Origin of the sequence: Williamsia maris (assembly GCF_024171815.1) — a bacterium.
Taxonomy (GTDB): Bacteria; Actinomycetota; Actinomycetes; order Mycobacteriales; family Mycobacteriaceae; genus Williamsia_A; species Williamsia_A maris.
Map to the genome: position 1 here is coordinate 977,583 of NZ_JAMTCJ010000001.1, position 115,343 is coordinate 1,092,925.

104 protein-coding genes (2 of these 104 cut by a window edge) are annotated in these 115,343 nt (G+C 67.9%); 42 read left to right on the forward strand and 62 right to left on the reverse strand.

Annotation, left to right across the window (positions count from 1 at the left end):
* Together LX13_RS04625 and LX13_RS04630 are read left to right on the forward strand one after the other, a co-directional pair.
* A protein-coding gene (locus LX13_RS04625) for a heme-binding beta-barrel domain-containing protein (protein WP_253660109.1) crosses the window boundary here: on the forward strand, positions 1 to 365 show its 3' portion. 310 nt of this gene lie to the left of the window's left edge; the window shows 365 of its 675 coding nt (coding positions 311-675); its start codon lies off the left edge, out of view; its stop codon occupies positions 363 to 365.
* Between the two features lie 92 nt (positions 366 to 457).
* Positions 458 to 1,006, forward strand: coding sequence for a DinB family protein (locus LX13_RS04630; protein ID WP_253660110.1), 549 nt, complete (start codon positions 458 to 460; stop codon positions 1,004 to 1,006).
* A gap of 293 nt (positions 1,007 to 1,299) precedes the next feature.
* Here the strand turns inward: LX13_RS04630 and cydC are convergent, their stop codons facing one another.
* From cydC to LX13_RS04655, 5 genes are all read right to left on the reverse strand, one after another.
* Positions 1,300 to 2,985, reverse strand: coding sequence for a thiol reductant ABC exporter subunit CydC (gene cydC, locus LX13_RS04635; protein WP_253660111.1), 1,686 nt, complete (start codon positions 2,983 to 2,985; stop codon positions 1,300 to 1,302).
* A complete protein-coding gene (gene cydD, locus LX13_RS04640) occupies positions 2,978 to 4,747 on the reverse strand; it encodes a thiol reductant ABC exporter subunit CydD (RefSeq protein WP_253660112.1) in 1,770 nt (589 codons plus the stop codon). Before cydD ends, cydC begins: the two co-directional genes overlap by 8 nt.
* Positions 4,747 to 5,820, reverse strand: coding sequence for a cytochrome d ubiquinol oxidase subunit II (gene cydB / locus LX13_RS04645; RefSeq protein ID WP_253660113.1), 1,074 nt, complete (start codon positions 5,818 to 5,820; stop codon positions 4,747 to 4,749). The genes cydD and cydB overlap by 1 nt, the downstream gene beginning before the upstream one ends.
* Positions 5,821 to 5,837: 17 nt before the next feature.
* Positions 5,838 to 7,349: a cytochrome ubiquinol oxidase subunit I gene (locus LX13_RS04650; protein WP_253660114.1), complete on the reverse strand. Its 1,512-nt coding sequence runs from the start codon at positions 7,347 to 7,349 to the stop codon at positions 5,838 to 5,840.
* Positions 7,350 to 7,507: 158 nt separating this feature from the next.
* On the reverse strand, positions 7,508 to 8,425 hold the full coding sequence (locus tag LX13_RS04655) for an aminodeoxychorismate lyase (RefSeq protein ID WP_253660115.1): 918 nt from the start codon (positions 8,423 to 8,425) through the stop codon (positions 7,508 to 7,510).
* A 36-nt stretch (positions 8,426 to 8,461) separates the two neighbouring features.
* Between LX13_RS04655 and ygfZ the strand changes: the two genes are divergently transcribed.
* The 3 genes from ygfZ to LX13_RS04670 all read left to right on the forward strand — a co-directional run bounded on the left by ygfZ (position 8,462) and on the right by LX13_RS04670 (position 10,670).
* Complete coding sequence (gene ygfZ / locus LX13_RS04660) at positions 8,462 to 9,655, forward strand: CAF17-like 4Fe-4S cluster assembly/insertion protein YgfZ (RefSeq protein ID WP_253660116.1); 1,194 nt, start codon at positions 8,462 to 8,464, stop codon at positions 9,653 to 9,655.
* Positions 9,652 to 10,329 carry an MOSC domain-containing protein gene (locus LX13_RS04665; protein ID WP_253660117.1) on the forward strand — a complete coding sequence of 226 codons (678 nt, stop codon included), beginning with the start codon at positions 9,652 to 9,654 and terminating at the stop codon, positions 10,327 to 10,329. Before ygfZ ends, LX13_RS04665 begins: the two co-directional genes overlap by 4 nt.
* 161 nt (positions 10,330 to 10,490) lie before the next feature.
* The gene (locus tag LX13_RS04670; protein ID WP_188491518.1) at positions 10,491 to 10,670 is read left to right on the forward strand and encodes a DUF3073 domain-containing protein; all 180 of its coding nucleotides are present in this window, start codon (positions 10,491 to 10,493) and stop codon (positions 10,668 to 10,670) included.
* Positions 10,671 to 10,730: 60 nt separating this feature from the next.
* On the opposite strand, the gene purM is transcribed toward LX13_RS04670, so the two are convergent.
* Positions 10,731 to 11,840: a phosphoribosylformylglycinamidine cyclo-ligase gene (gene purM / locus LX13_RS04675; protein ID WP_253660118.1), complete on the reverse strand. Its 1,110-nt coding sequence runs from the start codon at positions 11,838 to 11,840 to the stop codon at positions 10,731 to 10,733.
* 145 nt (positions 11,841 to 11,985) lie between these two features.
* On the opposite strand from purM, the gene LX13_RS04680 reads away from it, so the two are divergent.
* On the forward strand, positions 11,986 to 14,001 hold the full coding sequence (locus tag LX13_RS04680; protein ID WP_253660119.1) for an OPT family oligopeptide transporter: 2,016 nt from the start codon (positions 11,986 to 11,988) through the stop codon (positions 13,999 to 14,001).
* A gap of 16 nt (positions 14,002 to 14,017) precedes the next feature.
* On the opposite strand, the gene purF is transcribed toward LX13_RS04680, so the two are convergent.
* A complete protein-coding gene (gene purF, locus LX13_RS04685) occupies positions 14,018 to 15,589 on the reverse strand; it encodes an amidophosphoribosyltransferase (protein ID WP_253660120.1) in 1,572 nt (523 codons plus the stop codon).
* Positions 15,590 to 15,746: 157 nt separating this feature from the next.
* A complete protein-coding gene (locus LX13_RS04690) occupies positions 15,747 to 16,133 on the reverse strand; it encodes a sterol carrier family protein (RefSeq protein WP_253660121.1) in 387 nt (128 codons plus the stop codon).
* Positions 16,134 to 16,222: 89 nt separating this feature from the next.
* Here LX13_RS04690 and LX13_RS04695 point away from each other — a divergent pair, with 89 nt between their 5' ends.
* Complete coding sequence (locus tag LX13_RS04695) at positions 16,223 to 17,731, forward strand: glutamate-cysteine ligase family protein (RefSeq protein WP_253660122.1); 1,509 nt, start codon at positions 16,223 to 16,225, stop codon at positions 17,729 to 17,731.
* A 90-nt stretch (positions 17,732 to 17,821) separates the two neighbouring features.
* Here LX13_RS04695 and LX13_RS04700 read toward each other — a convergent pair whose 3' ends face one another.
* The 4 genes from LX13_RS04700 to purL form a co-directional block, all read right to left on the reverse strand.
* On the reverse strand, positions 17,822 to 19,012 hold the full coding sequence (locus tag LX13_RS04700; protein ID WP_253660123.1) for an RtcB family protein: 1,191 nt from the start codon (positions 19,010 to 19,012) through the stop codon (positions 17,822 to 17,824).
* Positions 19,013 to 19,095: 83 nt separating this feature from the next.
* A complete protein-coding gene (locus LX13_RS04705) occupies positions 19,096 to 20,190 on the reverse strand; it encodes an NAD(P)H-dependent amine dehydrogenase family protein (protein ID WP_253660124.1) in 1,095 nt (364 codons plus the stop codon).
* Between the two features lie 79 nt (positions 20,191 to 20,269).
* Positions 20,270 to 21,004 (reverse strand): hypothetical protein, encoded by a 735-nt coding sequence (locus LX13_RS04710; RefSeq protein WP_253660125.1) that lies wholly within the window; start codon positions 21,002 to 21,004, stop codon positions 20,270 to 20,272.
* Positions 21,005 to 21,030: 26 nt separating this feature from the next.
* Positions 21,031 to 23,310 carry a phosphoribosylformylglycinamidine synthase subunit PurL gene (purL, locus tag LX13_RS04715; RefSeq protein ID WP_253660126.1) on the reverse strand — a complete coding sequence of 760 codons (2,280 nt, stop codon included), beginning with the start codon at positions 23,308 to 23,310 and terminating at the stop codon, positions 21,031 to 21,033.
* Between the two features lie 196 nt (positions 23,311 to 23,506).
* Between purL and eccA the strand changes: the two genes are divergently transcribed.
* Together eccA and LX13_RS23620 are read left to right on the forward strand one after the other, a co-directional pair.
* Positions 23,507 to 25,303: a type VII secretion AAA-ATPase EccA gene (gene eccA, locus LX13_RS04720; protein ID WP_253660567.1), complete on the forward strand. Its 1,797-nt coding sequence runs from the start codon at positions 23,507 to 23,509 to the stop codon at positions 25,301 to 25,303.
* Positions 25,304 to 25,380: 77 nt separating this feature from the next.
* The gene (locus LX13_RS23620) at positions 25,381 to 25,671 is read left to right on the forward strand and encodes a hypothetical protein (protein ID WP_253660127.1); all 291 of its coding nucleotides are present in this window, start codon (positions 25,381 to 25,383) and stop codon (positions 25,669 to 25,671) included.
* Positions 25,672 to 25,717: 46 nt separating this feature from the next.
* Here LX13_RS23620 and eccCa read toward each other — a convergent pair whose 3' ends face one another.
* Positions 25,718 to 29,734: a type VII secretion protein EccCa gene (eccCa, locus tag LX13_RS04730; RefSeq protein ID WP_253660128.1), complete on the reverse strand. Its 4,017-nt coding sequence runs from the start codon at positions 29,732 to 29,734 to the stop codon at positions 25,718 to 25,720.
* Between the two features lie 77 nt (positions 29,735 to 29,811).
* On the opposite strand from eccCa, the gene eccD reads away from it, so the two are divergent.
* From eccD to LX13_RS04765, 7 genes are all read left to right on the forward strand, one after another.
* Entirely contained in the window at positions 29,812 to 31,365 is a 1,554-nt protein-coding gene (gene eccD / locus LX13_RS04735; protein ID WP_253660129.1) for a type VII secretion integral membrane protein EccD, read from the forward strand.
* A gap of 62 nt (positions 31,366 to 31,427) precedes the next feature.
* Positions 31,428 to 32,867, forward strand: coding sequence for a type VII secretion-associated serine protease mycosin (gene mycP / locus LX13_RS04740; RefSeq protein ID WP_253660130.1), 1,440 nt, complete (start codon positions 31,428 to 31,430; stop codon positions 32,865 to 32,867).
* 101 nt (positions 32,868 to 32,968) lie between these two features.
* A complete protein-coding gene (locus tag LX13_RS04745; RefSeq protein WP_253660131.1) occupies positions 32,969 to 33,658 on the forward strand; it encodes a hypothetical protein in 690 nt (229 codons plus the stop codon).
* A gap of 329 nt (positions 33,659 to 33,987) precedes the next feature.
* Positions 33,988 to 34,572: a hypothetical protein gene (locus tag LX13_RS04750; protein ID WP_253660132.1), complete on the forward strand. Its 585-nt coding sequence runs from the start codon at positions 33,988 to 33,990 to the stop codon at positions 34,570 to 34,572.
* 19 nt (positions 34,573 to 34,591) lie between these two features.
* The gene (locus LX13_RS04755; protein WP_253660133.1) at positions 34,592 to 36,355 is read left to right on the forward strand and encodes a hypothetical protein; all 1,764 of its coding nucleotides are present in this window, start codon (positions 34,592 to 34,594) and stop codon (positions 36,353 to 36,355) included.
* Positions 36,356 to 36,761: 406 nt separating this feature from the next.
* Positions 36,762 to 37,484, forward strand: a complete 723-nt coding sequence (locus LX13_RS04760) for a hypothetical protein (protein WP_253660134.1) — start codon at positions 36,762 to 36,764, stop codon at positions 37,482 to 37,484.
* 1,272 nt (positions 37,485 to 38,756) lie between these two features.
* Positions 38,757 to 39,263: a hypothetical protein gene (locus LX13_RS04765; RefSeq protein ID WP_253660135.1), complete on the forward strand. Its 507-nt coding sequence runs from the start codon at positions 38,757 to 38,759 to the stop codon at positions 39,261 to 39,263.
* A gap of 18 nt (positions 39,264 to 39,281) precedes the next feature.
* Here the strand turns inward: LX13_RS04765 and LX13_RS04770 are convergent, their stop codons facing one another.
* Positions 39,282 to 39,632, reverse strand: a complete 351-nt coding sequence (locus tag LX13_RS04770) for a CD225/dispanin family protein (protein WP_253660136.1) — start codon at positions 39,630 to 39,632, stop codon at positions 39,282 to 39,284.
* A 117-nt stretch (positions 39,633 to 39,749) separates the two neighbouring features.
* Positions 39,750 to 41,189 carry a type VII secretion protein EccB gene (gene eccB / locus LX13_RS04775; protein ID WP_253660137.1) on the reverse strand — a complete coding sequence of 480 codons (1,440 nt, stop codon included), beginning with the start codon at positions 41,187 to 41,189 and terminating at the stop codon, positions 39,750 to 39,752.
* A 112-nt stretch (positions 41,190 to 41,301) separates the two neighbouring features.
* Between eccB and eccE the strand changes: the two genes are divergently transcribed.
* Positions 41,302 to 43,356 (forward strand): type VII secretion protein EccE, encoded by a 2,055-nt coding sequence (eccE, locus tag LX13_RS04780; protein ID WP_253660138.1) that lies wholly within the window; start codon positions 41,302 to 41,304, stop codon positions 43,354 to 43,356.
* Between the two features lie 93 nt (positions 43,357 to 43,449).
* Here eccE and LX13_RS04785 read toward each other — a convergent pair whose 3' ends face one another.
* The 7 genes from LX13_RS04785 to LX13_RS04815 form a co-directional block, all read right to left on the reverse strand.
* Complete coding sequence (locus LX13_RS04785) at positions 43,450 to 43,749, reverse strand: WXG100 family type VII secretion target (protein WP_253660139.1); 300 nt, start codon at positions 43,747 to 43,749, stop codon at positions 43,450 to 43,452.
* A gap of 36 nt (positions 43,750 to 43,785) precedes the next feature.
* Complete coding sequence (locus LX13_RS04790) at positions 43,786 to 44,103, reverse strand: WXG100 family type VII secretion target (RefSeq protein ID WP_188485732.1); 318 nt, start codon at positions 44,101 to 44,103, stop codon at positions 43,786 to 43,788.
* A gap of 84 nt (positions 44,104 to 44,187) precedes the next feature.
* On the reverse strand, positions 44,188 to 44,976 hold the full coding sequence (locus tag LX13_RS04795) for an ESX secretion-associated protein EspG (RefSeq protein WP_253660140.1): 789 nt from the start codon (positions 44,974 to 44,976) through the stop codon (positions 44,188 to 44,190).
* Entirely contained in the window at positions 44,973 to 45,932 is a 960-nt protein-coding gene (locus tag LX13_RS04800) for a PPE domain-containing protein (RefSeq protein ID WP_253660141.1), read from the reverse strand. The genes LX13_RS04795 and LX13_RS04800 overlap by 4 nt, the downstream gene beginning before the upstream one ends.
* Before the next feature lie 51 nt (positions 45,933 to 45,983).
* Positions 45,984 to 46,286 carry a WXG100 family type VII secretion target gene (locus tag LX13_RS04805; RefSeq protein ID WP_253660142.1) on the reverse strand — a complete coding sequence of 101 codons (303 nt, stop codon included), beginning with the start codon at positions 46,284 to 46,286 and terminating at the stop codon, positions 45,984 to 45,986.
* Positions 46,287 to 46,322: 36 nt separating this feature from the next.
* Entirely contained in the window at positions 46,323 to 47,564 is a 1,242-nt protein-coding gene (locus LX13_RS04810; RefSeq protein WP_253660143.1) for a hypothetical protein, read from the reverse strand.
* Between the two features lie 71 nt (positions 47,565 to 47,635).
* Positions 47,636 to 47,953 (reverse strand): type VII secretion target, encoded by a 318-nt coding sequence (locus LX13_RS04815; protein WP_253660144.1) that lies wholly within the window; start codon positions 47,951 to 47,953, stop codon positions 47,636 to 47,638.
* Between the two features lie 259 nt (positions 47,954 to 48,212).
* Here LX13_RS04815 and LX13_RS04820 point away from each other — a divergent pair, with 259 nt between their 5' ends.
* Together LX13_RS04820 and LX13_RS04825 are read left to right on the forward strand one after the other, a co-directional pair.
* Positions 48,213 to 48,662, forward strand: coding sequence for a hypothetical protein (locus LX13_RS04820; protein ID WP_253660145.1), 450 nt, complete (start codon positions 48,213 to 48,215; stop codon positions 48,660 to 48,662).
* Between the two features lie 47 nt (positions 48,663 to 48,709).
* Positions 48,710 to 49,066 carry a YbaB/EbfC family nucleoid-associated protein gene (locus LX13_RS04825; RefSeq protein WP_253660146.1) on the forward strand — a complete coding sequence of 119 codons (357 nt, stop codon included), beginning with the start codon at positions 48,710 to 48,712 and terminating at the stop codon, positions 49,064 to 49,066.
* A gap of 28 nt (positions 49,067 to 49,094) precedes the next feature.
* Here LX13_RS04825 and LX13_RS04830 read toward each other — a convergent pair whose 3' ends face one another.
* The 5 genes from LX13_RS04830 to LX13_RS04850 all read right to left on the reverse strand — a co-directional run bounded on the left by LX13_RS04830 (position 49,095) and on the right by LX13_RS04850 (position 55,412).
* Positions 49,095 to 49,655 carry an RNA polymerase sigma factor gene (locus tag LX13_RS04830; RefSeq protein WP_253660147.1) on the reverse strand — a complete coding sequence of 187 codons (561 nt, stop codon included), beginning with the start codon at positions 49,653 to 49,655 and terminating at the stop codon, positions 49,095 to 49,097.
* A 6-nt stretch (positions 49,656 to 49,661) separates the two neighbouring features.
* Positions 49,662 to 50,024 (reverse strand): hypothetical protein, encoded by a 363-nt coding sequence (locus tag LX13_RS04835; protein ID WP_253660148.1) that lies wholly within the window; start codon positions 50,022 to 50,024, stop codon positions 49,662 to 49,664.
* A 226-nt stretch (positions 50,025 to 50,250) separates the two neighbouring features.
* Positions 50,251 to 52,113, reverse strand: coding sequence for an Hsp70 family protein (locus tag LX13_RS04840; protein ID WP_253660149.1), 1,863 nt, complete (start codon positions 52,111 to 52,113; stop codon positions 50,251 to 50,253).
* Between the two features lie 30 nt (positions 52,114 to 52,143).
* Positions 52,144 to 53,568, reverse strand: coding sequence for a GTPase (locus LX13_RS04845; RefSeq protein ID WP_253660150.1), 1,425 nt, complete (start codon positions 53,566 to 53,568; stop codon positions 52,144 to 52,146).
* Positions 53,565 to 55,412 (reverse strand): dynamin family protein, encoded by a 1,848-nt coding sequence (locus tag LX13_RS04850; RefSeq protein ID WP_253660151.1) that lies wholly within the window; start codon positions 55,410 to 55,412, stop codon positions 53,565 to 53,567. Before LX13_RS04850 ends, LX13_RS04845 begins: the two co-directional genes overlap by 4 nt.
* 259 nt (positions 55,413 to 55,671) lie before the next feature.
* Between LX13_RS04850 and LX13_RS04855 the strand changes: the two genes are divergently transcribed.
* Both LX13_RS04855 and LX13_RS04860 read left to right on the forward strand, forming a co-directional pair.
* A complete protein-coding gene (locus LX13_RS04855; RefSeq protein WP_253660152.1) occupies positions 55,672 to 56,514 on the forward strand; it encodes a hypothetical protein in 843 nt (280 codons plus the stop codon).
* 90 nt (positions 56,515 to 56,604) lie between these two features.
* Positions 56,605 to 57,867, forward strand: a complete 1,263-nt coding sequence (locus LX13_RS04860) for a DUF7373 family lipoprotein (RefSeq protein WP_253660153.1) — start codon at positions 56,605 to 56,607, stop codon at positions 57,865 to 57,867.
* A 38-nt stretch (positions 57,868 to 57,905) separates the two neighbouring features.
* On the opposite strand, the gene LX13_RS04865 is transcribed toward LX13_RS04860, so the two are convergent.
* Genes LX13_RS04865 through cysD form a run of 5 tightly spaced genes read right to left on the reverse strand, consistent with a single transcriptional unit; the run spans position 57,906 to position 62,142 of the window.
* The gene (locus LX13_RS04865) at positions 57,906 to 58,229 is read right to left on the reverse strand and encodes a DMT family transporter (RefSeq protein ID WP_253660154.1); all 324 of its coding nucleotides are present in this window, start codon (positions 58,227 to 58,229) and stop codon (positions 57,906 to 57,908) included.
* Positions 58,226 to 58,573, reverse strand: coding sequence for a DMT family transporter (locus tag LX13_RS04870; protein WP_253660155.1), 348 nt, complete (start codon positions 58,571 to 58,573; stop codon positions 58,226 to 58,228). Before LX13_RS04870 ends, LX13_RS04865 begins: the two co-directional genes overlap by 4 nt.
* Positions 58,574 to 58,577: 4 nt before the next feature.
* Entirely contained in the window at positions 58,578 to 59,345 is a 768-nt protein-coding gene (locus LX13_RS04875) for a 3'(2'),5'-bisphosphate nucleotidase CysQ (RefSeq protein WP_253660156.1), read from the reverse strand.
* Entirely contained in the window at positions 59,342 to 61,228 is a 1,887-nt protein-coding gene (gene cysC / locus LX13_RS04880) for an adenylyl-sulfate kinase (RefSeq protein ID WP_253660157.1), read from the reverse strand. The genes LX13_RS04875 and cysC overlap by 4 nt, the downstream gene beginning before the upstream one ends.
* Positions 61,228 to 62,142, reverse strand: coding sequence for a sulfate adenylyltransferase subunit CysD (gene cysD, locus LX13_RS04885; protein WP_253660158.1), 915 nt, complete (start codon positions 62,140 to 62,142; stop codon positions 61,228 to 61,230). The genes cysC and cysD overlap by 1 nt, the downstream gene beginning before the upstream one ends.
* A 116-nt stretch (positions 62,143 to 62,258) precedes the next feature.
* Here cysD and LX13_RS04890 point away from each other — a divergent pair, with 116 nt between their 5' ends.
* The 6 genes from LX13_RS04890 to LX13_RS04915 all read left to right on the forward strand — a co-directional run bounded on the left by LX13_RS04890 (position 62,259) and on the right by LX13_RS04915 (position 68,694).
* The gene (locus LX13_RS04890) at positions 62,259 to 63,152 is read left to right on the forward strand and encodes a helix-turn-helix domain-containing protein (protein WP_253660159.1); all 894 of its coding nucleotides are present in this window, start codon (positions 62,259 to 62,261) and stop codon (positions 63,150 to 63,152) included.
* A 38-nt stretch (positions 63,153 to 63,190) separates the two neighbouring features.
* Positions 63,191 to 64,111 carry an enoyl-CoA hydratase gene (locus LX13_RS04895; protein WP_253660160.1) on the forward strand — a complete coding sequence of 307 codons (921 nt, stop codon included), beginning with the start codon at positions 63,191 to 63,193 and terminating at the stop codon, positions 64,109 to 64,111.
* Positions 64,111 to 65,301 carry an acyl-CoA dehydrogenase family protein gene (locus LX13_RS04900; RefSeq protein ID WP_253660161.1) on the forward strand — a complete coding sequence of 397 codons (1,191 nt, stop codon included), beginning with the start codon at positions 64,111 to 64,113 and terminating at the stop codon, positions 65,299 to 65,301. Before LX13_RS04895 ends, LX13_RS04900 begins: the two co-directional genes overlap by 1 nt.
* Positions 65,298 to 66,290, forward strand: a complete 993-nt coding sequence (locus LX13_RS04905; RefSeq protein WP_253660162.1) for an acyl-CoA dehydrogenase family protein — start codon at positions 65,298 to 65,300, stop codon at positions 66,288 to 66,290. The genes LX13_RS04900 and LX13_RS04905 overlap by 4 nt, the downstream gene beginning before the upstream one ends.
* Positions 66,287 to 67,393, forward strand: coding sequence for an acyl-CoA dehydrogenase family protein (locus tag LX13_RS04910; RefSeq protein ID WP_253660163.1), 1,107 nt, complete (start codon positions 66,287 to 66,289; stop codon positions 67,391 to 67,393). Before LX13_RS04905 ends, LX13_RS04910 begins: the two co-directional genes overlap by 4 nt.
* Positions 67,394 to 67,461: 68 nt before the next feature.
* Positions 67,462 to 68,694, forward strand: coding sequence for a sensor domain-containing phosphodiesterase (locus LX13_RS04915; protein WP_253660164.1), 1,233 nt, complete (start codon positions 67,462 to 67,464; stop codon positions 68,692 to 68,694).
* Positions 68,695 to 68,711: 17 nt separating this feature from the next.
* Here LX13_RS04915 and LX13_RS04920 read toward each other — a convergent pair whose 3' ends face one another.
* The 6 genes from LX13_RS04920 to hsaA form a co-directional block, all read right to left on the reverse strand.
* Positions 68,712 to 69,863, reverse strand: a complete 1,152-nt coding sequence (locus tag LX13_RS04920) for a sulfotransferase family protein (RefSeq protein WP_253660165.1) — start codon at positions 69,861 to 69,863, stop codon at positions 68,712 to 68,714.
* A 27-nt stretch (positions 69,864 to 69,890) separates the two neighbouring features.
* Positions 69,891 to 70,706: an SDR family oxidoreductase gene (locus LX13_RS04925; RefSeq protein WP_253660166.1), complete on the reverse strand. Its 816-nt coding sequence runs from the start codon at positions 70,704 to 70,706 to the stop codon at positions 69,891 to 69,893.
* Entirely contained in the window at positions 70,703 to 71,923 is a 1,221-nt protein-coding gene (locus tag LX13_RS04930) for a hypothetical protein (RefSeq protein WP_253660167.1), read from the reverse strand. Before LX13_RS04930 ends, LX13_RS04925 begins: the two co-directional genes overlap by 4 nt.
* Entirely contained in the window at positions 71,914 to 72,486 is a 573-nt protein-coding gene (gene hsaB / locus LX13_RS04935; protein ID WP_188485788.1) for a 3-hydroxy-9,10-secoandrosta-1,3,5(10)-triene-9,17-dione monooxygenase reductase subunit, read from the reverse strand. Before hsaB ends, LX13_RS04930 begins: the two co-directional genes overlap by 10 nt.
* 1 nt (position 72,487) lies before the next feature.
* A complete protein-coding gene (gene hsaC, locus LX13_RS04940; protein ID WP_253660168.1) occupies positions 72,488 to 73,414 on the reverse strand; it encodes an iron-dependent extradiol dioxygenase HsaC in 927 nt (308 codons plus the stop codon).
* Between the two features lie 118 nt (positions 73,415 to 73,532).
* A complete protein-coding gene (hsaA, locus tag LX13_RS04945; protein ID WP_253660169.1) occupies positions 73,533 to 74,714 on the reverse strand; it encodes a 3-hydroxy-9,10-secoandrosta-1,3,5(10)-triene-9,17-dione monooxygenase oxygenase subunit in 1,182 nt (393 codons plus the stop codon).
* Positions 74,715 to 74,928: 214 nt separating this feature from the next.
* Here hsaA and LX13_RS04950 point away from each other — a divergent pair, with 214 nt between their 5' ends.
* From LX13_RS04950 to LX13_RS04965, 4 genes are all read left to right on the forward strand, one after another.
* Positions 74,929 to 76,137 carry a 3-ketosteroid-9-alpha-monooxygenase, oxygenase component gene (locus LX13_RS04950; protein WP_253660170.1) on the forward strand — a complete coding sequence of 403 codons (1,209 nt, stop codon included), beginning with the start codon at positions 74,929 to 74,931 and terminating at the stop codon, positions 76,135 to 76,137.
* A 6-nt stretch (positions 76,138 to 76,143) separates the two neighbouring features.
* Positions 76,144 to 76,521 (forward strand): hypothetical protein, encoded by a 378-nt coding sequence (locus LX13_RS04955; RefSeq protein WP_253660171.1) that lies wholly within the window; start codon positions 76,144 to 76,146, stop codon positions 76,519 to 76,521.
* Positions 76,522 to 76,604: 83 nt separating this feature from the next.
* Complete coding sequence (locus tag LX13_RS04960; RefSeq protein ID WP_253660172.1) at positions 76,605 to 77,405, forward strand: VOC family protein; 801 nt, start codon at positions 76,605 to 76,607, stop codon at positions 77,403 to 77,405.
* 51 nt (positions 77,406 to 77,456) lie between these two features.
* Positions 77,457 to 78,383 carry a type IV toxin-antitoxin system AbiEi family antitoxin domain-containing protein gene (locus tag LX13_RS04965; RefSeq protein WP_253660173.1) on the forward strand — a complete coding sequence of 309 codons (927 nt, stop codon included), beginning with the start codon at positions 77,457 to 77,459 and terminating at the stop codon, positions 78,381 to 78,383.
* Between the two features lie 72 nt (positions 78,384 to 78,455).
* Here the strand turns inward: LX13_RS04965 and dmpG are convergent, their stop codons facing one another.
* The 3 genes from dmpG to LX13_RS04980 are packed head-to-tail and all read right to left on the reverse strand — an operon-like array spanning position 78,456 to position 81,279.
* On the reverse strand, positions 78,456 to 79,508 hold the full coding sequence (gene dmpG, locus LX13_RS04970) for a 4-hydroxy-2-oxovalerate aldolase (protein ID WP_253660568.1): 1,053 nt from the start codon (positions 79,506 to 79,508) through the stop codon (positions 78,456 to 78,458).
* Between the two features lie 27 nt (positions 79,509 to 79,535).
* Positions 79,536 to 80,435 (reverse strand): acetaldehyde dehydrogenase (acetylating), encoded by a 900-nt coding sequence (locus tag LX13_RS04975; RefSeq protein ID WP_253660174.1) that lies wholly within the window; start codon positions 80,433 to 80,435, stop codon positions 79,536 to 79,538.
* Positions 80,436 to 80,490: 55 nt separating this feature from the next.
* The gene (locus LX13_RS04980; RefSeq protein ID WP_253660175.1) at positions 80,491 to 81,279 is read right to left on the reverse strand and encodes a 2-keto-4-pentenoate hydratase; all 789 of its coding nucleotides are present in this window, start codon (positions 81,277 to 81,279) and stop codon (positions 80,491 to 80,493) included.
* Positions 81,280 to 81,466: 187 nt separating this feature from the next.
* Between LX13_RS04980 and kstD the strand changes: the two genes are divergently transcribed.
* Entirely contained in the window at positions 81,467 to 83,182 is a 1,716-nt protein-coding gene (gene kstD, locus LX13_RS04985; protein ID WP_253660176.1) for a 3-oxosteroid 1-dehydrogenase, read from the forward strand.
* Positions 83,182 to 84,045, forward strand: coding sequence for an enoyl-CoA hydratase ChsH3 (chsH3, locus tag LX13_RS04990; protein ID WP_253660177.1), 864 nt, complete (start codon positions 83,182 to 83,184; stop codon positions 84,043 to 84,045). The genes kstD and chsH3 overlap by 1 nt, the downstream gene beginning before the upstream one ends.
* Before the next feature lie 68 nt (positions 84,046 to 84,113).
* Here the strand turns inward: chsH3 and LX13_RS04995 are convergent, their stop codons facing one another.
* Positions 84,114 to 85,076, reverse strand: a complete 963-nt coding sequence (locus LX13_RS04995; RefSeq protein ID WP_253660178.1) for a ferritin-like domain-containing protein — start codon at positions 85,074 to 85,076, stop codon at positions 84,114 to 84,116.
* 170 nt (positions 85,077 to 85,246) lie between these two features.
* Positions 85,247 to 85,375, reverse strand: coding sequence for a hypothetical protein (locus LX13_RS23165; RefSeq protein WP_301300505.1), 129 nt, complete (start codon positions 85,373 to 85,375; stop codon positions 85,247 to 85,249).
* 171 nt (positions 85,376 to 85,546) lie between these two features.
* Between LX13_RS23165 and LX13_RS05000 the strand changes: the two genes are divergently transcribed.
* Positions 85,547 to 87,244: an MFS transporter gene (locus LX13_RS05000; protein WP_253660179.1), complete on the forward strand. Its 1,698-nt coding sequence runs from the start codon at positions 85,547 to 85,549 to the stop codon at positions 87,242 to 87,244.
* Positions 87,245 to 87,253: 9 nt separating this feature from the next.
* Here LX13_RS05000 and LX13_RS05005 read toward each other — a convergent pair whose 3' ends face one another.
* The 7 genes from LX13_RS05005 to LX13_RS05035 all read right to left on the reverse strand — a co-directional run bounded on the left by LX13_RS05005 (position 87,254) and on the right by LX13_RS05035 (position 96,087).
* Positions 87,254 to 88,906 (reverse strand): AMP-binding protein, encoded by a 1,653-nt coding sequence (locus LX13_RS05005; protein WP_253660180.1) that lies wholly within the window; start codon positions 88,904 to 88,906, stop codon positions 87,254 to 87,256.
* Positions 88,903 to 90,078 (reverse strand): lipid-transfer protein, encoded by a 1,176-nt coding sequence (locus LX13_RS05010; RefSeq protein WP_253660181.1) that lies wholly within the window; start codon positions 90,076 to 90,078, stop codon positions 88,903 to 88,905. The genes LX13_RS05005 and LX13_RS05010 overlap by 4 nt, the downstream gene beginning before the upstream one ends.
* Complete coding sequence (locus LX13_RS05015) at positions 90,075 to 90,515, reverse strand: MaoC family dehydratase (RefSeq protein WP_253660182.1); 441 nt, start codon at positions 90,513 to 90,515, stop codon at positions 90,075 to 90,077. Before LX13_RS05015 ends, LX13_RS05010 begins: the two co-directional genes overlap by 4 nt.
* Positions 90,512 to 91,561, reverse strand: coding sequence for a bifunctional MaoC family dehydratase N-terminal/OB-fold nucleic acid binding domain-containing protein (locus tag LX13_RS05020; RefSeq protein WP_253660183.1), 1,050 nt, complete (start codon positions 91,559 to 91,561; stop codon positions 90,512 to 90,514). The genes LX13_RS05015 and LX13_RS05020 overlap by 4 nt, the downstream gene beginning before the upstream one ends.
* Entirely contained in the window at positions 91,558 to 92,724 is a 1,167-nt protein-coding gene (locus LX13_RS05025; RefSeq protein WP_253660184.1) for an acyl-CoA dehydrogenase family protein, read from the reverse strand. Before LX13_RS05025 ends, LX13_RS05020 begins: the two co-directional genes overlap by 4 nt.
* 4 nt (positions 92,725 to 92,728) lie before the next feature.
* Positions 92,729 to 93,787, reverse strand: coding sequence for an acyl-CoA dehydrogenase family protein (locus tag LX13_RS05030; protein ID WP_253660185.1), 1,059 nt, complete (start codon positions 93,785 to 93,787; stop codon positions 92,729 to 92,731).
* 89 nt (positions 93,788 to 93,876) lie between these two features.
* Positions 93,877 to 96,087, reverse strand: coding sequence for an acyl-CoA dehydrogenase family protein (locus tag LX13_RS05035; RefSeq protein ID WP_253660186.1), 2,211 nt, complete (start codon positions 96,085 to 96,087; stop codon positions 93,877 to 93,879).
* Positions 96,088 to 96,291: 204 nt separating this feature from the next.
* Between LX13_RS05035 and kstR the strand changes: the two genes are divergently transcribed.
* Together kstR and LX13_RS05045 are read left to right on the forward strand one after the other, a co-directional pair.
* Positions 96,292 to 96,933 (forward strand): cholesterol catabolism transcriptional regulator KstR, encoded by a 642-nt coding sequence (kstR, locus tag LX13_RS05040; protein ID WP_253660187.1) that lies wholly within the window; start codon positions 96,292 to 96,294, stop codon positions 96,931 to 96,933.
* 48 nt (positions 96,934 to 96,981) lie between these two features.
* Positions 96,982 to 97,359, forward strand: a complete 378-nt coding sequence (locus LX13_RS05045) for a hypothetical protein (protein WP_253660188.1) — start codon at positions 96,982 to 96,984, stop codon at positions 97,357 to 97,359.
* Positions 97,360 to 97,371: 12 nt separating this feature from the next.
* Here LX13_RS05045 and LX13_RS05050 read toward each other — a convergent pair whose 3' ends face one another.
* Complete coding sequence (locus tag LX13_RS05050; protein ID WP_253660189.1) at positions 97,372 to 97,959, reverse strand: TetR/AcrR family transcriptional regulator; 588 nt, start codon at positions 97,957 to 97,959, stop codon at positions 97,372 to 97,374.
* 153 nt (positions 97,960 to 98,112) lie between these two features.
* Here LX13_RS05050 and LX13_RS05055 point away from each other — a divergent pair, with 153 nt between their 5' ends.
* Positions 98,113 to 99,891, forward strand: a complete 1,779-nt coding sequence (locus tag LX13_RS05055) for an acyl-CoA dehydrogenase (protein ID WP_253660190.1) — start codon at positions 98,113 to 98,115, stop codon at positions 99,889 to 99,891.
* 551 nt (positions 99,892 to 100,442) lie between these two features.
* Here the strand turns inward: LX13_RS05055 and LX13_RS05060 are convergent.
* Positions 100,443 to 102,971, reverse strand: a complete 2,529-nt coding sequence (locus tag LX13_RS05060) for an ATP-dependent Clp protease ATP-binding subunit (RefSeq protein ID WP_253660191.1) — start codon at positions 102,969 to 102,971, stop codon at positions 100,443 to 100,445.
* Between the two features lie 400 nt (positions 102,972 to 103,371).
* On the opposite strand from LX13_RS05060, the gene LX13_RS05065 reads away from it, so the two are divergent.
* On the forward strand, positions 103,372 to 104,226 hold the full coding sequence (locus LX13_RS05065; protein ID WP_253660192.1) for an alpha/beta fold hydrolase: 855 nt from the start codon (positions 103,372 to 103,374) through the stop codon (positions 104,224 to 104,226).
* Between the two features lies 1 nt (position 104,227).
* Here the strand turns inward: LX13_RS05065 and LX13_RS05070 are convergent, their stop codons facing one another.
* On the reverse strand, positions 104,228 to 104,629 hold the full coding sequence (locus tag LX13_RS05070) for a winged helix-turn-helix transcriptional regulator (RefSeq protein ID WP_253660193.1): 402 nt from the start codon (positions 104,627 to 104,629) through the stop codon (positions 104,228 to 104,230).
* A gap of 127 nt (positions 104,630 to 104,756) precedes the next feature.
* Here LX13_RS05070 and LX13_RS05075 point away from each other — a divergent pair, with 127 nt between their 5' ends.
* A complete protein-coding gene (locus LX13_RS05075; protein ID WP_301300506.1) occupies positions 104,757 to 105,611 on the forward strand; it encodes an NAD(P)H-binding protein in 855 nt (284 codons plus the stop codon).
* Between the two features lie 44 nt (positions 105,612 to 105,655).
* Here the strand turns inward: LX13_RS05075 and LX13_RS05080 are convergent, their stop codons facing one another.
* Positions 105,656 to 106,537, reverse strand: a complete 882-nt coding sequence (locus LX13_RS05080; protein ID WP_253660194.1) for an alpha/beta fold hydrolase — start codon at positions 106,535 to 106,537, stop codon at positions 105,656 to 105,658.
* Between the two features lie 16 nt (positions 106,538 to 106,553).
* On the reverse strand, positions 106,554 to 107,021 hold the full coding sequence (locus LX13_RS05085) for an anthrone oxygenase family protein (protein ID WP_253660195.1): 468 nt from the start codon (positions 107,019 to 107,021) through the stop codon (positions 106,554 to 106,556).
* Positions 107,022 to 107,093: 72 nt separating this feature from the next.
* On the opposite strand from LX13_RS05085, the gene LX13_RS05090 reads away from it, so the two are divergent.
* Positions 107,094 to 108,035 (forward strand): AraC family transcriptional regulator, encoded by a 942-nt coding sequence (locus LX13_RS05090; protein ID WP_253660196.1) that lies wholly within the window; start codon positions 107,094 to 107,096, stop codon positions 108,033 to 108,035.
* A 16-nt stretch (positions 108,036 to 108,051) separates the two neighbouring features.
* On the opposite strand, the gene LX13_RS05095 is transcribed toward LX13_RS05090, so the two are convergent.
* The 5 genes from LX13_RS05095 to LX13_RS05115 all read right to left on the reverse strand — a co-directional run bounded on the left by LX13_RS05095 (position 108,052) and on the right by LX13_RS05115 (position 112,106).
* Entirely contained in the window at positions 108,052 to 108,615 is a 564-nt protein-coding gene (locus LX13_RS05095; RefSeq protein WP_253660197.1) for a DUF2231 domain-containing protein, read from the reverse strand.
* 113 nt (positions 108,616 to 108,728) lie between these two features.
* Entirely contained in the window at positions 108,729 to 109,343 is a 615-nt protein-coding gene (locus LX13_RS05100; RefSeq protein ID WP_253660198.1) for a TetR/AcrR family transcriptional regulator, read from the reverse strand.
* Between the two features lie 18 nt (positions 109,344 to 109,361).
* Positions 109,362 to 110,123: a VOC family protein gene (locus tag LX13_RS05105; RefSeq protein WP_253660199.1), complete on the reverse strand. Its 762-nt coding sequence runs from the start codon at positions 110,121 to 110,123 to the stop codon at positions 109,362 to 109,364.
* A gap of 40 nt (positions 110,124 to 110,163) precedes the next feature.
* Positions 110,164 to 111,120, reverse strand: a complete 957-nt coding sequence (locus tag LX13_RS05110; RefSeq protein WP_253660200.1) for an esterase/lipase family protein — start codon at positions 111,118 to 111,120, stop codon at positions 110,164 to 110,166.
* On the reverse strand, positions 111,090 to 112,106 hold the full coding sequence (locus LX13_RS05115) for an esterase/lipase family protein (RefSeq protein ID WP_253660201.1): 1,017 nt from the start codon (positions 112,104 to 112,106) through the stop codon (positions 111,090 to 111,092). The genes LX13_RS05110 and LX13_RS05115 overlap by 31 nt, the downstream gene beginning before the upstream one ends.
* 133 nt (positions 112,107 to 112,239) lie before the next feature.
* On the opposite strand from LX13_RS05115, the gene LX13_RS05120 reads away from it, so the two are divergent.
* The gene (locus LX13_RS05120) at positions 112,240 to 112,749 is read left to right on the forward strand and encodes an RNA polymerase sigma factor (RefSeq protein ID WP_253660570.1); all 510 of its coding nucleotides are present in this window, start codon (positions 112,240 to 112,242) and stop codon (positions 112,747 to 112,749) included.
* Positions 112,746 to 114,014, forward strand: a complete 1,269-nt coding sequence (locus LX13_RS05125) for a VOC family protein (protein ID WP_253660202.1) — start codon at positions 112,746 to 112,748, stop codon at positions 114,012 to 114,014. The genes LX13_RS05120 and LX13_RS05125 overlap by 4 nt, the downstream gene beginning before the upstream one ends.
* A 7-nt stretch (positions 114,015 to 114,021) precedes the next feature.
* Here LX13_RS05125 and LX13_RS05130 read toward each other — a convergent pair whose 3' ends face one another.
* Together LX13_RS05130 and LX13_RS05135 are read right to left on the reverse strand one after the other, a co-directional pair.
* Positions 114,022 to 114,210 carry a ferredoxin gene (locus LX13_RS05130; protein WP_253660203.1) on the reverse strand — a complete coding sequence of 63 codons (189 nt, stop codon included), beginning with the start codon at positions 114,208 to 114,210 and terminating at the stop codon, positions 114,022 to 114,024.
* Positions 114,211 to 114,236: 26 nt separating this feature from the next.
* Positions 114,237 to 115,343, reverse strand: partial view of an aldehyde dehydrogenase family protein gene (locus LX13_RS05135; protein WP_253660204.1) — the 3' portion only. The gene runs 297 nt beyond the window's last position; the window shows 1,107 of its 1,404 coding nt (coding positions 298-1,404); its start codon lies beyond the right edge, outside the window; it ends in the stop codon at positions 114,237 to 114,239.

Genomic DNA, 115,343 nt, shown 5'->3' on the forward strand with positions numbered 1-115,343 from the left:
GGGAGTCGCGCTCCTGGGTGATCGACGACGACGCCCAGTACGTCGGCCCGAGCCTGCGGGAGTCGGGCTTCTGGCGCATCAGCGGACCCGACAGCGACGAGACGATCGAGTTCCTCGTGACGCACGCCGAGGGATGGATCGAGTTGTTCTACGGATCGCCGTTGAACCAGACGTCGTGGGAGCTCGTGACCGACGTGGTGATCACGTCGGCCTCCGGCACCGCCGACGGACGCCAGATCGGCGGCGCCAAGCGTCTTTACGGTCTCGTCGAGGACGGCGATCTCGCCTACGTCGAGGAACGTGTCGACGCCGACGGCGACCTGGTCCCGCGGCTCTCGGCGAAGTTGCAACGTCACATCGGGTGACGTCCCGTCAGTGAAGTAGCACTACTGCGGTGTGTCGGATACTGGACTAAGGGTTGATGCGCGCAATGCCCTGTTGGTGAGAAGCTGACAGGATGATGATTGCGAGCGCGAATGTGCCGGGCGAACGCGAGACGCTGATCGAGATCTACGGAGATCAGCGCAAGGCACTCCTCGTCACCCTCGACGGGCTCTCCGAGGACGACGCACGCAAGGCATCCACCGTGAGCGAGCTGACCCTCGGTGGTCTCGTGAAGCATCTGACGAACCTCGAGAAGTACTGGATCACGACCATCGCGGAGGCCGATCCGGACTCGGAGTTCGATGTGGCCGGCGCGGAGAACGCCTACACGCTGACCGACGGCGACACCTTCGAGGCGTGGCTGGCCGAGTACCGCGACCAGGCTCAGCGCACCGACGAGTTCATCGCGACCGTCCCCGATCTCGACCTGTTGATCCCGGTCCCGACCGCGCCGTGGGCGCCGGTCCGCCAGCACCACACGGTGCGGCGCATCCTGCTGCACCTGTTCCGCGAGACCGCGCAGCACAGTGGCCATGCCGACCTGATCCGCGAGTCGATCGACGGACAGAGCACCACCACGACGATGGCGTCGGACGCCAACCGGAGTTCCGACCGGGCCTGAACCCCCCCGGACATGGGACGACCCCCGCACCGCTCCCTGGGGAGCCGAGCCTGTCAGGACATGACAGGGGTACGGGGGCCGGGCGACCACCTGGGATTCGCAGGGTGACGGCGCCGCTGTCACGTCAACCGTGACGGGCGGTTTCGCACCGGGGAACCCGGGCAACACGCCACCTAACTGATGGTCACCTCACGTGTCCATATGTTTTTCAACTGCAGACCACCTCCTTCCTCGTGTACGCCCGACGCTACGCGCGCTCCGACCGCTCGGCAACGGATTAATCGAGTCATCGATTACGCGGCACGCGAACGCGACCGCGCCTGGCGGCCTTGACAACCGAGATCCACCACGCGGGCCGTACCGATGTCCGTCGGCAGACGGTGTGTCACCAGGACGACGGTGCGTCCCGGTTCGACCAGACCGCTGTCGGGGTCGAGCAGGGCGCGGTGCAGTCGGTCGGACTCGGTGCGGTCGAGGTGCTCGCACGGCTCGTCGAGCAGCAGCACTGGTGCCGGGTTGATCAGCGCCCGTGCCAGCAGCAGACGTCGGCGTTGCCCGGCGCTCATCGCGTCGGCGCCGCTGTCGAGGACGGTGTCGAGGCCGTCGGGCAGTCCGGCCACCCAGTGGTGCAGGCCGACCGCGTCGAGCGCCGCGTGCAGCATCGCGTCGCCCGCGTCGCCGCGGGAGACCAGCAGGTTCTCTCGCACCGAGGTCGTGAAGACGTGGCCGTCCTCCCCGAAGTAGCGGACCGCGTCGTCGAGCGTTCCACCCGGCGCACGCACCGTGCCTGCGATCGGCTCGAGCAATCCGGCGAGGGTGAGCAGCAGGGCGGTCTTGCCGCAGCCACTGAGACCCACGACCGCGACCCGGTCGCCGGGTTCGATGACGTCGAGGTCGGTGTCGGGGCCGAACGCCGTCGCGCTCGGGTGGCCCCAGCGCAGACCATCGGTACGCAGCGTCGGTGTCGCATCAGGCGGCACCGGTCGCGACGCGCTCGGTCGGGGTACGGACGCGAGGTCGGTGGCGGGCCCGGCCCCGTCGACGAGGTCCATCACCCGCGCCGCGGCGAGCCGACTGCGGTGCAGTTGCCTGCCCGCGTCGATGAGCGAGCCGGCCGTCTCGAACGCACTGAGCGGCAACAGGATCAACACACCGATGGTGGTGGCGTCGGAGGTCGAGCTCATCCCGACGGCGATCAGGCACGCGATCAGGGTCGTGAGCGCGAAGGCGGCGGGCAACACCGCGGCGGCGGCGGATTCGATGCGTCGCCCGCGGTCGTGAGCGATCAGCGCCCGACGCTCGGCGTCCTCGGCCCGGCCCAGTAGCCAGTCCCGACGGCCGGCCACGACGAGTTCCGGTGCGTGCCACAGCAGAGTCGCGGTGATCTCGGCGACCTCGTCGCGCGCGGTGTGCGCGTCGCGTTCCGAGCGCGCGGCACCCGCGGCGGCCGCGATCGGTGCGACGACTCCGGCGAGGACCCATGCGGCGGCCATCGCGACGCCGGCCCACGGCGAGATCCACGCCATGACCGCGACGGCGGCGACGGCGGTGACCGCGGCGGACCCGATGGGGATGAGGCCGCGGATGAGGGCGTTGCCCACCTCGTCGATGTCGTCGCCGCTGCGCGAGACGATCTCGGCGCGACGCAACGTCACCGAGTACGACGGCGACCCACCCGCCAACGCGCGATAGAGCCGTTGACGGGCGGTGGCCATGGCGTCGAGGGCGAGGTCGTGTGTGGCCAGGCGCTCCAGATATCGCAGCAGAGCACGCGAGATACCCAGTGCGCGAACGGCGGTGACCGCCACCGACAGCGCCAGCACGGGTGGCATCTGCCAGGCCCGGGTGATCAGCCACGCCGACAGGCCGGCCAACGCCAGTGCGCTCATGGCGGCCGCGGCACCGAGCATCATGGACTTGGCGACCGGTCGGACGCGGAGTCCGAGCAGTCGCAGCGCGCGAACCAGCGGATCAGACATGGACCGCGCCCATCTCGATGATGTGCCCGGCGGACGCGAGTACGGCCGGTCGATGACTGACGACGATGACCGTGTCGCCCGCAGCCGCACGGGCACGCAGAGCGTCGATGACGCGGGCCTCGGACGCGTCGTCGAGGTGCGCGGTCGGCTCGTCGAGCAGGAGCAGCCGCGCGGGCGACGCCAGCACCCGGGTGAGCGCGAGGCGTTGTCGCTGCCCGGCCGAGATGCCCACACCGCCGGTACCGATCAGGGTGTCGACGCCGTCGCGTAGTTCGCGCACGACGGTGTCGAAACCGATGGCACGCGCGGCGGTGTCGATGGCCGAACGGTCGGCGTCGAAGAGCATGAGGTTGTCGAGGACGGTGCCGGGCACCACGACCGGTGGCTCGGCCAGCCAGGCGATGTCGCCGACCGACGGTCCGGTCACGGGGGTGTCGCCGATCAGGACGGCGCCCTCGTCGGGACGGATCAGGCCGGCGATGGCCTGCAGCGTGGTGCTCTTGCCGGTGCCGTTCTCACCGGTGATGACGGTGATGACGCCGGGTTCGCATCGGGCGGTGAGTCCGCGCGGGGCCCACCCGTCGCGGTCCACGATCCCGAGGTTCACGAACTCCACCCCCGTCGACCGGGCGGTTGCAGACATCGACTGGGCACTTAACGGCGTCAATTGGGCACTTGAACCCGTTGGTTGGGCACTCGACGCCTGTAGGTGCCCAACTGGCGGGTGTACGTGCCCAACTAGCGGGTGTACGTGCCCAACTGGCGGGTGTACGTGCCCAACTGGCGGGTCGAGGATCGCGAGGACATCGTCGGCCGCGGTGCGACCGGCCTCGGAGTTGTGGAACTGCGTACCCACCGACCGCAACGGCAGGTAGACCTCCGGCGCCAGGATCAGCGCGAGGATTCCCGCGTTCAGGCTCATCTCGCCGTAGACCAGCCGCAGCCCGATACCCACGGCCACGACGGCGACACACAGCGTCGCCAGCAACTCGAGCACCGCACCGGAGAGGAACGCGATGCGCAGCGCACCCATCGTCGAGCGTCGGTTGGCCTGCCCCAGCGCACCGACACGATCGACCGGCTCGTCGGCGCGATGCAGCGCCCGCAGGGTGGGGATGCCGGCCACGAGGTCCAGGAGTTGCGCAACCTGTCGGTTCATGGCGTTCAGGCGAGCGCGGGTCCGCTCGCGGGTCATCAGACCGATCAGCACCATGAACACCGGGATCAGCGGCAGCGTGACGACGACGATCACCGCGGACGTCAGGTCGGTGAACGCCATCACCACGATGACCGCGGGCGTGACGGTCACCGACAACACCAGCGAGGGAACGAACGACGTCAGATACGGTCCGAGTCCTTCGAGTCCCCGGGTCAGGACGGTCATCAGGTCGCCGCGCCGGCGCTGCAGATCGCGCGGGCTGGTGCGCGCCGGGTCGGTGAGGGCCTCCAGCGCGGCACCCCGCAGTTCGGCGATGACCGCCGCGGACGCACGATGCGCGTACCGGTCGTGGCCCATGGTCGCGACCACCCGCACCACGAATGCCGCCGCCACCATCCCGAGATGCGCCGCCTGGGCGTCGAGCGACTGCGACGACGGATCGGTGACCAGCTCCGAGAGGATCGCGGCGATGGCCACCGCACCGACGACCACGGCCGCAGCCGTCACCACACCCATGGCACTGGTGATCACGACGTAGCGACGGGCGCTGGGCGACCGGCGGAGCAGCCGGGGGTCGATCGGCGGTCGCGATGTCGCGCTCATCATGATCGGTTCTCGGCAGCCGCGTCGGAGGGCGCCCGCATCGACAGCCCGATCGACGACGGGATGTCGCGGGTGGAGATCCGTTGCCGGAACACCCAGTACGTCCACGCCTGGTAACCGACGACCACCGGGACCGTCACGATCGACGCCCAGCTGATGACGGTGAGCGTGTAGTGGCTCGAGGTGGCGCCCGCGATGGTCAGGTCGAAGGCAGGATCGATCGTCGACGGGATCAAGGCCCCCCACAACGTGCCGAAGATGATGACCGCGACCGCTGCGATGGTCAGACTCGTGGCCACGAACGCGAGAACCTCGCGCCGCGCAGTCGTCGCGATCGCGGTGACGACGGCGGCGACCGCAGCCACCGCCAGAGCGATTGCGGTGACACGGGTTCCGTGCTCCGCCTGGTTCCACAGGCCGAAGGCGAGGACCACCACCGCGGTGGGAACGGCGAGTCGGCGGGCGACGGTCATCGACGCGACCCGCATCTCGTCCGCGGTCTTCAGCGAGAGGAACACCGCCCCGTGCGTCACGAACAGGATGGTCGTCGCCACGCCACCGAGCAATGCGTAGGGGTGGACCAGATCGCCTATGCCGCCCACGAACTGGTGGTCGGCATTGATGGGCAGGCCGCGCATGAGGTTCGCGAACGCGACTCCCCACAGGAAGGCGGGCAGCCAGGATCCCAGCCCGATGCCGACATCGCACCACCGCCGCCAGCGGGGGTCGTCGATCTTGCCCCGCCATTCGATGGCGACCACCCGGGCGATGAGTCCGACCAGGATGAGCAGCAACGGAAGGTACAGGCCGCTGAACATCGTTGCGTACCAACCGGGGAAAGCCGCGAACATCGCACCCGCACCGGTGATCACCCACACCTCGTTGCCGTCCCACACCGGGCCGATGGTGTTGATCAGCACGCGCCGTCGGACGTCGCCCTCCTGCGCCGTCTCGCCGCGGCGTCGGCCGACGAACGGCATCAGCATGCCGACCCCGAAGTCGAACCCTTCGAGGAGGAAGTAGCCGGCGAACAGCACGGCCACCACCACGAACCAGATCTCCGGAAGACTCATCGGAACCGACCTCTCACCTAGTAGGCGAACGAAAGTTTCTCGGACGCATCGTCGTCCGCGCCGTCGCCGTCGCCGTCGCGCGCCGAGTCGTCGGTCGGCGGATGGGCGTCATGGGCCAACGGCCCCTCCACCGCGTACCGGCGGATCAGCGAGAACCAGATCACCGCGAGCGCGCCGTAGACCAGCGTGAACGTGATCAGCGAGACCAATACCGTCGCACTCGAGTTGTTCGACACCCCCTGCTGCACGGTCAGGTGGATGTTCGGGTCACCGGTTGGGTTGGGCACCACCATCCACGGTTGGCGACCCATCTCGGTGAACACCCAGCCGGAACTGTTGGCCAGGAACGGCGTCGGGATGGCTGCGATCGCGAGGCGTCCCAACCACTTCGATTCAGGAACCCGCCCCTTGCGGGTGAACCACAGTCCCGCCAGGGCCAGCAGCGCCGACCCACCGGCCCACCCGATCATGGCGCGGAACGCCCAGTAGGTGACGAACAGATTGGGGCGGTAGTCGCCGGGGCCGACGGTCTCGTTGTAGAACTGCTGCATCTCGGCGACGCCGGGGAGGGTCGCGTCGAAGGTGTTCGTGGCCAGGAACGACGTGAGGTTGGGCAGCTCGATGACCCGGGTGATGGAGTCACAGTTGTTGTGCGTACCGATGGTGAGGACGGAGAACGCCGCGCCGGTCTCGGTGTGACACAACGACTCGGCCGACGCCATCTTCATCGGCTGCTGCTCGAACATCAACTTGCCCTGGACATCTCCGGTGATGGCGAGCGCCACACCGGACACCACGATCACCCACAGCGCGAAGCGGGTCACCGGGCGGTAGAGGGTGCGGGCATCGGTCCGCAGCGTCGATGCCAGTTCGACGTCGGCGGTTCGCTTCGCCCGTCGCGAGTTGCGCACCATCCACCAGATGCCGATCGCGGCGACGAAGGTGCCCGCGGTCAGGAATGACCCGGCCAGGGTGTGCGGGAACGCGGCCAACGTCGTGTTGTTCGTCATCACGGCCCAGAAGTCCACGAGCTCAGCGCGTTTGGTCTCGGGGTTGAACCGCGCACCGACCGGGTGTTGCATCCACGAGTTGGCCGCGATGATGAAGTAGGCGGACGCGTTGACACCGATCGCGACGAGCCAGATGCAGGCGAGATGGACCTTCTTGGGCAGTCGCGCCCAACCGAAGATCCACAGACCGAGGAAGGTCGACTCGAGGAAGAACGCGACCAGGCCCTCGAGGGCCAGTGGCGCACCGAAGACGTCGCCGACGAACCGGCTGTACTCGCTCCAGTTCATCCCGAACTGGAACTCCTGCACGATGCCGGTGGCGACGCCGAGCGCGAAGTTGATGAGGAACAGCTTCCCGAAGAACTTGGTGGCGCGGTACCACTGTTCGTTGCCGGTGACGGTCCACACGGTCTGCATCACCGCGACCATCGGCGCCAGACCGATCGTGAGCGGCACCAGGATGAAGTGGTAGACCGTCGTGATCCCGAATTGCCATCGCGAGATGTCGAGCGCGTTCATCACAGGACCTCACTGTCCGAGTAGTGCTACTACCCTCCGTAGTACTACAGCCGACCGTAGACCTGGGCAGCATTGATCGCCAGAGGTCGGAGGTGTCTCCTGCACCACAGAGGGCGCGGAGCGAATGTGAAGCGGCCGACCGACGCCGACCGGCGAAGTCAGCCTGCGATGGCCCGATCCACCAGCGCACCGAACTCCTCGGCGCGGGCCGGAACGGGCATCGTGTACCCGTTGAGCTCCGTCACCCGGGCGGCGAGGGTGATGCTGGAGAGCAGCCACACCCCGTCTGCAGCAATGAGATCGGCGGCCCGGAGACGTCGGGTCTCGGTCCGGAAGCCCTCTTTCTCGGCGAGCGCGAACAAAGCCTGTTGCGCCGTCCCGTGCAGGATGCCGTTCTTGGCCGGGGGCGTCAGCAGCGCGTCGCCGTTGAGCACGACGACCGTCGCCCGGGGGCTCTCGAGCACATCACCCTCGCTGCTGGTGTAGATCACGTCGTCGACACCCTGGCCAGACGCGTATCGCAGTGCAGCCATGTTCGTGGCGTAGCTCAGGGTCTTCGCACCGATCAGCTGCCACGGCGCGTCCGCCGCATGGTCGATCGAATAGCCGCGCGGGAGGGTGATGACCTTCACGCCCTCGGAACGGGAGGTCGCGACGCGAGCGGGCACCGGTCCGACGGTGAGGTAGGCCGTCGCCTCGTTGGATTCGCGGGTGATGCCGGTTTCGGCGTGGTCGCGTTCGACCACTGCGCCGGCGGGGGCGCTCTCGCGTCCACGGGAGTAGACCAGCCGCATCATGCCCTCGGTCGACTTGCCGTTCTTGTCGGCCCAGACCCGCTGACCGGTGTCGATCGCGGACCGCCAGGCGTCGGCGTCGGGCTTGGGCAGGTCCAGCGCGGCGGCGCTGCGGGCGAGTCGCTTGAGGTGCAGGCCCACACATCGGGCGGTGCCCTCACGCACGAGAAGGGTCTCGAAGATCCCGTCGCCGCGCACCGCAGCGAGGTCGTCGGCGTGCAGAAACGGCACGTCAGGGTCGAGAACGGCACCGTCGATGGTCACGAGGATCGGTTGCGACATGGGCGTCAGCCTAGCGGGTGCTCGTACGATGGATGAGTGACCGACTCGCTCGGCGGCCCCACCGCCACCCCCTCTCCCCTTCTCGTCGCGCAACGGTCCGCCGGCGCGGTCGGCGGACCCGACGAATCACCCGATTCCCAGGTCGCCTGGCACTTCGGAGACCCACTGGCGGAGCAGCGTTCGGCGGAACGATCCGCGGTGGTGATCGACCGTTCACACCGCGGGATCATCGAGATCAGCGGCGACGAACGGCTGAGCTGGTTGCACACCATCTCCAGTCAGTTCGTCAGCAACCTGGCCGACCGCACGTCGGCGGAGAACCTCAGCCTCGATCTGAACGGTCGGGTGGAGGACCATTTCGTCGTCACCGACATCGACGAGCTCACCTTCCTCGACACCGAACGCGAGCGCCTCGACCCGCTCCTCGGGTTCCTGCAGAAGATGGTGTTCTGGGCCAAGGCCGAGCCCGTCCTGCGCGACGACCTCGCGATCCTGACGCTGCTGGGCCCCGACGCGGTCACCGGACCGATCGCCGACCTCCTCGAGATCCCGGCAGACGCGGGGATCTACCAGGCCGGACGTTTCCCCGAGCAGCGCCACGACGACGAGCCGTCGGGCTTCTGGCGCATCATGCCGCCGTTCGGTGACCCCGACTCGATCGGCGTCCGGACGATGCCGCGCGTCGACGTGATGGTGCCCGCGACGCAGCTGACCGAGTGGTGGCAGCGCCTCACCGATGCCGGCGCCAAGCCCGCGGGCATGTGGACCTACGAGGCCCTGCGGGTCGCGGCCGGGTTCCCCCGTCTGGGTCTCGACACCGACGACCGGACCATCCCGCACGAGGTCGAGTGGATCGGCGGACCGGACGAGTTCGGCGCCGTGCACCTGGAGAAGGGGTGCTACCGCGGGCAGGAGACCGTCGCGCGCGTGCACAACCTCGGCAAACCGCCCCGACGGCTGGTGCTGCTGCAGCTCGACGGCAGCGCCGACAGCCGACCGTCCACCGGCGATCCGGTCACCGCCGAGGGCCGCGCGATCGGTCGCGTCGGGACCGTCATCGACCACTACGAGTACGGCCCGATCGCGTTGGCGCTGATCAAGCGGTCGGTCCCGGCCGACACCCCGCTCGTCGCCGGTGGCGCCGACGCGACCATCGACCCGACCTCGCTGCGGGCCGACGACCGCATCCAGGCCGGTCGCGCAGCGATCGAGGGATTGCGGTCGCGATGAGCGCACCTCTCGCACAGGGCGTCGTGCTGGCCGTGTGCGCCGCGCACGTCCCGGTCCACCTCGAGCGCATCGGCGACAGCGGAATCGCGAAGTCCCCGGTCACGGGCCCGGTGACGGTCTCTGCAGACGGGGTCGACGGCGATCTGATCTGTGACACCAAGCACCACGGGGGCGTCGATCAGGCGGTCTACGCCTACAGCGAAACCGAGGCGCGTCGCTGGGCCGAGGATCTCGGCCGCGACCTGCCCGCGGGCTGGTTCGGCGAGAACATCCGCATCGACGGGATCGAGGTGACCGACGCGATCGTCGGCGAACGCTGGCGCATCGGCGACACCGTCGAGGTCGAGTGCACCATCCCCCGCACCCCGTGTCGCACCTTCGCCCAGTGGGCCGAGGAGGAGCGGTGGGTCGCGCGCTTCGCCGAGCGGGCCGACACCGGCGCCTACCTGCGGGTTGTCGTGGGCGGACCGATCCAGGCCGGCGACGCGGTGACGGTGCTGTCGCAGCCGTCGCACGGCGTCCGGGTCCGCGAGTTGTTTGTCGGCGGCGCCGACATCGAGGGACTCACCCACCTCGAGTCCGATCCGCGCTACACCGGCAAGGTGGCGCGCGAGGCCGGACGGATGCTGCGCAAGCACGTCCGCGCCGCCGCACGCCAGGGATCCGGGGCCTGAGGCCGCGACCGATGCCGAATTGAGGCCCTGACTCTGCTCGCGCCTGGTCCGCACAGCCCGTTCGAGCGCGCTAGACTGTTTCTCACGACAAGGTTTATAAACTCAGAATGGGGCCGCCAGTCTTGATTGGCCGCCCCGTCATTGTGCGAGGGGGTCCCCCTATGGGCCGCGGCAGAGCAAAAGCAAAGCAGACGAAGGTCGCTCGGGAGCTGAAGTACAGCTCTCCGAACATGGACCTCACGAGCCTGCAGCGAGAGCTGGCGAACGAACCAGAACGCCCCTCCGATCGCCCGGACCCCGCAGAGGCCTGGGCCGACGAAGACGAGTGGCGCCGAGCCTGATCTCGGCTGGACGGCCGACCGATCGCTGATCGGTCGGCCGATCGTCGTCCACACACGGCGTCAGAACCGCGGGTGTTCCCCGTTCAGTGCGGCAGCACCGGCCTGATCCTTGCCGTCGTGTGACTTCTTGATCGACCCCAACACCCAGCAGTCCAGGTGCCGTGCGGTCAGTACCGCCAGCGCCCGGTCGGTGTCCTCGGGGGCCACGATCGCGACCATCCCGACGCCCATGTTGAAGGTGCGTTCCATCTCCATGCGCTCGACCCGACCGCGCTGCGCGATCATCGCGAAGATCGGTGCCGGGGTCCACGTCCCGCGGTCGAGTTCGGCCGCGAGACCCGCCGGGATGACGCGTGACAGGTTCTCCGCGAGTCCGCCGCCGGTGACGTGCGAGAACGTCCGGACGTCGGTCTCCGCGGCCAGGGCCAGGCAGTCCTTGGCGTAGATGCGGGTGGGTTCGAGCATCTCCTCGCCCAGCGTCCGACCGAACTCCTCGACGTGCCCGCCGAGATCCATGTGTCCCCATTCGAGCAGGACCTTGCGGGCGAGCGAGTAGCCGTTGGAGTGCAGTCCCGACGACCCCATGGCGATGACCACGTCACCGGGGCGGACGCGATCGGGTGAGAGCACCGAGTCGGCCTCGACCACGCCGACGCCGGTCGCGGACAGGTCGTAGTCGGAGTTCTCCATCAGACCGGGATGCTCGGCGGTCTCGCCGCCGAGCAGTGCGCATCCGGCCTCGACGCATCCGTCGGCGATACCCTTGACCAGCTCGGCGACGGTCTCCGGGATCACCTTGCCGACGGCGATGTAGTCCTGCAGGAACAGCGGCTCGGCACCGCACACGACGAGATCGTCGACGACCATGGCGACCAGGTCGCGACCCACGGTGTCGTGTTTACCCATCGCCTGCGCGATCGCGAGCTTGGTCCCGACGCCGTCCGTGGACGCCGCGAGCACGGGTTCCCGGTAGGTGCCCTTCAGCGCGAAGAGGCCGGCGAAGCCACCCAGGCCCCCGAGGACCTCGGGGCGGGAGGCACGCTTGGCGTGCGGCGCGAAGAGCTTGACGGCGCGATCACCGGCGTCGATGTCGACCCCCGCCTCGGCGTAGGACGCTCCCCGCGAAGTGGATGTCGGCTCACCTGCGGGATCAGAGTCCTGTTGTGTCACGGGCTACACGGTACCGGAGCGCGTGACGACCCATCGCCCCTGCTCCCGCCTGTGGCGCCACATCGAACCGACCGTCATCGCACATTTGCCGACCACTTCCCCCCATACTTTGTGCACATCACCGTTGGTCGACGAGGAGGACTCGATGTCCGTTGTGAGCAGTACCCGGGGTAGCGCCGTACGCGAGTTGACCCTGCGCGGTGTCATACTCGGCGGTCTCATCACCCTGGTCTTCACGGCGGCCAACGTCTACCTCGGCCTCAAGGTCGGCCTGACCTTCGCGACTTCCATTCCGGCCGCGGTGATCTCGATGAGCGTGCTGCGCTATTTCGCGAACCACTCACTGGTCGAGAACAACATCGTGCAGACCATCGCGTCGGCCGCCGGAACGCTCTCGGCGATCATCTTCGTGCTCCCCGGGCTGATCATCGTCGGCTACTGGAGCGGCTTCCCGTACTGGATCACCGCAGCGGTGTGTGCAACCGGCGGCATCCTGGGCGTCGCGTTCTCCATCCCGTTGCGCCGGGCGTTGGTGACCGGAACCGACCTACCGTTTCCCGAGGGGGTGGCCGGGGCCGAGGTACTCAAGGTCGGCACGTCGGATTCGGCGCAGGCCGCCGCCGACAACAAGACCGGGTTGCGGATGTTGTCGGTGGCCGCCGTGGTCGCGGCGGGCTTCTCGCTGGTGTCGTCGTTGAAGGTGATCAGCAACGCGGTGTCGACGTCGTTCAAGGTCGGCTCCGGCGGCACCATGGTCGGCGCGAGCCTGTCGATGGCGCTCATCGGCGTGGGCCACCTGGTGGGCGTCACCGTCGCCATCGCGATGGTGGTGGGCCTCATCATCTCGTACGGCTTCCTGTTGCCGATCCGCACGTCCGGGAATCTCTCCGGATCCGAGGCGCTGGCCGACACTGTCTCGTCGACCTTCTCCTCCGACGTCCGGTTCATCGGCGCAGGCGCGATCGCGGTCGCCGCGGTGTGGACGCTGGTCACCATCATCCGTCCGATCGTCACCGGCATCATCGAGTCGGCTCGCTCGGCCCGGCTGCGTCGCGGTGGCACCGAGGTCGAGGTCGTCGAACGCGACATCCCGATCCAGATCGTCGCCGCCGTGACCGTGTTCATGCTCATCCCCATCGGTTTCCTGCTGTGGGACTTCACGAGCGACACCGCACTCAACGGCGGCGCGGCCGGGATCATCACCGTGAGCCTCGTCTACCTGCTCGTCTTCGGTCTGGTCATCGCCGCCGTCTGCGGTTACATGGCCGGACTCATCGGCTCCTCGAACAGCCCGCTGTCGGGTGTCGGCATCCTGGTGGCGATCAGCGCCGCGCTGCTGATCAAGGTGACCTTCGGAGACTCCGGTGATTCACAGACCACCGCGCTCATCGCGTACACGCTGTTCACCACCGCGGTCGTCTTCGGTGTCGCGACCATCTCGAACGACAACCTGCAGGATCTCAAGACCGGCCAGCTCGTCGGCTCTACCCCGTGGAAGCAGCAGGTGGCGTTGGTGATCGGCGTGCTGTTCGGCTCCGCCGTCATACCGCCGATCCTGCAGCTGATGCAGACGGCGTTCGGGTTCGCCGGCGCACCGGGAGCGGGAGACGACGCGCTCGCCGCGCCACAGGCCTCCCTGATCTCGTCGCTCGTCAGCGGCGTGTTCGGAGACTCGTTGAACTGGAACCTGATCGGCCTCGGCGCGCTGATCGGCCTGGCCGTGATCGCCATCGACGAGACGATGAGCCGCACCACCCGGTTCCGACTGCCGCCGCTCGCCGTGGGACTCGGTATGTACCTGCCCATCTCGCTCACGCTGGTCATCCCGATCGGCGCGGTGCTCGGGTTCTTCTACAACCGCTGGGCCGACCGGCACGCCACGAACGTCGAGCGCACCAAACGACTCGGGGTGCTCCTCGCGTGCGGACTCATCGTCGGCGAGAGCCTGTTCGGCGTGGTGTTCGCAGGCATCGTCGCGGCGTCGGGAGACGACGACCCGCTGCGGATCGTCGGCGAGGGGTTCGACAACTGGGCGCAGGTCCTCGGGATCCTGGCCTTCGTCCTGGTCGTGGGCTGGCTCTACAAGCGCACCCAGAAGGTGTCGGAAAACAGTGACGGCGGAGCCGGAACGGTGTCCACGAAACCGGACGCCGCCGTCTGATCGATCAGGTCGGCGATCAGGGGCGGCGCAGCGCGCTGACGTTGTCGTTGGACGCGAGAGGCTCCGCGCCGACCGCGTTCGACAGCATCGTCTCCAGAACGGCCTTGCCCATCGAGGTCTCGGTGGGCAGGTCGATCGGGTACTTCCCGTCGAAGCAGGCCGCGCAGAGCGCGTCGCGCGGCTGCTCGGTGGCCGCGATCATCTCGTCGATGCTGATGTAGGCGAGGGTGTCGGCGCCGATGGCCTGGCGGACGCCCTCGACCATGCCCTGCTCGGACTCCATGCCGTTGGCGATGAGCTCGGCGGGTGAGGCGAAGTCGATGCCATAGAAGCAGGGCCACCGCACCGGGCTCGACGCGATCCGTACGTGGATCTCGGCGGCGCCGGCTTCGCGCAGCATCCGGATCAGCGCGCGCTGGGTGTTGCCGCGGACGATCGAATCGTCGACGACGACAAGGCGCTTCCCGCGGATGACCTCTTTGAGCGGGTTGAGCTTGAGCCGGATACCGAGCTGACGGATGGTCTGCGACGGCTGGATGAAGGTACGACCGACGTAGGCGTTCTTCATCAGACCCTGGCCGTAGGGGATGCCCGATTCCTGGGCGAACCCGGTGGCGGCCGGCGTCCCGGACTCGGGCACCGGGATCACCAGGTCACCCTCGGCGGGGAACTCACGGGCGAGGCGTCGACCGATCTCGACGCGCGACGAGTGCACCGACCGGCCGTTGATGACGCTGTCGGGGCGGGCGAGGTAGACGTACTCGAAGACGCAGGCCTTCGGGGTGGGCTTGGCGAAGCGGGTGCTGCGCACACCGTCGGCGTCGATGGCCAGCAGTTCGCCGGGCTCGATGTCGCGGACGAACGACGCACCGACGATGTCGAGGGCGGCGGTCTCCGACGCGACGACCCAGCCGCGGTCGAGGCGTCCGAGACACAGCGGCCGCACACCGTGCGGGTCCCGCGCGGCGTAGAGGGTGTGCTCGTCCATGAAGGTCAGGCAGAACGCGCCCTTGAGGGTGGGCAGCAGTTCCATGGCGGCCTGCTCGATGGTGCGGTCGGCGGCCCCGTGCGCGAGCAGCGCGCCGACGACGTCGGAGTCCGAGGTGGCGCCACCGTTCATGCGCGACCCCATCAGGCCCGCGGCGCGCGCGGTGCTGGCGAGATCGGCGGTGTTGACGAGGTTGCCGTTGTGCCCGAGCGCGACACCGGTACCGGCGGCGGTCGTGCGGAAGATGGGCTGCGAGTTCTCCCAGGTCGTCGACCCGGTGGTGCTGTAGCGGCAGTGTCCGATGGCGACGTGGCCCGGCATCGAGGCCAGCGTCTGCTCGTCGAACACCTGACTGACCAGTCCGAGGTCCTTGAACACCAGTACCTGCGAGCCGTCACCGACGGCGATGCCGGCGGCTTCCTGGCCGCGGTGCTGCAGCGCGTACAAGCCGTAATAACTCAGCTTCGCGACGTCCTCCCCCGGTGCCCAGACGCCGAAGACACCGCACTCTTCTCGGGGTTCGTTCTCATCGATGTCCAGCTCAGCGCTGGGCTTCAGGTCGGCGAGAAGATTCGGGCTGTGGATCGACAGCTCGGTCACGTGCGCTCCCGGGGTGGTGGGCATAACAGCAGGACTGAACCGAAGTCTACGGGCCAACCCCTGAGCTGGGCGAATCCAGCGGGTGTGAGTCTGCCCCTCCTGCACCACACATCACGACAGGTGCGACGTACGTCACCACCGGCGTTGTCGACGACGCTCAGATACGCACGATCGGCAACCAACTCGCGACCTCGGCGGCCCGGCTGCCCGATGCGGTGACCCGCCCGTCGCCGACGGCGTGCGCGAGGTCCTCGAGTCCGGACGCGAGCAGCAGCCACGTCCGCGGGTCCATCTCCACGACGTTCGGGGGCGTTCCGCGTGTGTGCCGCGGACCCTGGATGCACTGCACCGCGACGAACGGCGGGACCCGCACCTCGACCGAGGCGCCGGGGGCGATCTGGGCGAGAGTGCGTGCGCTCAACCGGACCGCTGCGGCGAGTTCGGCGCGCGCGGGGGCATCGACGGTGCCGTCGCGCAGCCAGTCGCCGACGACGAGCATGGCCGACCGCATCTCGGCCGGGTCGACTGCTTTTCCGGGTGCCACACGGCCGATCATCCCAGTCGGTGCCGGTCGGGCGGTTCGGGGCCGTCATTCGCCACCATGAGATCGGACATCGGTGACACGATGGGGCGATGGGCGCCGAGGTCTCCGAGCGGGAGTTCACGAGGGAGGACCGCCGTCGTTTTCGTGAGCAGGTGGGGCGCGGTACCGAGGCGATCGCGCGGATGCTGGCCGAGGGGTTGTTCACCGATCACGGCAAGCCGCCCGACCCGTTGCTGGGCATGGAGGTCGAACTCAACCTGATCGACCGCGCGATGAACCCGGCGATGTCGAACGCGACTGTGCTGCAGTCGATCGCCGATCCGGACTTCCAGACCGAACTCGGTCAGTTCAACATCGAGATCAACGTGGCTCCGCGTCCGTTGACCGACGACAACACCATCGCACTCGAACAGGCCCTGCGCGGGTCGCTCAACCGCGCCGAGGCGCGGGCCGCCGCCACCGACAACCACATCGTCATGATCGGGATGCTGCCGACGCTGCGCACCGATCACCTGATGCACCAGTGGATCTCGGCCAACCCGCGCTACGACCTGCTCAACCAGCAGATCTTCGCCGCCCGCGGCGAGGACATCGCCCTCGACATCGACGGCGTCCCGCTCGGGACCGAGCGGGTGGGCGAGCGGCTGATCACCACCACCGATTCGATCCTCCCCGAGGCGGCGTGCACCTCGGTGCAGCTGCATCTGCGCGTCGCGCCAGAGGATTTCGCCGCGCACTGGAACGCGGCGCAGTCCATCGCCGGCGTGCAGGTCGCGCTCGCGGGCAACTCGCCCTTCTTCGCGGGCAAGGCCCTGTGGCACGAGAGCCGGATACCGGTGTTCGAGCAGGCCACCGACACCCGACCACTCGAGTTGAAGAACCAGGGTGTGCGCCCGCGGGTGTGGTTCGGCGAACGATGGATCACCACCATCTTCGACCTCTTCGAGGAGAACACCCGGTACTTCCCCGCGCTGCTGCCGGTCTGCACCGACGAGGACCCCCTCGAGACGCTCGACGCCGGTCGGATCCCGGAGTTGTCGGAACTCAAGCTGCACAACGGGACCGTCTACCGGTGGAACCGCCCGATCTACGACGTCGTCGACGGTCACGCCCATCTACGTATCGAGAACCGCGTACTGCCCGCGGGGCCGACCGTGCTCGACACCATGGCCGACTCCGCGTTCTACTACGGCGTACTGCGCGGTCTCGTCGACGCCGACCGTCCGCTGTGGTCGCAGATGTCGTTCGACGCGGCGACCGAGAACCTCCACGCCGGTGCGCGAGACGGGCTCGACGCCCAGCTGTACTGGCCGACCGTCGGGTGGATCCGGCCGGACGAACTGGTGCTGCGCCGACTGCTGCCGCTGGCCGACGCCGGACTGGCCGCGTACGGGGTGTCGCCACGCGCCCGACGTAGGTATCTGTCGGTCATCGAGGGCCGTTGCCTGCGTCGACAGACCGGCGCGGTGTGGCAACGGGAGTCGGTTGCGGCGCGCGAGGCGGCCGGCGACTCCCGCGCCCAGGCGTTGTCGGGGATGCTGCGCGAGTACGTCGACCGCATGCACGAGGGCGAGGCCGTGCACACCTGGGATCTCTAGGCCCCGCCGACGAGTTCGCGCTCCACTTCTGTTGTCGCGCTCCACTTGCAGGTGGAGCGCGGCTCGAGAAGCGGAGCGCGCGAATCGGGGTCAGGTGCCCTTGACGTTGAGCACCTGGCGCAGCACGTGGTCGATCGACACGAGCCGCTCGGCGTCGGCCATCACGGCGTCTATGTCCTTGTACGCCTGCGGGATCTCGTCGATCCACTCCGCGCCGTGCCGGTACTCGATACCGGTCATCGCCGCCTCCAGGTCAGCCTCGGTGTAGCGCCGCTTGGCCTCGGTCCGGGAGAACCGACGTCCCGCACCGTGCGGCGCCGAGCAGAGGCCACCACCGTGACCCTTGCCGGTGACGATGTAGGACCGCGTGCCCATCGACCCCGGGATGATGCCGCGGACACCCTCGTGGGCGTCGATGGCCCCCTTTCGGGTCAACCACACATCCTTGCCGCCGTGGTGTTCACGGACGGTATAGTTGTGGTGACAGTTGATCCTCTCGGTCTCGAGCGTCGCCGGTTCGCCGTCGTGGCCGACCCAGTGCGCGAACGCCTGCCGGAACCGATCCATCATCTCGGCACGGTTCTCGAGCGCGAACCGCTGTGCCCACGCGAGATCACGCAGGTACACATCGAGTTCCGACGTCCCGTGCGGGAGGTACGCGAGGTCGGCGTTCGGCAACGGGATGTGCCACTGACGGCACAACCGCTGCGCGATCTTGATGTGCCGCTGAGCGATCCTGTTGCCGACACCACGTGAACCCGAGTGCAGGAACATCCACACGCGATCGTCTTCGTCGAGACAGAGCTCGATGAAGTGGTTGCCGCCACCGAGCGAGCCGAGCTGCTCACGCCACTTCGGCGAGTGCGCGAGGTCGACACCGTCGGCCTCGGCCAGTTCCTCCAACACCGCGATACGCCCGGCGGTGAACGGGTAGCGGTCCACCGCGCGGTTGTAGTTGCCCGGCGAGAGCGGGATCGCGGACTCGATGGACGTCCGCAACTCGGCCCGGTCGAGGTTCTCGATCGCACCGGCATCGAAAGTCGTTCGTACCGCGATCATCCCGCAGCCGATGTCGACACCGACCGCGGCCGGGATCACCGCGTCCACGGTCGGGATGACGGTGCCGACCGCCGAGCCCTTGCCGTAGTGGGCGTCGGGCATCAACGCCACGTGCGGGTGCACGAACGGCAGCGCTGCGGTCTCCTTGGCCTGCTCGATCGTCTTGTCGTCGATCTCGGAGGCGAAGCTGAGCAGCTTGAGGTTGTCGATGCGGGTGGTCACTGGATTCTCCTTCGTGGTCGAGGAGAAGTGTCCAGCAGAAGACCGCTGAGCGCGAACGATTTACGGCCGGTTGGATCGAACGCTCAGACGCTTGCGACCGCAGGTGTGGGGACGAGACCGCGTCCGGTGATGAGCGGCAGTTCGAGTGCGGTGACGAGGCCGGGCTCGGCGGCGACCACCGCTTCGACGGCGTTGACCAGTCGCATCGCGGTGACGATCATGCCGGAGACGTTGTGGTCGCCGTGCTCGCCGTGATGGCTGAAGTCGACGGTCATCATCGGCTCACCGGTGATCTCGATGCGATAGCAACCGTCGCCCGAGTTCGGGGTCGGCCAGTCGGGCCGCTGAGCCGGGTGCGTGCGGGTGATGTGATCGAGGACAACACGTTCGACGCCGTCGACCGTGCCGATCACCTGGAATCGGACCGCGGCCATGGTGCCCGTGGCGATGTCGCATGACACCGTGGAGATGTCCTCCTCGGCGGCGTATCTCTCGACCTTCTCCTCGAGCGGCTCGTCGAGAGTCAGCCCGAGGCCGGCTGCGATCTGACGGACCACACTCCCCCACGCCATCGACAGCACGCCCGGCGTGAACAGCATCGGGGTCTCGTCGAGCGACTTGCCGAACCCGAAGATGTCGCTCATCACGACGGGTTGGTAGTAGGTCGAGTAGTCGGCGATCTCGTAGCAGCGCACCTGGTCGATGCGCTGCGACAGGCTCGTCATCGCCAGCGGCAGAACATCGTTGGCGAAACCGGGGTCGATGCCGTTGACGTGCAGGCTCGCATTGCCCTTCACGCCTGCCGCCTGCACGCGCTCGACGAGGTCGTCGGGGACCACACCCTTCGGGAACTGCAGCAGCACCGGACCCGACGAGACGACGTTGATCCCGGATTCCAGGAAGAAGATGAGGTCCTCGAGGGCCTCGAAGATGCGGTCGTCGACCATCGCGGTGTGCACGATGCAGTCGGGCTCGAGTGCGATGAGTGCGTCACGGTCGTTGGTGGCCACCACCCCGAGGTCACGTCCGAGGTCGGCCAGCTCGCCCGCATCCATGCCGACCTTGTCCGGGTTCGACACCCACACCCCGACCAGTTCGAGTTCGGGCCGCGCATCGATCCCCGCGATCGCGTGCCGCCCCACCGTTCCGGTCGACCATTCCACCACTCTGAGCGCCACCGCAGACCTCCGTGTCCGATTCCGAGTCAGGACCCAGGGTAGAACACGTTCTAGTTCCGGCGCGGTGGATTCGAGATCGTCAGGCGGACCTCAACCACCGCGTGGTGGCCGAGTTGAGCACGAGCACCGCGGTCACGATGGGGAACGCCAATCCGACTGTCGTGCCTACGCCGGATCCGATGGTGGCGGGGCCGTCGTTCACCGACACCCCCTGGACCAGGATCAACCCGACGATCGACGTCAGGATGGTGAGTCCACACCCGACGAGAACCAACGTCTTGCCGAGCACGCGGCGTCGGAGCAACAACACGCCGCCTGCGACGAGCACCACCAACCGGGCCAGAGCCACGATCCCCTCGACGGCGGCGTATCCCACGAACCACTCGGGGACATCGATGTCGGAGATCGACATGATCGCGATGTCGCCGATGATCGCGACGACCGCGGCCAAGCCACCGAGGAACGCCAGCACGGCAACGATCGTGGGAACGCTGGACGAGGCCGGGGCGACAAAGCCCTGCTGCGGTCCGTAGCCGGATTGTCCCCACCCCTGCGGCTGCCCGTACCCCTGCGGCGGTTTGCCGTAGCCCTGCGGTTGGCCATAGCCCTGCGGTTGGCCGTAGGGCTGGGTCTGCTCATATCCGGGCGGAGGCCCGTAGTACTGCGGCGGCGGGCCGTAACCCGGGGGCGGTCCGTAGTTCTGCGGCGGGCCGTACCCGGGAGGCGGTCCGTAGCCCTGCGGCGGACCGTACGGATACTGCGGACCCGCCTGCGAGGGGTCGCTCTCACCCGGCGAGGGGTTGTTCGTGGTCACCTGGGGCCTCCGTGATCGGGGTGTGCTCAGCCGAACAGCGCGGGCAGTGTCGCCTCGTGGACGGTGCGGAGTTCGGTCAACGGCACCGAGAAGTGGTCCTGGACCTCGACCGAGTCGCTGCCCTGGTCGACCACACCGATACGCGTCCACGGCATCTCACGCGCGGTGAGCATCGCGCAGAACCGCGTCTCCTCGGTCCGCGGGACCGCCACCAGCACGCGCCCGGCCGACTCGGAGAACAACCACACGAACGGGTCGGCGCCCTCGGGGAGGATGATGCGGCAGCCGGTCTCACCCGCGAGCGCGGACTCGACGACGGTCTGGATGAGCCCACCCTCGGAGAGGTCGTGTGCCGCGGAGATCAAGCCGTCCCGCGACGCCGCGGTGAGGATCGCGCCGAGCAGTCGCTCGCGTTCGAGGTCGACCTCCGGCGGGACACCGCCGAGGTGATCGTGGGTGACCTGCGCCCAGATCGATCCGTCGAGTTCGTCTTTCGTGTCACCCATGAGGATCAACGTCTCGCCGGGCTCGGTTCCGAAGCCGGTGGGGATACGGCGGTGGACATCATCGATGACCCCGAGGACACCGACCACGGGCGTCGGCAGGATGGGGGTCGACCCGGTCTGGTTGTAGAAGCTGACGTTGCCGCCGCACACCGGGATGCCCAGCTGCGCACAACCGTCGGCCAATCCCTTGACCGCTTCGGAGAACTGCCACATGACCGCCGGGTCCTCGGGCGAACCGAAGTTCAGGCAGTTGGTGACGGCCTTCGGCGTGGCCCCGGCGACCACGACGTTGCGGTACGCCTCGGCCAGGGCCAACTGCGCCCCGCGGTAGGGGTCGAGATAGGTGTAGCGACCCGACGCATCGGTCGCGAGAGCGATTCCGCGGCCGGTGGATTCGTCGATCCGGATGACGCCGGAGTCGGCGTTCTCGGCCAGCACGGTGTTGCCGCGAACGTAGCGGTCGTACTGCTCGGTGATGAACTTGCGGCTGCACAGTGCCGGCGAGGCCAGCATCGTCAACAAGGTGGAGCGCAGTTCGTCGTCGGAGGACGGACGGTCGAGGGTCGTCGAGCTCGACGAGACGACCTCGTCCTGCCATTCCGGACGCTCCACCGGACGCTGGTACACCGGGCCCTCGTGGGCGACGGTGCGCGGCGGCACGTCGACGACGGTCTCACCGTGCCAGGTGATCTCGAGATGCTCACCGTCGGTGACCTCTCCGATGACGGTGGCGAGCACGTCCCACTTGCGGCACACCGCGAGGAACGCGTCGACGTTCTCCGGCGTCACCACGGCGCACATGCGCTCCTGGGACTCGCTGGAGAGGACCTCGGCCGGGGTCATGCCCTCGGCGCGCATGGGCACGGTCTCGAGCTGGATGCTCATGCCACCGTCGCCCGCGGACGCCAGTTCGGATGTGGCGCACGACAACCCGGCGCCGCCGAGATCCTGGATGCCGACGACCAGACCTGCGTGGTAGAGCTCGAGACAGCACTCGATGAGCACCTTCTCGGTGAACGGGTCACCGACCTGCACCGCGGGCAGCTTCTTGCGGTTCGGGCCGGATTCGCCGGTGTCGTCGAAGGTCTCGGACGCGAGCACCGACACGCCGCCGATGCCGTCGAGACCGGTCCGTGCGCCGAACAGGATGATCTTGTTGCCCGCACCGGAGGCGAAGGCGAGCTGCAGATCCTCGACCCGGAGCACACCCGCGCACAGCGCGTTGACCAACGGGTTGCCCGCGTAGCTGGCGTCGAACACGGTCTCGCCGCCGACGTTGGGCAGGCCGAGCGAGTTGCCGTAGCCGCCCACGCCGCGCACGACACCGTCGACGACGCGACGGGTGTCGGGGGCGTCGGCCGCGCCGAACCGCAGCTGGTCCATCACGGCGATCGGACGGGCGCCCATGGCCATGATGTCGCGGACGATGCCCCCGACACCGGTGGCCGCACCCTGATACGGCTCGACGTAGGACGGGTGGTTGTGCGACTCGACCTTGAAGGTCACCGCCCAGCCGTCGCCGATGTCGACGACGCCGGCGTTCTCGCCGATACCGGCCAGCATCGACGACCGCATCTCGTCGGTGGTGGTCTCACCGAAGTACTTGAGGTGGACCTTCGACGACTTGTAGCTGCAGTGCTCCGACCACATCACCGAGTACATGGCCAGCTCGGCATCGGTGGGGCGGCGGCCGAGGATCTCGCGGATCCGTGCGTACTCGTCCTCTTTCAGTCCGAGTTCGCGGAAGGGTTGTGGGTCATCGGGCGTCTGCGCTGCATGGCTGACGGTGTCGACGGACAAGGCGTCTCCGGTCCTCGAGGTGGGCGGCGTGCCGATGGATCGGCTCGGGGGAGATTGTATCCGCGCACCTCGACGGTCGCTTCCGGGTGCCGACCCGTGCGGCGGCGGCTTGACCGCGCGATACCCTGAGCGCCGTAACCGTAGATCTGTGCGGCCGATGTGCCGTACGTCGCGAGACACGCTGGGGGTCGTGGAAGTGGGCGATATTCGTCAGGCACGCCAACTGTTCGACTTGGCGGTGTTGTCGCTCGGCATCCCCGTCGACGGCCAGGAGGCCGCTCGCGATCCTGCTCAGGCGGCGCTGGCCTTCCAGCGGGCGAGCGAGCAGGCCCCGGAGATGTGCGACGCCTGGCTGGGGCGGATCGCCTGCGGGGACAACTCGCCGTACATCCTGCACAACCTCTATCAGACGCGTCGGTCCCTGAACGGCGAGCTGCGTCGGCTCGGGTTGCCCCCGCGCACGCTGGTCGGGCGGTTCGCGACCGGGCTCTACATCGACTACCCGATCAGCGACATCGTCGAGGTCATCTCGGCGTACGCGGCGTCGCTCATCGAGGGCCAGGACTACACCGGCGCCGAGCAGGTGCTCGACGAGATCCCCGCGGAGTCGGTCACGCCGATCGCGACCTATGTCCGCGCGATGCTGCACTACTTCACCCAGCGATGGCCCGACGTGCTGACGACGCTGGCGGCGTCGGCGCGCTGGGAGGACCCTTACATGCTGGCCGCGGCGAACGTGATGGCCGGAGCGGCGTGTGCCCAGCTGGGCATGTTCACCGAGGCGAATCGCCGCCTCGAGGAAGCCGAGTCGGGGCCGATCCCCGGTGCGGCCACCGCCGCGATGTACACCCACGGACTGGTGCAGCGCGAAGAAGGCCACGAGGACAAGGCCGTCGCACTGTTCGAGCAGGTCTACGCCCGCGATCCCGGTTTCGGTGGGGTCAGCGACGCGATGCGTAACCCGAAGTTCCGCCTCCTGGTCGTCGATCCCGAGCGCATCGCCCGCCGGACCGACAAGTGGGACCCGAAGTCGGTGCCCGAGGACAAGCCGCTGGCCTCGCAGCCTGCGTCGGCGGCGCAGAACGACCAGCTCGCGGCGGCGAAGACGGAACTGGAACGTCAGGTCGGACTCGCGTCGGTCAAGGACCAGGTCGCGAAGCTGACGTCGTCGGTGGCGTTGGCGAAGGTCCGCGCGGACAAGGGGCTCGCCAGCACGTCACGCAGCCTGCATCTCGCGTTCACCGGGCCTCCCGGTACCGGTAAGACGACCATCGCGCGGATCATCGCGAAGACCTACTGCGGGCTCGGTCTGCTCAAGACCGACACGATCGTCGAGGCCAGCCGGCGCGACATGGTCGGCGAGCACCTGGGCAGCACGGCGCCCAAGACGTCGGCGCTCATCGACCGCGCGCTCGACGGTGTGCTGTTCATCGACGAGGCCTACACGTTGATCCAGACCGGTCTGTCCGGCGGCGATGCGTTCGGTCGCGAGGCCGTCGACACGCTGCTGGCCCGGATGGAGGACAACCGCGACCGGTTGGTGGTCATCATCGCCGGTTACGACGGTGAGATCGACCGTCTGCTGTCGTCGAATGATGGTCTGGCGTCCCGTTTCGCGCGCCGCATCCGGTTCGAGTCCTACCGTCCCGAAGAGCTGTCCGAGATCGGTGAGGTCATGTCGCAGGCGCGCGACTCGGTGCTCCCCGCGCAATCGGTTCAGATCCTGCACGACGCCTGCCGGCCGCTCTACGACACCGTCGTCACCGACCAGAACGGTGGGCAGGTGCGTCTCATCGACCTCGCGGGCAACGGCCGCTTCGTGCGCAACGTGATCGAGGCCGCCGAGGAGGAGCGCGAATACCGGCTCAGCTCCGGCGACATCGACATCACCGACCTCGACGCCGACGCCCTGATGCGCATCGAACCCGGCGACATCCGGACCGCCGTCGACAGCATCGTCGCGTCGATGAACCTGGGTGCGCGACTGCGCTGAGCTGACGGCCGACCCGTACAACCTCAGAGAGGCGCCCGCACGTGCCGACAGGGCTGAATCGATTCGCTGCTCTGCTGGTGAGTACCGGGGCATTCATCACGGTCGGCGGTTTCCACGGATTCGCGCTCGATCTCCGATCCCCGGATAGTGCGCCGGTGTCGTCGGAAACGACCGATGAGGACTATCTGTCGGTATCCGAGAACATCATCGTTTCCATCGCCGTCGACGATCCTCCGCTCAGCCAGTCGGTGGACACCGACGACCCGAACAGCCCGGTGACGGGCTACCCGCCGGGCCTCTGGGCTGTCTACGAGCCCCTCCGACCCGAACTCGTCGAGGACGAGGACCACATGGACGACTCGGACTGACCGCCGCGGGTACCCGGCGACCGACTTCCACGGGAGGTCGTCCCGACTACTCCTGCGGCGCCGACCAGGCGACCTGGATCAGGCGTTCTCCGCTGCGCTGGACCAGCACGCCTCGGCCCGGCGGGCGCGGTGCGCTCTTGGTCGTCCCCAGCAGGATGCCCTCGTCCTTGGGCGCGCTCATCGCGAGTCCGTCGACCGAGAGGTCCTTGAGGCGACTGATGATCGGGTCGTACATCGACCGCGCGGCACCACCGCTGCGGCGCACCAGGATCAGGTGCAGACCGATGTCACGCGCCTGCGGCAGCAGGTCGACCAGCGGGGCCAACGGGTTGCCGGAGCCGACGGCGACCATGTCGTAATCGTCGACCACGACATAGATCTCGGGTCCCTCCCACCACGAGCGGTTGCGCAACTGTGCGGCGGTCACGTCCGGGCCCGGTTGCCGCTTGAGCAGATAGTCGGCCAGTTCGACCAGGTACGGCTCGGCCTGCTGCGCGGTGGTGGCGTAACCGAGCAGATGGTTGCCCTCCACCTCGCCGAGCAGGCTGCGCCGGTAGTCGACGAGCAGGATCTTGGTGTCCGCGGGGCGCCCGTTGGCGACCAGACCACGCAAAATCGTGCGGAGCAGCGTCGTCTTGCCGCTCTCCACGTCGGCAAAGGTCAGGAAGTGTGACTGCGTCGCGAAATCCAGTGTCACCGGCGCGAGTTCGGCCTCGTCGATACCGATGGTGACCCTCATCGGACTCCGTGGCACGACCGCCTCGGCCCGCGCGACGACGCCCTCACGGTCGACGCGATCGGGCAGCATGCGCACATCCGACGCCGTGCGATCCGGGTAGAACGCCGCCACCTGCGCGACCGCCGACGACACCGCCGTCGACATGTCGTCGGTGGCCGAGGAGTTGTCGAGGCGCGGGAGACCGATCAGCATGTGCAGGCGGTCCGGGCTCAGACCGCGTCCCGGCCGGCCCAGCGGAACCGTCGCGGCGATCTTGCGGTCGACCTCGGAGTCGGCCGAGTCGCCGAGCCGGAGCTCGATGCGCGTGCCGAGCAGGTCCTTGACGACCGGACGGATCTCCATCCAGCGGGACGCCGCGATGATGAGGTGCACACCGAACGAGAGGCCCTGTGCGGCAATGGCGCTGATCGCGTCCTCGATGACCTCGAACTCCGAGCGGACCGTCGCCCACCCGTCGATGACGAGGAACAGGTCGCCGAAGTTGTCGACGTCGAGTCGCTCGTCGCCGGCGGCGCGACGGCGCCGGAACTCCGCCATCGAGTCGATGCCGAGTTCACGGAAGCGCGCCTCACGCTGGCGGAGCACGGAGATGACCTCGGCGACGGTGCGTCGCACGCGATCCTCTTCCAACCGGGTCGCGACCGATCCGACGTGCGGCAGCCCGGCCAGACCGGTGATCGTGCCGCCGCCGAAATCGAGGCAGTAGAACTGCACCTGCTCGGGGGTGTGGGTGATGGCCGCGGACATGATCAGTGTGCGCAGCGTCGTGGACTTGCCCGACTGTGGCCCTCCGACGATGACCGCATGCCCCTGCGCGCCCGACAGATCGAGCTGCAGGACGTCGCGGCGCTGGTCGTAGGGCCGGTCGACGATGCCGATCGGGAACCGGAGGCCGGCCAGACCGTCCGACGCGGCGGCACGCCAATCGCGTGCACGCAGCAGCCTGGTGACCGGCGGCGAATCCTCCAACGGCGGCAGCCACACCTCGTGGGCCGGGCGGCCGTGACCGACCAGCTGCGACACCACCATGTCGAGCTCGGTGACCGTCTTGCCCTCGCGCAGGATCGGACCGGCGTTGTCGGCGTCGGCGACGGGTTGATCGATGATCAGCGGCTCGGGCATCCGCATCTCGGGGACGTGTGCGGCGGTGAACACGCGGATGGGGACACTCGGCCCCGACCGCGCACCGGAGTCGCCGCGGCGGGTGACGCTGCGGGTCGCCAGGTACGGACCCGACACGTAGGAGGCGTTGAAGCGCACGGGTTCCGATGAATCACACTTGAGGTAGGCCGAGCCGGGGACGGCAGGCAGGTGGTAGGCGTCGGGGACACCGAGCACGGCACGGGATTCGCTCGCCGAGAACGTCTTCAGACCGATCCGGTACGACAGGTGCGAGTCCAGACCGCGCAGCTTGCCCTCCTCGAGGCGCTGCGAGGCGAGCAGCAGGTGCATCTGCAGCGACCGACCAAGGCGGCCGATCATGACGAACAGCTCGGCGAAATCCGGTTTCTGCGACAGCAGTTCGGAGAACTCGTCGACCACGATGAACAGCGCTGGCAACGGATCGAGGGGCGCGCCGTTGAGCCGCGCCTTCTCGTAGTCGGCGACGTTGGCGAAGTTGCCCGCCGACCGCAGCAGTTCCTGGCGGCGGTTCATCTCGCCGGCGAGGGCGTCGCGCATGCGGTCGACCATCGCCAACTCGTCCTCGAGGTTGGTGATGACGGCCGCCACGTGCGGCAGCTCGTCGAGACCGAGGAACGTCGCGCCGCCCTTGAAGTCGACGAGGATGAGGTTCAGCGACTCCGGCGCGTGGGTCGTCACCATCGACAACACCAGCGTACGAAGGAATTCCGACTTGCCCGAACCGGTGGCGCCGATGCACAGACCGTGCGGGCCCATTCCGTGCTCGGCCGCCTCCTTGATGTCGATCTCGAGCGGCTGCCCGCTCTCGGTCACACCGACCGGGACACGTAGACGATCACGCGGGGTCCTCGGACGCCACACCCGGTCGGGGTCGATGGCCGACGCGTCGGCGACACCGATGAGCCGCATCAGGCCGGGATCACGCGGGCCGGTGTCGGCGTCGAGGTTGATCAATTGCGCGGCCGTGGCCAGCGAGTATCGCGCCATCCGTCGCGCGATGGCCTCGGCCGTCGCCACCGGCATGTCGTCGGGGACCGCGAAGTTCTCGACGCCGAACGCGGATCGGGCGCCCAGCGTGGTGCCGTCCACGACGAGCTGTGTTCCGCGCCGGGCCGCGAGCATCAGCGGGGTCTCTCCGAGTCCGATGACGGTCACCGAGTCCAGTCCACCGTCGTTGATGCTGCGTTCGTCACCGGCGACGAAACCACCGGCGAGGATCACCATCCACTGGATGCGACCATCGACCGGCGATGCGTTGCGGGAGAAGCGCGGTCGCTCGGTCAGCTCGGGGTCGTGGTCCTCCTCGAACTCGCGCAGCGACTGATAGAGCATCCGCGCCGGGCCGGCACCGTCGCGCCGTTCCGGGTGCGCGACGTGCGGCAGCCACTTGGCCCAGGACCACTCGGCGTTCTCCGGGTCGGAACAGACGATGGCAACCCGCACCAGGTCGGGGCCGTGGAAGGCGCACAGTTGCAGCACCATCGACCGGGCCAGTGAGTTGACCGAGGCGACCGTTCCCTCGATCGAGACGGCCGGGAACGCCCGTAGCGACACCGCCGTCGGGAGACCCCGGACCACTGCGTGCATCCGGATGAACCGACGCAGCGCCATGACCGACACCGGTTCGAGGTCCTCGAGCGGTCCGGTCTCGGGGCGCGCGAGACGGGTGGCGAGGCGCTGTGCCCCGATGCCGAGGCGCACGTGACAGAAGTCGGCGTCGTCGGTGCGTCGCTCCCACATGCGTCGCGATCCGACGGCGGGTAGCAGCGATCCGGGCGAGGGATGCGACCAGGCCAGGGCTTTGAGCTGGGACTGGGCGGTGTCGTCGACGTCCTTGCGGATGCGGCCGAGGTAGCGCAGGTAGTCCTTGCGTTCCTCGTTCAGCTCGGCTGCCTTCGGTCCGCCGCCACGGCCACCGCTGGCGAACATGCCGACCATCGACATGACCATCATCATCGGGAACAGCAGGGTGACCGGGTTGCGCAGCGCCGCCGACCCTGCGGTGAAGAACAGTCCCATCATGCCGACCATCGCGACGATCATGATCACCGGCAGCAGCCGGGAGACGATGCCTGCAGGCACATTCCGAGGGACCTCGGGGGGTGGCTGGATGGACATCTCGCCGCCGGGCAGGCGCGGCCGTGGGGGCCGTGCGCGGCGTACGAAACCCTCAGTCGTCATCTGACCTCCCCGAGCCATAGATCGTTGCGTCGGCTATCGTACGGTTCGCACAGTTGACAGGGAGGCACTGGATACAGATGACGTCGCACCAGCCTGGATCCACGTCCTCTGGACCGGGATCGGTCGTTGCCGCCAACCCCTTCGCCGGCCCCGCCGCGTTCGCAGGTCCGAGCCAGTCCTCGTCGCCCGCCCGCGTCGATCCCGAGCTCTGCCGGGTGTCGGTGCTCTCCGGTCGCACCCAGGTCGATGTCGCGCTGCCCGCCGACGTCCCCGTCGCGTCGCTGATCCCCGAGCTGGCCGGGCTGCTGATGCGCAACCAGTTCGGCGAACCCGAACGCGTTCCCGACGACCTCTCGCTGCACTGGACCCTCGGCAAGGTCGGGCAGAAGATTCTCGACGAGACGCGGACGCTGATCGAGTCCGGCATCGTCGACGGCGACCTGCTGGTCCTGCGCTCCGAGGCGACCACCGAACTCCCGACCGTCTACGACGACGTCATCGACGCCGTCGCGGGCATCACCCGCCGCGAGTTCCAGTCGTGGTCGCCGACCTCGGCCCGCTGGGTGGGAGTCCTCGCGTTCCTGGGGATGATCGCCGTCACCGGGACGCTCACACTGATCGCGACGTGGTCCGAGCACCGCTACGACCTCGGTGCGCTCGCGTTCGTCGCGGCCGTGGTCTTCTTCGTCGCCGACCTCGTCGCCCGCAACAACGGTGGTGACCGGGTGGTCGGTGCCGCCCTGTCCGTCGCGACGTGTTTCTCGGTGTTCGTGGGGTGCTTCGCCGTCCTTTCCGCCGCCGATCACGCGGCCAACGTCCTTCTCGGCGCCGGTGTCTCGATCCTCGTCGCCGTCGTCGCGCTGCGCGTGACCGCAGGCGAACCGTTCACCCACCTCGCGCTGATCACCGTGTCCACGCTGGTCGCGCTCGGTGCCGTCGGGCAGCTCCTGTTCACCGCGCCGGTGCAGCACACCACGGCCGTCCTCGGCGTCATCGCGCTGCTGGTGGCCCTGATCGCGCCGCGGCTGACGATCCTGCTCGTGCGCCTGCCCGTCCCGACGGTGCCGTCGGCCGGCGCCTCGCTCGACGACATCGACCCGCCCAATCAGCAGAACGTGAACCCCGGCGTCGCGGCCATCGGTGCTGTCGCATTGCCGGAGACCGCGGCGCTGGAGCTGCGGGCCAAAGCCGCGAACGCGCACATGTCGGGTCTGATGCTCGGCGCGGCCGCGGTCGCCGCGGTGTGCGCGGTCATCACGGCCGTGCCCGCGCCCGACGTCGACTGGAAAGCCGCTCTGCTCGGCGCTTTGATAGCTCTGGCCACGGTCCTGCGCGGACGGTCACACTCCGACCTCGTGCAGGCCGCCGGGATGATCGGACTGGGTGCGGTCGCCCTGCTCGGCGTGATCGGTGCGCAGTTCTTCGCCGGCGGGGTCTGGGTCGTTGTCGCGGTGGGGATCCTGCTGCTGCTGTCCGCGGCTGCGTTCTACTTCGGTGTCATCACGCCGAACATGGAGTTCTCCCCCGTGCTGCGACGTATCGGCGAGATTCTCGAGTACCTGGTGATCGCCGCGACCGTGCCGATCGCGGCCTGGGTCATCGGCCTGTACTCCCTCGCCCGCGGGATATGACCGTCCGACCGTCGCCTCGGTCCTCGCCGCGCGGGCGAGGTCGGCTCGCGCTGGTCACCCGGGTGGGCCTAATTGCCGTGGTCGGGATCGGTGCCACCTCCGCGATGCCCATGACGGCCGTCGCCGTGCCGGGCATCAGCCGCTCGATCACGCCGCCGCAGATCTCGGGTCCGGTGCCGTCGGAGAACCCGGTGGGCCCGTCGATCCCCACCAAGCGCGCGGTGGCGCAGTGCATCGAGACCATCTCGTCGAAGGGCGACTACATCTCGCGGCCCGCATCATTCGCGCTCCTCGGCGTCGAGAAGGCGTGGGAGTTCTCGCGTGGCGCAGGACAACGGGTCGCCGTGATCGACACCGGCGTCTTCCGGCATCCGCGGTTGTCGGTGACCGGCGGCGGCGACTACGTGTCCTCCGGTGACGGCACGCAGGACTGCGACGGACACGGGACCGCGGTCGCCGGCCTGATCGCGGCGAAAGACTCGTCGAGCGACGGATTCGCGGGCATCGCACCGGACGCGTCGATCATCGCGATCCGCCAGACATCGGGAGCCTACGAACCGGCCGACACGCAGCGGGAGTCCAACGACACGTCGATCAAACCGGACGGCTACGGCGACGTGGCCACCCTGGCCCGAGCGGTGGTCCGCGCGGTCAATCTGCGAGCCACGGTCATCAACATCTCCGAGGGCGCCTGCCGACCGGCCGGGACCGACCTGAACGATCGCGCCCTGGGTGCCGCCGTCAAATACGCCTACGACCGAAACGTGGTCGTGGTCGCGGCGGCGAACAATTTCGGGGACAAGAACGAGGGGTGCGGCACCCAGAACTCGGCCGCGCTGGGCGGAGCTGATGCCGACCCGTGGGCCAACGTGGTGACTAAGTCGTCGCCGGCCTACTTCTCCCCGTACGTCGTCGCGGTGGGCGCCGTCGAAGAAGACGGCCGGCCGTCGTCGTACTCGCTGGCCGGTCCGTGGGTCACGGTGGCCGCGCCCGGGTCGAACCTGGTGTCGCTGAACATCGCTGCCAGACCACCGATCATCGACGCGTTCAAGGCGAACAACGGCTCCAGCCCCCTCACCGGCACCAGCTTCGCCACGCCGTATGTGTCGGGACTGGCCGCGCTGATCCGCGCACGCTTCCCGCGTCTGACCGCCCGTCAGGTGATCGACCGCATCACCCGAACGGCACATCATCCCTCCGATGGACGCGACGGTGCGGTCGGTTACGGGCTGATCGATCCGGTCGCCGCGCTGACCACCACGACCCCGGACGTCGCGCCAGCAGGAGCCGATCCCGCCGACCCCCGAACCGGCGACACCCGCGACGTCTACGCCGCCGAGCCGGTGCGTCCGCAGGTGAACCCAGCGCAGCCCAGCTCGGTCCCGCGCTACGTCGCCCTGGGCGTGAGTGCCGGAGCCGTCCTGCTCGCGCTGGCCGCGTGGCTGCTGCTGCGACGACGCAACGGAGATCGCGACCAACTGCGCGAAGGGATCGACTACTGATGTCGGCTGATGCATGGAAGTTGAGCACTCACGAGTTCCGGTTGTTGTGGGAGTCAGATCCGAGTGGCGCCCCATACCCACAGACATTCGCGTACGGCTCCGTGGAGCTGTTCCCCGATGCCGATGCTCGGCGACTGGCCGAGAAACAGATCCGTAAAACCCTCGACGACGCGATGACTCGGATGAAGGCGACCGCGCTCGAAACGTTTCACCGCCCGACCCTGAGCGTGGACATCATCGGCGCCGCTTCATCGGCTCCGGCAGCGCGCCGGTTCCGCGCACACGGAACGTGGCGTGCAGGATCGGAGATGGCCTATGTGGCCACTCAGGAATCCACGAATGACCTCACCATCGGTGGGGCGGTGCGCATCGCGAGTTATCCGCTCGGCGCGTGGACTTCAGCCTTGCTGTCTACGCTGCCGCATGCCCGTTCGGCAGGTCGGCTTCCCAGTGACACAGCTGTGCCCGTGAAGTACGAGCCGCTGCTGGAGACCAGCGTTACGGCGGTCTCGTCGACAGCATCGACTCAGACCGCCGCTGCCGCTTTCGTTCATCTCGGATGTGATGCTGGAGCCGTACTGACGTTGCGAGCTGGGTCGCTCGCCGATCGCTTCAAGCCCACGACGCTCGAGGTCCACGTCGCAGACATCGACGGCGACGGGCGATATGCGCTTCTCATGGACAACCCGGCGACGGCTCTGCCGGTCGACGACGCAGGCTTGATAAAGCTTGTCAACAAAACGTTGAACGCGGTTCGTGACAGACACGGCCAGAGGAGTGCATCGGTATGACTCCTGTTATCGAGCAGACCATTACGTGTGGAACAAAATCGTTACCAGGCCTTGATACCGGTGCTCATCAGGCCTTTTCCGCCATCGGGTGGCGTTCGCCCGCACCGTAAAGTTCTAGAAGCACGGATCCGTACGGCATGATGAGGACATCTGTCCAGGAGGGGTTGATGGTGAAAACTGAGTCGCGGGGTCTGGTAGCGGTGGTTGCGGTAGTGATCGCCGCAGTTGTAGGGGTGTCGGGGTGCACCAGTGGCACCTCGGGTGAAGCCGGGCCAGCGACATCGGATGCGTCAGCGTCTAACAGTGCTTTGTTGCCTACATCGCCGGGCGTGAAGCCCGACTCGATCGAAGACGTCAACTCCACCAAAGACATGACCGGTGTCGTGACGACCTACAGCGATGCAGACTCACCAAAGAACCCATACTTCGATCTCATCCCTTATGTCTGCCCTTTTCTGCCGGATAGCATCACTCGAGGCAAACTTGGGATGACCCAGATTAGCAATGGATTCGCGGGCCAGCACCGACTGCTCAATCTGTGCAACATGCAAAACGAGGCCGCCCCACTGGGCGGCGCGAGGCTCTCGATCAGCGTCACCTTGCAAGCAACCAGCTTTACGGACGTATTCGCCTCACCGACTCACACTAATGTTGCGACCAGCGTCCCCATCTGGCGCAACGTCACGGGACTGGTCTACAAGAACGCTGGCGACGACGACGACCGGAGTGACGGCACACCTCGGACCCGCGTCTGCAACATGGTGTGGGGCACGTTCTACGGCACAGCCAGAGTTGCCGTCCTCGCTGGCTTCGGGTACCGCGTTGACCCCTGCAGAAAAGTCGTCGAGGTCGCTAAACTTGTCGCTCCTTACCTTCCTTCGAAACCCATCCAAATGCGTCCCACCGAGGGCTGAACCCATGCCCCCCGGACCAATGCCGACGATCGCCGACATCACATCGAATCCTTCACTGAAGTTTGATCCCGAAACCGCTGCCGCCATCAGTCGGCACTGCAACTCCGCAGCTGACGCCTTCAGTAATATTCGCACCAATTCACAATTACTTGTTGATGCAGGGTCCGCAGGAAGCTTTCACTCCGCATCGGAGATACAAAAAGACCTAGGAATTCTCGGAGGACTCTGCAATTCCGCCGTGAAAGGTTTTGCCGATAGTGCGCAAGCTCTTGGTGACGCCGTCCGGGAGGCCGGGCAGCGGATCGTCACGCAGGACTGGGCTACCTCAGCGACATTGAACTCGACCACCGCAAAAGCTGATGGTTATCCCGCAATTGGGGCGTCGTCAGCTGGCGCGCAGGCGTGTCTGCTCACTGATCCGGATAAAAGTGACAAGAATCTTGGCCCGTTCCCGTGCAATGCATCAATGGAGTCCACGCCTGGCGGCGGTGTCGTCGACTGGGGATTCATCAACACCCAGCCAGCCAACTCCCAGAAGCTCACTGAGCTGGTCAAGCTGTGGATGATGGTTGCTCGCGACATCAACGCCACCGCCGAGGTCTTTCAGACGGGCATCGCCGGCCTGTTCGCCTCCGGAACCTGGACGGGCACCGCGGCGAACGCCATCCATCAGTATGTCGACAGCTTCGCGAAGGCGACCACCCAGGCAGGACAGGACGCATTCACCAACTCACTGACCGTGTCTGCGTGGGTGACGGGTGTCCTGAGCACGAGAACCGGTTTCGAAGGACTCAAGCAACAGAAGGAAGCGGAAGCACTGGCCCCGACTAACGCCGCCATATTCACCCCCGCCGCGATGGCACAACAGCAAGCGGCCATGCAAAGGCTCGATCAAGCGGGGCGTGACTTGATCAACACCACCTACAACCCCGCGGTTACGCAAACTTCTTCTGGGCTACTCAACCTGCCCGACCCGAACAGCCCACCCGGAGCCCTTGTGCCTTTGTTCGCGCCCGGCAGCCGCCCCGGTCCTGTCAGTTCTCCCGGCCTGCAAACTTCTTCGAACTACACATCCCCTAGCGGCGGCACTGGCGGTTCCGGCGGTTCCGGCGGCGGCCCCGGCGGTTCGGGAGGTAAGCCGGCCTCCGACGCCGCGCAGACCCTATCGCGCCAGGGCACAGGCGATCCGGCTGCGGCGGCAGCGTCCAACGCCTCGAAGAACGCTGCGGCGCAGTCCGGTCAGGGCAGCCCGGCGTCTGCGGCGCAGTCGGCGATGTCGAAAGCCGGTGACACCGCGAAAGGCTTGGGCGGCAAGAGTGGCGCGTCACCGCTGACCCGGTCGGCCGGGCTGGGCTCCATCGCCGACGCCGAGAAGAGCGCCGCAGCCAAAGCCGCATCGGCTCTCGGCAAGGGCGGCGGTGGAGCCGGTGGTGGAGGCGCAGGCGGTGGTGGCGGTATCGGCAAGATGGGTGGCGCCGGAATCGCTGCCGCAGAGGGCTCATTGTCCGCGCGCAGCGCAGCCGGTCTCAGTGCTGCCGAACGAGCAATGGCCGCACCACAAGCTGCGCCGGCAGCCGGCCGCGCGGGCATGGGTAGCGGCGCACCGATGGGCGGAGCACGCGGAGGCCAAGGCAGCGAGAACGAGAAAGAACACAAAAGCGCCCGCTACCTCATCTCCGAAGAAAACGGCGAGGAAATTGCCGGCGAACTCCCCGACACTGCACCACCCGTACTCGGCGGACTCAACCTCGACACCACCGACAACCCCGACACCACACGCTAGAAAGCGCGACCGCTGCCTAGTCGCGGGTTCGCGATGGTTTTAAGACTGCATCCGTAGCCGCCATTCGCAGACGATCGCGCCGAGTACTAGGGCGCGGTTACTCACCAACCGCTAGCCATCATCGATCGAAGTGCTCACGGAGAGCGGTGCTCAAAGGCGATTAACGGAGCCCGGATTCCGCGGACATCCATGTCGCAGACATCGACGACGATGGTCGCTACGCGCTCGTCATGGATCAGCCGGCGACCGCCCTCGGGGTCGACGCCGACGCATTGGCTCGGCTTGTCAACAAGGTCTTCAACACCGTGCGCAGTCGGCACAACCAGAAGAGAGAATCAGCATGAGACGCACGATTCCGATACTGGCATCATGTAGCGGACAGTCGTACAGAATGAGGGGATCTGGATTGAGAACTTCAGCACACGGCCCGAGTCGGCGGACCACTGCCGTCGCGAGTGCGGTTCTCGCCGCGGCACTTGTCGCGGTCGTCGGATGTTCATCCTCGGCCGAAGGGCCGGACCCGCAAGCCGCGTCCTCATCGTCGAACCCGGCAGCTCTGCCAACGCCGGCGGGCACCGTCCCCGACTCCATCCAAGACATCAACTCCACCAAAGACATGACGGGTGTCGTAACCACCTACAGCAACGACGAAAACCCCTACCTCAAACTCATTCCGTACGTCTGTACATTCTTGCCGGATTCTTTAACTAAACAGGTACTCGGAATGGAGACAAAGCAGACCGGTTTTGGCGGCCAGCACACGTTACTTCAGACCTGCAGCATGGCAGGCCCTAGCGGTCCAAACTATGAACAGATAGGGATCACGGTGACTGTGCAAGCAACTAGCTATGCAGAAGACACGGCATCACCCAAACACACCAATATCGCGCGAGCAGTGCCGATTTGGCGTGACGTAACCGGTTCACTGTATCAAAATCCTGGCGACGTAAGTGAGGATCTCGTGTACTGCAACCTCTCGTGGGGCACTTTTTACGGAAGTGCTGTAGTGACGGTTTACACACGCGACGGATATCGCGCTGACCCTTGCGACAAGGCGAAGGAGTTCGCGCCAAAGATTGCACCACTTCTACCGTCGCGCCCCGTCCAGATGCGCCCGACCGAAGGTTGAAATTGTCAACCCCATCGCTGAGCGAAATAAAGGCCAACTCATCACTCGTATTTGAGCCGAGCACAGCCCGGTTGATCGCGCAGCACTGCAATGCTGCCGTTGAATCGTTTCAAGCTATTTCAGGGCAGGCCCAGCGGCTTGCCAACGCAGGCTTAGCGGGCGACTTCGCATCGGCAGGTGACAATTAGACGAGTCTGAGCGAACTCGGCAATACCTGCTGGAAAGCCGCCAAAGGACTGACAATGAGCACTAAAAAACTTGGCGGCGCGGTACGCGAGGCGGGTAAGCGAATCGAGGCGCGTGACGAGGAGACCGCAAATGCGCTGAAAACGACCTCTGACAAAGCGGGCGGTTACCCCGCGGTGGGCCAGCCGGCCTCGGGAGTTGCTGACTGCCGTCCGTCTGATCCCGTTGGCAAGGATGCGTTTCTCGGTAAATTTCCATGTTCGGCTGGGGCCGAAACCTCTCCAGGTGGCGGGGTCGTGGAATGGGGATTCGGCAACAGCCAGCCCGCAGACCCCGTGTCACTCAACACATTAGTGTTACCAACTGGATGTCAGTGGCTCGAGATATCGCCGCGACCGCAGCGGCCCTTGACGCCGGCATTTCGGGTGTTTTGGCGAACGGGACCTGGACGGGAACCGCCGCCGACGGTGTGCGCGCAGGATCAAGAAGCGTTGCCGATATAGCAACAAGCACAGGTAAGAACGCATTCGTCAACGCCAATGTTGTCGCCGGTTGGGTCGCGGCAGTGATCGGGACCCGAACGGGTTTCGAGGGGCTAAAGTCGCGCCTGGAAGCGGAGAATTCTCGTACAGTACGGCCGTCAGGGCGTCAGGTCTCAGTCCCGCTCTTGTGCAAAGTCATCAGACTGTCGTCAACGGGCTCGACCAACAGGGTCGCGCGGTCATTGATTCCACCTACAACCCCGCCGCAACGAAGACCTCGTCGAGTTTGTTGAATCTGCCTGACCCCGGAAGCCCGATTGGCACACTCATGCCGATGGGTTTCTCGCGTTCGGGCGGCGGTGGAGGTAACGGGTCCGCCGGAACCAGCGCGGCCGGAGCCGGCGGCGGCGCGGCCGGAGGCGCTGGCGGTGGGGGCGGTGGAAGTGGCCCCGCCCCCGCAGGAAACAGAACCGGTAGCGATGCGGCGAAGACACTTTCGCGTCAAGCGACCGGCGACCCAGCCGGTACCGCAGCGTCCAACGCCTCGAAGAACGCTGCTGCGCAGTCCGGTCAGGGCAACCCGGCGTCTGCGGCGCAGTCGGCGATGTCGAAAGCCGGTGACACCGCAAAGGGGCTGGGCGGCAAGAGTGGCGCATCGCCACTGACCCGTTCGGCCGGGCTGGGATCGATGGCCGACGGCGAGAAGAGTGCTGCCGCGAAGGCCGCATCGGCTCTCGGTAAGGGCGGCGGAGCCGGTGGTGGCGGCGCCGGCGGTGGTGGTGGTATCGGCAAGATGGGTGGCGCCGGCATCGCTGCCGCAGAGGGCTCATTGTCCGCGCGCAGCGCAGCCGGTCTCAGTGCTGCCGAGCGGGCAAAGGCCGCACCGCAAGCAGCACCGGCAGCCGGCCGCGCGGGCATGGGTAGCGGCGCACCGATGGGCGGAGCACGCGGAGGCCAAGGCAGCGAGAACGAGAAAGAACACAAAAGCGCCCGCTACCTCATCTCCGAAGAAAACGGCGAAGAGATCGCGGGCGAACTCCCCGACACTGCACCACCCGTACTCGGCGGACTCAACCTCGACACCACCGACAACCCCGACACCACACGCTGATCGAGTGACCCAGACCGTCTACCGGATGGTGGAGGTGGCAGTCACCTCGCTGAGCACGACCACCTGAAGCACGACCGCGACAACGCCGATCGCTATCCCACACACCAGCGCGATCTTGCCCAGTCGGACAACAGAATCCGATGCTTCCTGCGCTTCCTGGACGCGTCCGAGGGCCAACAACGTCGGGACCGACAACGCCTTGCTGAAGGCAACGAAGGCCAACGGCCAGAAGAACAGCAGCGCGGCGACGGCCCAGCCGCCGTTGGCTTTCGGCGCCTCGCGCGGCTTCCAGTGACCCGACGGTGCAGTGGGATCGATCCACTGCTGCTGCTCGATACGGGTGGTGGGCACGTCGTCTGAGTAGTTCATCCCGGGCATCCTTCGATCGGTGCGTCGGACCACATCGCAGGGTCCGCGGCCGTCGCCGACGGCCATACACATTGGATGCACCGAGCGAACGCGATGTTCCCGGCCACTACCTACGTGTCAGGAACCGGCCCCCGGAGGCACGTCGGACTGCGCGATGAGCGCGGCGTTGCGCGCCAACGCCGGGCCCGGAGGGATGAGCTTCACCACCGGGTAGGGAGCGAGAAGCGGTTCCGGCATACCGAGAGCCGCGATCGAGCTGTCCGGGACCCCGTAGCGCACACCGGTGTCGTTGATGAAGAAGTCCGATGCGGCCTGGCCGCTGCCCGGACTGGATCCGGTGGTGCGCACGAAGTAGCCGGTACCGGGCTGCACGTAGGTCAGGTTGGCCCCGACACCGTCGGTCCGTGACCCGACGGAAGCGATCAACTCGTCCTGGTTCTCCACCGGGATCGAGGGCGTCAGCGCCACCGACAACGTCGCCTCGGCGTCGCGGTCCTTGCGCCACCCCAGGCACAGCGTCTGCTGCGTCGTGCCGTCCACCTCGGCGGGCGCGGTCTCCGGATACCCGTCGAGCGACAACGTGTCCACCCGCGGAACCGTCGCGATCGCGTTCGGCCCCAGCGTGACCGGCTGCCCGCTCGTGGCGATCGACGCCCGGATCAGATCGGCGACGAACGGCGACACCGCCTGGATGCCGGTGCTCAACACCACGAACAGCTGATCCCCCTGGCCGGACGACGAGTCGAGGCTCGACACCTGGACGATCGAGCCGATCCGTGCGCCACCCAGCTCGAATCGAGACGACTTACCCGCGTCGGCGATGGAAGGCTCGGTGATCGGACGCGACGGCGGAACCGAATCGAGAAACGCCGTGCTCACCGACCGCGCCGCGATGGACTGCAGGCCGAGTGCCTGCCGGATGACCGGATCCTCCGGATCAATCTGTGCGCGGGTGTTGCGGTAGACCACGAAGTAGGAGTCGCCGTTGCGCACGAACAGCGCGTCGTTGGTGCCGATGCCGCGCGAGCCCGTGGCGAACTTCGGCGTGCCCGCGACCACCGCAACCGTGGGTGTGCCGTCGGGGTCGCGGGGTTCGTCGAGCCGGTCGCAGACCGTCCACTCGGAGACACCCGGTGCGCCACGGGCGGCGAGACTGCTCGGTGCACCCGCGATGCCGACCTGCGGTCCACGCGGGTAGTCCTTGAGGACCGAGTCCTTCACAGAGTTCGGGTTGGCCGCCGACCCGGTGACCAGACGCGCCGACGCGAGGTTCAACGCGGGCCGCAGCTGCCCGTTGAGCAACACGTACAGCTGGCCGGAGTCCTTGCTCATCAGGATCTTCGAGTCGCCGACCGAGCCCTGCGGCTTGAAGAAACCGAACACCACGGCGCCACCGACGACCAGCAGGGTGAGCACCAGACCGACGATCATCGACTTGACGTGCGCGCTCATCGGATCGTGGATCATCCGGATGTCGCGACGGACCAGCGCATGCTCGAGCCGGCGTAGCAGGAAGCGGTAGCCGCTCACCTGAGACTTGGTCGTGCGCTGTGCCATTACGCCCCCGTTCACTTCTGGAAGGTCCGCTCTCGGCGGACCGCGCGGGTCATCGATCTCGACCATCTGGGCAGCCGTCCAGCCGTACAGAACTGCTGTTAAGGTACTCGACGTGGCCCAACCGACCCGCCTCGGCACCTCCTCTTCGGCCGGCGGTCTTTCCCGGACACTCCCGCTCTGGTCGATCGTCGGTATCGAGGTCGTCGCGATCGCCGTGTTCGTCGTTCTCCGAGCCGCAGGTCAGCCGTTCACCATCTCGGCGTCGATCGCGGCAGCGGTCGGCGTGATCGGCGCACTGCTGGCCATTCGTGCGCCCTCGCGAATCTCGGTCTACGGACGCGTCGGTCGCCGACTCGCCTACTTCCGGCGCTACGGCAGCACCCCGAACGACCCGCCCATCCCCTTCGATCTGCCGCAGTCGGACGGCACGACGATCGGCGCGCGCTGGGCCGACGACCGCCTCATCACGGTTGTCCGCATCGCCCGCCCGGTGTCCCCGACGGTCCTGAAACCGTCGAACTCGATCGTCTCGACCTCTCAGTTGTCCCTTGGGGTCATCGCTAAGGCGCTGTCGCAGTTCGACATCGAACTCGAGTCGATCGACGTGGTCGCGCACGGGTGGCGTTCGCGCGGCGCGGCGCACCTCACCGGACCGTACGTCCGCCTCACGTCGAACCTCCCCACGCTGCCCCAGCAGGACGTGTGGGTTGTCCTGCGCCTCAACCCCTTGCTGTGCCCGGACGCGATCGCATCACGCGGCGGCGGGTCGGCCGGGGTGCTCAAGACGGCAATGGCCGCGACCCGCCGAGTGGCCAATCACCTTGCCCACGAGGGCTACCGTCCGTCGATCCTCACCGCGCACGGCATCTCGGCCATGTCGGCCGGCCTCATCGACAACGCCAACGTCGACGACGCCGCGGAGGACTGGTCGTCGATCACCTACGGCTCGTACTCGACCAGCGCCTACACGCTCGACACCCCCGTCGACGCCGCGCTCAGCAACGCCATCTGGACCGTCCCGAGCGCGTCGACCACCTGCGCCATCCGGCTCACCCGCGACGGCGACAAGTACGCGCTGTCGACAGTGATCCGTTACGCGACCATCGGCGACCTCGCCCTCAACCCGCCGGAAGCCCTGCGGCGCCTCGTCGGTCGGCAGCGACCCGCACTGAACCGCACGCTCCCGGTCGGCAGCGACGATGTGGCGTCCCTGCCGGTGATCTCGCTCGATCTCGACGAGCTCGACGCCATCCGGGTCGTCGACGGCGGGCACGGCCAACTCTTCGGCGCCGACGTCCGCGGTGAGGCGATCGCCGTCCCGCTGTTCGGATCCGATGTACGTCGCGTCGATGTCTACGGCTCGGCGTACCTCACCCAGCAGATCGTCGCCCGTGCCATCGCGGTCGGCGCGAAGGTCATCATCAAGACCGACCGCCCGGACTCGTGGCGACCACTGGTGTCGAACGTGAACGACGCACGGACCGTGTTCATGACGTCGCCCATCGAACAGAGCCACACCGCAGCGATGTTCACGCTGTGCATCCTCGACGCCCGCGAGGCGACCGAGGACCCCACAGTCGGGACGCAGCTGCGTGTCCATCGGACCGCCGGCCTGCCCGAGCGTCTCGACGACACGTCCGACGTCGCCATCTACCAGCAGCGCGACGACCAGAACCGCGTCTACGTGGTCACCCGAACCGACTCGCTCGCCGTGTCGTTGGTGTCGTTGCCTGCCGAGAGCGCGCTCATCGAGGGTGCACGCCAGGCCCGCACGCCCGAACCCGTTGCCGCCGGTGACCGTCCGGCACGCGCGCGGGTGGCTCCACCGGCGCCGGATCCGCGCGGCCCCGGAGGACCGCCGCAGCAGAACTTCCAGCGTCCGAATCCCGGAGCCGGCCCGGGTCCCGGTGGCCCCGGTCCGGGTGGATCAGGACCTGGCGGTCCTGGCCCGGGGTCCGGTGGTCCCGGTCCAGGCGGACCTGGACCTGGAGGCGCCGGTCCGGGGGCACTCCCGCAACCGCAGCGTCCTCGCACGGCCCCACGGGGTTACACACCGATGGGGCCGCGTGATCGGCCGTCGGGACCGCCCCCGGGCGCGACCCCGAGCCAGCCGGATCCAGGGCCGCCCAGTGGACGACACAACAGGCACTCGCAGTCCGACGACTGACCGCCCCCGGGTCGCTGACCACGACCACATGATCTGACGACGAAGGCGGGGAGTCCCGAATGGGACTCCCCGCCTTTGCGTTCGAGAGTGTGGTCAGCCGTGGAACATCGAGGCGACGCTCTTCTCGGTGCTGGCCATGTCGCCGACACCGTCGGTGGCGCGCGCGATGATCGAGCGGAGAACCTGCTGGATCTCCTCGACGTCTGCGGTCCACTTGCGGTGCGCTGCGTGGAAGGCCGCGGCCGAGCTGGATTCCTGGTTCCAGGAGGTCATGACCTGGTTACGCAGGCCCTCCATCTCCTGGACGAGGCCAGTGAACTCGTTCTCACGAGCCTTGATGTCGTTGAGGTGCTCGAGAACTCCTGCGGAGTAGACGATCGGTGCTTCAGACATGTGTCTGTCCTTTCGAGAAAGTGGTCGGGTGGTCGATCAGAAGTTCAGGCCGCTGCCGGATCCCTTGATGGCCTGGGTGTTGCTCTCGTCGGATCCGCTCAACTTCTGCGCACCGGTGGTCACCGAGTCGAGGATCTCCTGCATCGCGTTGTTGAGCTTGCCCGACGCCGCCTGGTAGCGGGTCGTGACGTCGCCGAACGCGGAGGAGGCCTGACCGCCCCACACGGCGGGCGAGATCGCGGCGTCCACCGAGGCCTGGGTCTTGGTGAGAGTGGACTTCATGTGACTCCGGACCTCTTCGCCCTTCCTGGTGAAGGCAGCGACGGCCGCGGGATCAATATCTGTCTTGCTCATTTCAGTTTCCCTTCAAAGTGTCCGACCATCGGACGTCTGTGATGTCACGGGAGAAGCACTCCCGCCGATCCCAGTCGGCTGTCATCAGACGCCTCCGGGAAGTGTGTGGGCGAGCTGCCGCAGCGCCGCGGAAACTCGGTTGCGGTCGCCGGGTGCGATGGAAGTCCATCGCTCGCCGGTGACCGATGGGGTTGCGACGGAGACGATTCGGCCGCGCTGGGTGTCGAACACCGCGATCACGGTCCGCTCGGCCTCGCTGGCCGCGTGCGCGACGATCTCGGTCTGTCCGCTACACGACCACAGTGCCTGCGACAGGATCCGTGCGTCGGTCTCGTCGAGTCCGAGCCGAAAGAATTCCGCGGCGTAGTCATCCGGGTCGGCACAGGCGGCCAGCGCCGAGTCGAGCACATCGCTGGGCTGTCGGATCTCCCGCACCGTGGCGCCGGGGGCCTCACCGATCAGGCGGCCGATCTCGTTCTGGACCAGCGCCGCGTCGTCGTGGGCACGGAGTTCACGGGTGGAGAACTGTTCTCCGTTGCGCGTCAGCATGAATCGGCGGTCGGCGACACCGACCAGGCAGACCCTGAGGATCTGCGTCGCGTCGACCCGGCGCATCTCGATCATCCAGTCCGGGGCGACCGCGGCCTCGAGTGCGCCGCGGACGTCGAGGTCGACGTTACCGAGCTCGTCCAGCTCGCCCTCGCGAACGAGACTTCTCCGGGCCGACTCGAGATCGGCTGCGGGCGCGGTGTCCTCGTCACGTGCTTCGATCCGCAGAACCGCGGGCATCGCCTGGAGGGCGAGCGCATCGCAGAGCGTCAGCATCTCGTCGAGGGTGAACTCGTGGACCGTGTCGAAACCGATGACCGTCACGCCTCCCCCCGATCCGTGACCCCGATGACCGACGGCGCCGCTGAGGTCGTGCCGGTCGGCACGACTTCCTGTACAGAATCATAGTTCGTCGCGGCAACCACTGTCGCATCAGAATTCGATCCCTGCGCGATACCGGCCGCGGGTACGAACGGGGCACCTGCGGGACCGGTGGGGGTGACGGTGGTCCCGTCCACCCCGACGACGACCTTCTCGCCCGAGACCGTGTCCACCCGGACCTCGGCACGCTTTGTCTGACTGACGAATTCGTCGGTCGCACGCAGTCGGCCGCGGGGGCCGCTCATCGCCGCGACCCCCAACATGGCGGCCTGCGCCGCGGCCATCGCGGCACCGTTCGACGCGGCGAGCTTCGCCTCCGCAGCCGCACGCGCCTCGGCGGCGCGGTTGTGGTCGACGAGGTTCTTCGGGGCCTCCGGCGGATGGGCCGGCTTCGACACCGGCGTGGTCGCCTGTTCGTAGGACTCCATCACGCGCGACGCCTGCGCCTTCATCCCGACGGCCTGCTCGTCGAGCCGGGCGATACCGCCCGAGATCAATGCCGACGGCGGCGCGACCACCATCTTCAGGGCCGCCTCGAGCTGGGCCACCCCCGCGATCACAGCGGCGTCCGGCATGGCCGCGACAGCGATCGTGTGCGCGATCGCCTGCCGCTCAGCGGCTTCGGCGTTCTTGCGGGCCATCTCCGAGGTCTGGGCGACCCACGCCTTCAACGACTCCAGCGCCGTGAGCACACCGGGTGCCGCCGACCCCGACCACCCCTCGACGACAGATTTGCGGAGTTGCGTGATCTCGGCGTCGAGGTCTTTGAGCGATGACGCGATCGATGCCCAGGCGAGGCCGGCCTCGAACAACGGCTTGGGTCCGGCGCCCGCCGAGAGATCCCGGCTGAGGCGCTCGGCCTGCCGTGTCTCCCAGCGAACTCCAGTGAACCCGATCATCGTTCTGGCTCCTCATCGTTGTCTCGTCGGTAGGGCGGATGTGTCGTGGTCTCAGATACCGGAGACGTCCTGCGCCAGTGCGGTGTCCGATGCCCCGACCGACGCCGTGCCGTCGCGCAGCGCGGTTGCGACGTCGCGGATGGCTGTCACACCTTTGACGATTTCGGCGTCGAAAAGTTCCGCGGATTCGGAAAAAGATTTCGCGGCGGTCGTCGAGACCTCGTCGGTACCGGCCGGCTTGACCTGAAGCGTCGACCGGTGCTGACCGACGGTGCGCTCGATCTCCGTGGCGATGCTCTCGAGGCGTCCGACGGCCTGGGCGATGTGGTGCGGGTCGACCGAGATGTCACTCATTGCGTCCACTTCCTTGCTGTGTCAACGGTTGCGTCTTCAGGATTCGAGTTCGTCCGGGCTGTCCCAGACCGACTGGGCCACCGGTGCTTCCACCCCACCGAGGACCGATGGGCTCGCGGTGGGCACCTCGCCGACCACGTCGTCGGCGTATCGCGCGTCCACCGGGGTGTCCCGCGAATGGCTCGCGTTCGACGCGCCCGCACCGGCCCCTGCGGCACCCGCCATCGGCATGCCACCGGGCGCCATCGCGGAGGTGGTCGACGCACGGGTGGTCGTGACCTCCTCGGTGGTCGACGAACCGGCGCCGCGGCCCGGACCCACCGGCGAATCGGAGGGACGTGAGCTGAGGGATCCGGTCGGGTTGGTCCCGGCACCGCCGAGGCCGGCCATTCCGCCGACTCCGAGGCCTCCCCCGCCACCGCCGCCGCCACCGGCTCCTGCGGTAGCGGTCTTCGCGGAATCGAGGTCGTGTGCGGAACCGGTGCGCAGTGATGCGGAGCGGGCCGCGAGCGACCCGCCGCCCGCGGCTCCGGCGCCACCGAACGCACCCACGATGGACTGGATGGGCGAGCTGACGGCCTGCACGGCCGTCGACGCCATACCCGGGATCGACGACATCATCTGCGGCGCGGCCGTGATCGGGACCGGGGCACCGGCGAACGACATGTTCGCGGTGTGTGCGGTGAGTTCGGCGCGGGTCTCGCCGACGACCACCATGCCCTCGGCGAGATGCTCGGAGGCCGACGCCATGATGCCCGCGACACCCACCGGCGTGGTGATGAACGGCATGAAGGCCGCCACCGACGCCACGAACTTCGCGATGATCGCCTGGAGCAGGGCCACGCCCTTGCCGACGGTCGCGGTCGCGACTCCCACGATCCGGGAGATGTCGCCACTCTGCGCGCCGGTGGCCACACCGTTGCCGTTGGCCTCGACGCCCTTCGTGATGGCCGCGGTACCGCCCGCGCCGGCCCAGAACGGTGCCACCATCGTCATCGCCTGCGTGCCCAGGCCGGTCACGCTCTCGAAGGCCTGCTGCAGTCCGCTGAGCAACTGGGTGGGATCGAACGGCGCGTTCGCCATGTTCCCCGACCCGAATCCGGAGAGCAGGTCGGTGAGCGGCTTGAACAGCGACGCGATGTCGATGGTCGGCAGCGGAGGGAGATGCGGCAGCGGGGGCAACGGAGGCAGTTGCGGAAGCGGCGGCAGCTTCAACGACGCCAGGACATCACCGACCGGCATGTGCAGCAGCGGAGCGACTCCACTGTGTTCCAGCATGTCCATCACGCTGGGACCGTGACCCGCGGTCGGATCGTGTCCGGGTGCCGGCGCGTGGCCTGCACCCTCGGTCATAGGGTCGAACCCGCCGATCCCAGGTTCTGAGCGGTGTTGTCGTCGCTGTTCTGGTAGCCGGAGGCTGCGCCGAAGGCACCGGCCGCGCTGGACGCGTGCACACCGACGAGCGAGGCCGTCGACACCGCGTTGGCGAACTGGGCGCCGGCGAAGCTGGCCAGGAAGTCCTGACCGATGAGCCCGAAGATCGGCACCATCACGGCCACGTTGGCCGCGAGGTCCATGGCCCCGGCGCTCTCGATCGCTGTGCCGATACCGGCAACTGCGGTGCCGTAGGCGCGAACTGCGTCCGGATGGACGGATATATCAGTCATCTGAACCACGACCCCCTGAAGTCGTTGATCGCCGGACGCTTGTCCAGCTGTTGCTTCCGGAAAGGAGAATAACCGACATCCGACCACTATTCCACGTGATCGTTAGAGACGTTCATCATCTTCCCGGTTCGTCTTGCCACATCAGATGCGTCGGACGTCGGATCGGTTCCACGCGGACCAAAGTTTTTTTCCGCACACCCCTGTGGAAAACCGGATGTGGAGGCGTGGCGCGGTCGGCGCGAGGTGCCATCATGGTCGCGTGGACAGGTACATCGACAGCGATGACAACTGGGATGACGACGACTGGGGCGATGAATCGACCCCCGAGGACGCGGCGTCGGACGACGCGTCCGACACCGACGGCGACGAACCCGAACACTCGCTGACCACGGTCGGACGGGCCGCCACCCCCACCGGGTCTATAGAGGTGCGGACCACGTTGAACGGGCTGCCGACCTCGATCCACATCGAGAGATCCGAGATGGACGGGTCCGCGGCGAAACTCGCCAAGACCATCCTGCTGCTCTGCAAACAGGCCGGGACCCGGGCGGGGGCGACGCAGCGGGCGGCCCTGCTGCGCGACGGTCACACGCTCGAGGCCGTGTCGTACACGGGACTACCCGGTGAGCGAGAAGCAGCCGAGATGGACCGTCACGTCGATGAGTACTTCGAGGGCGACGAGACCGGAACGTGGTTGAGGCGGGTATGAGCGACCAGAACTTTCCCCCACCGGCACCGATTCCTTCGAGCCCGCCGATGCCACCGACGTTCCCGATCACCTTCGACGACATCGAGGCCAGTGCTCGGCGCGCGCTAGACCGCCTGCAGTCGGCGACCGAGGCGATCTCCGGGATCCGCGCCGAGCACTCCGACCCCGACGAACTGGTGACGGTTGTCGTGTCGGGGACCGGTGAGCTGCTCGAACTGCGGATCAGCGACGACGCGATGCGGAAGACGCCCGAAGCGCTCGCGAGTTTGATCGTCGAGACGGCCGGCGCCGGTGCGGGTTCCGCGTTCGGCAGCCTCGGAGAACAGGTCCGGGCGTTCACGGACTCGTCGAACAGCGATCCCGGTCCGATGGGCGCCATCCGATACGGCGACGGCCCCGCCTGACCGGTCCTGCGGCCCGTAGGGCAACGCCTCAGGACCCCTCGGGCACCTGCTCGTGGACGCGCATCCGCTCGGCGAGTTGGGTACGGGCGCGGTTGAGTCGCGATTTCACGGTCTGCACCCCGACGCCCTGATGTTCGGCGATCTCGTTGTAACTCATGTCGCCGAATTCACGCAGCACGATCGCGACCCGGAACTCCTCGGGTATCTCGGCCAGAGCCACCCGCAGCTGGTCACGGATCGCGAGGCGGTCGTCGAACGCGACGGATCCGTCGTCGTCGAGCAGCACGGGCCGATCCGGGTCGTTGAAGTCCACGGTGTCGGTCTGGGGCTTGCGCTTACGGACAAGCGCTAGTGCGGCATTCGCCGCGACCCGGTGCAACCAGGTGCTGAAACGGGCCTCACCACGAAACTTGTCCAGGTGCTGCCAGGCGGCGATCAGCGTGTCCTGGACCGCGTCCTCGGCGTCCTGGCGGTTGCCCGCGATGTTCAGACACACCGCCCACACCCGGTTCTTGTGCATCCCGACAAGTTCGGCGAATGCGTGCTGGTCCCCGTTGCGGGCCTGCATCAACAGTGCGGATTCGTCCATCGCGGATCAGCCGTGCCAGTCGTGGTCGGTCGCGTGGTCGTCGTGGTGATCGTGACCCGCGGACGAGTGGTCACCGACATCGTCGTGTCCGTGGACATCGACCGTGACGTCGTCGTGCGGGTCGTCGGTGATGTGGTCCACCGGGTGATCGTCGCCCCCGTGGTGAACCGCTTCCACGACGTCGCTGGTGGGATCGACCGGCACATCGCCGTCGTCGTCCATCTCGGGGACCAACGTCGGATCCGCGGTCGGGGTGTCCGGGTCGAGGGCGACCTCGAGCGCGGCGCCCCAGACCGAGTCGGGGATCGAGTACTCGTCGGCGACATCGATACCCAGCGAACTGAGCACCGACGCATCGTCATCGGCCATGGGTGTTCCTCTCTCCGAGAAGCGCGATCGTCACCGCGGCCTGCCACATCCGAACCGGCACCCGGTAGTCACGATCTACTCGCAGGCCGAGTTCGTCGAGCAGGGACCGCGCATCGGTTCTCGCCTCGTCTCCCGGAGAGCATAGTTCGGGACCGCCGGCCGGCCGCGGTGATGGATCGCTCATGGAGTGTCAGATGCGTACGGGGTGCGCGAATGTTCCCACGCGTCAGGAGATGAGACCGGCCCGGCTCAGGAACGTCTTGCCCTGCTCGACCCCCGCCAGATTCCAGGCGACGACCATCAGGAACTTCGTGTTGTCCGCATAGGACGCCATGTACGAGCCGCCACCGAGCGACTTCTCGATCGACGCCGACGCGGTCGTGGCGGCGTTCTCCACCAGGGTCGCGGTGCCCTCGGTGTTCCCCTGCCGGTTGCGCACCACCGCCTTGCGGGCGGCCCCCTCGTCGACCGAGACGGTCACATACGGGTCGTTGGAGGGGTTCGACTCGGGGTTGGACACCCCCAGACCGGCTATCGTCCGTGCTCCCGGCTTGAAGAAGCAGCGGACGATCACCCCCTGGTTCTCGGTGAACAAGCTGTTCTGGCACTTCGTGAGGTCGTCCCCGAGCGTCGCGGGCAGTGCCGCGAGCACCTGCTCCTGCGTCGTCGCCAGGGAGACGGCGGCACCGGACGACGAGACGGCCGACACCGACGGTTGTGCGGCAGGCGAGTCGTCGCCCCCGCCTCCTCCGGACAGCGTCACCGCCGCGACCGCTCCGACCGCGACGACCACCACGGCCGCCCCGGCGATCAGCAGTCCACGACGTCGACCGCCTGATCTGGTCGGGGACGTCTCGTCCGGACCGGCGTCCGTCCAGCCCCGTGGCGCCCGAGCAGTCGGCCCGGTCGGCGCCGCCGTGCGGCCACCGAGCTGATCGGTCGGCGCCGTCGGGAAGCGATCACCCATGACCCTGTCCGCGCCGGGGATGTTCGGTCGGTGCGGTGAGGAGGACAACCACGAACTCAGCGCACCTTGAGCGACAACGGTTTTCGGGTCGTCGAGGGTCGCCACCGGACCGATGTCCTGCAGCGCGCGATGCACCAGCGGGATCCGCGAGGTCCCGCCGGTGAGGTAGAGGGCGCTGAGCTGATCGCGGCGGGTGATGCCGGCGTCGGCGAACGCCGATCGCGTCAACGACACCGCGACACCGATCGGTGTCGAGATCAGCTCGTCGAACTCGTCCCTGGTCAACTGGAACGTCTCGTGGAACCCGCCGCCGGCGGCGGTGATGGTCGCCGACGGGGTCTCGGACAACAGTTCCTTCGCACGACGGATGGAGTCGTCGAGTTGGTGTCGGATCCCGACCGGGGCATCGCGTCGCAGGTACTCGAGCAGATCGGGGTTGCGCGCCTCGAGCTGCTCGTCCACCCACTGCCGGATGAGTGCGTCGAAGTTCTTGCCGCCCAGACCGTTGTCGCCCCGGGCGGCCAGGACGGTGAAGGTGCCGCCGGCGTTCTTGCTCAGCACGGCGACGTCGAGGGTGCCGCCACCGAAGTCGAAGACCGCGATCTTCGCGCCGTCGGCGAGGCGGTTGCTGCGTGCGTAATGTGCTGCTGCAGCTCGTGGTTCGGAAACAGTCGTGATCGCGTCGGGTCGCATGCCCGCCACGGCCGCCGCGTCGGTGAGAGTCCGGATCTGTGACGGCGACCATGCCTCGGGGTGCGTCAGGACCAGATGTGCGGGCATCTGACCGGCGTGCAGGGCCACCGCGCGGGAGAAGACCGTCCGCAGCACCGCGGCGATGGGTGCGGAGGTCGGGACGATGAACCCGTTGACCGCCACCGACGGTTGTCCGACGAGCCGCTTGGGCGCCGGGATGTAGGCGGCGGGGTTGCGTTGGGCCTCGTTGGCGGCATGCTCTCCCACCGCGATCCGGTCGGGCGCATCGACGAACACACCCGAGGGCATCAGGTTGCCCGCATGCGACAGCGACAACGACTCGATCGCACCGCTCAGGGCCGCGGAATGGGCGGCAGCGGTGTTCGACGTACCGAAGTCGATGCTCAGGAACCAGTCGTCAGACGACATCGGGGAGATCCTCTCGGGTGATGTGGACCGTCACAGATGACCGGTGGTCATCAGCGACGTGTAGGCACGGATGACATCGACCAGGGCGGCGTCCTCGGCGGCGGTCATGGTCGCCGACGCCCGTCCCTGCGCGGTGGCGAGTCGTTGCCGGGCATGGCCACGGACGTGGTCGATGGACGCGTCCGGCGGGAGACCGACGCACGCGGCCGGACTGCGACCGGTCAGCAGGGTGCGCAGTTCGTCGACGACGGGACTGCGCGGGTCGGCGACGAGAAGCCTCTGCAGGTCGCCGAGCAACCCGACGCGCAGCATCGCGGGTTCGCTGCGCATGGCGTAGGCGATCGACCGGATGGGCTCGCGGGCCGGGTGGGTGTAGGCGAGCTGGTCGACGCGATCGAGTACCCGACGCGCACGGTTGAGCACCGCGAACTCGCTGAGCGAGGTCCGCAGGACCTGCTGCAGCGCATCGATTCCGGAGTTCGCCGCGAGCCACTGGTTGAGGGCGGCCGCGCCGCGGGTCGCCACCTGCCGACCGTTGAGGACGCCGTACTCACCGACCAGGTCGAGGAGACGGTCGCGGACGGCGGGGGTCAGCGGACCGGGACCGTCGGACTCGAGGGCGTCGATCAAGTCCAGTGGCCCCATTCCGGCGAGCGATGCCAACGCCCGCGCATCAACCTCCCCCAGCGCCCCGGTGTGGCTGGTCTGGGCCATCAGACCCGAGATCGGCACGACGGTCGACACCGTCTGCGCGAGTTCGCGACTCATGTGGGCGGCGTGCTCGACCGCGTGCTGCAGCGGATCGCGACGGCCGAGCGCGCCCTCGCCGAAGCTGTCGGCGCGGGACAGCACGCCGAGGGTGTTCAGCGGCGACAACGGGAGTTGCTTCAGGAACTGCAACTCGTCGGCACGTGGGGTCGAGTCGAACAGGAACACCGCGGCGTCGGCGTCCACCGAGGCCGTCCGGGTCTGCTCGAACCCGTCGATGAGAACCCGACGTGTCGCCGCCTCGTTCTTCGTCGTGAGGGTCGCGAGACCGGGGGTGTCGATGAAGGTCAGGTCCCGGATCGCGGCCGACGGCAACCACCGGTGGAGGTAGGCGATCTGCTCGTCGGGGATCGGTAGTGCGCCGGTCCGGCCGGGCACCACGGGTACGGGGTGTCGGGTGCCGTCGAGCGCGACCACCTCGGCCCGCGACGGCGCACCGTCGGAATAGACCGCCACCACACGCGTGGCCTCGAGAGCCGCGGTCTCGGCCACGGGCGCGCCTATCAACGCGTTGACCAGTGTCGACTTACCCGCCTTGAGCCGTCCGACGACGACGAGTCTGGGCGGCGCCCACAGACTCGAGCCGATCGCGTTGGCGTGGCCCACGAGGTCGCCGCCGAGTGATGCCAGCGCGCGCAGACCGCGGTCGAGGACCACGTGCACCGGGTCGGACATCATGCCGCTCATCGGGTTTCCGCCATCTGTTGGAGTCGGGCGAGCATCCGCTCGGTCTCGTCGAGGCGCTTGCGGATCACGTCGCGGTTGTTGCCCAGCCGCTTGAGATCCTTCTCGCGGCGGGCGGCGTCGGCGCCGGCCGCCTCCTTCGCCACCGTGATCTGACGCTGCAACTCCTCCATCGAGGTGCGCAGGTGGTCGCGGTAGCGGACGATGATCTCCGGCCGGGCCTGCGCGATCGCCATCTCCAGCAGTCGCGCGGTGACCGTTCGTGTCAGCGCCATCGTCTCGCGCAGCCAGGTCAACAGGTTGGTCTTGCCGGTTCGCATCGCCCGGAACCCCAGGTTCACGCCCACCCACAGCGTTCCGACCACGGCCCCGACACCCAGCGCGGCCGACAAACCGATCAGACCCCCGATGGTCGACGACCCCATCACGCCCATGGTCAGCAGGGTCGGGTCGAACAGTCCGTGTCGTTTGCTGCCCACCTGCGGACCGTCGATGGACTGCCCCTGCAGCGACCCGACGATGCGTCCACAGATCTGCTCCCACACCACGTTCGAGTGGAAACGCGGAGCGACGATGGTCGAGTACAACTCGCCGAGGAACCCCGACATGGTCGTCGCCAAGGCCTGCTGCAGCTCGCTCTGCATGTCGGCGGTGAACTTCTGCGGGCTGTTCCGCAGGACCTCCATGCCGTTCTTGTTTATCCGGGTGGTCCACCGGTCACGGATCTCCTCGAGCCGGCGGTCGCTGTCGTCGATGGCCCTCTGCCGCAACTCGATCAGGTCCCGCGCGAGGTACTGCTCCCACTCGCGGCTCTGTTCCTTGAGCGACTGCAGCTCCTCGAGCTGCGACGTCAGGTCGGGAAGGGTGTCTCCCCGCCCCTCGATGGCCAGGTACTCGGTGTCGACCCGCCGGGCGACGGTCAGCAGACCCTCGCGCGTGGTCCGCAGGGCGTCGATCGCGGGCAGCTGCGCGGCAGAGTCCAACCGCTGCAGGATCTCCGTGCGCAGGGCCGTGATGCCGGATGCCTGCTCGGCATGATCGCGATCGGGGCCGGGGGCCATCTCCGACGCCATCACCGCACGCAGGCTCGACACCCCGACCACGGTCACCTCACGGTCGAGATGATCGGCCAGCAGACGCCGGTTGTCCTCGACGATCGCCTTCCAGCGGCGAATGTTCTTGTCGGTCTTGGTCACCGCCACGATCAGGGCGTCGACCGATGCGCCGGCGTCGCGGATGAAGTCCATCTCCGGTGCGGTCAGCGGGCTCGAGGCGTCGCACGCGATCACCACGACGCAGGCCTGCTGCGCGGTCTGCGTCGCCAGTGTCGCCATCGCCGGGTCCAGGCCGCCCACCCCGGGCGTGTCGACGATCGTCACGCCGGGTAGCGCGGTGTCGGTGACGGGGATGGATGCCCGGGTCGGGAGCGAGGCCACGTTCGGGTCGCGGACGTACCGACCGTCGACGGTGACCCAGTCGGGCAGCGTGCGCAGCGGGACCTGTTCGGTGCGGTCGGGGAACAACAGGTCGGCGGTGCCGTCGAGCGGCGGGTCGTCGGTGGGGCACACGCTGATGGCCACGGTGGTCGCCACGTTCACACCCACCGGCGAGAGGTCGCGGCGCCCGACGAGCGCATTGACCAGAAAACTCTTGCCGCGCTTGACCTCACCGACGACCACGACACTGCGTAGCTGACCATCACGTGCCGCCTTCCGGGCCGCGAGATCGGCCACATCGTCGAGTTTGTAGGCGCGCAACACCGATGCCGCAGCACCGAGGACCTTGGTCGCCTCGCCGGCGGGATCCTCGCCGGGCAAGGCGTCACGCGACGCAGACTCGTCGCTCATCGACACCACCCCGTATCTGTTGACTCGGCCCGGCCGCGTCGGGCTCGACACAGACAGTAAATCGCATCACCGGTGAGCAATCCGTCGTCACATGGGATGCGACCACCGCATGCGTTTGTTCCCGGGCGGCGACGACGACTCGCGGCCGCCGAGAAAAGACGATTTCGATGCCGGGGAACATTCCGGGTGGGTGTCTGCATCTGATGCTGTGTCCGAGTCGATACCGACTCCCCGCACCACACCCCGAGGAGATTTTCCGATGAGCACCAAGCAGATGGACACCAACCACGACGGCACCACCGATGTGGTCCTGACCGACATCGACAACGACGGCACCACCGACTACGTCGAGGCCGACACCAACGGTGACGGGATCGCCGATGTCCGGGCCAGTGACACCGACGGCGACGGCCGGATCGATGTCATGGTCACCGACACCGACCACGACGGACGCTACGACCGCCAGGTCGTCGACGCCGATGGCGACGGCCGGCCTGATGCCACCAGCAGCGTCGACCTCCGGGCCAACGCCCTGTCGGGCGCGCAGCCCACCTCGACCAGCAGCGACAACGACTCGACGAGCAGCGCCAACGACTCGACGTCGGAGGGGTACCGGTCCACCGACTCCTACAGCAGCCGCTCCACCACCACCGAGTCCTCGACCACCTCGACCCACGACTCCTCCACTTCCAGCCCGACCACAACCGCGGGACAGGACCAGAGGTGGGAGCTCGACACCGATCACGACGGCACCAACGACGTGGTGTTGACCGACACCGATCACGACGGCGCCGCCGACAAGGCGTCGTGGGACACCGATGGCGACGGACGCATCGACGTCGTGCAGGTCGACGCCGACGGCGACGGGACCTGGGACCACAAGTACGTCGACACCAACCACGACGGCCGCACCGACATCGAGATCCGCGACACCGACGGCGACCACTACTACGACACCGCCCGCATCGACACCGACCACGACGGCTCCGTCGATTACTCCACCTCGAACTACACCGACCCCGCACCCCAGACCGAGGTCCACCTCGACTACCAGGCCAACGACCACGGCCACGACACCGGATCCGGCAGCTTCGCCTTCTGATCCGACCCCAGGCACCACGGTTCGGCGACCGGGGATGACCGGTTGCCGAATCGGTGCGACCATCTACCGACCACATCGAGGAGAACTTCCATGCGCGCGAGAACCCTCCTGGCGACGGCGGCCGCGATCACCTGCATCACCGGCCTCGCCGCCTGCACGTCCACCACCGACGGCATCGGTGTCGCCGCTTCGTCGGGAGCACCGGGATCGACGTCCCCGTCGTCGTCGGCCGCCGCGGTCAACACCGCTCAACTCGACACCGGTACCTACCCGACGTCGCCGTCGGCCCCCTTCGGTTTCGCGACCGCACCCGACCCGGAGATCGTCGGTGCCGAGGGACAGCGCCTGGCTGAGTTCGTCACCATCCCTTCGGAGATCGATCCCGAGATGACCGAGATCGGGCTACCCACAGGGGTCGTGTTCGGAACCGGCAGTCTGAAGTCGGTCTTCGCCTCACAGGCCATCGCCGACGCCGCCGGCGTCAAAGGTCTCGTCACGGGCTTCTTCACGTCGGCGGGTCAGCCGAAGAAGAAGATCAGCGACAAGACGAGGTCGTTGACGCAGCTGGTGCTGCGGTACAACTCGCCGGCGGCGGCGAACGCGGCAGCAATCGCGATGAACCGGGCCTCGATCACCACGCCTGCCCCAGGCGGCGACACCTTCGCACCCACCACGATCAGGGACCTTCCCGGGACCCTGGTGAGCCGCGCCTCCGGTCGATCTCCCGAGATGCGGTCGTTCACCGCGCACAACAGCTACGTCATCTCCACCGGCGTGGTGGTCCCACCGGGGCAGGAGAACGCGATGGAGTCGATCATCCGCACGGCGGTCGCGCAGCAGGTTCCGCTGATCGATCGCTTCCCCGCGACGCCGATCGTCCCGGGGGTGAAATCGCGGATCAAGCTGGACCAGAACAACATCCTGATCTACGCCATCCCGGAGACCGAAGGACAGATGCTGGGCGGACTCACCCGCGGTGTCTACGGGCCGCGCGGCATGTCCAGTCTGTACGGCCCGTCCGTGTTCAAGGCACTGCAGGACAACGGTTCCGAACACAACGCGGTGTGGCACTCCACAGTGTCCCGGGCGTCCACCGACGATGGCGCCGACGCCATCGAGAAGAAACTGGTCGACGCCGACGTGGCGAACGGCTACACCCGAAGCGATTCTCCGAAGGGGTTGCCGACCGCGACCTGCCTCACCGAGGACACCGCGACCGGCCAGGAGAACAACTGCTACGTCACCGTCGGGCGGTACGTCGGCTCGACCTACGACCGCGACATGTCCAAGGCGAGACAGATGATCTCGGCGCAGTACCTGATCCTCACGAAGGCCGACCAGACGGCGAACTGATCAGGGCGCGGCCACTGGGGTCTCCGGCTCAGATGACCTCAGTGGCCGGCGCCGATCTCGATCAGCAGCACCCCGGCGACGACCAGGGCGATGCCGAATCCCATCACCTTGGTGAGGGCCTCGCCGAACAGGTAACGGCTCGCGACGGCGGTCAGCGCGACACCGGTCGCCGCCCAGATCCCGTACGCGACACCGAGCCCGACACCGTGCGACAGCGTCAACGACAGGAACACGAACGACAGCAGGTAGCCGACCGCGACGGCGATGTACCAGAGGTTCTTACCGCCGGCGGCGGCCCGCAGCGCGAGGGTCCCTGTCACTTCCGAGCCGATCGCGACGACGAGGAACGCCCATCCGCTCACGACGGGTCGACCGATTTCCCTGCGCGCAGGCCGGATCCCAGTTCGATGCAGAGGACTCCGCCGATCACGAGGACCATGCCGGCGGCCATGACCACGGTGACCGTCTCCCCGAACAGGACTGACGACATCACTGCGGTCGCAGCCACCCCGAGGGCGCCCCAGATGCCGTACGCCACCCCGAGCGGGAACCCGCGTCGCAACACCCGGTCCAGCAGGACGAAGGCGGCGAGGTAGCCGACCACCACAAGCCCGTACCACCCCGGATGATCCAGAGCGGCCTTCAAGGCAAGTGAACCGGCGACCTCGGAGACGATGGCCGCGCCGAGGAACAGCCAGGTGATCACCGGGTCAGGCCATCGCGCCGAGCACGGCTTGCGCCAATTCGGGCCGGCAGATGACGAGGTCGGGAAGGTAGACCTCGGACTGGTTGTAGACCAGCGGCGATCCGTCGATGCGGCTACACCACAGACCGGCCGCCTGCGCGACCGCGACCGGGGCCGCCGAATCCCACTCGTACTGACCACCGGCGTGGACGTAGGCATCGGCCTCGCCGCGCACCACCGCCATCGCCTTGGCGCCCGCCGAACCGAGCGGCACCGCAACGCCACCGATCGCCGTCGCGACATCGTCGGAGAACGTGGGCGGACGCGATCCGCTGACGACCACCCGCGGCACGTCACCGCGCGGCGTCGACATCAGCCCGACGGTGGGTGTCACTGCCCCGGAACCGCTGTCGTAGGTGACCTCGAGGGCCGGTAGCGACACCGCACCCACAACGAGCCCCTCGTCGGCGGTCCAGAGCGCGACGTGCACGGCCCAGTCGGCGTGGCCCTCCATGCCGTACTCACGCGTCCCGTCCACCGGGTCGACGATCCACACCCGGGACGCCTGCAGCCGGCTGCGGTCGTCGGCCGACTCCTCCGACAGCACCGCGTCGTCCGGTCGCCGCTCGGCCAGCTGCGCGAGCAGCCAGTCGTTGGACTGCTGATCGCCCGCGTCGCCCAACTCCCTTCCGGACAGACCACTGTCGCGCCGCAGCCGCACCAGCAGCTCACCGGCCCCGGTGGCCAGTTCGGCGGCGAGTGCGATGTCGTCGTCGAACCCCGGCGTGCTCACAGTCCGAGGTTCCGGATCACGGCGTCGGCGACCTCGCCGGGAGAGCCGTCGGCGGGGGTCACCACGAGTTCCGCGGTACTGGGGCGCTCATACGGCGAGTCTATGCCGGTGAACTGTTTCACCTCGCCTGCCCGCGCTCGGGCGTAGAGCCCCTTGGGGTCTCGTCGCTCACACTCGTCGAGCGGTGTGTCGACGAAGACCTCGTAGAACGACAGTTCACGGGCGGCGTGGATCTCTCTCGCTCGTTGGCGCTCGTCGGCGAACGGGCTGATCAGCGATACGATCGCGATGGCGCCCGAGTCTGCGAACAGCGTCGCCACCTCGGAGGTACGACGGATGTTCTCGCGCCGGTCGTCGTCGCCGAAACCGAGATCCGAGTTGAGCCCGTGGCGGAGGTTGTCACCGTCCATCAGATAGGCCGGCCGGCCGGCCGCGACGAGTCGGCGCTCCAGTTCGACTGCGATGGAGCTCTTTCCCGATGCCGACAGGCCGGTCAGCCAGATGGTCCCGCCGCGGTAGGGGCGTTGGTCGGCCGACACCTTCGACCCGTGCCACACCACGTTGCTGTCCCGGGCCACCGGACCGGTGATCATGCCGGCGCCGACGGTCTTGTTGGTCGCCTCGTCGACGAGGATGAAGCTGCCGGTCTCCCGGTTGCGTCGGTAGCCGTCGAACATCAGCGGCTGCTGCGAGTGCAGGGTGATGCGGCCGATCTCGTTCAGCGACAACGATTCCGCGTTCTCGTCACGGTGCAGCGAGTTGACGTCGAGGCGGTAGGCGACCGAGCTGATCTGGGCGCGGGACTCGGTGGTCGTGGAGGCGATCAGGTAGCGGTTGCCCTCGCGGAGTTCGCCGTCCTCGGAGAACCAGCAGATCATCGCGTCGATGTCGCGGCCGACGTAGGGGCGATTGTTGGGGCGGGCAATCATCTCGCCGCGCGCCACGTCGATCTCGTCGGCCAGCGAGATCGAGACGGCCATCGGTGCGAACGCCTCGGTGACCTCGACTCCCCCTGGTCCCCAGATGGATTCGATCGTGCTGCCGAAACCGCTGGGCAACACCACCACGTCGTCGCCGGGTTTGAACGTGCCACCGGCGATGGTGCCCGCATAGCTGCGGTGATCGGATCCGTCACTGCGCTGCGGGCGGATCACGTACTGCACCGGCATGCGGGCGTCGATCAGGTTGCGGTCCGACGCGATGTGCACGCCCTCGAGGTGGTCGAGCAGCGGGCCGCCGTGATACCAGGGCATGTTGACCGAGGTGTCGACGATGTTGTCGCCCAACAGCGCCGAGACCGGCACGAAGGTGAGGTCGGTGACGTTGAGTTTGGAGGCGAAGGTCGCGAACTCGTCGCGGATCTCGTCGAAGCGCTCCTGCGACCAGTCGACGAGATCCATCTTGTTCACCGCGAGGGTGAGGTGCGGGATGCCCAGCAGCGACGACAGGAACGCGTGCCGCCGCGTCTGTTCGAGCACGCCCTTGCGGGCGTCGATCAGCACGATCGCCAGGTCGGCGGTCGAGGCCCCGGTGACCATGTTCCGGGTGTACTGCACGTGCCCGGGGGTGTCGGCGATGATGAATTTGCGTCGCGGCGTGGAGAAGTACCGGTACGCGACGTCGATGGTGATCCCCTGCTCGCGCTCGGCGCGCAGGCCGTCGGTGAGCAGCGCGAGGTTGGCGTACTCGTCGCCGCGCTCGGCACTGGTCCGTTCGATCGATGCCATCTGGTCGGCGAAGATCGACTTCGAGTCGTAGAGCAGGCGGCCGATGAGGGTCGACTTGCCGTCGTCGACGCTGCCCGCGGTGGCCAGCCGCAGGAGTTCCTTGCCGCCACGCAGGGCGGCGGTCTCCGTCCGCAGACGGTCGGCGGAGATGGACATCAGAAGTACCCCTCTTTCTTACGGTCTTCCATGCCCGATTCCGAGATTCGATCGTCGGCACGCGTCGCGCCGCGTTCGGTCAGCCGGGTGGCGGCGACCTCGTCGATCACCTCGGCCACCGTCGCGGCCGTGCTCTCCACGCAGCCGGTGCACGTGGCGTCTCCGACGGTGCGGAAGCGCACGGTCTCGGTGTGCGACTGTTCGCCGTCGGCGATCTCGAGGAAACGCGTCTTCGCCAGCAACATCCCGTCGCGGGGGACGACCTCGCGCTGATGCGCGTAGTAGATGGACGGCAGATCGATCGACTCCGCCTCGATGTACTGCCAGATGTCGAGTTCGGTCCAGTTGCTGAGCGGGAACACCCGGATGTGCTCGCCCTTGGCGTGGCGCCCGTTGTAGAGGTTCCACAGTTCGGGGCGCTGCGCCCGCGGGTCCCAGGCACCGAATCGATCGCGGAAGCTGAACACCCGCTCCTTGGCCCGCGCCTTCTCCTCGTCGCGCCGGGCACCGCCGAAGACCGCGTCGAACCGGTTCTCGGTGATGCCGCGCAGCAGAGCCGCGGTCTGCAGACGGTTGCGGCTGGCGCCGGGTCCGGTCTGCTCGACCACACGGCCGGCGTCGATGTCGTCCTGCACGCTCGAGACGATCAACCGCACCCCGGTCTCGGCGACCACGCGATCCCGGTACTCGATGACCTCGTCGAAGTTGTGCCCGGTGTCGACGTGCATGAGCGGGAACGGGATCGGCGCGGGCCAGAACGCCTTGCGCGCGAGGTGGAACATGACCACCGAGTCTTTACCACCCGAGAACAGCAGCCCCGGCCGCTCGAACGTGGCCGCCACCTCTCGGAAGATGTGGACCGATTCGGCCTCCAACGCACTCAGATGCGACAGCTCATACCCGATCTGGGGCACTGACGACTCCTCACTCGATCACTGTTGTCGACCCTCGGCCACGTCCCTGCGTCCATCGAACACCGCACGCCGGCAAACCTTGCAATGTCGGTTATTCGACACTACCGTTCGACAATATGACACTGAATGTAGGTGGCGACGACGCCGATCGTCAACCGGTATCGGCACCGACCCGTCGCGTCGTGTCGGTCATCGACCATCTGGCCGACGACGTGTCGGCGCGACCGACGCTGGCCGACATCATCCGCGCCACCGACATGACCCGGGCGACCGCGCACGCCGTGCTGACCCAGCTCTGCGCCGACGGCTGGACCGTCCGCGACGACTCGGGACGCTTCTCACTCGCCCCGCGCTTCCTCGCCCGCATCCGCCACGCCGCAGGCGCCCAACCGCTGACCAGCGCGGCCCGGCCCGTGCTCGCCGACCTGCACCGCCGCATCGGGCTCCCCGTCTTCCTGTCCGAGCGTGACGGCGAGTTCATCCAGATCACCGAGATCGCCGGCGACATCGGCTGGGCCACCCCGGGGACCCGCCTGCCCATCACCGCCCCGCTGTGCCGCGAGTACATCGCGTGGGCGGGTGGACGCGAGCAGACCGAGTGGTTGTCCACCGCGCCACCGCCCAGCCGCAACCGGCTGGCGTCGCTGCTGGCGGTCATCCGCGAGCGCGGCTACAGCGTCGAGCGCCTCGGCCCCGAGGCGACCGAGGTGATGGCGACATTGCGGGCGGTCCACCTCACCGAGGCGTCGCAACCGGTCCGGCGACGGCTGGCCGATCTGCTGATGGACCTGATGAACTCCGACTACCGCCCCGAGGACCTCGACGGCGACGTCCGCGCGCTGTCGGTGGCGGCTCCGGTGCGCACCGAGGCCGACCGCGTGGCGCAGAACCGGGTGACGTCGTCGATCGTCGCCTGCCCCGGCACCCCGCTGGGCGGATCGGCCCTCGCTGCGCTGGTCGAGGAGCTGCAGGCTGCGGCCGTGGAGATCGAGCGCGCGCTCCTGCGGTGAGCTTTACCAACCAAGCACTTGCTAGGTAGGGTCGACGCATGACCGAGCCCGCCAGCCAGATCCCGGCGCCCCTCACCGGCGACCAGCTCACCGCCGACTCGACGCCGGTGGCCTACGAGGTGGCCGACGGCGTCGCCTACGTGACGTTGAACCGTCCCGAGTTCCGGAATGCGCAGAACTCGGTGATGACGTATTCGCTCGACGCCGCTTTCGTCCGCGCGGTCGACGACGGCGCGGTCAAGGTGATCGTGCTGCGCGCCAACGGCAAACACTTCTCGGCGGGCCACGACATCGGGACCCCCGAGCGAGATTTCCACGTGCAGTACCCGAACACCGCGTCGCTGTACTGGGACCACACCGACCGCAGCGGGGGCGACCAGCGGCTCGCCCGCGAGATCGAGGTCTACGTCGGCATGTGTCGCCGGTGGCGCGAGATCCCGAAGCCGATGATCGCCCAGGTCCACGGCGCGTGCATCGCAGGCGGCCTCATGCTGGCGTGGGTGTGCGACTTCATCGTCGCCTCCGACGACGCCTTCTTCTCCGATCCCGTCGTCCGGATGGGCATCCCCGGCGTCGAGTACTTCGCGCACGCGTTCGTCCTCGGGCCGCGTCGGGCCAAGGAACTGCTGTTCACCGGCGAGCGGTTCACCGCCGCGCAGGCGCAGGACTGGGGCATGGTCAACCACGTCGTCCCCCGGGACGATTTGCAGGACAAGGTGAACGAGATCTCCGCGCGGATCGTCGAGATGCCGCAGCTCGGACTGGCCCTGGCCAAGAAGGCCGTCAACATCTGCGAGGACCAGATGGGCCTGCGCACCTCGATGGACTCGGTGTTCGGATGGCACCACTTCGCGCACAGCGCGAACGCCGAGGCGGCCGGGGGCGACTCCCTCGGCGGGATGGACGCCAAGTCGATGAAGGCCAGTGCCGGTGGGCCGACCGCAGGCGGAACCGCCTGATGGACATCACCTTCGACGCAGACGCCGAGTCCTTCCGCACCGAGGTCCGGTCGTGGCTGGCGGCGAACGTGCCGAGTTCCCCGCTGCCGTCCATGGATTCGGCGGAGGGGTTCGAGGCCCACCGTGCGTGGGAACGGACCATGGCCGACGCGCGGATGTCGGTGGTGAGTTGGCCGGAGGAGTTCGGCGGACGCGATGTGGACCTGCTGCACTGGGTCGTCTTCGAGGAGGAGTACTACCGCAGCGGCGCCCCGGGCCGGGTCAGCCAGAACGGCATATTTCTGCTGGCCCCAACACTTTTCGAACACGCGCATCCCGACCAGCTCGCCCGCATCATGCCGCGGATGGCGCGTGCCGACGACATCTGGGGCCAGGCGTGGAGCGAGCCCGAATCCGGGAGCGACCTCGCGTCGCTGCGGTCGACGGCCACCCGCACCGACGGCGGATGGCTGCTCAACGGTCAGAAGACGTGGAGCTCACGATCCAGTTTCGCCGACTGCGGGTTCGGGCTGTTCCGCAGCGATCCGAAGTCGTCCCGACACAAGGGGCTGACCTACTACATGTTCGACCTCCGCGCCGACGGGGTGACGGTGCGCCCGATCAACCAGCTCGACGGTGAACCCGGTTTCGCGGAACTGTTCCTGGACAACGTCTTCGTCCCCGACGACCCGGATCAGCCCGGCGAGTCCGGAGTGATCGGCGCGGTCGACAACGGATGGCGGATCGCGATGAGCACCGCCGCCAACGAACGCGGCCTGTCGTTGCGCTCCCCCGGACGCTTCCTGGCGGCCACTGATCGGCTGCTGGCGCTCTGGGCCCGGGCGGACAAGAACGGAACGGCGAGTGACGCCCTCGGCGCACGGGTCGCCGACGCCTGGATCGGGGCACGCGCCTACGAGTTGTCCACCTACGCCACGGTCAGCCGCCTCGCCGAGGGAGGGCAACTCGGAATGGAGTCGTCGATCAACAAGGTCTTCTGGTCGGAATGGGACATCGCCACGCACGAGACCGCACTGGATCTGCTCGGCACCGACGCCGAGATCGCCGGCCCCTCACACGACGACCCCGCGGGCGGGTGGATGGACGGCTTCCTGTTCTCCCTGTCGGGTCCGATCTACGCGGGTACCAACGAGATCCAACGCAATGTCATCGCCGAGCGCCTGCTCGGACTACCCCGGGGCGACCGATGAGATTCCTGCTCGAGACCGAGCACACCGACCTCGCGAACAGCATCGACTCGATGCTCACGCGCGCCGACCTGCCCGCGGTCGTGCGGGCCTGGAACGACGGCGACCGCGACCCCGGACTCGCGGTGTGGGCGCGGCTCGCCGACACCGGTGTGACCGCCCTGCTCATCGACGAGGCGTCCGGCGGATTCGGCGCCGGCGCTCTCGAGATGGTCGTCGCCGCCGAGCAGCTCGGCCGACACTGCGTTCCCGGTCCGGTCGCCGAGACCCTCGGTGCGGTACCGACGCTGCTCGCCGGCACCGACCGCACCGACCTCCTCGAGGCACTGGTCTCGGGCGAGTTGGCGACGCTGGCGATCCCCGACGACGTCCCGTACGCCGCCGACGCCGACGCCGCGACCCACCGACTGCTGCTCGACGGGACCACGCTGAGCACCGGCGACGTCGTGACCACCCACGCCTCGGTCGATCGGGCCCGCACGGTGTCGGTGCTCGCGCCCGCCGAGACGGTCGCGACCGACCTCGACGGCACGGCCGCGTTCGACCACGGCGCTCTCGCCACCGCCGCTCAACTGCTGGGACTGGCGTCGCAGATGCTGGCGATGTCCGGCGCATACGCGATCTCCCGCACCCAGTTCGGTCGACCGATCGGTTCGTTCCAGGCGATCAAGCACCACCTCGCCGACGTCGCCATCGCCGTCGAGATGGCGCGTCCGCTGGTCCACGCCGCCGCCCTCGCGCTCGACGGTTCGGTCCCCCCGGGCGGCGATGCGTCCCGCGACGTGTCGGCGGCCAAGGTCGCGGCGGGACAGGCCGCGTACCTGGCCTCGCGCGTCGGACTGCAGACCCTCGGTGCGATCGGCTACACGCAGGAACACGACCTGTCGCTGTACCTGACCAAGACGCGTGCCCTGCTCACCGCGTGGGGTACCCCGGCGCTGCACCGCGCCCGTGTCCTACGCTCGGTCACCGCGCCCGTGGGGGCACCGTGACCTCCCCCGTGATCACCTCGCCCGGCATCGACACCGACGACCAGGCAGACCTGCGGGGCGCGGTGCGCGACGTACTGCGGCGCCACGGCGACTCCCCCGCGCTGCGGTCGGCCATGGCCGCGACGCCGCGGTACGACCGGACGCTGTGGAGTGCGCTGGCCGAGCAGATCGGTGTCGCCGCGTTGGCCATACCGGAACGCTTCGGGGGCGTCGACGCGTCACTGATGGAATCCCACGTCGTACTCGAGGAACTCGGTCGGACGTTGAGCCCGGTGCCGATGCTCGGGTCGGCGGTGCTGGCGGCGCAGGCGGTGTTGCTCTCCCGCGATGACGAGGCGTGCGAACGGGTGCTGCCCGCGATCGCGGCCGGCGAGTCGATCGCCGCGCTCTGCTGGGCGGACGCGGCGGGCTGGGATGAACCGGGGGTGCGCACCGACGGTGGACTGCTCACCGGTACCGCCCACTACGTGCTCGACGCCGAGTACGCGGACGTGTTGATCGTCGTCGCGCGATCGGGCGGCCACGTGACCCTGCACGAGGTGTCGCGCGACGCCGACGGTGTGGTCGTGACCGCGCTGCCCACCATGGACCCCACCCGACCGCTGTCGTCGGTCGGCTTCGACGACACCCCGTCGCAGACCATCGCCGCGCCCGCGGATCTCCTGCGCCGCTTGCGGACAGTCGCGGCGGTGGCGCTGTCGGCCGAGCAGGTCGGGGCCGCGCGAGCCGTGCTCGACCAGACCGTCGAGTACACGTCGTCGCGGCGACAGTTCGGACGCGTGATCGGCTCGTTCCAGGCCCTCAAACACCGGATGGCCGACATGTACGCGTTTACCGAGACCGCGCGATCGATCTCGTACGCGGCGGCGGGCGCTCTCGTGGCCGACGATCCGGACGCCGCCGAACTGGCCGCCGCCGCACGCGTCTACTGCTCACAGATGAGCGCCTCCGTCGCCGGGGAGGCGGTCCAACTGCACGGGGGCATCGGTATCACGTGGGAGCACGACGTACAGCTGTACTTCAAGCGAGCGCACGGTGCCGCACAGCTGTTCGGACAACCGTCGGTGTCGATGGAGTCGCTGGCGCGTGCCGCGGGTCTGTGACGTCTCGGGGCATCGGCATATGCCCGCGGTGAGTACGTGCACCCGACCGGAGTACTACCATCCGATTGATGAATGACCGCTCGAGGACGCGTGGCGGCCCGGCCGGGAACTATCTGGATCCGGCCAGTGTCAGCCCCGTGTTGAACACCACCCTCGAGCTCGCCGCCACGGCGGCCGGCTACCCCGTCGCACTCCTGCACATCCTCGACGACGAGAACCAGCACGTCCTCGCGGCCTACGGGATCGAAGGGCTGGTCGGCGCGGTCACCAACCGTCAGTCGACGACGTGCAAGGAAGTCGTCGACACCGGTAGGCCCCTGGTGATCACCGACGCGTCCGAACCCGGCCTCGATCCGTCGCTGACCGCACCGCTCGTCGCGGCGGGCATGCGGACATACGTCGGGGTGCCACTGTTCAGCCGCGAGCACACCGCAATCGGCACGCTGTGCATGACCGACACCGTCGGACACGACATCGGTCCCGAGGACGTCCAGATCCTGCAGAAGTACGCCAAGGTCCTCGAGGAGCAACTCGAGCTGCAGCGCGACCGGACCGTCACGACCGACGCGTACTCGATCGAGGAGATCGTCGACGCCATGTCCCGCGACGAGATCCGGCCGTGGTTCCAGGCCATCGTCGACCCACGCACCCGGCGGACCCACGGGTACGAGGCGCTGTGCCGGTGGCTCCACCCGACCGACGGCGTCCTGAGCCCGGCGCGGTTCCTGCCCACGGTCCGCAGCACCGACATCATGCTCGACCTCGACCTGCAGGTCCTGCGTCAGGCCATGGCGATGATGCTCGAGCACGACACGGCCGACGAGCAGACCGTGCTGCACGCCAACATCGACGGCGCGCACCTCATCCGACCGCAGCGCATCGAGATGCTCACCTCGGTGATCAGCGAGAGCGACTTCCCCACCGACCGACTGCGCATCGAGCTCATCGAATCAGCCACTCTGGACGACTCGGTTGCGGCCCAGGCGATCTCGAAGCTGCGCGCGATCGGCGCACAGATCGTCATCGACGACGTGGGGCGCGGGTGGTCATCGCTGAGCCGGATGGTCACGTGGCCCATCGACGGTTTCAAGATCGACGCGTCACTCACATCCGGTCTCGGGACGCGGGTCGTCGACCATCTGCTGACCGGCCTGATCGAGCACGCGGACGCCAACGACCTGGTGGTGATCGCCGAGGGAATCGAGACCCCCGAGCAGGTCCGCTCACTGGTCGCTCTGCAGTGTCCGCTGGCGCAGGGCTACCACTTCCAGGTGCCGCAGCCCGACCCACGTCCGGCCTAGGCACCACACCGATCCGCTCAGGCCTGCGGCACCAGGCCCTCGAACTCGGCGTCGACCATCGCGTCGTCGAGACCGAAGTCGGCGAGTGAATACCGGTGTGTCGGTTTGCGATCGCCGGACTTGCTCTCGCCGTCCATGGTGGTCATCGCCGCACGGGCGTCGTCGGTGAACGGCGCGCCGAGGGCGGAGTAGACACGCTCCACCGTCCCGATCGGGTCGTCGCGCAGTTCGGTGAAGTCGACGTCGACGAACTGGTCCGGGTCGTATCGCGCCCGCGCCTCGGTGAACCGACGCAATCCGCGGGACCACAGTTCGAGCTGGGTCCGACCGACCTTCTCGCCCACGAACGTCGTCGACCACCCGTCGGTCGCGCTCTGCGCCAGCGAACACATCGACCCGATGATCGTCCGTGGCGGGCGGTGGGTCTGGATGATCAGGGCGTCGGGGTAGACCGACATCAACTCGTCGAGCGCGAACAGGTGGCTGGGGTTCTTCAGCACCCACCGCTTGCCCGGGTCGTTGAGACCGATCAGCTGGAGGTTCTTGCGATGCCGCTCATAGGCATTCGTCCAGTCCTGCTGGGCGAGCCATCGCGAGTACGACGGCAGGTAGGCCAGCGACTCGTAGGAGATCGACTTCATCGTCTGTCGGAGCAACTGCCAGCACTCCTCGACGTCGTCGGCGCTCATGTAGTGCAATCCCATGAACTCGGGGTTGTCGACGTGATGCTGCTCGAGACCGCTGTTGATCTGCTGGAAGACAGGATTGGCCTCCCAGGTGTCGCGCGGAGGACGGGGCTGCGGGAACTCCGCCAGCCACATCTCGAGGCCCTGATGCGCGGGATCGGCGGTCAGCAGACGGTGCAGCGCGGTGGTCCCCGTGCGCGGGAGACCGGTCACGAAGACGGGGCGGTCGACGGCCACGTCTGCGTATCCCGGGTTGGCCTTCCACGACGCCTCACTGAGCAACCGTGCGACCAGGGCCCCGCGCAGGAAGAACCGGAACATCTTGCTGCCCAGCTCCGTCAGGCCGGCCTCGTTGGCGTAGGAGTCGAGCAACACCTCGAGTCCCTCGATGTAGTCGTCGGCCCCGAAGTCGTCCAGACCGCACGCCTTGGTCGCCGACGCGTGCAGATCGGCGACCGTTCCGACGCTGGTACGTCCCGTCATGGGAGAACTCCTTCTCTGGTGACCGGATCAGTTGTGGTATTCGCCGCAGTTGACGTCGAGGGTCTGCCCCGTGATGGCACTGGCCCACGGGGACGCGAGGAACACCACGGCACGGGCGATCTCGTCGGGTTCGGGTAGTCGCTTGAGGTCGGACTTCGCCGCGGTCTGGGCGTACACGTCGTCGGCGCTGATCCCGTACTTCGTGGCGACCTCACCGAAGTACCACTTGAGCTGATCATCCCAGATGTAGCCCGGCAGAATGCTGTTGACGCGGATGCCCTGGTCACCGAGTTCGGTGGCCAGCGACTCCGACATGGCCAACAGGGCCGCCTTGGCGAGCTTGTAGCTGCCGTAGCGAGGCTCGGAGTGCCGGACCACCATCGAGTTGATCATCACGATCGACCCGTCCGTGGCGGCCAACGCCTCGGTGAAGGCCTTGGTCATCCGCAACCCACCGAGGATGGTGAGGTCGAGGCTGGAGCTGATGTGGGCGAAGTCGGTGCGCGCCAACGGCTTCATCGACGGCAGCGCGAACGCATTGTTGACCAGTGCGTCGACTCGGCCGTAGGCCGTCAGCGCCGCCTCGACCAGTCGGTCGACGTCGGCGTCGACGGTGATGTCGGTGGGCACGACGATCGCGTTCCCGCCGGCCGCGGTGATCTCGTCGGCCACCGCACGCAGACGTTCCTCGGTGCGCGCGGCGAGCACCACCGATGCGCCGGCGGCCGCGGCCTGCAGGCAGATCGACCGACCGAGCCCCGGCCCGACCCCGCCGACCACGACGACCTTGTCGGCCAACAGCGGGCCCGAGGTCACCGGGACCGAACCCACCTGGGCCGTCATCCGAGCATCCTGTGCGCGAATGCCCGCTGCCGCGTGGCGATCCGATCACGCCACCCGGCGTCGTCGATCGCGTTGTGGTCGTGGTGCGGGAGGTGCTGCGCCACATCGTCGAACGGCACGACCACGGCGGTGGGTCCGTCCTGCGGTCCGACGGGCGCGGCGACCCGTTGCCAACGGAACTGCATGATGCCGTGGGTGCGACCGGTGGTCTCGACCCAGTTGGCCACGTGCGGGTCTCGACGGGAGACGACCATCCGGATGAGTCCGTCCGGATCGATCTGCGCCTGCGCGGTGTTGAGACTCGTCTGGTGATGGACGTAGTCCAGGGAGATGTACCACATGCTGCCGAGTTGGAAACCCTGGTATGGCGCATCGGATCTCGGCACGGTGATGATCATCGCCTCGTCGTCGGCGAGATCGAAGTGACCGACCGAGGAGTACTGCGTGGACAGTCCGCCGGGGGTGAGTCGGGGTTCGGTGAAGGTGTTCACCGGCTTGTCCAGGTAGAACCACTTCGGGAAGTTGAACCAGGTGTTGATACGCGACAGCAGCATCTTGCCCGCGACGCGGTAGCGCTTGGTGAGCACGTCGAGGTCGGGTTCGTCGGCGGGTGTCCCGACGGTGTCGGTGCGCTCGATGGTGATGGTGCCCTTGCGTTCGGTGGTCCAGTCGCTGAACACCTCGCGGACGGCGAGGGTGGTGGCGCCGTCGGCGAGGACGAAGTAGTTCGGGGGAGGATCGTCGCGGGGCGGGCCGAAGCGCAACCGGAACGACCCGTTGTCGTCGATGTCGAGACGGCGGTCGTCGAACGCGTCGTCGCCACCGGGCACCTTGTCGGGGTTGTACTCCCCGGTGATCACCTGGAAGCTCAGATCGGTTGTGCTGCCACGTACCCCGGTGATCAGGTATTCGGCGCCCGCCTCGATGTCGGCGCTGTAGTAGAGGGTGTCGGGGTTGTCGAGGCCCATCTTCGTGTACGGGCCGGTCGACGTCGCGAAGAACGGATGGGTCTTGGCGCGGGCCCACGCGAGCTGCATCACCGCGTGCACGCTCTGCCCGAGGTAGCTGTAGCCCTCGGCGAGGTCGATGTCGGAACGGATGAACTCGGCGGATGCGATCAACTGCTCGGCCTCGGTGATCGCCGCGGTCAGCGGGGCGGTGATGTCGGTGACCGGGGTGGCTTTCTCCGCGCCCGAGATCTCGCTGCTCACAGCCATGTGTCGCCTCCGGTCCAGGTGAGGAAGTCGTCGAGCTCGGCCTGGGCCGGCGTCACCCGCGGGTGCTCGGTGGACAAGTATCCGCCGCGGTAGAACAACAGCGGTTTGTCCTGCAGCATCTCCCCGAGCGTCGTGACACGTCCGATGGCGATCAGGTGGTCACCGCCGTCCTCGACGCGCTCGACGGTGCACTCGGCCCAGGTGATGGATCGTCTGATGACCGGGAGGCCCGCGGGCGACGGGTCCCACTCGATCGATGCGAACTTGTCGGTTCCGGGGGCGCCGAAGGTCGCGCTCACATCCTGCTGGTGGTTGGAGAGGATGTTGACGCAGAAGTTGCCCGCGGCCTCGATGATTTTCCAGCTGCGCGAGGTCTTCTGGGGACAGAACAGGACCAGGGGCGGATCGAGCGACAGCGCCGCGAACGACTGGCAGGCGAATCCCGCCGGAGCACCGTCGGCGTCGATGGTCGTGATGACCGTGACGCCGGTGCAGAACTGGCCCATGGCCGTTCGGAACTGGCGCGAGTCGAAATCCGTCGTCCCACTCGAGACGTAGGCCATGTCAGTGCTTGAAGCCGATGGTGAAGTCGTGACCCCAGAGGCTGACCGCGGTGCTCTCACGCGCCACCCACTCCTCGTCGGCGACGGTACGTCCCTCGCAACCGAATTCGATGTCGAAGCCACCAGGGGTCTTCATGTAGAACGACAGCATGAGGTCGTTGACGTGGCGGCCCAGCGTCGCCGACATCGGCACCTTCTTGCGCAGCGCGCGGTCGTGCGCGAGCCCCACGTCGTCGTAGTTCTCGACCTCGACCATGAGATGCACGATGCCGGTGTCGTTGGGTATCGGCAGGAACGCCAGGCTGTGATGACGCGGGTTGCAGCCGAAGAAGCGCAGCCACGGCGGGTCGTCACCCTCCTCGCGGCCGACCACCTGCGGGGGCAGGCGCATGGAGTCGCGCAGACGGAACCCGAGGACGTCGCGGTAGAAGTTCAGCGACGCCTCGTCGTCGTCGGTGGTCAGCACCACGTGGCCGAGGCCCTGCTCACCGGTCACGAACTTGTGGCCGTACGGGCTGACGACGCGGCGGTGTTGCAGGGCGACACCGTGGAACGCCTCGAGGACGTTGCCGGTCGGATCGGAGAACACGATCATCTCGACGACCTGCCGGTCCACCAGCTCCTCGTCCTTGGCCTCGCGGAACACGATGCCTGCGTCGGACAGACGGTCGCGCACCTGTTGCAGCGCCGCGGCGTTGGAACACTCCCACCCCGACGACGCGAGGTGGTCACGGTCGCTGGGCACGATGACCAGTCGCGCAGGGAAATCGTCCATGCGGAGGTAGAGCGCCCCCTCGGTGACGCCCTTGCCCTCGACCATGCCGAGCACCTTCAGACCGTATTCCCGCCAGGCCGCCATGTCGGTGGCCTCGATACGCATGTATCCGAGAGATCTGATCGGGGAGGAATCGGTTGCGACCGAAGCCATCTTGCCGGGGTCCTTTCGTTGCTGATCTGCGGGTCGGAGTGCGCTGAGCACTCAGACCATCGTGTCCGTCTGACCGCGCAGCGACCTCAGAGCAGTTGCCCTTCAGCCGCGGAGCGGGTCAGACCATCGTGTCACCGATCGGGATGCCGAACTCGCCGTTGGCGAAGGCCTGGTAGGCCCGCTCGGCGTCGTTGGCGGCGTGCACGCGACCGGCGTGCGCATCGCGCCAGAAACGCTGCAGCGGTTGGTCACTGTCGAGTGCGCGGGCGCCTGCGGCCTCGAAGAGGCGGTCGATCGCGGAGATCGACCGCGACGACGCACGCACCTGATCGCGACGGGCGCGCAGGCGGAGCTCCATCGGGACCTCGTTGCCGGCCAGGATCAGGTCGTACTCGTCCTGGACGTTGCCCGAGAGCTGCCGCCACGCGGCGTCGATGTCGCTGGCCGCCTCGGCGATGCGCACCTTGCCGAACGGGTCGTCCTTCGCCTTCTCGCCGGCGTAGGCGGCTCGGACGCGCTTGCCCTGCGCCTCGACGTGCGCGGCGTAGGCGCCGTATCCCATGCCGACGACCGGCGTGGAGATGACGGTGGGATGGATGGTGCCCCAGGGCATCTTGTACACGGGCGCGGTGTTGACCTCGAGGCCCGGCGACGTGCCGGTGGCCATGGCCCGGAAGCTGAGCATGCGGTGCGACGGGACGAACGCGTCCTTGATCACGAGGGTGTTCGAGCCGGTGCCCTTGAGTCCGGAGACGTGCCACACGTCGCGGATCTCGTAGTCGCTGCGCGGCAGCAGGTAGCTGACGAAGTCGACGGGCTTGCCGTTCTTGAACACCGGGCCGCCGACGAACGTCCAGTCGGCGTGGTCGCAGCCGGACGACCAGTGCCATTCACCGTTGACCTTGTACCCGCCGTCGACGACCTCGCCCATGCCCATCGGCGCGTAGGAGGATCCGATACGCGTGCTCGGGTCCTTGCCCCAGACCTCTTCCTGGGCCTGCTGCGGGAACAGGGCGAGGTGCCAGTTGTGGATGCCGAGGATCGACGAGACCCATCCGGTGGATCCGCATGCGCTCGCGATGCGACGCACGGCCTCGTAGTAGGTCACCGGGTCGACCTCGTAGCCGCCCCACTGGGCGGGCTGCATCAGCTTGAAGAAACCGACCTCGTCGAGACTGGCGATCGTCTCGACCGGGATGCGACGCTGGTCCTCGCACTCCTGCGCACGCTTCTCGAGTTCGGGAAGCAGGGCGCTGATCCTGTCGAGGACCTCGGTGCCGACCTCACTGCGCTGTGACATGTGCGTAACTCCCAATCCGTCGCTCTGGTGGAACGTGTTCGAATCAAGACTAGAACACGTTCTCATTTATGTCGAGGCCAGCACGTTTGCCGATGGTTTACGCCGGAAAAGCGCGCTACGGCTGGCGGCGGGACACCCATTTCTGTAACGTGTTCTAGTACGTATTGCATCGAGGATTCCTGCCCGGATCACTCGATCTTCAGGAGGTCATGAGATGTCAGACAAGCACGACGACGGCGTTGCAGTCCGGGAAATCGACACCGGGACCCCGCCCACCCGTTTCGCGCGTGGCTGGCACTGCATCGGCCTGGCCGACGAGTACCGCGACGGCAAACCCCACGCGATCGACGCGTTCGGCACCAAGTTGGTGGTCTGGGCGAACGCCGAGACCGGCGAGGTGAACATCCTCGACGCCTACTGCCGACACATGGGCGGCGATCTGTCCAAGGGCAGCGTGAAGGACGGCAACATCGCGTGCCCGTTCCACGACTGGCGCTGGAAGGGCAACGGTCGCTGCGCCGGTGTCCCGTACGCCAAGCGTGCACCGAAGCTGGCCAAGACCCGGTCGTGGCCGACGATGATCCGCAGCGGGCAGCTGTTCGTCTACAACGACCCCGAGGGCAATCCCCCGTCCGAGGACGTGGTGATCCCCGTCGTCGAGGAGTGGGGCACCGACGAGTGGACCGACTGGACCTGGAACCGCATCGTCATCGAGGGCTCCAACTGCCGCGAGATCATCGACAACGTCGTGGACATGGCGCACTTCTTCTACATCCACTACGCCCTGCCGGACTTCTTCAAGAACGTCTTCGAGGGCGAGACCGCCGCGCAGTACATGAACTCGCGTGGCCGGCCCGACATCGAGATGACCTCGGCGTACGGCGACAGCTACCTGAAGTCGATCGCCGCGTACTACGGCCCGGCGTACATGCTGAACCCGATGCACCAGACCTACGGCGGCTACGCGATCGAGACGATCCTGACCAACTGCCACTACCCCATCGACAACAACTCGTTTGTCTTGATGTTCGGTGTGATGGCGAAGAAGCCCGAGGGGTTGTCGGAGAAGCAGGCGCAGGGCATGGCGCGCAAGATCTCCGAGGGCGTCGAGGTCGGCTTCCTGCAGGACGTCGAGATCTGGAAGCACAAGAGCCGCATCGACAACCCGCTGCTCGTGGAAGAAGACGGGCCCGTCTACCAACTGCGTCGGTGGTACGAGCAGTTCTACGTCGACGCCGCCGACGTGACCGAGGAGATGACCGGTCGTTACGAGTACGAGATCGACACCGAGAAGGCCCTGGAGAACTGGGGTGTCGAGATCGAGGACAACCTGCGGCGCAAGGCCGCAGGCGAGGTCATCGACGCCGATGTCGCCGCCGAGACGGCGAAGCTCAAGGCCACCAACGACGCCGCCAAGGTCTGATCGGCCGTGACGCACGCGGTGGAGAAACCGTCCGGGTGGGCCAAGGCGCCCGACTTCGGTGACGACCCGGAGCGACGGGCCGCGATCCGCTCGGCAACCGCTCAGGATCGGACGCACTACCTGCGGGGCGGCATGCGCGAGATCGAGTGCCGCGCCTGCCACGCGTGCGTGCTGGTGAAGAAGACCAGCGAGTTCCAGACCAGCGTGCAGTGGAACGCCGACGCCCGCGAGCAGTGCAACGAGTTGACGCGTGTCCGTGAACAGGGCGGGAACCCCGCGATGACACCGACGTGTTCGCGGCTCTCGGCCAGCATCGACCACGGTGTCAGCGAGGGGATCATCCCGCCGCACGGCCCCGACACCGACCCCGACGGGTACTTCTGAACTCTGTCGAGTTCATCGCGATTACTTTTCCCCGATGCCCGGGTCAGACACAGTGACCTGACACCGCGCGAGAGGACACTGCGATGACCGACTATTCCGCCCCGCTGGGCGCTCCCATCTGGATGGATCTGATGAGCAGCGACCCGGCCGGCGCCGCCGACTTCTATCGGGCGACCTTCGGGTGGGAGGTCGAGGCGCCACCGCGCGAGGAATTCGGCGGCTACCAGAACTTCACGCTCCACGGACGTCGCGTCGCCGGGCTGAGCCCCCACATGGAGGGCGCGGGCGGACCGCCGAACATCTGGTCGGTGTATCTGCACACCGCCGACGCCGAGGCCACCGCCGCCGCGGCCACCGAGGCGGGTGGCACCGTCATCGTCCCGCCGATGGCTGTCGGGTCCGAGGGCACGATGCTGCTCCTCGCCGACACCGCCGGCGCCGCGATCGGCTTCTGGCAACCGAACGTGCACACCGGTTTCGCCGAGTGGGGTGTGCACGGTGCGCCGTACTGGTTCGACTGCCTGAGCAAGGACTACGCGGCCTCGCAGGCGTTCTACCCGCCGGTGACCGGCGCCCGACTCGAAGAGGTCGGAAGCGGAGGCGACGCCGACGCCCAGGGACCCGACTTCTACTCCCAGGTCTTCAACGGGGAGATGAGCTACTCCGGGATCATGAACGCGTCGACGATGCTGCCGCCCGAGGCGCCGTCGTTCTGGCAGATGTACGTCACGGTCGACGACGTGGCCGCGACCGTAAAGCAGGTCACCTCGCTCGGCGGTTCGGTGATGATGCCCGCCGACGAGACCCCGTACGGAACCCTCGCCGCGGTCACCGACCCCTTCGGTGCCAACTTCTGCCTGGGACACCCGCCGGCCGGGATGTAGCCCCTGGCCCGGCCACCAACGCCAGCGATGCGGCGATCCCGTCTGAGCAGCATGACCGGCTACCCCATCGACAGGCACGGACTCATCTACCGCTCGACCGCGCTCGAAGCGGGCTTCACCGACACCGAGATCACGCGTGCTGTGTCGCGAGGCGACATGGTGCGCGTCGCACGCGGCGCGTTCGCCCTGCCCGGCGATCGAACACCTGAACAGACGCACCTACTGGCGGCGATCGCCATGGGCGAACTGGCCGGCGGCAGCGTGGTTCTCAGTCATCAGTCGGCCGCCACGGTGCACGGTCTCGAGATGTTGCGGCCGAGCCTGCGTCGAGTCCACCTGACGGCCGGATCGTCGGCGGGCGCTCATCGCAGCACCACCCGCCACGAGCACGTCGGCATCCTGGCCGACGACGAGATCGCGATTGTCGACGGAGTCGTCGTGACCTCGCTCGAACGCACGGCAGTGGACGTCGCGTGTACGACGACGATGGGGTTCGCGGGAGCGCTGGCCGTCTTCGATTCGGCCCTGCGACGGGGTGCCGATCGAACTGAGATGGCGGAGATGGTGCGGGCAACCCGTCGTGGCGTCGGCCACGCCCGGCGCGCACTGCGATACGCGGACGCCAAAGCCGAGAACCCCGGCGAATCATGGAGCCGTGCAGTCATGGTCGAGGCCGGACTCCCGTCACCGCGTCTCCAACACGAGTTCTTCGATGACGACGGAAGCCAGATCGCTCGCACAGATTTCGATTGGGCGGGACTCCTGGTCGGCGAGTTCGACGGGATGACCAAGTATCAGAAGCACGTGCGCGCAGGCGAGACACCATTCGACGCGATGCGTCGCGAGAAGGAGCGGGAGGACGCACTGCGACGGGCCGGGATCATGGTGATCCGGTGGACATGGAGCGACCTCGAACGAGGGCGTGTGGTGCCGATGATCCGGGACTGGCTGACTCGGCTGAAGCTCGCCGCGGCATGAACGCGCCACCCCCAGCCAGACGCGCGCCAACCTGGGCGCGCGTTGGAACGGTGGGCGCGCGTTCGCGTGTGGTCAGACTCCCGCGTTGGCGTCCTGCTTTTTGCGCAACTCCAAGGCGATGTCGATGAGCTGGTCTTCCTGGCCGCCCACCAACTTTCGTGCACCCGCCTCGAGCAGGATGTCGGCGGCCGACACCCCGTACTTCTCGGCGTGACCCTCGGCGTGCTTGAGGAACGAGCTGTAGCAGCCCGCGTAACCCATCATCATCGACGGGCGATCGACCAGGCACTCCGACGGCATCACCGGACGCACCACGTCCTGCGCGGCGTCGGCGATCTTCATGAAGTCGACGCCGGTGGAGATCCCGAGTTTGTCGCAGACGCCGACGAACGCCTCGACCGGCGTGTTGCCGGCACCGGCACCGAAGCGCCGGACCGACCCGTCGATCTGCTGGGCACCCGCGCGGACCGCGGCGATCGAGTTGGCGACGGCGATGTCGAGGTTCTCGTGACCGTGGAAGCCGACCTGGGCGTCGTCACCGAGCTCGGCGACCAACGCCGCCACCCGATCCGACACCTGCTCGAGCACCAGCGCTCCCGCGGAGTCGACGACGTACACGCACTGGCAGCCGGCGTCTGCCTGGATGCGGGCCTGCTTCGCGAGCACCTCCGGCGGCTGGCTGTGCGACATCATCAGGAACCCGACCGTCTCCAGACCGAGTTCGCGGGCCAGCCCGAAGTGCTGGATGGAGACGTCGGCCTCGGTGCAGTGCGTCGCGATCCGGCAGATCGACGCACCGTTGTCCTGCGCGGCGCGGATGTCGTCCTTGACACCGAGGCCGGGCAACATGAGGAAGGCGATCTTCGCCGACGTCGCCGTCTCGACCGCAGCCCGGATCAGCTGCTGTTCCGGGGTCTTGGAGAAGCCGTAGTTGAACGACGACCCGCCGAGACCGTCACCGTGGGTGACCTCGATGACCGGCACACCGGCGCCGTCGAGCGCGCCGACGATGTTGCGGACGTCCTCCTCGGTGAACTGGTGACGCTTGTGGTGGCTGCCGTCGCGCAACGACGAATCCGTGATGCGGATGTCGAGGGTGTCGCTGTAGCGTCGCGCACCGGCCATCAGATCAGCTCTGTCTGCGAACACGATTCACACTCCCAGTTTCTGCTTGGCCAGCTCTTCGCCGACCTTGGTGGCCGCTGCGGTCATGATGTCGAGGTTGCCTGCGTAGGGCGGCAGGAAATCGCCCGCGCCTTCGACCTCGACGAAGATCGACACCCGCGCCAGACCGCCGTTGATGACGCTGGGCGGGTCGAACTGCGGATCCTGCAGCAGGCGGTATCCGGGCACATACGCCTGGATCTCTTTCTCCCGCCGGTGGATCGACTCCGCGATCGCGTCGGTGTCCGCGTCCTCGGGGATGGCACAGAAGATGGTGTCGCGCATGATCATCGGCGGGTCGGCCGGGTTCAGGATGATGATCGCCTTGCCGCGGGTCGCGCCACCGATCGACACCACCCCCGCCGACGTCGTCTTGGTGAACTCGTCGATGTTGGCGCGGGTACCCGGTCCGGCCGACACCGACGCCACCGAGGCGACGATCTCGGCGTAGCTCACCGGCACCACCGACGACACCGCGTGCACCATCGGGATGGTGGCCTGCCCACCGCAGGTGATCATGTTCGTGTTCGGCGCCGACAGGTGCTCGCGCAGGTTCGCCGGCGGCACCACCGCGGGCCCGACCGCGGCCGGCGTCAGGTCGATGGCGGTGATCCCCGCCGCCTCGTAGCGCGGCGCGTACTCACGATGGACGTACGCCGACGTCGCCTCGAATATGAAATCCGGCTTCTCCGAGGAGTTCAGGAGTTCCTCGGCGCCCCCGGACATCGTGATCAGCCCGTGGTCGGCGGCGCGTTTCATGCCCTCGGAGTCGGCGTCGATGCCGACCATCCAGCGCGGGGAGATGAACTCCGACCGCTGGAGCTTGTACATCAGGTCGGTACCGATGTTGCCCGATCCGATGATCGCGGCGGTGACCTTGGCGCTCACTGATGGCTCCTCAACTCGAACGGCTCGTGATGGTGGGACAGATCGGGTGTCGGCGTCACACGAAGTCCAGGGTGACGCTGCCGAGCTTGGCGAACTCGGCCACGAAGTGGTCGCCGGAGGTGATGTCGATGGCACGGGTGGCGGTGCCGGGCAGGATCACGTCACCCGCCCGCAGCCGCACCCCGAAGCTCTCGACCTTGCGCGCGAGCCACGACACCGCGTTGAGCGGATGACCCAACACCGCCGACGAGTTGCCCTCGGCGATCACCTCGCCGTTGCGGTGCAGCCGCGCGTCGATGTCGCCGGTGTCGATGTCGGCGATCGCCACGCGTTGCTCGCCGAGGATCCACCCACACGACGACGCGTTGTCGGCGATGGTGTCGCAGAGGGTGATCTTCCAGTCGCGGATCCGGCTGTCGATGAGCTCTATCGACGGGACCACCCATTCGACCGCGTCGATGACGTCGGCGTTGGTGCAGCCCGCGCCGGGGAGGTCCTTGCCGAGGATGAACCCGACCTCGACCTCGACCCGGGGAAAGCAGAAGCGACTCGCGTCGATGGGGGTGTGCTCGAGGTACTGCATGGTGTCGAGGAGGTGACCGTAGTCGGGCTCGTCGACGCCCATCATCTTCTGCATCGCCTCCGACGCGAGGCCCACCTTGTGGCCGGCGACCACAGCGCCGTCCTCGAGCCGGCGGCCGATGTTGATGAGCTGGATCTCGTAGGCGTCGACGACGTCGAGGTCGGGGTACGAGGCGGTCAGGGGATCGATCGCGTCGGCACCCGCCTCGGCGTCGGCCAGAGCGCGGGCCAGCTGTTGCCGGACCTCCGGGGAGACCGTCATTTCTCGACACCTCTCATGCGTGAACGTGTTGCCGTTCTCGCCCACCAGCGGTCCTGGTGAGCATGCCTGGACCTGGTATAGCCTGCAGACAGACCAATTCTATAACGTGTTCTAGATTGGCGGGAACAGGCACCGGCGTTCTCCTGCGCCGCGACCACCGCACCACCGCGTCCGTGAAGGGGCAAGCATGACGACGACAGACCACCTCGAGAGCGAGTACGACGTCATCGTCGTCGGCGCAGGCGGCGCGGGGATGAGCGCCGCGATCACCGCTGCCTCGCAGGGACTGAAGACCGTCATCATCGAGAAGTCCGCGTACTGGGGCGGTTCGACGTCACGCTCCGGCGGCGGCGTGTGGATCCCGAACAACTCCGTCCTCGAGCGCGACGGCGTCAAGGACGATCCCGAGGCCGCGCGCACCTACGTCCGGTCGATCGTCGGCGACGTGGTCGCCCCGGAGCGGATCGACGCCTACATCGACAACGGCCCCAAGGTGCTCGACTTCCTCTCCGAGCACGCCCCGCTGGAGCTGGAGTGGGTGAAGAACTACTCCGACTATTACCCCGAGGCCCCCGGTGGCCGGGTCGGTGGCCGCTCGTGCGAACCGAAGCCTTTCGACGCCCGCAAGCTCGGCGCCGACTTCGCGACCCTGCACCCGCAGTACACCAAGGCCCCGCTCGGCGTCGTCGTCAAGCAGTCCGACTACCGCTGGCTGTCGACCGGACTGCGCCACTGGCGCGGACCGCTCAAGATCATGCAGGTCGGTCTGCGGATGATCTGGGGCCGCGTGACACGCAAGCACCTGATCGGCATGGGTGCGGCGCTGATGGGCGAACTACTGCTCGGCGTGCGCAAGCTCGGTGTGCCGCTGCTGCTCAACACCGGGCTCACCGATCTGGTGACCGAGAACGGACGCGTCGTCGGCGTGACCGTCGACGTCGACGGGACCACGAAGACCATCCGCGCCCGCAAGGGCGTCATCCTGGCGTGCGGCGGTTTCGAGCACAACGAGGAGATGCGCAAGAAGTACCAGCGCGAGCCGATCGGTACCGAGTGGACGACCGGCGCCCCGAGCAACACCGGCGACGGCATCAACGCGGGCATCAAGATCGGTGCCGCGGTGAGCTTCATGGAGGACTCCTGGTGGGGTCCGACGATCATGTTGCCGCGCGGCCCGTGGTTCGCCCTTGCCGAACGCTCGCTGCCGTGTTCGTTCATGGTCAACACCCGCGGCGAGCGGTTCATGAACGAGTCGCTGCCCTACGTCGAGGCCGTGCACCAGATGTTCGGCGGGGAGTTCGGTCAGGGCGAGGGGCCCGGTGCGAACATCCCGGCCTGGCTGGTCTTCGACCAGACCTACCGTGACCGCTACATGTTCGCCTCCGTCTCGGGCCGACAGCCGCTGCCCGGCAAGTGGTTCAAGACCGGCGCGGTGCTCAAGGCCGAGTCGCTGGAGAGTCTCGCCGCGAAGATGGAGGTGCCCGCCGACGCGCTCGCGGCGACCGCCGAGCGCTTCAACGGGTTCGCGCGCAACGGCTCTGACGAGGACTTCGGTCGCGGCGTGAGCAAGTACGACCACTACTACGGCGACATCACCAACAAGCCCAACCCCAGCCTCGGCGAACTGACGAAGGCGCCCTACTACGCGGTCAAGATGTTCCCCGGTGACCTCGGCACCAAGGGCGGCATCAACACCGACGTCGCGGGACGCGCTCTGCGGGAGGACGGTTCGATCATCGAGGGCCTCTACGCGGCCGGCAACACGAGCAGCCCGGTGATGGGCCACACGTATGCGGGACCGGGCGCGACCATCGGACCGGCGATGGTGTTCGGCTACCTCGCCGCCATGGACATCGCCGCGAACGACACCGTCTCGGTCGGGTCGGATCGGCAGGTCGGCTGATGCCGATCGACCCGTCGATCGCGGTCGGGGCAGACCTGGGCGAGTCGGCGTTCGAGTGGTCGGCGTCCAACGTGGCGCTGTACAACCTGGGTGTCGGCGCAGCGGCGGATCCACTCGACGTCGAGGGCCTGCGCTACATCGACGACGTCGCCCCGAAGGTGTTGCCCACCTTCGCCACCGTGGCCGGCAGCTTCGAGGCCACCGAGGCCCCGACGGTCTCCTTCCCCGGCATCGAGATCGATCTCGCGAAGGTGGTGCACGGCAGTCAACAGGTGACGACCCACCGGCCGATCCCGGCGAGCGGCAAGGGCACGACCCGCTCGCGGATCGCCGAGGTGCAGGACAAAGGGTCGGCGGCGGTGGTCATCACCGAGACCCAGACGTTCGATTCCGACGGCGATCTGCTGTGGACCACCCGGTCGTCGATCTTCGCCAAGGGCGAGGGCGGATTCGGCGGGGACCGGGGCACGTCGGAGCGGGTCGAGTATCCCGACCGTGACCCCGACGCCGTACTCACGGTTGCCACCCGGCCGAATCAGGCTCTGCTCTACCGCCTGTGCGGCGACCGCAACCCGCTGCACTCCGATCCGGCCTTCGCCTCCGCCGCCGGGTTCCCGGCGCCGATCCTGCACGGACTGTGCAGCTACGGGACGGTCTGCCGGGCGATCACCGACGAACTCCTCGGCGGCGACACCGACGCCGTGGCCGGGTTCGGCGCGAAGTTCGCCGGGGTGTTCTTCCCGGGCGAGACGTTCCGGATCTCTGTGTGGGACAAAGGTACCGAACTCGTGGCCACGGCCACCGCAGTCGAACGGGACAACGCTCCGGTGCTGGGCAACGTGGTCCTGACCCGCCGGGCATGACCGCAGACGAACGACGGCCCCCGAACCGATCCGCTCGGTTCCGGGGCCGTCGTTCGTGCGGGTCGAACCTAGCCGCTGATGTTCAGCGCGCCGTTGACGCCTGCGGGGAAGAATCCGCCGCGGGTCACCGGACGCGGGTTCAGGTAGACGACGTTGAGCACCTGGAACGGCGTACGGCCGAAGGCGATCGCGTTGCCGTCGGTCGGCACCAGGTTCGCGGCGCCGTTGCGCGTGATGCCCTGGTCGAGGTCCGAGGAACCGTCGAGGCTGTCACGCGCGTCGGAGATCGCGTTGGTCTCCTTGATCAGCCCCTTGTTGTACAGGCTGGAGCGGATGATGCCCGCGTGGTACGCCTCGACCGCGAGGATCCCGGCGGCCGCGGACAGGTAGGTCTTGTTCTGCACCAGCGGAGCGGCACCCTTGTAGGCCGTGACGCCCACGTCCTCGAAGATGAACGCGCCCAACAGGAAGTTGTTCTCGTTGGCGAACACGTCGAACTTCTGGTTGCCACTGATCAGGCCGGCGGCCTTGGCCGCGGCGGTGAAGCTGGCGTCGAGATCGAGCGCGGGCCGCGAGACGGCTGCGCCACCGAGGGCCTTGCGGAGGAACTTCACGTGATCGAGTTCGTCAGCCGCGATCTCCTTCGCGTACGCGGCGACCGCGGGCGAGGTGAACTTGACCTTGCGGCCACCCTTGACGCCGCCGAGGCGGCCCTTGCCGCCGAGCAGGTTGCCGGGCAGGCCGACGCCGTTGACGGCGCGCTGATAGAACTCGGCCTCGAGGTACTCGAGGTTCAGTGCGAAGTTGAGGACTGCGCCGTCGGTGATCGGTGCGGCGGGCCCGGGGATCAGGTTGCCTGCCTCCGGCGGGATGCTCGGGCTGTCCTCGGCCGAGGCGATCGCGGTGCCCGCGGCCAGCGCGCCACCGACACCGAGGCCGGTGAGTCCGGCGGCGCGCATGAAGCGACGACGATCCACCCCGTTCTCGGCACTTCGGTTGATGGCAGACGCGATGAATTGTCGATCGAACATGCAGTGTCCTTCGGTACGGCGGTGTCAGAGCCCGGTGAGACGGCGGTAATCAGAGGTCAGGGATCCAATTCTTTGAGATCCTTAACCACCATAAAGGCCCCACTGCCCGAGCGCGCACGTTCTGACCCCACGGATCGAAAATCGTCGGGTCCCCGACACGGACGTACCGGTCAGGCGGCAGACGCGAGTATCAGCAGCAGGCCGACGACCAGGCCGGTCAGCGAGGCCAGCATCATGACGACTCGCCAGATGCGGACAGAGGTGGACGAGGTGGTCTCGGTGGGTTGCGTCGCGGACATGATCACGACTTCCTTTCGCGCCCGGGACAGCGTCGGCCCGGACTATCGGTGACCTGTGACTACTGACAATCAGAGTGACAGAAGACACACAAGCTGTTTGGCATCGTGCCCGCGTGGCACAGTCACGTTTGTGTATCGCCCATTCCCGACACCGTCGAATAGGTTGTATCGATGACACGCTCGTCTGACGTTCCGATGGCGGAGAAGTCCCCTGTCACCGCGGCTCCCGACCGCCTCACGCTGCGTGCCATCTGGCTGATCGCCGTCGCCTGTGGCGCGCTGAGCGCGGTCGTCGCGGCCATGGCCGCGCTCAACACGGCGCTGGCCGAGATCGCCCCCGACATCGAGGCCGACGCCGGACAGATCACCTGGCTGGTCGACGGCTACACACTCACCCTGGCGGCACTGTTGCTGCCCGCGGGCGCGCTCGGCGACCGGTTCGGTCGACGCGGGATGTTGATCGGCGGCATGGTCGTGTTCGGCGTCGCCTCGCTGCTGCCGGTGTTCCTGAACGACCCGAACATGATCATCGCGACGCGTTGCCTGGCCGGTGCCGGCGCGGCGCTGGTCATGCCCGCCACTCTCTCGCTCATCACCTCGGGTGTGCCGGAATCCAAGAGGCCGCTCGCGGTCAGCATCTGGGCCGGCGTGGCCGGGGCCGGGGCGATCGGCGGGTTCTTCGTCACCGGCATCCTGCTCGAGTTCTTCAGCTGGCATTCCATCTTCATCACCTTCGCCGTGGCGTCCGCGGTCATCGTGGCCGTGGCGTTCACCGTCGACACCTCACGCGACGCGAACCCTCCGCGGTTCGACGTCCGCGGGTCGGTCACCTCGGCGGTTGCCATCGCCGCCTTCGTGTTCGGTCTCATCGAAGGTCCCGTCCGCGGCTGGGATGACCCGCTCGTCCTGATCGCCCTCATCGGCGGACTCGCATTGGTGGGCGCATTCATCTACCTGGAGCTGAGCCGCGACCACCCGCTGCTCGATGTCCGTCTGTTCCGTCGACGCGCCTTCGGCTCCGGCGCGTTCGCGATCGCGCTGCAGTTCCTCGGATCGTTCGGCACGTTCTTCCTGATCTTGCAGCGCCTTCAGTTGGTGCTGGGGTACTCGCCGCTGCAGTCGGCCGTGGCCATGTTCCCCTTGGTCATCGTCGTGATGGTGATGTCGCTGCTGGGCAACTGGCTGGCGGTGCGGTTCAACTTCCGTGCCGTGCTCGCGCCGGGCATGTTCGTCTTCGGCATCGGGATCGTGCTGTTGGGCGCGCTGACCTACAGCGAGTACTGGGTCATCGCGATCCTGTTGTCGGTCATGGCCTTCGGCCTCGGCGTCGCGACGGCGCCGGCCACCACCGCGATCATGGTGTCGACCCCGGTCGAGAACCAGGGTGTCGGCTCGGCCGTCAACGACACCGCCCGCGAACTCGGCGCCGCCATCGGAATGGCCCTGGCGGGCAGCATCGTCGCCGCGGGATACACCGCACGCATCGGCGCGACCGCCGACCGCGCCCGCGAGCAGTTCCAGACCATGGGCGATCAGCTGATCTCCGGCGGACAGCAGGCCCGCGGTGAGATGGTCGCCGCGCAGGGCGACGTCGTCGCGGAGAACATCGGCCGGTCGTTGGCCGAGGCGAAGGCGGTCTCGGAACAGCTCGAGCAGAACGTCCCGGGCGATCTCGCGCGCACCGTTCTCGACGGAGCGCAGCAGGCGTTCCTGCACCCGTCGAACCAGGCCTACATCGTGCTGGGTGCGCTGGTGATCGCCGGTTCGGCGGTGTTGGCGTTCTGGGCGCCGAACCGGTTGGACGAGAAGGCGACCGGGACGACGGTGGTGGCGGCACCGTCGGACCAGGAGCAGGACCCGAGGCGCTGACCCCCGGGTCTAGACGGTCGCGACGGCCTCGACCGCGGTGGCCGACGCCCACTTGTAGTCGGCTTTGCCCGCCGGCGACCGCCGGATCTGCTCCACCACGGTGACCGCACGCGGCACCTTGTAGCCGGCGATCCGCTCCCGGCAGGTCATCTGGATCTCGTCGAGCGTCGGCACGTCGGCCCCGTCGACCACGGACACCACCGCAGCGACCCTCTGACCGAACCTCGGATCCGGTACGCCGACGACGAGCACGTCGTGCACGGCCGGGTGCGCCTGGACAGCGGCCTCGACCTCTTCGGCGAACACCTTCTCGCCGCCGGTGTTGATACACCCGGATCCGCGACCGAGGAACACCACGCTGCCGTCGGATTCGAGGCGCCCCATGTCGCCGAGCACCGCGGCCCGACGACCGTCGGGCAAGGTGACGAATGTGCGCGCCGACTTCTCCTCGTCTTTGTGATATCCGACGGGGACCCGGCCGACCCGGGCGATGAACCCGATCTCGTCCGATCCCGGTTCGATGGGCTCGAGCGCCTCGTCGAGAACGGTCAGTGCCGGGTTCGAGGTGGACCGCAGCAGACCGTCGTCGCCCATGACCAACTCGCCGTCGTTGCCGGTCTCCGAAGCACCGAAGTTGTCGCGCATCCACAGGTCGGGTTTGACCGCCCGCATGCGATCGCGCACCGCCGTCGACCAGATGGCGCCGCCGTTCGTCACCGACAACAACCCGCTCACCTCGAGTGTCCCGAGCGCCTGACGACGCTCCATCTCCTCCACGAGCGGCGCACCCATGCCGTCTCCGACGATGAGCACGATCTGCACACCGTGGTGTTCGATCGAGTCCAGCACCGCTGCCGGGACGAAGTCGCGCTGCAGCACCAACCGGCCGCCGTTGATGAAGAACATGAACAGCGAGTAGATCGCGGCGCCGTGCATGAGTGGTGCGGCGAGCAGGAACGAGATCGGGGCGAACGTGCTCGCGTTGTTCGCGATCGCCGCGTGGTCGGCGAGCGGCTCGGGGCCGTAGGGGTTACCGCCGGAGAGCGGCTTGTGGAAGAAGTCGTCGTGGCGCCACACGACGCCCTTCGGGTAGCCGGTGGTCCCGCCGGTGTAGAGGATGTAGTGCTGGTCGCCGGATCGGGGCGGGAAATCGCGCGCGGTGCTGTGACCGTCGAGGTCGACGACTCCGACCGAGACCCGATCTTTTTCCGCGGCGGCGAGTTCCGGCGTGACGTCGCCGATCACCAGGACGGTGTGGACCGCGGTCTGCGGCAGCACGGTCGCCAGCGTCCGCTGGTGCTCGTCGAGTTCCACCAGCACGGCAACCGCGTCGGAGTTCTCCAGGATGTAGGCGAGTTCGGTTGCGGTGTAACGGTAGTTGACGTTGATCGCGGTCGCGCCGATCTTCAGCAGCGCGACCATCGCGTAGACGTGCTCGAGACTGTTCTTCAGGTAGAGCGCCACGTGGTCGCCTGCGCCGATCCCGTGGTCGCGCAGCAGATGCCCGAACGCGTTCGATCGCTCGTCGAGGTCGCGGTAGCTGACGTCGACACCCTCGTACCCGATCGCGATCCGATCGGGAACCGCGTCGGCGATGGTCTCGAAGATGTCGCCCAAGTTGAAGTCGGTGGCGGTGAAGTCGGTGGAGGTGGTCTCGGTCATCGGGTCAGCACCAATCCGCTCGTGGGGACACCGGTCCCCGCCGTCACGACGACGCGCTGCGCGCCGTCGACCTGGTTGACCGAGTCGCCCCGGAGCTGACGGACGGCCTCGGCGATCCCGTTCATCCCGTGGATGTAGGCCTCGCCGAGCTGGCCGCCGTGGGTGTTGAGCGGCAGCTCGCCACCGACCTCCAGGACGCCGGGACGTCGGACGAAGTCCTTGGCCTCACCGCGGCCGCAGAAACCCAGTTCCTCGAGCTGCATCAGTGTGTACGGCGTGAAGTGGTCGTACAGGATGGCCGCGTCCATGTCGGTGGGCCCGAGACCGGACTGCTCCCACAGTTGCCGTCCGACCAGTCCCATCTCCGGCAGGCCGGCGAGGTCGTCGCGGTAGTAGCTGGTCATGATGTATTGATCGTTGCCGCTGCCCGACGCGGCGCCCGCGATGATCGCCGGGACGTGCGGCATGTCCTTCGCCCGTTCGGCCGAGACGATCACCAACGCGACACCGCCGTCGGATTCCTGGCAGCAGTCGAGCAGGTGCAGGGGCTCGGCGATGTACCGCGAGTTCTGGTGGTCGTCGATGGTGATCGGCTTCTCGTAGAAGAAGGCGTTGGGGTTGACCGCGGCGTGTTTGCGGTCGACCACCGCGACAGCGCCGAAATCGGCACTCGTCGCACCGTATTCGTGCATGTACCGCTGGGCGACCATGGCCACGAACGCGGCCGGCGTCGACAGCCCGTGCGGGTAGCTGAACGCGTTGTCGGTGCCCGACGAGTTGTCCTGGGCGGCGAGACCGGCGTTGACCTGACCGAAGCGCATGCCCGACCGCTCGTTGAAGGCACGATAGGCGACCACGACATCGGCGACGCCGGTCGCGACGGCCATCGCGGCCTGCTGGACCGTCGAGCACGCCGCACCGCCGCCGTAGTGGATGCGCGAGAAGTACGTCAGGTCACCGATTCCCGCGGCACGGGCGACGGCGATCTCGGTGTTGGTGTCCATGGTGAACGAGACCAGACCGTCGACCTCGGACGGCTCGAGCCCCGCGTCGGCGATCGCGGCCCCGACCGCCTCAGCGGCCAGACGCAGTTCGCTGCGACCGGAGTTCTTGGAGAAGTCCGTGGCGCCGATCCCGACGATCGCGGCGGCGCCGGACAGCGACGTGCTCATGCGCTGCCCCGCGCGGTGTGGTCCAGGACGACGGTCACCTGCGAGGTGACGTGCTTACCCAGTGCGTTCGTGCCGACGACGTCGACCGTCGCGACACCGTCGGCGACGGCGCTGACCGTCCCCGCGAACGTGAGCGTGTCGTAGGCGTACCACGGGACGCCGAGGCGCAGCGTGATCGACCGGATCTGCGCCCGCTGTCCGGCCCAGTCGGTGACGTAGCGTCCGACCAGCCCGGTGTCGGTGAGGATGTTGACGAAGATGTCCTTGGACCCCTTGCTCTGCGCGAGGTCTCGGTCGTGGTGGACGTCCTGGAAGTCGCGGGTGGCCAGCGCCGTCGAGACGATGAAGGTCGGCGTCGCCTCGATGACCAGCGACGGCAGGGTGTCGCCGACGACCGCGCCGGGCGGCGTGCGGGGCGGGGCCACGGGGGCGGTCATGTCGTCACACCTTTCGAGTCGGCGGGTTGCCAGGCGTAGAGGGTCCAGGGATCGCCGGTTCCGGGGACGGTGGCGTCGGGATCAGCTGGGAAGTCCAGGAACTCGACCACGACCGGCATCCCGATGGCGACCTCGGCGGGGTCGACGCCGCGGAGCTGTCCGAGCATGCGGACGCCCTCGTCGAGTTCGACCAGCGCGATGACGAACGGGAGGGTCCGGCCGGGCACGCGCGGGGCGTGGTGCACCACGAAGCTGTAGACGGTGCCCGTCCCGGCCGCGACCTGATAGTCGGTGGTCTCGGAATGGTGCTTCCACAGCGCGGGAACCGGCGGGTGGACCAGGGTTCCGTCGGGCCGACGCTGGATGCGAAGTTCGCGATCGGCCACCCCGGCCCAGAAGAACGCGGTGTCGCGAGATGCACTGGGCCGCATCATCGCGCCGGCGTCGAGATCGTCGGTGGGGGCACCCGCCGACGACGTGACGCCGGGGGCTGCGGCCGACTCGGCCGACTCGGTGGGCGGCCGGAATTTGAGGATGCGGAAGTTCATCTCGGCGACGACCTCGTCGCCGACGGTCCAGACGTTGCGGGTCGTGAAGAACCATCCCTCACCGAGTCCGGTGGTCTTGGGACCGACCACGTCGAGCAACTCCGACGAGATCGCGACATGCTCCCCCGGTCGGGTGTAGCGGTGATAGGTCGAATCACAGTTGGTGGCGACGACCGAGGTGTACCCGGCGTCGTCGAAGATCTGTGAGACCGCGCCCAGCGGGTCGTCGTCGGACCGCGCGCCGTGCAGGCCACGCATTGTCCACACCTGCGCCATTGCGGGCGGGGCGACGACGCCGTCCCAGCCGGCGGCGCGCGCAGCGGCGTCATCCCGGTAGATCGGGTTCCCGTCCCCGATCGCCTCGGTCCAGTTGGCGATCATCGGCCCGTTGATCGGGTCACGTCCGGGCACCGGAGCACTGGCGCCACCGGCCCGGACCGCGTCGGTCGCGCTGCGGATCCGGTCGGCCGTGGTCGCCACGGTCTGATCCACGCTCATCGCGGTGCGCGCGGGAGTCCGAGGCCCGAGGTCGCGATCATGTCCCGCATGACCTCGTTCACGCCGCCGCCGAATGTGATGACCACGTTGCGTTTGGCCTGTGCGTCGAACCAGCGGATGAGGTCCGCGGTGTCCGGGTCGGCGAGATCGCCGAAGCGGCCGATGATCTCGTCGATCAGACGGCCGATGCGCTGCACCCGCTCGGTGGCGAACACCTTGGTGGCCGCGGCGTCGGCCATGGAGATCGACTCGTTGCCCGACGACGACACCTGCCAGTTCAGCAGTTCGTTGATGCGGGTGTACGCCGCGATCTCGGCGAGCGCCCTGCGCACATCGGGGTTCTTCGCGGGCACGGTGCCGTCGGCGGCCGGGCGCTGTGCCCACGCGGTGATGCGCGACAGGAGTCCGTCCATCCGTCCCGCGGGGCCGAGCATGACGCGCTCGTGGTTGAGCTGGGTGGTCAGCAACCGCCAGCCGAGGTTCTCCTCGCCGACCAGCATGCCGACCGGGACGCGGACGTCGTTGTAGTACGTCGCGTTGACGTGATGTGCGCGGTCGGCGGTGATGATCGGGGTCCAGCTGTAGCCGGGGTCGGTGGTGTCCACGATGAGCATCGAGATGCCCTTGTGCTTGGGCGCGTCCTTGTCGGTGCGGCACGCGAGCCACACGTAGTCGGCGTCGTGACCGCCTGTGGTCCACAGCTTCTGACCGTTGACGACGTACTCGTCGCCGTGCCGGACCGCAGATGTCTTCAACGACGCGAGGTCGGTGCCGGCCTCGGGTTCGCTGTAGCCGATCGCGAAGTGCACCTCGCCCGCCAGGATCGCGGGCAGGAACTTCTGCTTCTGCTCGTCGGTGCCGTGCACCTGCAGTGTGGGGCCGACGGTCTGCAGGGTGACCGCGGGCAGCGGTACGTCGGCGCGCGCGGCCTCGTTGACGAAGATCTGCTGCTCGATGTCACCGAAGCCCTTGCCGCCGTACTCTTTCGGCCACCCGACGCCGAGCCGGCCATCGCTGCCCATTTGGCGGATCACCTTGCGGTACGTCGGGCCGTGTCGCTCGGTCAGCATCGCCGCCTGGTCCTCGGGCGAGATCAGCGTCGAGAAGTATTCGCGCAGCTCGGCTTTGAGGGCCTTCTGCTCGGGTGTGAGGTCGATGAACATCGATCTAGTACTCCTGGCCGGTCGAGTCCGCCAGCTCGTCGAGAGTGGCGGTGGCCCCACCGACGATGCGGGCGAGGTCCTTGATGATCGAGTAGTAGCGGTGCAGCGGGTAGGTGATGTCCACCCCGACACCGCCGTGCAGGTGCGTCATGGTGCGCAGGGTCGTCGGCATCTCGGCGGCGAGCCAGTAGGTGGCGATCGACAGGTCGCGATCGGCGTCGAGGCCCTCGGCCAGACGCCACGCCGCCGACGTCACCGCCAGGTTCATCGACCGTCCGATGACGTAGATGTCGGCGATCTGCTGGGTGACGGCCTGGAAGGTGCCGATGGGCTTGCCGAACTGGTTGCGGTTGCTGACGTGGTCGGCGGTGATGCGCAGCGCGCCGGCGAGGATCCCGTCGGCGTAGGCGGCCAAACCCAGTCGGTAGAGGTCCCGCAGCGTCCGACCGTCGCGCGACACCAGCGCGGCGTCGTCGACGGCGACATCCTCGAGGCGGACGGTGTACTCGCCCCACCGCGATGACGCCGGGGTGCGGGTGATCGACACCCCGTCGGCGGCCGCGTCGACCAGCACCACGCCGGAGTCGGTGGTGACGAGCAGCGCCGCGGCGCCCTCGGCATGCAGGACTGCGGTCTTGGTACCGGTGAGCCGGCCGCCCGAGAGCGACGTGTGCGGCGCCGTGGTCAGCGCTGCCCCGGGTTCTCCGATCGCGATGGCGACGTGGCCGCCGGCGACGATGGTCTCGGCGAGACGATCGAGAGCGGGCGACGATTCGCGGATCACCAGCCCGGCGACCAGGGTGCCGATCGCCGGGGTGACGCCTGCCGATTCACCGAGCCGGGCGAACAGCGGGAGCAGCCCCAGGATGCCGACGGTGTCGCCGCCGCGATCCTCGGGCAGCGGCAGCGCGACGACCCCGGACTCGACCATCGACGACCACAGGGGCGTCTCGAAGCCGCCGGGTGAGTCGAACCGCTCGTCCCACACCGCGGTGTGTCGTCCGACCAGGTCAGTGGCGACGTCGCTGACCGCCTGGGCCGTGCTGTCCAGGGTGAAATCCACGCCGGGACACCTCCTCGTCGAAGCCGTTTCTAGAACCTGTTCTAGTTGTATCAGAGATCGCGACGGTGTCGATAGCCCGAGGCCCGGCCTCAGCGCGGTAGGCCGAGGATTCGCTCGGCTGCGGCGGTCGCGAGGACCTGGGTCGTACCGCCGGCGATGGTCAGACAGCGGTTGCGCAGGAACAGGTCGGCCGCGTCGGACGTGGCGAGACCTGCGAGACCGAGAACCGACAGCGCGAACTCCGGCACGTCCTGTCGGTGCCGCGCACCGATCAGTTTGCGGACGCTCGAGACCGCGCCCGGATCGTGTCCGGCCATGCTCCGCAGGACCGACTGCGCATCCATCACCCGACCGATCTGCGCCTGCACACACAACGCGCCCAGGGCGTCGAGGTCGACCGGTCCGAGGTCGGTGTGCGACGCCGCGATCTGGCCGAGGAGGGACTCCATCTCGGCGCCCAGTCCCGAGCCACCCATGGCCACGCGTTCGTTCGCCAGCGTCGTGCGGGCCAGTCGCCAGCCGCCGTTCTGCTCGCCGACGAGGCAGTCGTCGGGAACGAACACGTCGTCGAGGAAGACCTCGTTGAACAGGGCGTTGCCGGTGATCTCCCGCAGCGGCCGGACGTCGATGCCGGAGCTGGTCATGTCGACGAGGAAATAGCTGATGCCCTTGTGTTTCGGCACGTCGGTGTCGGTGCGGGCGAGGCAGATGGCCCAGTCGGCGGTGTGCGCGGCCGAGGTCCACACCTTTTGCCCACGTAGTGTCCATCCGCCGTCGACCCGGGTGGCCCGGGTGCGCAGCGAGGCGAGGTCCGACCCGGCCTCCGGCTCGGAGAACAGCTGGCACCAGGACACGTCCCCGGCCAGTGTCGCTGCGACGAACCGCTCACGCTGCGCGTCGGTGCCGTGTTCGAGAATCGTCGGGATCGCCCAAGCGCCGATCACCAGGTCGGGTCGGGAGACGCCGGCCCGGTCGAGTTCGGCGTCGATCAGCAGTTGCAGCGCGGCACCGGCGCCGAGTCCGTAGGGCGCGGGCCAGTGCGGCGTCAGATATCCGGCGTCGACGAGCGCACGCCGCGTGTCCGGGGCGGCGGCAATCTGTTGGCAGGTGGTCCGGACGGTCGCGCGATCGTCGTCCACGCCGGAGAGGTCGATGTCGATGCTCCGCCGCGTCCCACCCAGGACGGCTCGGGCGGTCGCCGCACGCCACGGCGTGGTACCGCCGAGTTGGGCCCGCAGCGACAGCGCGAGGCGGAGGTAGAGGTGCGCGGCGTGGTCGAACGTGAACCCGATGCCGCCGAGGATCTGGATGCAGTCCTTTGCGTTGGCCACGGCGAGGTCGCCGACGGCCGCGGCCGCCACCGCCGTCGACAGCGCGATCTGGACGTCATCGGGGTCCGACGCGGCGGCGTACTCGGCCACCGCATGGGCGACGTCCCACGCGGCTGCGCTCATCTGCTCGCTGCGGCAGAGCATCTCGGCGCAGATGTGCTTGACGGCCTGGAACGAGCCGATCGGCGACCCGAACTGCTCGCGGACCTTGGCGTACCCGACCGCGGTGTCGAGCGCCCACCGGGTCACCCCGGAGGCCTGCGCGGCCAGACCCGCGACGAGCGCACCGCGCACGAGGACGTCGGCCGCGTCGAGGATCTGGTGGTCGGCCACCCCGACACCGCGGAGCGACACCGAGCTCACGGCATTGGTGCCGTCGACCGTGTCCGACGCCTTCACCTCGACACCCGGCGCAGCCGCGTCGACGACCGCCCACCGACGGGAGCCCTCGATGTCGACCGATACGAGCAGCAGCCCGTTCGCGGTGTGTCCGACCACGGTCTGCGCCTCGGCGTCGGCGACGATGCCGTCGCCATCGGTGCGCCGGCCCACCGCGATCGGTGTCGCGTCCGGCACCAGCCCGGCCGGGGCGAGTGCGCAGGTCCGGTCGCCGGACATCAACGCGGTCGCGAGCTCGTGCGCCGCGCCGGCCCCCGACCGGCTGAGAAGATGCGTCGCGATCGCCGTCGACACCAGCGGACCGGGGATCAGATCGCGCCCGCATTCCTCGAGCATCACCGCCAGGTCGACGAATCCGAGGTCGAGACCGCCGCGCTCGTCCGGTGCGGTGGCCGCGAAGAGACCGAGGTCGGCCACGCCGGGCAGCACGGCCGACCGTGCGTCGGATGGGTCGTCGCCGGCCTGCTGGTCGAGACTGCGGCGCACCACGTCGACGACCCCGGAATGGCGCGCCCAGCGCCCGATGGCGTCGGCGAACGTCGTCTGATCTTCCGTGCTGGCAATCGTCATGACTCCGGCGACCTCACTCATTTCCGCGTGCGGGCAAAGTAGAACCTGTTCTAATTATGCCTGTCGGTGACGGATACGGGTAGTCGGGTACTCGGGATGTCAACTCGTCGACCCGAGGCGGCGCGGCATATCGTGGACAAATCGGTTTTGCGGCAGCACCGCGACGGGGTCACCCGAGCGGAGCGCGGAAGTAAGGAAGTGACCATGGCCACCCCCGCGACACCCGGCGGCTCGGTGCCCACCGTGGGCGTGACCACCGACCCGGATCTGGGGTCCAACGCGCAACGGGAACGCCGTCGTCGGATCCTGGACTCGACGTTGGCCCTGGCCTCGAAGGGCGGATACGACGCCGTGCAGATGCGCGCCGTCGCCGACAAGGCCGACGTCGCCGTCGGTACCCTCTATCGCTATTTCCCGTCGAAGGTGCACCTGCTGGTGACGGCGCTGGCGCGCGAGCTCGAACGCGTCGAGTCGCGGGCCGACCGCTCACGACTGCAGGGCGACACCGCGCTGGAACGACTGCGCAGCGTCCTCGACCTGATCACCCTCGCGATGCAGCGCGACCCGTTGCTGACCGAGGCGATGACGCGGGCGTTCATGTTCGCCGACGCCTCGGCGGCCACCGAGGTCGACGCTGTCGCCGCGGTCATCGATCGCCTCCTCGCAGGCGCGATGGTCACCGGAGAGCCCAGCGACGAGGACCTCAAGATTGCACGCGTCATCTCCGACGTGTGGATGTCGAACCTGGTGCAGTGGCTGACCCGCCGCGCCTCGGCGACCGACGTCACCAACCGCCTCGAGCTGACCATCGAACTGCTGCTGGCCGGACGCGAGTCCCGTAGCTGAGTAGTTTCACGCTGTCGAGGACGGCTGCGGGTTCATAGGTTCATCGACATGACCTACTACCAGCCGTTCCCCGCGCCACAGGCACCGTTCGTGCCGGTACGTCGATCGCACACCGCCGACGTCGTCGTGACGTCGATGCTCATCACGACCTACCTCGGCGGCTTTCTGCTCGTCGCCTTCTTCAGCATGTTCTGGGTGATGGCGACCGACTCCTGCGGCTACCAGACATGCAACTACGACAACCTCACCTGGGCGTACGTCCTGACCGACCTCGTCGGCGGCCTCGTCCTGCTGTCGACCTCGATCGCGGCGATCGTGTTGATGGTCCGCAAGCACATCGCGTTCTGGGTTCCCCTGCTCGGGATGGCGATCCAGCTCGTCTTGCTCGTGATCTCGTTCGGCCTGCTCGACAGCATCGTCTCCTGACAGTGCCGGCGATCAGCGGACGAGGCGCTGGGCGATCCGGCCGTACGCCGCGCCGAGGGGCTGCGGGTCGTCGTGGATCTTCGACGGGAACCACCGGCAGACGTCCACGCACAGCGACGAGATGGCCAGGACCACGTCGTCGACATCGTCGACGGAGAACTCGCCACAGTCTTTGCCCGCCTGCACGATCGAGGTGAGTACCGCGACCGTGTCGCGACGGATCGCGGTGATCGTCCGGTAGTGCACCGGGGTCAGCGCAGCCAGCTCGTACTGCACGACCCGGGCCAGTTGATGGAACTCCGCCTGCCAGGTCGCGAACGCCGAGACCACCGACGTCAACCGATCCAGAACGGGCGACTCGGGGTCGTCGGCGTCGCGCAGCGCCGCCAGGACAGCCCGGTGTCCGTCGAGGGCGATGGCGTAGAGCAGTTCCTCCTTGGAGCGGAAGTGCGGGTACATCGCGGTCGCGCTCATGTTGAGACGCTTGGTGATCTGCCGCGTCGAACTGCCCGCGTACCCCGACTCGGCGAAGGCCTCGATCGCGGCGCGTCGGATGCGGTCCGCGGCGGCGGAGTCGCCGACGGTGGTCCCGGTGGTCATCACCACTCCCCTGCGCGATTCGTACGTGACCGTTGACGGCGTCACGGTCTGGGGAGCATCATAAGCGGGCGCTCATTTGTTAGCGAGTGCTCATTCGCAGAACTCGTCGCCCCCGCGGTGCGAGACGCACTGCCGCCCCGATCGAGGAGAACCATGGCCGCCCCGCTGTCCCGCCGCGACGTCGACTTCCTGCTGTTCGAGTGGCTGAATGTCGCCGCCCTGACGACCCGTGAGCGTTTCACCGAGCACTCCCGCGAGACGTTCGACGACGTCCTCGACCTCAGTGCCGACATCGCGACCAAGATGTTCGCCACTCACAACAAGAAGGGCGATCAGAACGAGCCGTACGTCGGCTCCGACGGCAAGGTCGTCCTGATCGACGAGGTGCAGGCCGCTCTCGACGAGTTCACCAAGTCCGGCCTCATGGCCGGTTCGTTCGACGAGTCCGTCGGCGGACTGCAGCTGCCCAACGTGATCAGCCGCGCCGCGCTGGCGTGGTTCCAGGCCGCGAACCCGTCGACGTCGACCTACCCGTTCCTCACCGTCGGCAACGCAAACCTGTTGGTCGAGTACGGCACCCAGGAGCAGATCGACACCTGGGTCCGCCCGATGGTTGAGGGGCGCTTCTACGGCACCATGTGCCTGTCCGAGCCGCAGGCCGGTTCGACCCTCGCCGACATCACCACCAAGGCGATCCCCGCCGACGACGGCAGCTACCGGATCACCGGTACGAAGATGTGGATCTCGGCCGGTGAGCACGAACTGAGCGAGAACATCGTCCACCTCGTCCTGGCCAAGACGCCCGGCGGACCTCCCGGGGTCAAGGGCATCTCGCTGCTGATCGTGCCGAAGTACCTCTCCGACGGCACCCGCAACGACGTCGCGCTCGTGGGCCTCAACCACAAGATGGGCAACCGCGGAACGACCAACACGCTCCTCAACTTCGGCGACGGAACGCACTCTCCCGCGGCCGAGAAGGGCGCCGTCGGCTATCTCGTCGGCGAGGAGCACCACGGCCTGATGTACATGTTCCACATGATGAACGAGGCCCGTATCGGCGTCGGATTCCTCGCCACCGCAATCGGTTACGCCGGTTATCTGGCCTCGCTGGAGTACGCCAAGGTGCGCACCCAGGGCCGGCCGCTGGACAACAAGGACCCCAGTTCGCCCGCGATCCCGATCATCGAACACGCCGATGTCCGTCGCATGCTGCTGGCCCAGAAGTCCTATGTCGAAGGCGCTCTCGCCCTCGGCCTGTACTGCGCGCAGCTCGTCGACGAGGAGCAGACCACCACCGGCGCCGAGCGCGACCGTGCTCACCTGCTGCTCGAGGTGCTCACCCCGATCGCGAAGAGTTGGCCGTCGCAGTGGTGCCTCGAGGCCAACAGCCTGGCCATCCAGGTGCTCGGCGGCTACGGCTACACCAAGGAATTCGACGTCGAGCAGTACTACCGCGACAACCGCCTGAACCCCATTCACGAAGGCGCACACGGCATCCACGGCCTCGACCTGCTGGGGCGCAAGGTCGTCATGCAGGGCGGCGCAGGACTCACGCTGCTGGCCGAGACGATCACGGCGACCATCGATCGCGCCGAGTCGGCCGGTCCGGCGGCAGCGGGGTACGCGGCGGATCTGCGCGGCGCGGTCGATCGGCTGACCGAGGTCACCGTCGCACTGTGGTCGGCCGGCGATCCGGCCACCACGCTGGCGAACTCGACGGTCTACCTCGAGGCGACCGGACACGTTGTCCTCGCCTGGATCTGGCTGGAGCAGCTGCTCGCGGTCGGAGACAGCACCGGCGATTTCTACGACGGCAAGCGTGCTGCGGCGCAGTACTTCTTCCGCTACGAGCTCCCGAAGACCGGCCCGCAGTTCGACCTGCTGGCCTCTCTCGACCGCACCACATTGGACCTCGAGCCGGCCTGGTTCTGACACTCCGCGATGACTGTGTGGAAACACGCTTCCGCACCGTCCGCGCCCTAGAACTCACGCACCACTGACAAAAAAGCCGCCGACAATGCGGAACCGGGACATCGAGTGTGCGCCGTTCACGACGTCCCTCACGCCAAGCGCACAGCACACTCGATGGCCCGTTTCCACACAGTCAGCACAAGACTGAACCCCCACACACACCTCGCTGACTGTGTGGAAACACGCGTCGAGTGTGCTCACAACGGACCGCGAGCTCCGTCGCAAACAACGCACACTCGACGCGGGGCTTCCGCACCGTCAGCGTCCTGAAACGCACCCCACGCTCACGAAAAAGCCGCCGACAGTGCGGAACCGGGGCATCGAGTGTGCGCCGTCCTCAGACGTCCCCTCACACCACGCGCACAGCACACTCGATGGCCCGTTTCCACACAGTCAGCACAAGACAACCCGCACCACCGCTGGCTGTATGGGAACCCACACCTACGGCAGAAGGGACGCAACCGAAACGGTTGCGTCCCTTCTGTGTCGATCAGATCAGACCGAGCAGCTGACTACTCGGCGCTCTTGGCCAGCTCCACCGGGGTGTCGGGGAGCTCGACGGGCTTCTTCGATCCGACGAAGGTGAACTTCGCCTCGTCGCCGTCGCCTTCGCCGTCCCAGTTCTCCACGTCGACCAGGATGATCTGGCCGGCGGTGATGTCGTTGAACAGGATCTTCTCCGACAGCGCATCTTCGATCTCGCGCTGAATGGTGCGACGCAACGGCCGTGCACCCAGCACCGGATCGAACCCACGCTTGGCCAACAGGCTCTTGGCCTTGTCGGTGACCTCGAGGGCCATGTCCTTGTTCTTCAGCGCACCCTCGACGCGGTTCAGCATGAGGTCGACCATCGAGATGATCTCGTCCTTGGTCAGCTGATGGAACACGACGATGTCGTCGATGCGGTTGAGGAACTCCGGGCGGAAATGTTTCTTCAGCTCGTCGTTGACCTTCTGCTTCATCCGCTCGTAGTTCGAGCCGGAACCCTCACCCGAGGTGAAGCCCAGTCCGACCGCCTTGGAGATGTCGGCGGTACCGAGGTTGGAGGTGAAGATCAACACGGTGTTCTTGAAGTCGACCGTGCGACCCTGACCGTCGGTGAGACGGCCGTCCTCCAACACCTGCAGCAGCGTGTTGTAGATCTCCGAGTGCGCCTTCTCGATCTCGTCGAACAACACCACCGAGAACGGCTTGCGGCGGACCTTCTCGGTCAGCTGGCCACCCTCTTCGTAGCCGACGTACCCGGGAGGAGCACCGAACAGCCGCGATGCGGTGAAGCGGTCGTGGAACTCGCCCATGTCGATCTGGATGAGCGCGTCGTCCTCGCCGAACAGGAAGTTCGCGAGGGCCTTCGACAGCTCGGTCTTACCGACACCGGACGGGCCGGCGAAGATGAACGAGCCCGACGGACGCTTGGGGTCCTTCAGACCGGCACGCGTACGACGGATCGCCTTCGACACGGCCTTGACCGCCTCGACCTGACCGATGATCCGCTTGTGCAGCTCGTCCTCCATGCGGAGCAGACGAGTGGTCTCCTCCTCGGTGAGCTTGAAGACGGGGATGCCGGTCCAGTTGCCCAGCACCTCGGCGATCTGCTCGTCGTCGACCTCGGCCACGACGTCCATGTCACCGCTGCGCCACTGCTTCTCGCGCTCGGCACGCTCGACGACGAGCTGCTTCTCCTTGTCGCGCAGGTTCGCGGCCTTCTCGAAGTCCTGGGCGTCGATCGCCGATTCCTTCTCCTTGCGCGCGCCGGCGATCTTGTCGTCGAACTCGCGCAGGTCCGGCGGCGCGGTCATCCGACGGATGCGCATTCGCGCGCCCGCCTCGTCGATGAGGTCGATCGCCTTGTCCGGCAGGAAGCGGTCGTTGATGTACCGGTCGGCCAGGGTGGCCGCGGCCACCAGCGCACCGTCGGTGATCGAGACGCGGTGGTGCGACTCGTACCGATCGCGCAGGCCCTTGAGGATCTCGATGGTGTGCTCGACCGAGGGCTCGCCGACCTGGACCGGCTGGAAACGACGCTCGAGGGCGGCGTCCTTCTCGATGTACTTGCGGTACTCGTCGAGCGTGGTGGCACCGATGGTCTGCAGCTCGCCACGAGCCAACTTCGGCTTGAGGATCGAGGCGGCGTCGATCGCGCCCTCGGCGGCACCCGCGCCGACAAGCGTGTGCAGCTCGTCGATGAACAGGATGATGTCGCCGCGGGTGTTGATCTCCTTGAGGACCTTCTTCAGGCGCTCCTCGAAGTCACCGCGGTAGCGGCTACCGGCGACCAGCGAACCGAGGTCGAGGGTGTAGAGCTGCTTGTCCTTGAGTGTCTCGGGGACGTTGCCGGACACGATGGCCTGCGCGAGTCCCTCGACGACGGCGGTCTTGCCGACGCCGGGCTCACCGATGAGGACCGGGTTGTTCTTGGTGCGCCGTGAGAGCACCTGCATGACCCGCTCGATCTCCTTCTCGCGCCCGATGACCGGGTCGAGCTTGGCGTCGGCGGCCGCGGCGGTCAGGTTGCGACCGAACTGGTCGAGGACCAGCGAGGTCGACGGGGTGCCCGACTCGGAGCTGCGTCCGCCGGTACCGGCTTCCTGCGGCTCCTTGCCCTGGTAGCCCGAGAGCAGCTGGATGACCTGCTGGCGGACACGGTTGAGGTCGGCGCCCAGCTTCACCAGGACCTGGGCGGCGACGCCCTCGCCCTCGCGGATCAGGCCGAGCAGGATGTGCTCGGTGCCGATGTAGTTGTGGCCGAGCTGCAGCGCCTCACGCAGCGAGAGCTCGAGGACCTTCTTGGCACGCGGCGTGAAGGGGATGTGGCCCGACGGTGCCTGCTGGCCCTGGCCGATGATCTCCTCGACCTGGCTGCGCACACCTTCGAGTGAGATGCCGAGGGACTCGAGCGACTTGGCCGCGACTCCCTCGCCCTCGTGGATGAGGCCGAGCAGGATGTGCTCGGTGCCGATGTAGTTGTGATTGAGCATCCGCGCCTCTTCTTGGGCGAGGACGACAACCCGGCGTGCGCGATCGGTGAACCGTTCGAACATTGTTCTCCCTTTACTGACAACGAGATCGACCTGGACACTCAGGTCGGTCCCTGGTGGGCCCACGGCCACCGAGATGATTCGTCACGTGGGGTGGCGAAAGACGTCGGCGGCAGCCTTGCCACCACTGTAGTGGCCGCAGGTCAACTCCTCGCGGGTAACTCCGCCTCGTCGACGGTTGAAGGCCGCAGATCGCGGCCGTATCCATCACAACGTCGCAGCACCCGGGGATCTTCGCCGATGCCCTACGCCGTCAGCGAACGCGCCGGATTTGCGCTCATCCTGCGGGCAAGGCCCCGACCGGGCGCTCGGGTGGACCGCGGGAGCGGCGTCGGCGAACTCCGACATCTCGCGGCCGATCAGGTGGTAGAGCTGAGGAGATCGAGAGGAGGGGTTCAGCGCCATGCCCGAGATCACGCTCCCCGAGGGGACCATCGCCTACCGCGTCGTCGGCCCGCAGGACTCGACGCATCCGACGGTGCTGTTCGTCCACGGGATCCTGGTGGACAACCGCCTGTGGACGGTAGTGGCCGATCAACTCGCCGAGCGCGGCTACCGATGCGTTCTCCCGACACTGCCCCTCGGCTCGCACACGATCCCACTCGACGCCGGCGTGAGTCCGACCCCGCGGACGCTGGCCCGGATGGTCCGCGACCTCATCGTCGAGCTCGACCTCGGCGAGGTGACGCTGGTCGGCTGCGACACCGGCGGCGCGCTGTGTCAGTTCGTCATCGACGAGTACCCGGACCTCGTCGGTCGTCTGGTGTTGACCAACTGCGACGCCTTCGACCGGTTCCCGCCGACGCCGTTCAAGCAGGTGTTCGCATTGATGCGGGGCCCGCGGACGGTGCGTGCACTGATGACCACGATGCGCTCGACGATCCTGCGGCACAGCCCGCTGGGCTTCGGGCTGTTGGTCTCGCGGGCGGGCACGGAGCTGACCCGGTCCTGGACGGAGCCGAGCCGCACCGATCCCCTCGTCGGCCGCGACCTGGTCGGACTGTTACGCGCGATCCGGCCCGCCGACCTGCTCGAGGTGAGCAACCGGCTACCGCGCTTCGACAAACCGGTCACGCTGGTCTGGGGTCAGAACGACCGTTCCTTCACCCCGCGACTCGGTCGTCGGCTGGCCGACCGTTTCCCGGATTCGACCTATGTCGCGGTGCCGGGGGCGCGGACATTCGTCGCGATCGACGAGCCGGACGCCGTCAGCAGCGCGATCGAGTCGATCTCACATCGACCCTCACGCCGCGGTTAGTTCAGTCGCGGGGCGGGCGATCGTCATAGCGCTGTCGGGCCGACATGACCTCGGGCACCGCGGCCTCGACCTGGTGGATCAGGCCCTCGACCGATGCGGCGACCGCACGGCCGAGGTCGGTGAGTGAGTACTCGACGCGCGGGGGGATGCTCTGCAGCACCGTACGGGTGACGAAGCCGTCGCGTTCGAGGGTCTGCAGCGTCTGCGACAGCATCCGCTCGCTGACCCCGTCGACCCGGCGCCGCAGGGCGTTGAAGCGGTAGTCACCCTCGGTCAGGGCCATCAAGGCGAGCAGACCCCATCGGCTCGTGAGGTTCTGGAGAACGTCGCGCGAACCGCAGTTGCGCGCGAAGACGTCGGCCTCGAGGAAGGCGTCCTGCGCAGCTGACTCGTCCGGCGACATGGTGCGATCGTACCCCACCAACGGCAGGCGCTGGCTCCAACAGTTGCACTGCACTAAAAGTAAGTGCTATCACTGTTGTGAGCGCAGCGGGCATCTCGGTCCGCGCGCCGGGACGAAAGAGGACGCAATGACCATCTACGGAGTCACCGGGGCCACCGGACAGCTCGGCCGCCTGGCCGTCGACGACCTCATCGAGCGGGGCACACCGGCCGGCGACATCGTCGCCATCGTGCGTGACGAGGCCAAGGCGAGCGGTCTCGCAGATCACGGTGTCGTCGTGCGGGTCGCCGACTACGCCGACACCGCCGCACTCACCACGGCCTTCGCCGGCGTCGACCGCCTGCTGTTCATCTCGGGCTCCGAGGTGGGCTCGCGCGTCGCGCAGCACTCGTCCGTCGTCGACGCAGCGGTCGCCGCGCAGGTCGGACTCGTCGCGTACACCAGCATCCTCGAGGCCGACACGAGCGGACTCTCACTGGCCGCCGAGCACGTCGCCACCGAGAAGGCCCTGGCGGACAGCGGCCTCCCCCACATCCTGCTGCGCAACGGCTGGTACTCGGAGAACTACGCGGCGTCACTGCAGCCGACCATCGACGGCGGCGTCCTCTACGGTGCCGCCGGCGAGGGGCGCGTCGCTCCGGCGACCCGACCCGACTTCGCAGGCGCAGCGGTGGCGGCCCTCCTCGCGGGGCGTCCCGGGGTGTTCGAGCTCGTGGGTACCGAGCACCTGACCTACGCCGACATCGCGGCCGTCATCGCCGACATCGCGGGGACACCCGTCCGGTACCAGGACCTCTCGACCGACGACTACGCCGCCGCATTGACGCAGGCGGGGGTACCCGAGCCGATGCCGGCCGTCCTGGCCGACTCCGACGCCGGGATCGCGCGTGGCGAACTGGACTCGACGTCCACCGACCTCGCCGATCTGCTCGGTCGGCCGTCCACCCCGTTCGCCGATGTCATCCGGGCTGCGCTGGCCTAGCCCCAAAGTTTCTCGGCCCCAGAGTTCCTCGGCCCCGGGGTTCCTCAGAACAGGCGACGCACCGCGTCGGCGAAGAGGCTGGGCAGTTCCTGGGGCGGGTTGTGGCCGCAGTCGATCGGACGGACGTCGACGAGGTCGGTGAAGTGCGCCTCGTGGTCGCCGGTCCCCGACAGTGATGCGATCGGGTCCTCGGTGGGTTCCAGGACAACCGTCGGGACACCGATGGGTCGTCGGTGCGTGATCTCGTCCTCGGTGGCCGCGTAGGCGGGGTCACCGTCGACGAGTCCGTACCGGTGCCGATATGAGTGGACCACCACGTCGACGAAGTCCGGGTTGTCGAACGACGGTGCGGTGGCGGCGAACTCGGAGTCACCGAACCGCCATGTCGGGGACCACTCCGTCCACAGCAGCTGCGCGAACTCGGCGCGGTACTCGGCCAGGCCGGCGCGACCACGTTCGGAGTGCAGGTAGTACTGGTACCAGGCGCGCCGGTCGAGGTGCGGCGGTGCCGGCGTCGCGGACGCGGCGATGTCCTGGACGTTGTATCCGCCGACGGTCGCCAACCCCGACACCAGGTCCGGCCACAGCAACGACACCAGGCACGCGGCCCGACCACCCCAGTCGAACCCTGCGACCACCGGCCGTTCCAGGTCCATCGCGATGATGAGCTCCCGGAGGTCATGGGCCAACGCGGCCTGCTGACCCGACCGCACGGTGGTGGACGAGACGAACCGGGTCGGGCCGTAGCCGCGCAGGTAGGGCACGACCACGTCGGCACCCGACGCGACCAGCAGAGCGACGACGTCGTCGAAGCACCGCGGGTCGTACGGGAACCCGTGGGCCAGCACGACCGGACGCCCGCCGGGATCGCCGTGCCGCTCGATCGCGACGTCGAGGACACCTGCTCGTACCGTTGCTGACTCCACGGCCCCATTCTGCCCATCACGCGCTCGACGAGACGACCAGACCGGTGGCGAGGGCGGTGAACGCGGCGGTGTGCAGGGCGGCGCGCACGAGATTCCACCGCACCCAGGAGTTCTCGAACGCCGCTCGAGCGGCGTCCGGATCGGTGGCGGCCGCCAGCCGGTCGTTCAACGGGATGTTGAACGCGACCGTCACGATCAGCCCGACGAGATAGAGCACGGCCGCCGTGATCACCCAGGGCGCGATCGCGTGGTGCCGGCACAACCAGGCGGCTGTACCGGTGACGACCAGACCGCCGAAGAAGAGCAGCAGGAACACCGGGTTGACGATGGCGACGTTGATCTTCTGCATCGCCGTGACCAGCGTGCGCGCATCGGCGCGATGCAGACCCGGCATCACCGCGTAGGCGAAGGCGCAGAACAGGCCTGCGATGAGTCCGGTGCTGGTGACGCCGAGGACGAGGACGGTCTGGCGGAATGCGGTCATGGGTTTCAGTCAAGCCGCCCGGACATGGACAGAACATGGTTTGTCGGCTCGATTTCATGTTCAATCGTCCACATGGACGCGCTGTCCGGCCTGCTCGACGGGCCCCGTGCACACACCCCGTTCCTGCTGCGGGTGGTGATGGAGTCGCCGTGGGCGATCGAGGTCCGCGACGAGGCGCCGCTGACCGTGGTGGTGATGGTCGCCGGCCACATCGACATCGCCTACGCCGACGGGGCGGGTTTCCACGCCCGGGCCGGCGACGTCGTCATCCTGCGCGGGCCTGATCCGTACACCTTCGCCGACACCGCGGGCACCGACCTGACCGCGGTGATCCATCCGGACGGCGTGTGCCGCAGCGAGGTCGGCGCCGCGTTGCCCGATCACATGTCGCTCGGGGTGCGCACCTGGGGCAACGCGACCCCGGGGACCGACGGATCCGCGGTCATGTTGATCGGCACGTATGTCACCGCGGGAGAGGTCAGTTCGCGCCTGCTCGACGCGCTGGACCGCACGATCGTGATCGCCGGGGCCTCGACCGCGCTCACCGATGTGCTCGACGCCGAGATGCTGCGGGACGCACCGGGCCACGAGACGGTGGTGAACCGACTCCTCGACCTCATCCTCGTCACCAGCCTGCGCGACTGGTTCGACCGCCCCGGTGCCGCCGCCCCGCGGTGGTACACCGCGCAGTCCGATCGCGTGGTGGGCCAGGCCCTGCGACTGATCCACAACAACATCGCACACCCGTGGTCGGTGACCGGCCTGGCCTCGGCGGTCGGCGTCTCCCGCGCGGGGTTCTCGCGGCGCTTCACCGAGCTCGTCGGCGATCCGCCGATGACGTATGTGACCGACTGGCGTCTGTCGGTGGCCGCGGACCTGCTCGCCGATCCCGTCCGCACGCTCGACTCCGTCGCGCGAGAAGTGGGTTACGGCAGCGCGTTCGCGTTGAGTGCCGCCTTCAAACGCACCCGCGGGGTCAGCCCGCGCGAGTTCCGTCGATCGCTGACGGCGTGAGGCACCCGCGCGTCGCTCACACGTCGTAGGGGTCGGCCGTCACCGACGGTCGGGCCTCGCGCTGCACTCCGGCGCCCTGGACGTACGCCAGATGACCCCCGAGCGCGCCCGAGACACCTGTGACCGACAGGCCGGCCAGGGTGAGGCCGATCGCTGCGAGTCGACGCCCCTTGCGGCGCACCAGCATCGACCCCACGAGCAGGGTCATCGCCACCGAGTTCGACGACGCGTGCACGACGGCCACCCGACGTTGCGGGGCGGCGAGGGTGGTGAACTCCGCGAGTCCGGTGACCGCGGCAGGCATCGCGGCACCGAGGCCGATGAGGACCAGTCGCTGCGCGGCCAGCGGTTGCCGGAGCAGGTCGAACACCGGAGCCGCGGTCCACACCCCGATGGGCACGGTGACGGCGACCGGGTGCAACGGGTGGCCGAGCCAGGATCCGCGCAGTGCATCGCCGATGCCGTTGTCGAGCAGCGCCCGCAGTGGCCCGGCGATCACATCGGCGGGGGCGTCGAGGGCCGACACCCCTTCGACGGAGGCCAGTGCGCGGGTGATCGGGGACGAATGGGGTGCAGTCATGAGGGAACCTCGCCGTGTCGTGTGGGCTGTGAGACGCGTCCACCCGGGTGACTGCAGGTGCGATCGGTGATCTGAGGGTAGCGAGACACCCACGTCGCCCGCGGGGAAAACGCTCAGTCGATCGATGCCGACAGGACGGCGATGGTCGCCTCGGTCGCGGCGTCGACGATGTCCTCGATGTCGGAGACGTCGCCGCTGTCCTCGACGTGGATCGCGAGGAGTTCGCGGAGCCCGCCGACGAGGATGATCGACACGTATCGCGACACCGGCTGCGGGTGTTCGACGTGATAGGTGGGCGAGTCGAGCAGATCGGCGATCAGCGAATAGAACTCGGCCATCGACTCGCGCTGCTGAGCTCGGGCGGCCGTCCCCAGGCCGGGGGTGTCGAGGATCCAGGACAGCGTGATCGCCGGACGCGACAGCGACCCGCTGATCCAGGCCTCGATGGCCTGCCGCACCTGTTCGCGCCACGGGAGGCTGCGGTCGACAGCGGCCGTGATGTGCGCGATGAGCTCGCCGTTGACGCGCGCGAGCAGCGCGAGGAAACAGTCGTCGCGGCCGGAGAAGTGTTCGTAGAACGTGCGCCGGGACGTCCGCGCGATACGCACCACGTCGGCCACGGTCGTCGCCTTGAAGCCACGCTCGTCCACCGACGTCGCCATCGCCTCGAGCAGTCGGACGACCGTGTCGTCACCCGGCGCGGTGTCGGGGTCGGTCGGGGGCGCCATGGTGGCCAAGCCTATCGGTCAGTGCATCACCGAGATCACGTTGCCGGAGGGGTCGGTGAACCAGGCGATGTCGGGGCCCATCTGCACGCTGCGGCCGCGCATCACGCCGCGGTCGTCGCACGGCAGGCCGTCGTAACGCAGCAGCCGCACGCCCTTGGCCTCGAGGTCGTCGATCGCGGCGTCGATGTCGGGGACCGGGATGTTGAGGACCGTGAACGACGCCGGGACGTGGTCGTCCTTCGGGTACATCACGACCCGGGTCCGGCGGTCGAGGTGCAGGGCCAGCAGGCCCATCGGGTTGCGGTCCACCCGCAGCCCGAGCACGTCGGTGTAGAACGCCGCAGCCGCGTCCACGTCGCGCACCGCGAAACCGCTGAACGGGGTCATCGACGCCTCGGACGCCTCGCGCTGCATCTCCTCGTCGAAGCCGATGAGTTGCACGTAGTTGCCGTCGGGGTCGAGTGCGGTGCCGAACCACCCCGCGTCGCGGCGCTCGAGTGGGCTCAACCACCCGTAGCCGAGTTCGTCGACGCGTGCGCCGGTGGTCTGCGCGCAGTCGACCTCTGCGTTGACGATGAGCCTCGCCGCCTCGGCCGCCGGTCCGCGGACATCGGGGCGCGAGTCGATCATCAGATAGAAGCCGTCCAGATCGAGGACGTCATAGCCGGGCTCCCCCGGCGTTCGTTCGATCGACGCGTCGAACACCCGCGCATACCAGTCGCGCAGGCGTTCGGGATGGTCGCTGGAGAGCAGTGCACTGAAGATCGTCGCGGTGGCCATGCGAGTACTGACTCGCCACCCGACGAGAACTCATCGTCGCTCAGCCGGGGATGCCCGGTGCGACCGGGACACACGGCACCGTAACCGGGTTCTGCGGATCCAGCGCGGTGCGCACGAACGCTGCCGTGCGCGGTGAGGACACCAGTGAGAGATGGTCCGAGCGGTCGGCGGCGCAGGTGTCCTGGACGACGATGTTCGTCGTGCGCGGGCCGGGCACGAAGCCGTCGGTCCACGGCTCCACGACGCCGTCGTCGCGGGTCATGATGTTGGTGTAGGTGACCGCGGGGTCGTAAGGGCTGCCGCCGGCGTTGATGGCGCGCATGAACGGACTGCCGTACTGCTCCTCGGCGCACTCCGGGCACGGCAGCACCCGCTTCGGGTCGAGTCCGATGGAGCGCGTGGCGTTCTCGAGAGCGAGGTAACCAGAGCTGTCCTGACCCTTCCAGTACGGGGCGAGCGAGACGTACCGCGCCACCACGCGCGAGCCCCCGAGGTAGCGCACGTAGTACTCCGGCATCAGCGTGCCCTCGGAATGCCCGACGATGTCGACCTTGGCTGCGCCGGTCGCGCCACGGACCCGGTCGATGAACGCGCCCAGCTGTTGTGCGCTCGGGATCATGCTGGTCAGTCCACCGAGCGCATTGATCGGGTACGGCGTGCCGGGCAGCGTGCCGTAGGTCAGGGCGAACACGCACCAGCCCGCGTTGTGCAGCACCGGCCCCAGGGTGGCCCAGTTGGTCTGACGGTTGCCGCCGGTGCCGTGCACCAACACCACCGGGTTCGGGTGCGCCGCGGTGGGACGGCAGGAGAAGTCGTTGGTCCCGGGCGCCGACGCACCGGGACGGGCGAGGGCGTCACGGGCACCGGCGAAGAAGTCGTAGGTGACCGGGAGGGTCGGCCGACCGGGGGCACCCGAGGCCGGCGCGGCGAGCACGAGGCAGGCCGACGCGGTCGCGACGAGGGCGATCAGCCGAAGAACGGCGGGACGAACTGACATGGCACCTTCTCACTGCTGGACGGGTCGAGCGCGTTGAGCACGTGTCGCGCCGCGCGCGGTGACCCGCAGATACCCAGATGATCGCAGAAATCCTGCGAACAATCATGCTGGACAACGATGTTCGTCACCTTCTGGTCGTCGCCGACCGCGGGTAGCTGACCGCTGGTGTACGGCCGGACGAACTCGTCGAAGCGGGTGGAGATGTTGACGTAGTCGATACCCGGGACGTAGGGCCCGCCGTCGGCGTTCATCGCGGTGATGAAGTCCGACCCCCGCGTCATCTGCGCCACGGCGCGACACGGCAGCACCTTGAGCGGATCGATCCCGAGCCGCAGGTCGACGGTGTGCAGCAGGCCCGCACCGAACGCGGTGGTGCCCTCCCACAGCGGGGCGAGCGAGACGTATCGCCCGATCTTGTCGCCGCCACCGAGGAACTTCGCGTAATGATTGGGGACCAAGGTGCCCTGCGAATGGCCCACGATGTCGACCTTCTCGGCGCCGGTCGCGGCCAGGACCTTCTCGATGAAATCGCCGAGTTCGGCGGCGCTGTCCTCCATGAGCGCCATCCGGCCCATGGCCTTGAGCGGCCACGGCACGTGGGCGAGCGCGCCGTAGGTGAGCGTGAAGACGGAGTAGCCCTCGAGCGCGAGCAGCGGCACGTAGGTACCCCAGTTGGTCTGGCCCCCGCCGCCGGTGCCGTGCACCAGGATCACCGGATTGGGGTGCGCGGGGTCGACGGGGGTGTCCCACTCGTTCGCCCCGGGCAGTGCTCCACCGGGGTTGGCGATCTCGGGTCCGATGCCGGAGAAGAAGTTGTAGGCGATCTTCTGCCGGTCGAGTGTTGCGCTGCGCGGGGCGGGGTTGTCGACCTCCTGGTCGGGCGCGAGTTCACCGACATCGTCGGTCGAATGCGTCAGCAGCCCGCCCACCCGCAGAGGGATCGTCATCGCGTCGCCGAGCATGCGGATGATCGAACCGTGGGCCACCCTGCCCACGATACGGCGGCGCGTCCGCCCGCCCCGGTTGCGGTCGTCGACGGCTCATTTGCGGCGAGTCCGTCGGAAAACCGCGTCGGCCGACGACTATGAGGATGTGAGTGCTCACCCCGGGGCGCAGCTCCTGCTCGACGTGTACGACGACGCATTGCCCGCCGTCTACGGGTACCTGCTGCGTCGGTGCCGCGACAGCACCATCGCCGAGGACCTCACCTCCGAGACGTTTCTCGCGGCGATGGACAGCGTCCGACGTGTCGACCCGCCCGACCCCACCGTGCCGTGGCTGATCGGGGTGGCCCGGCACAAGCTCGCCGACCACTGGCGGCGCATGCAGAGGACCGCCGAGCCGGTGGGTGACGCACCCGAGACGGCTTTCGACACGTGGGACACCGAGCTGGACCGTCTGATCGCCGAACGCACGTTGGCCCGGATCAGCCCGCTGCACCGGGCGATCCTCACGCTCCGCTACGTCGACGACTGCACCGTGCCGCGCTGCGCCGAGATCCTCGGCCGCACCGTGATGGCGACCGAGGCATTGCTGACGCGGGCCAAGCGGGAGTTCCGGGCGAAGTATCCCGACGACGATCGCGACCGAAACAGCACACCGCGATCCGGAGAGGAGACGCAGCGATGACCGACCCGTTCGCCCTCGATCCGTTCTCGGCGCTGCGCGCCGTCGATCGCGACACCGCCCCGAGCGCGGAATTCACCCGAGCGCTGCGTAGCCGACTCGAGCGCGGAGCCGATCTACCCGAAGGAGTCACCATGAGCGGAGTCACCACCGCCGAACCCATCGCCCAGACGGCGCCCGAGCGCCCCGGTGCGCTGCCCTACCTCACCGTGAGCGACGGGATGGCGGCCATCGACTGGTACCAGGCCCATCTGGGTGCGCGGCTGCGTGGCGAGCCGATCCTGATGGACGACGGCCGCGTCGGCCATGCCGAGGTCGAGATCGGCGGTGGCGTCATCTACCTGGCGGCGGCGTTCGAGGAGATCGGGCTGGCCGCACCCGCACCCGGCGGGGTGTCGGTGAGTCTCGTGCTCGCAGTCGACGACGCCGATCGTGCGGTGGACGCGGCCCGCTCGGGCGGCGCGACAGTACAGCGCGAACCCTACGAGGGCCACGGGTCGAGGACAGCGGTCATCATCGACCCGTTCGGTCACCGGTGGATGTTGTCCGGGCCGTCCCGTACGCAAGCGCCCGTCGCCGACCGGGTCCGCCGCGGCGACGTCGTGTACCCGTCTCTGTGCACCCCCGATGTCGAGCGCGCGGCCCGGTTCTACGGGTCGGTGCTCGGCTGGCGCTACGACGCCGAGACGCGTCAGGTCACCAACCTCGGACACCGTCTCGGCCTGTCCTCGCTGGGTGATCTGCGGTCACTGTTCCTGGTCTACGCGGTTCCCGATCTCGACCTCGCGCGGAAGGCGATCATCGCGGCCGGGGGCGCCGACCTCACCGAGCCCGACGGCCACCCCGGCTCGCTGGACGCGGCCGATGACCAGGGCGCCCGCTTCGCGGTGTACGTCCCCGATCCCGATGAGACTCGCGGGCAACAACATCCGGCTGGTCACGGCGAACTCACCTACATCACGGTGCACACCCCCGACAGCCGGGCGTTCCGCGACTTCCACTCGCGCGTCCTCGGCTGGGAGTTCACGGCCGGCCGCATCGACGACGGGTGGGAGGTCGACGACTCGCGACCGCGGATCGGGATCGCCGGCGGCGCGGTGGAGTACTCAGCGGTGGCCATGTGGTCGGTCGACGACGTCGACGTCGCGGTCGCCCGGGTCGTCGAGATGGGCGGACAGGTCGTGTCGGGCCCGCGGCGTGAGCCGTACGCGACGGTCGCCGAATGCGTGGACGACCAGGGGGTGTTCTTCTACCTCGGGCAGTACTGACGAACTGTCACTCGATCAGGGTCAGCGCCTGGGTGGGACATTCGATGAGGGCCCGGCGCACCTTGTCGGAGTGGGCGTCGACCTGGTCGTTGTCGACCTCGACGTCGCCGGAGTCGGCGAGCAGGAACACCTCCGGCGCGGTCATCTCGCACATGCCCGATGCACAGCACAGCTCGCGGTCCACGGTCACCTTCATGGTTGGTCCTTTCGTGTCGGGGGGTGTCAGAGCATGCGCCGCAGCAGTTTCACCGCGCGGTCGCTGTAGGGCGGATAGATCAGTGACAGATCGGGTTTCGCCGGTTTGGACAACACCGCCTTGCGGTGGCTGAGGGCCTCGAAACCCCATCGCCCGTGGTAGGCGCCCATGCCGCTGGCACCGACACCACCGAAGGGCAGCTGCGGGATCAGGCAGTGCATCGCGATGTGGTTGACCACCGCGCCACCCGAGGGGATGGCGTCGATCATTCTCGCGGCCAACGACTTCGACGAGGTGAAGACGTAGCTGGCGAGCGGCTTGGGGCGTGAGTTGATGAAGGCGATCGCGGCGTCGGGCGACTCGACGGTGAGCACGGGCAGGATGGGGCCGAAGATCTCGTTCTCCATCACGGCGTCGTCCGGGTCGGGATCGACGACCACGGTCGGCTCGATCCGCAGGTTCTCGGCGTCGACGCCGCCGCCGAGAACGACGCGGCCAGTGGTCGCGTCGAGATACCCGGCGAGACGGTCGAACTGGCGGCTGTTGACGATCTTGACCGTGGACTCGGGCTGGTCCCTGCGGAACTCGGCGATGGTGGCGCCGATCTTGCCGACCAGCTCGTCGACCACCGCGCGGTCGGCGAGCACGTAGTCGGGCGCGATGCAGGTCTGGCCGGAGTTGAGGAGTTTGGTCCACGCGATGCGGCGCGCGGCGACGTCGAGATCGGCGTCGGCAGCCACGTAGACCGGGCTCTTGCCGCCGAGTTCGAGGGTCACCGGCGTGAGTGTCGGGGCCGCGGCGGCCATGATCTTCTTGCCGACCTCGGTGCCGCCGGTGAACACGGCGTGGTCGAAGCCCAGCGCCAGCAGATCCTGGGTGGTCGAGGCGTCACCCTCGATCACGCGGAACGCGGCGGTGTCGAGGTACTCCGGCACGATCCGGGCCAGCAGAGCCGACGACGCCGGCGCCATCTCCGAGGGCTTGAGCACGGCGCAGTTGCCCGCGGCGATCGCGGCGACCAGCGGTCCGAGTGTCAGGTACACGGGGTAGTTCCACGGGCCGATGACCAGCACGACGCCGAGCGGCTCGTACTGCACCCAGCCGCGGGCGGGCCGCTGCGCGAGGGGCAACGA

Excerpts from the sequence above, each read along its gene's own strand:
- hsaC (WP_253660168.1), bottom strand. The coding sequence starts at position 73,414 with ATGGCTTCGGTCGCAACCGATTCCTCCCCGATCAGATCTCTCGGATAC.
- LX13_RS05125 (WP_253660202.1), top strand. The coding sequence starts at position 112,746 with ATGACCGACCCGTTCGCCCTCGATCCGTTCTCGGCGCTGCGCGCCGTC.
- LX13_RS05130 (WP_253660203.1), bottom strand. The coding sequence starts at position 114,210 with ATGAAGGTGACCGTGGACCGCGAGCTGTGCTGTGCATCGGGCATGTGC.
- LX13_RS04810 (WP_253660143.1), bottom strand. The coding sequence starts at position 47,564 with ATGCTGGAACACAGTGGAGTCGCTCCGCTGCTGCACATGCCGGTCGGT.
- LX13_RS04845 (WP_253660150.1), bottom strand. The coding sequence starts at position 53,568 with ATGAGCGGCATGATGTCCGACCCGGTGCACGTGGTCCTCGACCGCGGT.
- LX13_RS04785 (WP_253660139.1), bottom strand. The coding sequence starts at position 43,749 with ATGTCTGAAGCACCGATCGTCTACTCCGCAGGAGTTCTCGAGCACCTC.
- LX13_RS04900 (WP_253660161.1), top strand. The coding sequence starts at position 64,111 with ATGGACATCACCTTCGACGCAGACGCCGAGTCCTTCCGCACCGAGGTC.
- LX13_RS04670 (WP_188491518.1), top strand. The coding sequence starts at position 10,491 with ATGGGCCGCGGCAGAGCAAAAGCAAAGCAGACGAAGGTCGCTCGGGAG.
- LX13_RS23165 (WP_301300505.1), bottom strand. The coding sequence starts at position 85,375 with ATGTCCGCGACGCAACCCACCGAGACCACCTCGTCCACCTCTGTCCGC.
- LX13_RS04835 (WP_253660148.1), bottom strand. The coding sequence starts at position 50,024 with ATGGCCGATGACGATGCGTCGGTGCTCAGTTCGCTGGGTATCGATGTC.
- LX13_RS05010 (WP_253660181.1), bottom strand. The coding sequence starts at position 90,078 with ATGAGCACGTCGCTGTCCGGCGCCGCCGCGATCGTCGGGATCGGCGCC.
- LX13_RS05105 (WP_253660199.1), bottom strand. The coding sequence starts at position 110,123 with ATGGCCACCGCGACGATCTTCAGTGCACTGCTCTCCAGCGACCATCCC.
- LX13_RS05050 (WP_253660189.1), bottom strand. The coding sequence starts at position 97,959 with ATGACCACCGGGACCACCGTCGGCGACTCCGCCGCCGCGGACCGCATC.
- LX13_RS04805 (WP_253660142.1), bottom strand. The coding sequence starts at position 46,286 with ATGAGTGACATCTCGGTCGACCCGCACCACATCGCCCAGGCCGTCGGA.
- LX13_RS04680 (WP_253660119.1), top strand. The coding sequence starts at position 11,986 with ATGTCCGTTGTGAGCAGTACCCGGGGTAGCGCCGTACGCGAGTTGACC.
- LX13_RS04825 (WP_253660146.1), top strand. The coding sequence starts at position 48,710 with ATGCCACCGACGTTCCCGATCACCTTCGACGACATCGAGGCCAGTGCT.
- LX13_RS05065 (WP_253660192.1), top strand. The coding sequence starts at position 103,372 with ATGCCCGAGATCACGCTCCCCGAGGGGACCATCGCCTACCGCGTCGTC.
- LX13_RS04630 (WP_253660110.1), top strand. The coding sequence starts at position 458 with ATGATGATTGCGAGCGCGAATGTGCCGGGCGAACGCGAGACGCTGATC.
- LX13_RS05060 (WP_253660191.1), bottom strand. The coding sequence starts at position 102,971 with ATGTTCGAACGGTTCACCGATCGCGCACGCCGGGTTGTCGTCCTCGCC.
- cydB (WP_253660113.1), bottom strand. The coding sequence starts at position 5,820 with ATGAGTCTTCCGGAGATCTGGTTCGTGGTGGTGGCCGTGCTGTTCGCC.
- LX13_RS05015 (WP_253660182.1), bottom strand. The coding sequence starts at position 90,515 with ATGACCGCCCCCGTGGCCCCGCCCCGCACGCCGCCCGGCGCGGTCGTC.
- eccD (WP_253660129.1), top strand. The coding sequence starts at position 29,812 with ATGACGTCGCACCAGCCTGGATCCACGTCCTCTGGACCGGGATCGGTC.
- LX13_RS05090 (WP_253660196.1), top strand. The coding sequence starts at position 107,094 with ATGGACGCGCTGTCCGGCCTGCTCGACGGGCCCCGTGCACACACCCCG.
- cysC (WP_253660157.1), bottom strand. The coding sequence starts at position 61,228 with ATGTCCATCTCCGCCGACCGTCTGCGGACGGAGACCGCCGCCCTGCGT.
- LX13_RS05070 (WP_253660193.1), bottom strand. The coding sequence starts at position 104,629 with ATGTCGCCGGACGAGTCAGCTGCGCAGGACGCCTTCCTCGAGGCCGAC.
- LX13_RS04665 (WP_253660117.1), top strand. The coding sequence starts at position 9,652 with ATGAGCGCACCTCTCGCACAGGGCGTCGTGCTGGCCGTGTGCGCCGCG.
- LX13_RS04855 (WP_253660152.1), top strand. The coding sequence starts at position 55,672 with ATGAGCACCAAGCAGATGGACACCAACCACGACGGCACCACCGATGTG.
- LX13_RS04830 (WP_253660147.1), bottom strand. The coding sequence starts at position 49,655 with ATGGACGAATCCGCACTGTTGATGCAGGCCCGCAACGGGGACCAGCAC.
- LX13_RS04755 (WP_253660133.1), top strand. The coding sequence starts at position 34,592 with ATGCCGACGATCGCCGACATCACATCGAATCCTTCACTGAAGTTTGAT.
- LX13_RS04965 (WP_253660173.1), top strand. The coding sequence starts at position 77,457 with ATGACCGGCTACCCCATCGACAGGCACGGACTCATCTACCGCTCGACC.
- LX13_RS05085 (WP_253660195.1), bottom strand. The coding sequence starts at position 107,021 with ATGACCGCATTCCGCCAGACCGTCCTCGTCCTCGGCGTCACCAGCACC.
- LX13_RS05095 (WP_253660197.1), bottom strand. The coding sequence starts at position 108,615 with ATGACTGCACCCCATTCGTCCCCGATCACCCGCGCACTGGCCTCCGTC.
- LX13_RS05000 (WP_253660179.1), top strand. The coding sequence starts at position 85,547 with ATGACACGCTCGTCTGACGTTCCGATGGCGGAGAAGTCCCCTGTCACC.
- LX13_RS04905 (WP_253660162.1), top strand. The coding sequence starts at position 65,298 with ATGAGATTCCTGCTCGAGACCGAGCACACCGACCTCGCGAACAGCATC.
- LX13_RS05100 (WP_253660198.1), bottom strand. The coding sequence starts at position 109,343 with ATGGCGCCCCCGACCGACCCCGACACCGCGCCGGGTGACGACACGGTC.
- LX13_RS04980 (WP_253660175.1), bottom strand. The coding sequence starts at position 81,279 with ATGACGGTCTCCCCGGAGGTCCGGCAACAGCTGGCCCGCGCTCTGGCC.
- LX13_RS05035 (WP_253660186.1), bottom strand. The coding sequence starts at position 96,087 with ATGACGATTGCCAGCACGGAAGATCAGACGACGTTCGCCGACGCCATC.
- LX13_RS04770 (WP_253660136.1), bottom strand. The coding sequence starts at position 39,632 with ATGAACTACTCAGACGACGTGCCCACCACCCGTATCGAGCAGCAGCAG.
- LX13_RS04655 (WP_253660115.1), bottom strand. The coding sequence starts at position 8,425 with ATGTCGCAACCGATCCTCGTGACCATCGACGGTGCCGTTCTCGACCCT.
- eccB (WP_253660137.1), bottom strand. The coding sequence starts at position 41,189 with ATGGCACAGCGCACGACCAAGTCTCAGGTGAGCGGCTACCGCTTCCTG.
- dmpG (WP_253660568.1), bottom strand. The coding sequence starts at position 79,508 with ATGGCCGGTGCGCGACGCTACAGCGACACCCTCGACATCCGCATCACG.
- LX13_RS04930 (WP_253660167.1), bottom strand. The coding sequence starts at position 71,923 with ATGGCTGTGAGCAGCGAGATCTCGGGCGCGGAGAAAGCCACCCCGGTC.
- LX13_RS05005 (WP_253660180.1), bottom strand. The coding sequence starts at position 88,906 with ATGACCGAGACCACCTCCACCGACTTCACCGCCACCGACTTCAACTTG.
- LX13_RS04895 (WP_253660160.1), top strand. The coding sequence starts at position 63,191 with ATGACCGAGCCCGCCAGCCAGATCCCGGCGCCCCTCACCGGCGACCAG.
- LX13_RS04800 (WP_253660141.1), bottom strand. The coding sequence starts at position 45,932 with ATGATCGGGTTCACTGGAGTTCGCTGGGAGACACGGCAGGCCGAGCGC.
- LX13_RS04790 (WP_188485732.1), bottom strand. The coding sequence starts at position 44,103 with ATGAGCAAGACAGATATTGATCCCGCGGCCGTCGCTGCCTTCACCAGG.
- eccCa (WP_253660128.1), bottom strand. The coding sequence starts at position 29,734 with ATGACGACTGAGGGTTTCGTACGCCGCGCACGGCCCCCACGGCCGCGC.
- LX13_RS04920 (WP_253660165.1), bottom strand. The coding sequence starts at position 69,863 with ATGACGGGACGTACCAGCGTCGGAACGGTCGCCGATCTGCACGCGTCG.
- LX13_RS04960 (WP_253660172.1), top strand. The coding sequence starts at position 76,605 with ATGACCGACTATTCCGCCCCGCTGGGCGCTCCCATCTGGATGGATCTG.
- hsaA (WP_253660169.1), bottom strand. The coding sequence starts at position 74,714 with ATGTCACAGCGCAGTGAGGTCGGCACCGAGGTCCTCGACAGGATCAGC.
- LX13_RS04860 (WP_253660153.1), top strand. The coding sequence starts at position 56,605 with ATGCGCGCGAGAACCCTCCTGGCGACGGCGGCCGCGATCACCTGCATC.
- LX13_RS04765 (WP_253660135.1), top strand. The coding sequence starts at position 38,757 with ATGTCGAAAGCCGGTGACACCGCAAAGGGGCTGGGCGGCAAGAGTGGC.
- LX13_RS04695 (WP_253660122.1), top strand. The coding sequence starts at position 16,223 with ATGGGCGCCGAGGTCTCCGAGCGGGAGTTCACGAGGGAGGACCGCCGT.
- LX13_RS05020 (WP_253660183.1), bottom strand. The coding sequence starts at position 91,561 with ATGAGCGTGGATCAGACCGTGGCGACCACGGCCGACCGGATCCGCAGC.
- LX13_RS05025 (WP_253660184.1), bottom strand. The coding sequence starts at position 92,724 with ATGTTCATCGACCTCACACCCGAGCAGAAGGCCCTCAAAGCCGAGCTG.
- cydC (WP_253660111.1), bottom strand. The coding sequence starts at position 2,985 with ATGTCTGATCCGCTGGTTCGCGCGCTGCGACTGCTCGGACTCCGCGTC.
- chsH3 (WP_253660177.1), top strand. The coding sequence starts at position 83,182 with ATGCCGATCGACCCGTCGATCGCGGTCGGGGCAGACCTGGGCGAGTCG.
- LX13_RS04925 (WP_253660166.1), bottom strand. The coding sequence starts at position 70,706 with ATGACGGCCCAGGTGGGTTCGGTCCCGGTGACCTCGGGCCCGCTGTTG.
- LX13_RS04995 (WP_253660178.1), bottom strand. The coding sequence starts at position 85,076 with ATGTTCGATCGACAATTCATCGCGTCTGCCATCAACCGAAGTGCCGAG.
- kstD (WP_253660176.1), top strand. The coding sequence starts at position 81,467 with ATGACGACGACAGACCACCTCGAGAGCGAGTACGACGTCATCGTCGTC.
- LX13_RS05075 (WP_301300506.1), top strand. The coding sequence starts at position 104,757 with ATGACCATCTACGGAGTCACCGGGGCCACCGGACAGCTCGGCCGCCTG.
- LX13_RS04950 (WP_253660170.1), top strand. The coding sequence starts at position 74,929 with ATGTCAGACAAGCACGACGACGGCGTTGCAGTCCGGGAAATCGACACC.
- LX13_RS05055 (WP_253660190.1), top strand. The coding sequence starts at position 98,113 with ATGGCCGCCCCGCTGTCCCGCCGCGACGTCGACTTCCTGCTGTTCGAG.
- kstR (WP_253660187.1), top strand. The coding sequence starts at position 96,292 with ATGGCCACCCCCGCGACACCCGGCGGCTCGGTGCCCACCGTGGGCGTG.
- LX13_RS04915 (WP_253660164.1), top strand. The coding sequence starts at position 67,462 with ATGAATGACCGCTCGAGGACGCGTGGCGGCCCGGCCGGGAACTATCTG.
- LX13_RS05045 (WP_253660188.1), top strand. The coding sequence starts at position 96,982 with ATGACCTACTACCAGCCGTTCCCCGCGCCACAGGCACCGTTCGTGCCG.
- LX13_RS04815 (WP_253660144.1), bottom strand. The coding sequence starts at position 47,953 with ATGACTGATATATCCGTCCATCCGGACGCAGTTCGCGCCTACGGCACC.
- cydD (WP_253660112.1), bottom strand. The coding sequence starts at position 4,747 with ATGAGCGCGACATCGCGACCGCCGATCGACCCCCGGCTGCTCCGCCGG.
- LX13_RS05110 (WP_253660200.1), bottom strand. The coding sequence starts at position 111,120 with ATGTCAGTTCGTCCCGCCGTTCTTCGGCTGATCGCCCTCGTCGCGACC.
- LX13_RS04890 (WP_253660159.1), top strand. The coding sequence starts at position 62,259 with ATGACACTGAATGTAGGTGGCGACGACGCCGATCGTCAACCGGTATCG.
- LX13_RS04840 (WP_253660149.1), bottom strand. The coding sequence starts at position 52,113 with ATGTCGTCTGACGACTGGTTCCTGAGCATCGACTTCGGTACGTCGAAC.
- hsaB (WP_188485788.1), bottom strand. The coding sequence starts at position 72,486 with ATGGCCTACGTCTCGAGTGGGACGACGGATTTCGACTCGCGCCAGTTC.
- LX13_RS04850 (WP_253660151.1), bottom strand. The coding sequence starts at position 55,412 with ATGAGCGACGAGTCTGCGTCGCGTGACGCCTTGCCCGGCGAGGATCCC.
- LX13_RS04650 (WP_253660114.1), bottom strand. The coding sequence starts at position 7,349 with ATGAACGCGCTCGACATCTCGCGATGGCAATTCGGGATCACGACGGTC.